95 protein-coding genes, 2 tRNA genes and 4 pseudogenes are annotated in these 115,343 nt (G+C 59.7%); 55 read left to right on the forward strand and 46 right to left on the reverse strand.

Annotated features, from left to right (window positions below; genetic code table 11):
* Nucleotides 1–75 precede the first annotated feature (75 nt).
* Entirely contained in the window at nt 76–1,107 is a 1,032-nt protein-coding gene (locus CRD60_RS02045) for a bile acid:sodium symporter family protein (protein WP_113859670.1), read from the reverse strand.
* Between the two features lie 199 nt (nt 1,108–1,306).
* Here CRD60_RS02045 and CRD60_RS02050 point away from each other — a divergent pair, with 199 nt between their 5' ends.
* The 5 genes from CRD60_RS02050 (at nt 1,307) to CRD60_RS02070 (ending at nt 5,857) form a co-directional block, all read left to right on the forward strand.
* Nucleotides 1,307–1,762, forward strand: a complete 456-nt coding sequence (locus CRD60_RS02050) for a tripartite tricarboxylate transporter TctB family protein (RefSeq protein WP_113859671.1) — start codon at nt 1,307–1,309, stop codon at nt 1,760–1,762.
* Between the two features lie 186 nt (nt 1,763–1,948).
* Nucleotides 1,949–3,184, forward strand: coding sequence for a glycogen synthase (gene glgA / locus CRD60_RS02055; protein ID WP_113859672.1), 1,236 nt, complete (start codon nt 1,949–1,951; stop codon nt 3,182–3,184).
* Nucleotides 3,185–3,239: 55 nt separating this feature from the next.
* Nucleotides 3,240–4,160, forward strand: a complete 921-nt coding sequence (locus tag CRD60_RS02060; protein ID WP_113859673.1) for an ABC transporter ATP-binding protein — start codon at nt 3,240–3,242, stop codon at nt 4,158–4,160.
* Complete coding sequence (locus CRD60_RS02065) at nt 4,160–5,215, forward strand: tRNA (adenine-N1)-methyltransferase (protein ID WP_113859674.1); 1,056 nt, start codon at nt 4,160–4,162, stop codon at nt 5,213–5,215. The genes CRD60_RS02060 and CRD60_RS02065 overlap by 1 nt, the downstream gene beginning before the upstream one ends.
* A gap of 84 nt (nt 5,216–5,299) precedes the next feature.
* Nucleotides 5,300–5,857, forward strand: coding sequence for a SixA phosphatase family protein (locus tag CRD60_RS02070; protein ID WP_113859675.1), 558 nt, complete (start codon nt 5,300–5,302; stop codon nt 5,855–5,857).
* 155 nt (nt 5,858–6,012) lie between these two features.
* Here CRD60_RS02070 and CRD60_RS02075 read toward each other — a convergent pair whose 3' ends face one another.
* Together CRD60_RS02075 and CRD60_RS08765 are read right to left on the reverse strand one after the other, a co-directional pair.
* Nucleotides 6,013–7,422: a MucBP domain-containing protein gene (locus CRD60_RS02075; RefSeq protein ID WP_161522169.1), complete on the reverse strand. Its 1,410-nt coding sequence runs from the start codon at nt 7,420–7,422 to the stop codon at nt 6,013–6,015.
* Nucleotides 7,377–8,243, reverse strand: coding sequence for a hypothetical protein (locus CRD60_RS08765; RefSeq protein WP_161522170.1), 867 nt, complete (start codon nt 8,241–8,243; stop codon nt 7,377–7,379). The genes CRD60_RS02075 and CRD60_RS08765 overlap by 46 nt, the downstream gene beginning before the upstream one ends.
* A gap of 506 nt (nt 8,244–8,749) precedes the next feature.
* Here CRD60_RS08765 and metE point away from each other — a divergent pair.
* On the forward strand, nt 8,750–11,044 hold the full coding sequence (metE, locus tag CRD60_RS02085; protein ID WP_113859678.1) for a 5-methyltetrahydropteroyltriglutamate--homocysteine S-methyltransferase: 2,295 nt from the start codon (nt 8,750–8,752) through the stop codon (nt 11,042–11,044).
* A gap of 3 nt (nt 11,045–11,047) precedes the next feature.
* Nucleotides 11,048–11,935 (forward strand): methylenetetrahydrofolate reductase [NAD(P)H], encoded by an 888-nt coding sequence (metF, locus tag CRD60_RS02090; RefSeq protein WP_113859679.1) that lies wholly within the window; start codon nt 11,048–11,050, stop codon nt 11,933–11,935.
* A gap of 111 nt (nt 11,936–12,046) precedes the next feature.
* Here metF and CRD60_RS02095 read toward each other — a convergent pair whose 3' ends face one another.
* Both CRD60_RS02095 and CRD60_RS02100 read right to left on the reverse strand, forming a co-directional pair.
* Entirely contained in the window at nt 12,047–12,472 is a 426-nt protein-coding gene (locus CRD60_RS02095; protein WP_113859680.1) for a hypothetical protein, read from the reverse strand.
* Nucleotides 12,473–12,630: 158 nt separating this feature from the next.
* The gene (locus CRD60_RS02100) at nt 12,631–12,951 is read right to left on the reverse strand and encodes a hypothetical protein (RefSeq protein ID WP_113859681.1); all 321 of its coding nucleotides are present in this window, start codon (nt 12,949–12,951) and stop codon (nt 12,631–12,633) included.
* A gap of 190 nt (nt 12,952–13,141) precedes the next feature.
* On the opposite strand from CRD60_RS02100, the gene CRD60_RS02105 reads away from it, so the two are divergent.
* From CRD60_RS02105 to CRD60_RS02140, 8 genes are all read left to right on the forward strand, one after another.
* Nucleotides 13,142–16,276 carry a bifunctional [glutamine synthetase] adenylyltransferase/[glutamine synthetase]-adenylyl-L-tyrosine phosphorylase gene (locus tag CRD60_RS02105; protein WP_113859682.1) on the forward strand — a complete coding sequence of 1,045 codons (3,135 nt, stop codon included), beginning with the start codon at nt 13,142–13,144 and terminating at the stop codon, nt 16,274–16,276.
* Nucleotides 16,277–16,588: 312 nt separating this feature from the next.
* Nucleotides 16,589–17,569 (forward strand): aspartate carbamoyltransferase, encoded by a 981-nt coding sequence (pyrB, locus tag CRD60_RS02110; protein ID WP_113859947.1) that lies wholly within the window; start codon nt 16,589–16,591, stop codon nt 17,567–17,569.
* On the forward strand, nt 17,569–17,988 hold the full coding sequence (locus CRD60_RS02115; RefSeq protein ID WP_113859683.1) for an aspartate carbamoyltransferase regulatory subunit: 420 nt from the start codon (nt 17,569–17,571) through the stop codon (nt 17,986–17,988). The genes pyrB and CRD60_RS02115 overlap by 1 nt, the downstream gene beginning before the upstream one ends.
* Before the next feature lie 88 nt (nt 17,989–18,076).
* On the forward strand, nt 18,077–19,618 hold the full coding sequence (locus tag CRD60_RS02120) for a dihydroorotase (RefSeq protein ID WP_113859684.1): 1,542 nt from the start codon (nt 18,077–18,079) through the stop codon (nt 19,616–19,618).
* 33 nt (nt 19,619–19,651) lie between these two features.
* On the forward strand, nt 19,652–20,638 hold the full coding sequence (gene pyrF / locus CRD60_RS02125; RefSeq protein ID WP_113859685.1) for an orotidine-5'-phosphate decarboxylase: 987 nt from the start codon (nt 19,652–19,654) through the stop codon (nt 20,636–20,638).
* Nucleotides 20,639–20,716: 78 nt separating this feature from the next.
* The gene (pyrE, locus tag CRD60_RS02130; RefSeq protein WP_113859686.1) at nt 20,717–21,448 is read left to right on the forward strand and encodes an orotate phosphoribosyltransferase; all 732 of its coding nucleotides are present in this window, start codon (nt 20,717–20,719) and stop codon (nt 21,446–21,448) included.
* Nucleotides 21,449–21,592: 144 nt separating this feature from the next.
* Nucleotides 21,593–22,618, forward strand: a complete 1,026-nt coding sequence (locus CRD60_RS02135; protein ID WP_113859687.1) for a DsbA family protein — start codon at nt 21,593–21,595, stop codon at nt 22,616–22,618.
* Between the two features lie 163 nt (nt 22,619–22,781).
* The gene (locus CRD60_RS02140; RefSeq protein WP_236630783.1) at nt 22,782–24,239 is read left to right on the forward strand and encodes an LCP family protein; all 1,458 of its coding nucleotides are present in this window, start codon (nt 22,782–22,784) and stop codon (nt 24,237–24,239) included.
* On the opposite strand, the gene CRD60_RS02145 is transcribed toward CRD60_RS02140, so the two are convergent.
* From CRD60_RS02145 to CRD60_RS02165, 5 genes are all read right to left on the reverse strand, one after another.
* On the reverse strand, nt 24,229–25,152 hold the full coding sequence (locus tag CRD60_RS02145) for a LysR family transcriptional regulator (protein ID WP_113859688.1): 924 nt from the start codon (nt 25,150–25,152) through the stop codon (nt 24,229–24,231). The two genes, CRD60_RS02140 and CRD60_RS02145, sit on opposite strands and share 11 nt — an antisense overlap.
* Before the next feature lie 141 nt (nt 25,153–25,293).
* On the reverse strand, nt 25,294–25,920 hold the full coding sequence (locus CRD60_RS02150; protein WP_113859948.1) for an HAD family hydrolase: 627 nt from the start codon (nt 25,918–25,920) through the stop codon (nt 25,294–25,296).
* A gap of 150 nt (nt 25,921–26,070) precedes the next feature.
* The gene (locus tag CRD60_RS02155) at nt 26,071–28,029 is read right to left on the reverse strand and encodes a bifunctional ADP-dependent NAD(P)H-hydrate dehydratase/NAD(P)H-hydrate epimerase (RefSeq protein ID WP_113859689.1); all 1,959 of its coding nucleotides are present in this window, start codon (nt 28,027–28,029) and stop codon (nt 26,071–26,073) included.
* Nucleotides 28,030–28,168: 139 nt separating this feature from the next.
* Nucleotides 28,169–29,770 carry an ABC-F family ATP-binding cassette domain-containing protein gene (locus CRD60_RS02160; protein ID WP_113859690.1) on the reverse strand — a complete coding sequence of 534 codons (1,602 nt, stop codon included), beginning with the start codon at nt 29,768–29,770 and terminating at the stop codon, nt 28,169–28,171.
* 221 nt (nt 29,771–29,991) lie between these two features.
* Nucleotides 29,992–30,789, reverse strand: coding sequence for a hypothetical protein (locus CRD60_RS02165; RefSeq protein ID WP_127975616.1), 798 nt, complete (start codon nt 30,787–30,789; stop codon nt 29,992–29,994).
* Between the two features lie 405 nt (nt 30,790–31,194).
* Between CRD60_RS02165 and uvrA the strand changes: the two genes are divergently transcribed.
* The 9 genes from uvrA (at nt 31,195) to CRD60_RS02210 (ending at nt 43,483) form a co-directional block, all read left to right on the forward strand.
* Nucleotides 31,195–34,074 carry an excinuclease ABC subunit UvrA gene (gene uvrA / locus CRD60_RS02170; RefSeq protein ID WP_236630808.1) on the forward strand — a complete coding sequence of 960 codons (2,880 nt, stop codon included), beginning with the start codon at nt 31,195–31,197 and terminating at the stop codon, nt 34,072–34,074.
* A gap of 116 nt (nt 34,075–34,190) precedes the next feature.
* Nucleotides 34,191–36,581 (forward strand): excinuclease ABC subunit UvrC, encoded by a 2,391-nt coding sequence (uvrC, locus tag CRD60_RS02175; RefSeq protein ID WP_236630809.1) that lies wholly within the window; start codon nt 34,191–34,193, stop codon nt 36,579–36,581.
* Nucleotides 36,578–37,696: a shikimate dehydrogenase family protein gene (locus CRD60_RS02180; protein WP_113859949.1), complete on the forward strand. Its 1,119-nt coding sequence runs from the start codon at nt 36,578–36,580 to the stop codon at nt 37,694–37,696. Before uvrC ends, CRD60_RS02180 begins: the two co-directional genes overlap by 4 nt.
* Before the next feature lie 14 nt (nt 37,697–37,710).
* Complete coding sequence (rapZ, locus tag CRD60_RS02185) at nt 37,711–38,625, forward strand: RNase adapter RapZ (protein WP_236630810.1); 915 nt, start codon at nt 37,711–37,713, stop codon at nt 38,623–38,625.
* A gap of 155 nt (nt 38,626–38,780) precedes the next feature.
* Nucleotides 38,781–39,722, forward strand: coding sequence for a DNA-binding protein WhiA (whiA, locus tag CRD60_RS02190; RefSeq protein ID WP_113859694.1), 942 nt, complete (start codon nt 38,781–38,783; stop codon nt 39,720–39,722).
* A gap of 332 nt (nt 39,723–40,054) precedes the next feature.
* The gene (locus CRD60_RS02195; RefSeq protein WP_113859695.1) at nt 40,055–41,260 is read left to right on the forward strand and encodes a phosphoglycerate kinase; all 1,206 of its coding nucleotides are present in this window, start codon (nt 40,055–40,057) and stop codon (nt 41,258–41,260) included.
* Between the two features lie 122 nt (nt 41,261–41,382).
* Nucleotides 41,383–42,183, forward strand: a complete 801-nt coding sequence (gene tpiA, locus CRD60_RS02200) for a triose-phosphate isomerase (RefSeq protein ID WP_113859696.1) — start codon at nt 41,383–41,385, stop codon at nt 42,181–42,183.
* Nucleotides 42,184–42,263: 80 nt separating this feature from the next.
* Nucleotides 42,264–42,512, forward strand: a complete 249-nt coding sequence (secG, locus tag CRD60_RS02205) for a preprotein translocase subunit SecG (RefSeq protein WP_113859697.1) — start codon at nt 42,264–42,266, stop codon at nt 42,510–42,512.
* 368 nt (nt 42,513–42,880) lie between these two features.
* Entirely contained in the window at nt 42,881–43,483 is a 603-nt protein-coding gene (locus tag CRD60_RS02210) for a M23 family metallopeptidase (RefSeq protein ID WP_113859698.1), read from the forward strand.
* A 106-nt stretch (nt 43,484–43,589) separates the two neighbouring features.
* Here the strand turns inward: CRD60_RS02210 and CRD60_RS02215 are convergent, their stop codons facing one another.
* A complete protein-coding gene (locus CRD60_RS02215; RefSeq protein ID WP_113859699.1) occupies nt 43,590–45,308 on the reverse strand; it encodes a substrate-binding domain-containing protein in 1,719 nt (572 codons plus the stop codon).
* Between the two features lie 90 nt (nt 45,309–45,398).
* Here CRD60_RS02215 and CRD60_RS02220 point away from each other — a divergent pair, with 90 nt between their 5' ends.
* From CRD60_RS02220 to CRD60_RS02340, 25 genes and pseudogenes are all read left to right on the forward strand, one after another.
* A complete protein-coding gene (locus tag CRD60_RS02220) occupies nt 45,399–46,523 on the forward strand; it encodes a GuaB3 family IMP dehydrogenase-related protein (protein ID WP_113859700.1) in 1,125 nt (374 codons plus the stop codon).
* Between the two features lie 293 nt (nt 46,524–46,816).
* Complete coding sequence (locus tag CRD60_RS02225; protein WP_127975617.1) at nt 46,817–47,530, forward strand: Rv3235 family protein; 714 nt, start codon at nt 46,817–46,819, stop codon at nt 47,528–47,530.
* A 155-nt stretch (nt 47,531–47,685) separates the two neighbouring features.
* On the forward strand, nt 47,686–49,662 hold the full coding sequence (locus CRD60_RS02230) for an AMP-dependent synthetase/ligase (RefSeq protein WP_113859702.1): 1,977 nt from the start codon (nt 47,686–47,688) through the stop codon (nt 49,660–49,662).
* A gap of 84 nt (nt 49,663–49,746) precedes the next feature.
* Entirely contained in the window at nt 49,747–50,226 is a 480-nt protein-coding gene (gene def / locus CRD60_RS02235; RefSeq protein WP_113859703.1) for a peptide deformylase, read from the forward strand.
* A 269-nt stretch (nt 50,227–50,495) separates the two neighbouring features.
* Complete coding sequence (gene rpsB, locus CRD60_RS02240) at nt 50,496–51,368, forward strand: 30S ribosomal protein S2 (RefSeq protein ID WP_113859704.1); 873 nt, start codon at nt 50,496–50,498, stop codon at nt 51,366–51,368.
* Nucleotides 51,369–51,440: 72 nt separating this feature from the next.
* The gene (gene tsf, locus CRD60_RS02245) at nt 51,441–52,292 is read left to right on the forward strand and encodes a translation elongation factor Ts (protein WP_113859705.1); all 852 of its coding nucleotides are present in this window, start codon (nt 51,441–51,443) and stop codon (nt 52,290–52,292) included.
* A gap of 220 nt (nt 52,293–52,512) precedes the next feature.
* Nucleotides 52,513–53,259, forward strand: a complete 747-nt coding sequence (gene pyrH / locus CRD60_RS02250) for a UMP kinase (protein WP_113859706.1) — start codon at nt 52,513–52,515, stop codon at nt 53,257–53,259.
* 80 nt (nt 53,260–53,339) lie between these two features.
* Complete coding sequence (gene frr, locus CRD60_RS02255) at nt 53,340–53,894, forward strand: ribosome recycling factor (protein ID WP_113859707.1); 555 nt, start codon at nt 53,340–53,342, stop codon at nt 53,892–53,894.
* 46 nt (nt 53,895–53,940) lie between these two features.
* The gene (locus tag CRD60_RS02260) at nt 53,941–54,921 is read left to right on the forward strand and encodes a phosphatidate cytidylyltransferase (protein ID WP_113859708.1); all 981 of its coding nucleotides are present in this window, start codon (nt 53,941–53,943) and stop codon (nt 54,919–54,921) included.
* Nucleotides 54,922–54,996: 75 nt separating this feature from the next.
* A complete protein-coding gene (gene rlmN / locus CRD60_RS02265; RefSeq protein WP_113859709.1) occupies nt 54,997–56,166 on the forward strand; it encodes a 23S rRNA (adenine(2503)-C(2))-methyltransferase RlmN in 1,170 nt (389 codons plus the stop codon).
* 167 nt (nt 56,167–56,333) lie between these two features.
* Nucleotides 56,334–57,104, forward strand: a pseudogene (gene hisF, locus CRD60_RS02270) (imidazole glycerol phosphate synthase subunit HisF).
* A 13-nt stretch (nt 57,105–57,117) separates the two neighbouring features.
* Nucleotides 57,118–57,500: pseudogene (gene hisI / locus CRD60_RS02275) on the forward strand (phosphoribosyl-AMP cyclohydrolase).
* Nucleotides 57,501–57,585: 85 nt separating this feature from the next.
* The gene (locus CRD60_RS02280; RefSeq protein ID WP_113859710.1) at nt 57,586–59,679 is read left to right on the forward strand and encodes a bifunctional indole-3-glycerol phosphate synthase/tryptophan synthase subunit beta; all 2,094 of its coding nucleotides are present in this window, start codon (nt 57,586–57,588) and stop codon (nt 59,677–59,679) included.
* A 5-nt stretch (nt 59,680–59,684) separates the two neighbouring features.
* Nucleotides 59,685–60,584: a tryptophan synthase subunit alpha gene (trpA, locus tag CRD60_RS02285; protein ID WP_113859711.1), complete on the forward strand. Its 900-nt coding sequence runs from the start codon at nt 59,685–59,687 to the stop codon at nt 60,582–60,584.
* A 23-nt stretch (nt 60,585–60,607) separates the two neighbouring features.
* Nucleotides 60,608–61,597 carry a prolipoprotein diacylglyceryl transferase gene (gene lgt / locus CRD60_RS02290; protein ID WP_113859712.1) on the forward strand — a complete coding sequence of 330 codons (990 nt, stop codon included), beginning with the start codon at nt 60,608–60,610 and terminating at the stop codon, nt 61,595–61,597.
* 97 nt (nt 61,598–61,694) lie between these two features.
* Entirely contained in the window at nt 61,695–62,360 is a 666-nt protein-coding gene (gene rpe / locus CRD60_RS02295) for a ribulose-phosphate 3-epimerase (RefSeq protein ID WP_113859713.1), read from the forward strand.
* Between the two features lie 130 nt (nt 62,361–62,490).
* Entirely contained in the window at nt 62,491–62,754 is a 264-nt protein-coding gene (locus CRD60_RS02300) for a phosphoribosyl-ATP diphosphatase (protein ID WP_113859714.1), read from the forward strand.
* A gap of 33 nt (nt 62,755–62,787) precedes the next feature.
* Nucleotides 62,788–63,639, forward strand: a complete 852-nt coding sequence (gene hisG, locus CRD60_RS02305; RefSeq protein WP_113859715.1) for an ATP phosphoribosyltransferase — start codon at nt 62,788–62,790, stop codon at nt 63,637–63,639.
* Between the two features lie 14 nt (nt 63,640–63,653).
* Complete coding sequence (locus tag CRD60_RS02310) at nt 63,654–64,268, forward strand: CDP-alcohol phosphatidyltransferase family protein (protein WP_113859716.1); 615 nt, start codon at nt 63,654–63,656, stop codon at nt 64,266–64,268.
* A gap of 1 nt (nt 64,269) precedes the next feature.
* The gene (locus tag CRD60_RS02315; protein ID WP_113859717.1) at nt 64,270–65,253 is read left to right on the forward strand and encodes a DUF881 domain-containing protein; all 984 of its coding nucleotides are present in this window, start codon (nt 64,270–64,272) and stop codon (nt 65,251–65,253) included.
* On the forward strand, nt 65,254–65,586 hold the full coding sequence (locus tag CRD60_RS02320) for a small basic family protein (RefSeq protein WP_113859718.1): 333 nt from the start codon (nt 65,254–65,256) through the stop codon (nt 65,584–65,586).
* A 3-nt stretch (nt 65,587–65,589) separates the two neighbouring features.
* Nucleotides 65,590–66,411, forward strand: coding sequence for a DUF881 domain-containing protein (locus CRD60_RS02325; protein WP_113859719.1), 822 nt, complete (start codon nt 65,590–65,592; stop codon nt 66,409–66,411).
* An 8-nt stretch (nt 66,412–66,419) separates the two neighbouring features.
* The gene (locus CRD60_RS02330) at nt 66,420–66,857 is read left to right on the forward strand and encodes an FHA domain-containing protein (protein WP_113859720.1); all 438 of its coding nucleotides are present in this window, start codon (nt 66,420–66,422) and stop codon (nt 66,855–66,857) included.
* 85 nt (nt 66,858–66,942) lie between these two features.
* The gene (locus CRD60_RS02335; protein WP_113859721.1) at nt 66,943–67,587 is read left to right on the forward strand and encodes a MerR family transcriptional regulator; all 645 of its coding nucleotides are present in this window, start codon (nt 66,943–66,945) and stop codon (nt 67,585–67,587) included.
* Nucleotides 67,588–67,706: 119 nt separating this feature from the next.
* Entirely contained in the window at nt 67,707–68,177 is a 471-nt protein-coding gene (locus tag CRD60_RS02340) for a hypothetical protein (RefSeq protein WP_113859722.1), read from the forward strand.
* A gap of 313 nt (nt 68,178–68,490) precedes the next feature.
* Here CRD60_RS02340 and CRD60_RS02345 read toward each other — a convergent pair whose 3' ends face one another.
* The 5 genes and pseudogenes from CRD60_RS02345 to CRD60_RS02365 all read right to left on the reverse strand — a co-directional run bounded on the left by CRD60_RS02345 (nt 68,491) and on the right by CRD60_RS02365 (nt 75,627).
* The gene (locus CRD60_RS02345; RefSeq protein ID WP_113859723.1) at nt 68,491–68,838 is read right to left on the reverse strand and encodes an RNA polymerase-binding protein RbpA; all 348 of its coding nucleotides are present in this window, start codon (nt 68,836–68,838) and stop codon (nt 68,491–68,493) included.
* A 97-nt stretch (nt 68,839–68,935) separates the two neighbouring features.
* A complete protein-coding gene (locus tag CRD60_RS02350) occupies nt 68,936–71,545 on the reverse strand; it encodes a DEAD/DEAH box helicase (RefSeq protein ID WP_113859951.1) in 2,610 nt (869 codons plus the stop codon).
* A 180-nt stretch (nt 71,546–71,725) separates the two neighbouring features.
* On the reverse strand, nt 71,726–72,040 hold the full coding sequence (locus CRD60_RS02355; protein ID WP_127975618.1) for a hypothetical protein: 315 nt from the start codon (nt 72,038–72,040) through the stop codon (nt 71,726–71,728).
* A 150-nt stretch (nt 72,041–72,190) separates the two neighbouring features.
* Nucleotides 72,191–74,089, reverse strand: a pseudogene (locus CRD60_RS02360) (helix-turn-helix transcriptional regulator); the annotation flags it as partial.
* Nucleotides 74,090–74,232: 143 nt separating this feature from the next.
* A complete protein-coding gene (locus CRD60_RS02365; protein WP_407923162.1) occupies nt 74,233–75,627 on the reverse strand; it encodes a UTP--glucose-1-phosphate uridylyltransferase in 1,395 nt (464 codons plus the stop codon).
* Between the two features lie 286 nt (nt 75,628–75,913).
* Between CRD60_RS02365 and CRD60_RS02370 the strand changes: the two genes are divergently transcribed.
* Nucleotides 75,914–75,987: transfer RNA gene (locus CRD60_RS02370), tRNA-Pro, on the forward strand.
* 258 nt (nt 75,988–76,245) lie between these two features.
* Here CRD60_RS02370 and CRD60_RS02375 read toward each other — a convergent pair.
* Nucleotides 76,246–77,436, reverse strand: a pseudogene (locus tag CRD60_RS02375) (IS1249 family transposase).
* Between the two features lie 193 nt (nt 77,437–77,629).
* Between CRD60_RS02375 and CRD60_RS02380 the strand changes: the two are divergent.
* Nucleotides 77,630–78,856, forward strand: a complete 1,227-nt coding sequence (locus tag CRD60_RS02380) for a hypothetical protein (protein WP_127975619.1) — start codon at nt 77,630–77,632, stop codon at nt 78,854–78,856.
* A 634-nt stretch (nt 78,857–79,490) separates the two neighbouring features.
* Here the strand turns inward: CRD60_RS02380 and CRD60_RS02385 are convergent.
* The 4 genes from CRD60_RS02385 to CRD60_RS02400 all read right to left on the reverse strand — a co-directional run bounded on the left by CRD60_RS02385 (nt 79,491) and on the right by CRD60_RS02400 (nt 85,335).
* Entirely contained in the window at nt 79,491–81,683 is a 2,193-nt protein-coding gene (locus CRD60_RS02385) for an AAA family ATPase (RefSeq protein ID WP_113859728.1), read from the reverse strand.
* A gap of 805 nt (nt 81,684–82,488) precedes the next feature.
* A complete protein-coding gene (locus tag CRD60_RS02390) occupies nt 82,489–82,860 on the reverse strand; it encodes a hypothetical protein (RefSeq protein WP_127975621.1) in 372 nt (123 codons plus the stop codon).
* Nucleotides 82,861–83,757: 897 nt separating this feature from the next.
* Nucleotides 83,758–84,333 carry a serine aminopeptidase domain-containing protein gene (locus CRD60_RS09015; protein ID WP_236630784.1) on the reverse strand — a complete coding sequence of 192 codons (576 nt, stop codon included), beginning with the start codon at nt 84,331–84,333 and terminating at the stop codon, nt 83,758–83,760.
* A gap of 108 nt (nt 84,334–84,441) precedes the next feature.
* Nucleotides 84,442–85,335, reverse strand: a complete 894-nt coding sequence (locus CRD60_RS02400; protein ID WP_113859730.1) for a LysR family transcriptional regulator — start codon at nt 85,333–85,335, stop codon at nt 84,442–84,444.
* A 261-nt stretch (nt 85,336–85,596) separates the two neighbouring features.
* Between CRD60_RS02400 and CRD60_RS02405 the strand changes: the two genes are divergently transcribed.
* The gene (locus CRD60_RS02405; protein ID WP_113859731.1) at nt 85,597–86,307 is read left to right on the forward strand and encodes a dihydrofolate reductase family protein; all 711 of its coding nucleotides are present in this window, start codon (nt 85,597–85,599) and stop codon (nt 86,305–86,307) included.
* 239 nt (nt 86,308–86,546) lie between these two features.
* On the opposite strand, the gene CRD60_RS02410 is transcribed toward CRD60_RS02405, so the two are convergent.
* Nucleotides 86,547–87,116 (reverse strand): PadR family transcriptional regulator, encoded by a 570-nt coding sequence (locus tag CRD60_RS02410; protein WP_113859732.1) that lies wholly within the window; start codon nt 87,114–87,116, stop codon nt 86,547–86,549.
* Nucleotides 87,117–87,528: 412 nt separating this feature from the next.
* Between CRD60_RS02410 and CRD60_RS09390 the strand changes: the two genes are divergently transcribed.
* Complete coding sequence (locus tag CRD60_RS09390) at nt 87,529–88,032, forward strand: DUF4097 family beta strand repeat-containing protein (RefSeq protein ID WP_407923163.1); 504 nt, start codon at nt 87,529–87,531, stop codon at nt 88,030–88,032.
* Nucleotides 88,033–88,623: 591 nt separating this feature from the next.
* Here the strand turns inward: CRD60_RS09390 and CRD60_RS02425 are convergent.
* The 9 genes from CRD60_RS02425 to CRD60_RS02465 form a co-directional block, all read right to left on the reverse strand.
* Nucleotides 88,624–89,310, reverse strand: a complete 687-nt coding sequence (locus tag CRD60_RS02425; RefSeq protein WP_201737193.1) for a response regulator transcription factor — start codon at nt 89,308–89,310, stop codon at nt 88,624–88,626.
* Nucleotides 89,307–90,623, reverse strand: a complete 1,317-nt coding sequence (locus tag CRD60_RS02430; protein ID WP_161522171.1) for a sensor histidine kinase — start codon at nt 90,621–90,623, stop codon at nt 89,307–89,309. The genes CRD60_RS02425 and CRD60_RS02430 overlap by 4 nt, the downstream gene beginning before the upstream one ends.
* Nucleotides 90,624–90,664: 41 nt before the next feature.
* Complete coding sequence (locus tag CRD60_RS02435; protein WP_236630785.1) at nt 90,665–91,471, reverse strand: ABC transporter permease; 807 nt, start codon at nt 91,469–91,471, stop codon at nt 90,665–90,667.
* The gene (locus tag CRD60_RS02440; protein ID WP_113859737.1) at nt 91,468–92,322 is read right to left on the reverse strand and encodes an ABC transporter permease; all 855 of its coding nucleotides are present in this window, start codon (nt 92,320–92,322) and stop codon (nt 91,468–91,470) included. The genes CRD60_RS02435 and CRD60_RS02440 overlap by 4 nt, the downstream gene beginning before the upstream one ends.
* Nucleotides 92,319–93,245, reverse strand: a complete 927-nt coding sequence (locus CRD60_RS02445; protein WP_236630786.1) for an ABC transporter ATP-binding protein — start codon at nt 93,243–93,245, stop codon at nt 92,319–92,321. Before CRD60_RS02445 ends, CRD60_RS02440 begins: the two co-directional genes overlap by 4 nt.
* 1,007 nt (nt 93,246–94,252) lie before the next feature.
* On the reverse strand, nt 94,253–94,456 hold the full coding sequence (locus CRD60_RS08620) for a hypothetical protein (RefSeq protein WP_127975622.1): 204 nt from the start codon (nt 94,454–94,456) through the stop codon (nt 94,253–94,255).
* A 161-nt stretch (nt 94,457–94,617) separates the two neighbouring features.
* Nucleotides 94,618–95,091, reverse strand: a complete 474-nt coding sequence (locus CRD60_RS02455; RefSeq protein ID WP_127975623.1) for a hypothetical protein — start codon at nt 95,089–95,091, stop codon at nt 94,618–94,620.
* A gap of 261 nt (nt 95,092–95,352) precedes the next feature.
* On the reverse strand, nt 95,353–97,485 hold the full coding sequence (gene der / locus CRD60_RS02460; RefSeq protein ID WP_113859741.1) for a bifunctional cytidylate kinase/GTPase Der: 2,133 nt from the start codon (nt 97,483–97,485) through the stop codon (nt 95,353–95,355).
* On the reverse strand, nt 97,482–98,258 hold the full coding sequence (locus CRD60_RS02465) for a pseudouridine synthase (protein ID WP_113859742.1): 777 nt from the start codon (nt 98,256–98,258) through the stop codon (nt 97,482–97,484). Before CRD60_RS02465 ends, der begins: the two co-directional genes overlap by 4 nt.
* A 249-nt stretch (nt 98,259–98,507) precedes the next feature.
* On the opposite strand from CRD60_RS02465, the gene CRD60_RS02470 reads away from it, so the two are divergent.
* Nucleotides 98,508–99,515, forward strand: coding sequence for an MIP/aquaporin family protein (locus tag CRD60_RS02470; protein WP_113859743.1), 1,008 nt, complete (start codon nt 98,508–98,510; stop codon nt 99,513–99,515).
* A 20-nt stretch (nt 99,516–99,535) separates the two neighbouring features.
* On the opposite strand, the gene CRD60_RS02475 is transcribed toward CRD60_RS02470, so the two are convergent.
* The 12 genes from CRD60_RS02475 to CRD60_RS02535 all read right to left on the reverse strand — a co-directional run bounded on the left by CRD60_RS02475 (nt 99,536) and on the right by CRD60_RS02535 (nt 110,774).
* A complete protein-coding gene (locus CRD60_RS02475) occupies nt 99,536–99,838 on the reverse strand; it encodes a DUF3017 domain-containing protein (RefSeq protein WP_236630787.1) in 303 nt (100 codons plus the stop codon).
* A 120-nt stretch (nt 99,839–99,958) separates the two neighbouring features.
* The gene (gene purH, locus CRD60_RS02480; RefSeq protein WP_113859744.1) at nt 99,959–101,614 is read right to left on the reverse strand and encodes a bifunctional phosphoribosylaminoimidazolecarboxamide formyltransferase/IMP cyclohydrolase; all 1,656 of its coding nucleotides are present in this window, start codon (nt 101,612–101,614) and stop codon (nt 99,959–99,961) included.
* Between the two features lie 9 nt (nt 101,615–101,623).
* The gene (locus CRD60_RS02485; RefSeq protein WP_127975625.1) at nt 101,624–103,036 is read right to left on the reverse strand and encodes a cell division protein PerM; all 1,413 of its coding nucleotides are present in this window, start codon (nt 103,034–103,036) and stop codon (nt 101,624–101,626) included.
* A gap of 113 nt (nt 103,037–103,149) precedes the next feature.
* Nucleotides 103,150–103,731: an adenine phosphoribosyltransferase gene (locus CRD60_RS02495; protein ID WP_113859747.1), complete on the reverse strand. Its 582-nt coding sequence runs from the start codon at nt 103,729–103,731 to the stop codon at nt 103,150–103,152.
* Between the two features lie 111 nt (nt 103,732–103,842).
* A complete protein-coding gene (gene yajC / locus CRD60_RS02500; RefSeq protein ID WP_113859748.1) occupies nt 103,843–104,373 on the reverse strand; it encodes a preprotein translocase subunit YajC in 531 nt (176 codons plus the stop codon).
* A gap of 61 nt (nt 104,374–104,434) precedes the next feature.
* Nucleotides 104,435–105,439 carry a Holliday junction branch migration DNA helicase RuvB gene (gene ruvB / locus CRD60_RS02505; protein ID WP_113859954.1) on the reverse strand — a complete coding sequence of 335 codons (1,005 nt, stop codon included), beginning with the start codon at nt 105,437–105,439 and terminating at the stop codon, nt 104,435–104,437.
* Between the two features lie 110 nt (nt 105,440–105,549).
* On the reverse strand, nt 105,550–106,167 hold the full coding sequence (ruvA, locus tag CRD60_RS02510) for a Holliday junction branch migration protein RuvA (RefSeq protein ID WP_113859749.1): 618 nt from the start codon (nt 106,165–106,167) through the stop codon (nt 105,550–105,552).
* A gap of 144 nt (nt 106,168–106,311) precedes the next feature.
* On the reverse strand, nt 106,312–106,893 hold the full coding sequence (ruvC, locus tag CRD60_RS02515) for a crossover junction endodeoxyribonuclease RuvC (RefSeq protein ID WP_113859750.1): 582 nt from the start codon (nt 106,891–106,893) through the stop codon (nt 106,312–106,314).
* Between the two features lie 7 nt (nt 106,894–106,900).
* On the reverse strand, nt 106,901–107,656 hold the full coding sequence (locus CRD60_RS02520; protein ID WP_113859751.1) for a YebC/PmpR family DNA-binding transcriptional regulator: 756 nt from the start codon (nt 107,654–107,656) through the stop codon (nt 106,901–106,903).
* Between the two features lie 69 nt (nt 107,657–107,725).
* The gene (gene pgsA / locus CRD60_RS02525) at nt 107,726–108,385 is read right to left on the reverse strand and encodes a phosphatidylinositol phosphate synthase (RefSeq protein ID WP_113859752.1); all 660 of its coding nucleotides are present in this window, start codon (nt 108,383–108,385) and stop codon (nt 107,726–107,728) included.
* Between the two features lie 90 nt (nt 108,386–108,475).
* Nucleotides 108,476–110,521 carry a threonine--tRNA ligase gene (gene thrS, locus CRD60_RS02530; protein ID WP_113859753.1) on the reverse strand — a complete coding sequence of 682 codons (2,046 nt, stop codon included), beginning with the start codon at nt 110,519–110,521 and terminating at the stop codon, nt 108,476–108,478.
* 177 nt (nt 110,522–110,698) lie between these two features.
* Nucleotides 110,699–110,774 (reverse strand) — tRNA-Gly (locus CRD60_RS02535).
* 303 nt (nt 110,775–111,077) lie between these two features.
* Between CRD60_RS02535 and yaaA the strand changes: the two genes are divergently transcribed.
* Complete coding sequence (gene yaaA / locus CRD60_RS02540; RefSeq protein ID WP_113859754.1) at nt 111,078–111,848, forward strand: peroxide stress protein YaaA; 771 nt, start codon at nt 111,078–111,080, stop codon at nt 111,846–111,848.
* Nucleotides 111,849–112,089: 241 nt separating this feature from the next.
* Here the strand turns inward: yaaA and hemH are convergent, their stop codons facing one another.
* Genes hemH through hemQ form a run of 3 tightly spaced genes read right to left on the reverse strand, consistent with a single transcriptional unit; the run spans nt 112,090 to nt 115,180 of the window.
* On the reverse strand, nt 112,090–113,034 hold the full coding sequence (hemH, locus tag CRD60_RS02550) for a ferrochelatase (protein ID WP_113859756.1): 945 nt from the start codon (nt 113,032–113,034) through the stop codon (nt 112,090–112,092).
* Nucleotides 113,031–114,425, reverse strand: coding sequence for an MFS transporter (locus CRD60_RS02555; protein WP_236630788.1), 1,395 nt, complete (start codon nt 114,423–114,425; stop codon nt 113,031–113,033). Before CRD60_RS02555 ends, hemH begins: the two co-directional genes overlap by 4 nt.
* On the reverse strand, nt 114,422–115,180 hold the full coding sequence (hemQ, locus tag CRD60_RS02560; protein ID WP_113859758.1) for a hydrogen peroxide-dependent heme synthase: 759 nt from the start codon (nt 115,178–115,180) through the stop codon (nt 114,422–114,424). Before hemQ ends, CRD60_RS02555 begins: the two co-directional genes overlap by 4 nt.
* Nucleotides 115,181–115,343 lie beyond the last annotated feature (163 nt).

A 115,343-nucleotide genomic window follows, 5' to 3' on the forward strand; every position in this document is an offset into this window, starting at 1 on the left:
TGGTTGGGGGGTGGGCGGGGGGGGGGCGGGCGGGGAGGGGGGTGGGGAGGGGGTGTGTGTTGGTGGGGGGGGAGGTCAGGCGGTTGCGGGGGTGGGGATGGGTTGCTTGGCTGAACCCTTTTCGCCGTTGTCGCTGTGGGCGGCGATGCCGTGCTTGTCATCGTGCTGGCGCCACCAGTCGGCCAGGAGGGAGCCGGAGATGTTGTGCCAGACCGAGAAGAAGGTGGAGGGGATGGCAACAACCGGGTTGGCGGCGAAGGCCTGGAGGGCCAGGGTGGCACCCAGTCCGGAGTCCTGCATGCCGACCTCGAAGGTAATGGCCTTCTGCTGGGCGTAGCGGAAGCCCTTGGGGTAGATCCGGTACATGAGCTTGCTGAATCCGAAGCCCAGACTGAAGCCGCAGAGGTTGTGGAGCATGACCACCGGCAGGACCAGGGCGGTCTCGGCGGAGAAGAGCTTGGCGTGGTTGACCGCTACGACCACACCGATGATGACCAGGATGCAGATCTGCGAGACTGCCGGCAGGGCCACGGTGACCTTCTTGACCTTGTCCTTGAAGATGGCGTGGACGGCCAGGCCCAGGCAGACGGGGATCAGTACGACCTCCAGGGCGGTCAGGAAGAGCTTCTGCGTAGGGATGGTGACGTACTGGCTGGCCAGGGTGGACATGAGGAAGGGGATCATGATGGGGGCCAGGAGGGTGGAGACCAGACCGATGGAGACATCAAGGGCCACATCGCCGCGTGCCAGGTAGGACATGACGTTGGAGGAAGTGCCCGAAGGGCAGCAGCCCACCAGGATCACACCCACGGCCACCACCCCGTCCAGGCGGAAGACCCAGCACAGGAGCACGGCCAGCAGGGGCATGATGATGTAGTGGGCCACGGTGCCGACAATCACCATCAGGGGCATCTTGACGATCCGCTTGAAGTCCTCGATATCCAGGGTCAGCCCCATGCCGAAGAGAATGATGCTGAGGAAGTAGTTTGTGTAGCTTTTGGCCCAGATACTGATGGAGGGAAGGAAGAAATTGGCCATGGCCCATACCACTACGACCAGGATGAACCATTTCGTCAGCCAGTTGCCGAATTTCTCCACGGTTTTCATTGCATTCCCTCTTTCGCGCACTCAGTTGGGGTATTGACACAAGATAGAAGATGGAGAAGGCCTGTCCAGCTCCCTGACCGAATGGTGGACATAGCTCATGGGGAACTTGCGAAACTCGGCACGAATGCCGGCCCTTGGACGGTCCCACCATTACACTGGACACAGCATTATTCGCATTGGTTCCGAGAAAGGGAGCGTTATGGTAAACCGTGCTGAACGCAGGGCGCAGGCAAAGCGCGGGAGCAAGGGTGTTCCGTCACAATATGATCAGACCCAGGGGAGGGCCCGGTCCGGCATGGTGGACGAGTACAGCCTCCAGGAACGCTCCCGACGGCTCGAAGAACACGCCAAGGGCGAGTGGAAGCCGTCCTCCAGCACCATTGATGCCAAACTGACCCTGGATGACATCAACAGCTATAACCCCGAGCGTGTCCATAAGCACCGCAGCCTGCGGCAGTGGCTCAGGCTCTTCAGCTGGATTCTCATCAGCCTCTCGGCCATTGCCTTCATTGTCGTCATGTGGCTTCCCAAGCACCCCATCTGGCTGGTCATCACGGTCTCGGCAGTGTTCGCGGTGGGAGTCCTCGGTATCCTCCTGTTCGCAGGTGGGGCCAAGGACAATCCCAATCTTGACGAGTATGGGACGGCCATCTAGGCAACCAGCCCGCTTCGGCTTGTCGACCCCCATCAGCAGCAGCTTACGAGCGACTTCTGGTGGGGGTTTTATATCTGTGCCAGCTTCGACGGGCGACCTGCGACCTCAGCTGTTTTCATTTGCGGCCCTTTGGCCCTATCATGTGGATATAGGCATGGTTGACAGCCAGAAACAAGGATGTGTCAAATGAAGGTAGATGTGCTTACCCGGGAATACCCGCCCCATGTATATGGTGGCGCTGGTGTCCATGTCAAGGAGCTCTCCCAGGTGCTGGCAGAGAGGCTTGACGTGACCGTCAGGGCCTTCGACGGGTTGCGCGCCCCCCATGACATTCCACCCATACCCGGAGGCATGCCCCGGGGCAGTCTCAGTGTTGTTGGCTATGACCCAACGCCCGACCTGTCCACGGCCAATCCTGCCATGAAGACCTTTGGCGTCGACCTGCAGATGGCCTCTGATGTCTCCGGTGACCTGGTCCATGCCCACACCTGGTACGCCTGCCTGGCCGGCTGCCTGGCCCAGGAGCTCCATGAGATACCCCTGGTCGTCACAGCCCATAGCCTTGAGCCCTTTCGGCCATGGAAGCGCGAACAGTTGGGTGGGGGCTACAATCTCAGCTCCTGGGCCGAACGCGAGGCCTTTGAGCATGCGGACCGGATCATCGCCGTCTCCAACGGCATGCGCAAGGACATTCTGGCCGCCTACCCGCAGGTGGACCCGCGCAAGGTCGTGGTGATTCATAACGGCATCAGCCTGGGGGATTTCCGGACCCCGGCCTCGGACGACCTTGGCTGGCAGGTCTTCGACCGCTACCATATCGACCGGTCCCTGCCCACCCTGCTCTTTGTGGGCCGCATCACAAGACAGAAGGGATTGCCATACTTACTCAAGGCCCTCCACCAGGTGGAGCCCGGCATACAGGTGGTCCTGTGCGCCGGAGCCCCGGACACCCCTGAGATTCTGGCCGAGGTCAAGGCCGAGGTCGAGGAGCTCAACCAGGAACGCGGCCATGTGATCTGGATTGACGAGATGCTGCCCAAGGCCGAGCTCAATGCTTTGGAGCACGGTTGTGACGCCTTCGTCTGTCCCAGCATCTACGAGCCCCTGGGCATCGTCAATCTGGAGGCAATGGCCTGTGGGTTGCCGGTGGTGGCCAGTGCGACCGGTGGCATACCCGAGGTGGTCCTTGACGGCCAGACCGGCTATCTGGTATCCATTGACCAGGTCCATGACGGCACCGGCACACCCACCAAGCCTGAGGAGTTCGTGCAAGGCCTGGCCCAGGCCATCAACCGGGTCATGTCCGACCCCGACAAGGCCAGGGCTATGGGCCTGGCTGGCTATGAGCGGGCCCGGGACCACTTCAGCTGGGAGACCATAGCCGATCAGACCGTGGACCTCTACGGGAGCCTGCTGGGCTGAGTGTTCTGAAAGGCCACTGTCTGTGCTGATGCCTGCCTGGTGTCATAATGAGGGTATGAGAGCACAAGTCACCCCATCCGATTCGCCTGTCCACGAGGGCAGAGGGCCAGCGGCAGCCCTGGAACTCAAGCAGGTGGAATTCCGGCGGTCGGGTCGGGTCATCCTTCAGGATGTGAACCTACGGGTCATGCCGGGCGAGCGCTGGGTCCTCTTCGGCCCCAACGGCATCGGCAAATCCACCCTGGTGCAGATGATGAGCAGCCGTGGCTTCCCCTCCAGCGGCAGTGTCGATATATTGGGCAACCGTCTGGGCAAGGTGGACGTCTTCTCATATCGACATCGGATTGGTTTGAGCTCGGCCGAACTTTCCCGGTCCTTCCCCTACGATGAGGACCCCCTGGACGCCATCGTCACGGCTCTGACCGCCACCACAGGGCGTTGGCGGGACTCGTACACGGCCGAAGACTATGGCAAGGCCAGGTCCCTCATGCGGCAGTTCGGCATCCAATACCTGGAAGGCAGGGAGTTTTTCCGCCTGTCGGAAGGCGAAAGGACCCGGGTGCTGATCTGCAGGGCCCTGATGGCTGATCCGGACCTTCTGATTCTTGACGAACCCACCACAGGTTTGGACCTTGGCGGTCGGGAGCTGGCCCTCCAGGCTTTGAGCTCCATCGCCGGGCAGCGGGACCAGCGGGCTGTGGTCCTGGTGACCCACCGCTTGGAGGAGATTCCCCGGGGCTTCAACAAGGTCGCCATCATGGGTCGGATTCAGGGCGATGAAGCCAGCGCTCGCAGAGACGACCTGAGCGGACGTGACCCGCAGCCTGGAACCATCACCTACCAGGGAGGGCTGCGCGGCGGCTTTACTGGGAAGCGGCTCACGCAGATCTTCGGCCTGCCCATGCTGGTGACTGAGGACCGTGGCCGTTGGAGCGCCATCGCCGACTATCAAGATACCAGCAGGGAAGGGCAGTGATGAGCCTGAGACGAGGACCGCTGCAGGCGGGAGAGAAGGTGCAGTTCACCGACCGCAAGGGCAAGCGAATCAGCGACCAGCTACAGGTGGCTGGTTCTACCCAGACCGAGCACGGTCTGATCCTCCATGATGATGTGATCGGGCGACCCCAGGGAAGTCTGGTTACGACGGTTCGGGCCAAGCGGGAAGATCAGCTGGACCCAGACCACCCTGAGCGCAACGCCGGCAAGCCCTGGAAGGCCACCAGGGCCATTGGGGGCTGGCAGTACGCCGTCATGCGCCCGCGTATGGCCGACTATGTCCTTTCCATGCCCAGGGGTGCCCAGATCATGTACCCCAAGGACATCGCCAGGGTCATCCAGCTCGGCGACATCCGCAAGGGCATGCGGGTGCTGGAGTCCGGTGCCGGATCTGGGGCCATGAGCCTGAACCTCCTTGATGCGGTTGGCGACCAGGGGGAGCTGACCACCATTGAGATGCGGCCTGAGTTCGCCAAGGTGGCCGAGGCCAACGCCACCCTGTATTACGGGGGTTTCCCGGACTGGTGGAAGGTCCTTACCGGTGACTTCGACTCGGTCGCCGCCGGTCTGGAGGAGGCCTACTATGACCGGATCGTCTTGGACATGCTGGACCCCTGGAACCGACTGGACCAGGCCTATCGGGTCCTGTCGCCGGGCGGGGTCCTGACCGCTTATGTGACCACCAGCACCCAGCTCAGCCGTCTGGCCGAGGCCCTGCGACATGCCGAGGTCTGGACTGAGCCAGACATCAGCGAATGCCTGGAGAGAGATTGGAAGGCCCAAGGCCTGGCCGTCCGCCCCGACCACCAGATGATCGGGCACACTGGCTTCCTGCTGACCACCCGATCCATGGCCCCAGGCTTCCAGGCCCTACGCAAGCGGGACCGGGCCAGCAAGGACACGGCCACGGACATAGACTCCCTGACCCCGCAGGAGCGGGCAGAGCAACTGGAAAGCTTGGAGCTGCGGGACATTTCGGACAGAAAACTCCGCAAGGTGCTCAGGGACCTGGACGCCCAGGTGCAAGCCCTCTAAGGCCAAGCCGGCAGTCGGTAGCGAGACAAGGCTGGCGGCAGGCAGAGCGGCTGCTTGCAGGTAGACTGATAGAAGGAGGCTTCCATGGGTGTCAATATCAAGAAGGTTGCCAAGAAGGCGGGCGGGTACCAGTACCTGCTCATGGTCATGCGCCATGCCAAAACCAAACAGTCCAGTCCGGACGGAGACTTTGCCCGGCCACTGACCGACAAGGGCGATAAGCAGGCCAAGAAGATGGCCAAGGGATTGGTCAAGGTCGACTTGGTGCCTGACAGGATCGCGGCCTCGAGCGCCCAGCGGGCCCAGGAGACCCTGGAGATCATGCTCAAATACCTGGGTGACCAGCCCAAGGTCGACTCCCACAAGAGCCTCTACGAAGACGGCGTGCAAGCAATCTGGGACCAGCTGGCCCAGTCCAAGGACAAGACCCACAGGCTCATGGTGCTCGGGCATGAGCCGACCCTGTCTGTGACCTGCCAGTGGCTGGCTTCTCCGGCATCCGACCCCGGTCTCCTTGACCTGCTGAATGTGGGTCTTTCTCCGGCGTCCATCGCCATATTCGGCGCCAACAAGCCATTGAAGGACTGGTGTACACACGAGGCCGATCTCCTGGCCTTCATCAGGCCCAAGGACCTGGACTGAGTGGTATCCATCACTTGGCCTGATTGACCAAGGCTGAGGAACTCGGAGCCGACAAGCCCGCTGAATACGACCATCCCCATGACCGATTTGAGATGAGTCCGGTCACGGGGATGGTTCTGCTGTTCTGTCTTGTGGGCTAGGACTTGCTTGGAGTCTTACCCCTTACTGGCTTTGCGTCTGACCCGGAGCAGTCCTAGGGCCAAGCAGGCGCAAGCCAGGCCAGCCACCAGGCAGTCCAGCACCGGAGCACCTGTGTGGGCGAGATGAGCCGGAGTCATCTGCCCTTGAGCGTCCTGGTCAGTCATGACATCAAGAGGTCGTTGTGGATCGGGGTCGCTGGGTGCTTCCCCGTCGGCTGAAGGCCTGGAAGCAGGGTTGTTGCTCTGGTCGCCGTTGTTGGGATTACAGCTTGCGCTGTTGCTGTTGGATCCGTTGGACCCGTTGGAACCATTGCTGTCAGTGGACTCCTTGGACTTGTCTTTGGAGTTGGAGGTGGGGCTGGAGTCATTCGAATTGGCACCGTTCGAGTTGTCCGGCGTCGATGGTTGCTGATCGGCAGGAGTGATCTTCTTCTGGTAGACATACATGACCGTTTGCGCCTGGTCGGTGAAGCTGCCCTTGGTTTGCCCCTTGCTGTCGATCAGGACCCAGCCCTGAATGCTGCGCGGCTTGGTCTCATAGGCGGTGCCGATAGGGCCCGTCAGTATGCTGTCAACCTCCGGTGCCTTGCCTTGCTCGTCCTGGTAGTGGATGGTGATGGCGCCTCCCATGGCCCGTTGATAGATGAAGGAGACCGCGTGGCTGCTGCCGTCCAGGTGACCTTTGCTATCGCCTTCGGTCCTTACCCACTCCCAACCCTTGATGGCGATGGGTTCGAGGTCATAGCCGTCACCGTAGTTACCGCTGATGATCGAATCGTCGGCCAGCTTCTGGTTCTTGTCTCCCAGATAATGGACGGTGACGTTCTGGCCTGCCGCCTTGCGGTAGATCATGGTGACCTCCTGAGCGCTTCCGGTCAGGCTTCCCGACTCATCACCCACTGCGTGGTCGAAGGTCCATCCCTGTATTGAGAGGTGTGTGGCTTGGAAGTGGTCTCCCCATCTTCCGCCCTGACCCAGGGTCAGGGCATCCGTTAGCTTGTGCCCCTGCTGGTCCTGGTAGTGGACCGTGACCGGGGCTCCCACCGCCCTCTGGTAGACCGGATTCAGGTCCTGCTTCCGGTCGGTCACAGTCCCCGAGCTTGGGCCGCTGACGAATTCCCAGCCTGCCACGGGAGCCGTGGTGTCAATGGCTTTGACATCACCCAGGTTGCCGTTGACGCTGGTGTCTGTGACCGCATGGCCACTCTCGTCCGTGATGTTCGCACCGTGCTGGTCAACATAGTGGATGGTAACGGCTTGGCCGGCTGTTCGTGTGTAGGTGTAGATGATGGTCTGCGGCTTGTCGGAGTAAGAACCGTGGACCGGGGCGCTGCTGGGGTTTCTTCCCTTCGCCGGCGCGGAGAGGCTGAAGGGAATGATCAGGTAGTGGGTGCACTGGGAGGGAACGGCCTTCCATTGCCCCACGCGGGTGGGGCCGGGGATTGCTGGGGGTGGGTGACGTTCTTGAGGGTGAAGGTGCCCTTGGCTTTGTCGCGGGTGTAATCGGTGCCCGCGTTGAAGTAGGACCAGAGACTGATGACGCTGTCGGGAGACAGGAGGTTCTTGGTCTTGTCCAGCAACTCCTTGATGGCCAACCATGTGGTCTGTTGCTCGTATGGGTAGACGGTGTCCAGGTCCTCGCCATGGGCAAGCTTCATCAGTGACTTGTAATCGACTGTCACCGTGGGATTGGCAGGGTCGACATAGACTGGATCGGTTTCGATGAATCGAAAACCGAAATTGCCATTGATGCCGGTCAGCTTGGGATTGGTGATGCCTGACAGGTCGGCGATGCAGTTGTAGACCAGGTTGGCTGATTGAATGTTCGGGCCATTGAGGATTTCCAGCAGTGGCGTGATGTCCTTGATCCGCCCACCGTGTATGGTGAGTTTTTCCAGCTTGGTGAGTCCCTGGATTGGGGTCACGTCGACGATGTCCGAATGTATGTAGAGGTCATGACCGTCCACCTTGAAGGGGGGATTGAGGTTGAGCTCCATGCTGAGGTCCAGCTTGGTTACATTGCTGGCGTATTGGATTTTCTCCAAGGAATATTGGGCAACGCCGGTGTTGGTCTGTGCGAGCAGGGGGTGCGATTCCCCTTCGGGGTGGTCGGGGGTATACACCACGTTACTGATGTAAGTCAGAGTCTTGAGATTGTCCTTGGTGACATCGGCCAGGTAATGGTTGGGGGTGGTGGATGCCTGTGGATATTGGTCCAGATAGTTGGCCTTCAGGTTGGCCAGCATCAGTTTCGGAAGCGTTTGTTGGGCATCCAGGAATCCAGGTCATCGGAGCCGCTTCTCTGGAGCTCGGCTGTAGGATTTGCTTGCCCGAACTCCTGAGCTTGGGCCATTGCTGATTCGGGTAAGGCCATGCAGGTAAGCATGGCTAGGGTCACGGTGATTCCCAATATGGCGTGGTGCCATGGTATATGCTTATACGGCATGATGCTCATCCCCCATCAATAATTCATGATCACCGCCCGCTGAGGTCAGAACACTGATGGGTGAGTCCCCAACTGCGGCGACTGTCATCCTGCCCTCGGAACATGCCTTGCGCATGACAATCCGAAAACAGTCGGTACCTGTATAGCAAAAGCCTGGAATTCCAACGACTATACGTTTCTATTCCTACTGTCAACAGCAGGTATATAAGTCTGATTTATGACGACACCTTAAATTGGCTAATGCATCTATGAGGACCCGAAGTTGGTAGGCTGAACCCACTACTTCACATCGACATCGGAGGACGCATGGCTGCTCTTACTTCTGTTTCCGGATTCCCTCGCATGGGCCAGAACCGTGAGCTGAAAAAGGCCATCGAGGCCTATTGGAAGGGCAAGGCAAGCCTGGATGACTTGCGCCGGCAGGGAAAGAAGCTTCGTGCCCGCCACTGGAGGCTTCAGCAGGAGGCCGGCATAGACCTGATCCCCTCCAATGACTTCAGCTACTATGACCAGGTGCTGGACACCGCCATCCTCCTCAATGTCATTCCCCAGCGTTACCAGCGGCTCTCCCTGGCCAATCCGGAGGACACCCTCTTCGCCATGGCCCGTGGCTACCAGGGGGAGAAGGGCGACACCACTGCCCTGCCCATGAAGAAGTGGTTCACCACCAACTACCACTACCTGGTGCCCGAGATCGACCCGGCCACGCGGATCAGACTCAACTCCAGCAAGCCCTTCGATGAATTCCAGGAGGCCAAGGAGTTGGGGATCATCACCAAGCCGGTGCTGGTAGGTCCCTACACCTTCCTTAAACTGGCCAGAGACTCCCAAGCCAGGGAGATCAAACTGGATGCCGGACTCGTTGATGCCGTGGCGGCCGTATACGCCCAGGTCATCGAACGCTTCGCCGACCTGGAGGCCCTGTGGATCCAGCTTGACGAGCCCTATCTGGTCCTGGATAAGGAGACCGGCGATGCCGAGCTCTTCAAGGCCCTCTATTCACGGATCCTGCCGGCCCGCAGGGGGAGGATCAAGGTCCTGCTCAACAGTTACTTCGGGCACATGGGCGACATCTACGAGACAGTCAATCTCCTGGGCTTCGACGGTCTGGGGTTGGACCTGGTCGAGGGGCGCGATGAGAACCTGGCAGCCGTCAACAGCTATGGTGTGGCCGAAGGCACCACCATCTTCGCCGGCCTGGTCAATGGGCGCAACATCTGGCGCAACGACTATGCGGTCACCCTTGGCCTGGTCGATGCCCTCAGGCAGAAGACCGACCGCCTGGCCATCTCCACCGCCTCCTCCCTCCTGCATGTGCCCTTCTCCACCCAAGGCGAGGATGGGCTGGCCGAAGAGGTCCGACGGCATTTCGCCTTCGCCGTGGAGAAGCTAGGCGAGCTTCATGACATCGCCCAACTGGCAGCAGGGCAGGGGCTTGATGCCCTGAAGACCAACCAGACCCTCTTCAACGGCAGCAGGGTGGTCCCTGACCAGTCCGTGGCGGACCGTATCGCCTCCCTGTCGGATGCCGACCTGGTCCGGCAACCCGCACGGGCCCAGCGTCAGGCCCTCCAAAGGAAGGCCTTGGGCCTGCCCCTACTGCCGACCACCACCATCGGTTCCTTCCCCCAAACCAAGGAGGTGCGTGCCGAACGTGCCCGCCTACGCAGGGGGGAGATTGACCAGGTGTCCTATGACAAGTTCATACGGGGACAGATCGACCAGGTCATCGCCAAGCAGGAGGAACTTGGCCTGGACGTTCTGGTCCACGGAGAATTCGAGCGCAACGACATGGTCGAGTACTTCGGCCAGAGGCTCAGGGGCTTCCTCTTCACCAAGAACGCCTGGGTTCAGTCCTATGGAACCCGCTGCGTCAAGCCACCCATTGTCTGGGGTGACGTATCGCGGGCCCAACCCATCACGGTGGAATGGAGCTCCTACGCCCAGAGCCGCACCCAGCGGATCATGAAGGGGATGCTGACCGGGCCGGTTACCATTCTCAACTGGTCCTGGCCCCGGGAGGACGTCAGCAACCAGATCCAAACCACACAGTTGGCCCTGGCCATCCGCGACGAGGTGCTGGACCTGGAACGGGCTGGTATCAAGGTCATCCAGATCGACGAGGCGGCCCTGCGCGAGAAGCTTCCCCTACGCAAGTCCGACTGGCACAAGGACTATCTGGACTGGGCCATTCCCGCCTTCCGTCTGGTCCACTCGGCTGTCCAACCCACCACGCAGATCCACACCCATATGTGCTATTCGGAGTTTAATGACATCATTCGGGACATTGATGCCATGGATGCCGATGTGATCTCCTTCGAGGCCTCCCGTGGAGACCTGGTGGTGCTGGATGCCATCCACGACGCCCACTTCGAGACCGAGGCTGGGCCTGGGGTCTACGACATCCATTCCCCCCGCATCCCCAGCCAGGCTGAGATTGAGGAGCGCATCGGGCAGATTCTGGACAAGATGGATGTCTCCAAGGTCTGGATCAACCCAGACTGTGGCCTGAAGACCCGTGGCAACGAGGAGACCTGGCCCTCCCTGGCCAACATGGTCCAAGCCACACTGGCGGTCCGGGCCCGCCTGGAAGCGAGGTAGACCATGCATAACCCCATCTTCTCCCTTGAGGTCTTTCCCCCAAAGCGCGACGCTCCCGTTGGTACCATCTACGACACACTGGATGGGCTCAGCGGCCTCATGCCGGACTTCATCTCCGTGACTTATGGCACCGGCAAGAGCGCGGACAGGACGGCGACCGCCCGGATATCCAACACCATTCGTAAGGACTATGGTCTGCCCGCCGTAGCCCACCTGACTGCCCAGTACATAGACAAGGCCCAGGCCGATGAGGCCCTGAACATGTTCGAGCAGGCCGGAGTCAGCGCGGTGCTACCCCTGCGCGGTGACCCGGTTCCGGGCCGTGAGCCGGCCGGCGTCTTCGACTATGCCAGCGACCTGATCTCCTACATCAAGCAGACCAGGCCCCAGATGACCATCTTCGCGGCCTGCTACCCGGAGTGCCACCCCCAGGCCGAGAATCTGGACCAGGACATCCTCTTCCTCAAGAAGAAGGTGGACAGTGGGGCCAGCCATCTGATTTCCCAGCTCTTCTACGACAATGAGGATTTCTACCGCTTCCTGGATAAGGCCAGGGCGGCCGGTATAGACGTTCCCATTGAGGCGGGCATCATGCCCGTCACCAATGAGGGCCAGGTCCGGCGCATGGTCAAAAGCTGCGCCTCACGGGTTCCCGAGCGGTTGGAGACCATGCTGGAACGCTGGGGGAGTGACTCGGCCGTACTCAAGGAGGCGGGAATCGTCTACGCCTCTGACCAGGTGGCCGACCTGGTGGCCCATGGGGTCGATGGGATTCATCTCTACAGCATGAACAAGGCGGCCGTCACCAGGCGCATCTGGGAGAACGTCGGTGACCTCTTCGAGGACGAGGACAGCACGGTTAGTGACAAGGACCTAGCAAACCAAGCCTGAAGTGCCCTGGCATCCGTTAAAATCGCTTAGGGGTGGCCCACTAGCATTCGTGGCGGGCCACCCCTAAGCATGCAGCGGCTTGTGGACTGCGGCCGGAAACCACTGCGCTTCCTAGTGAACTCTGGGATTACTCTTTCTGTGAGTCGGATTTCGTTTCCACCTGCTTGCGGTGGGCCTGCTCGGCGGGCCGGTCGTGGGCCTTTCTGGCGGCAGGTCCCCCTGGGCTTGTCTGGCCCTTCCTTGACCAGCCTCGCTGTCGGGTCTGAGGAAGGCAATCCTATTGAGCAGTAAACGGTGGACCGGCGGAATCTTGGCCAGACCCAGCCCGAGAACCAGGCAGATGATGATGACCCAGGATCCTAGATCCTTGCCGCTGAGTATCAGCACAATCATGAGCCCTGCGGCCAGAATTCCCAAGAGCTGCTGGGCCTTGTTCTGTTGTTCGGTCATCATGGAGGTCTTCAGTGGCAGTCCCCCGAATACAGCCCCTATGACGAGGCCGACCAGACCCGTCGCGACCACAATGATGATGTCCATTAACGACACTGTTTCCTCTTTTCCGTCGGGACTCATGCTCGGGATGGTGCCTCTTGCCGACTGCTTTCACAAGGCCCCGCATGGGTCGTCCCTGCAGGCGGTATCCCAGCTACCAAGATACCTGAACTGGCCAGACAGAACCCGTCCCCTGAAATAGGTCAGCCCTGGACCCCTTGGGTCTGCTGCATGTACATAGTCCTGTCGATGAGTCTCCTCTGCTTGGTCAGGTTACCGTACTGCTGGGGGTCGATCGTGGACCTGGCATCTTCCTGACCATTCAAGACACCTGCGATCTCGGCGATGATCTGTTCGTAGCTGGTTTGGTCGCTGCGGTGTATGCCCGTCACAGGGCCTTGCCGGAGCACCACGATCCTGTCGCATAGGGCGAAGACATTCGGGAGGTCATGGCAGATCACCAGCACCGACCGTCCCTCCGAACGCACCCACTTGATGTGGGTGAGGACATCCGCCGTCTGCATGACCGACAGTGATGCGGGGGTTCGTCGAGCAGTATGGATATGCAAACACCTGACCAAAGTATGCCGGAGTCATCATTGCTGTATTGGCAGATCTGATGGCTCGTTTCTTATAGGTTTCCATAGAAAGATGGCATTGTCGTTGTTGATCGAATATGGGCGACGGTCCCTGTACAGCATGTAGATTGGTGCTATGAACACTCTCCAAGAGCTCGGTCTGCGGACCATTGACCTGATTCATGCGGGTCTGACCGAACTGGATGCGGCCGCGGGCCTGTTGGGCGGCCTGGTGGATATGGGCATGGACAAGGGCTGCGTGGCCCAGCTCCTGCAGCTCCTGAACCATGCCTGCGACGCGGATGCGGCCCTGAGGAACCTGTCGGGCATGGTGACCAGCCAGGAGGACTGCTCACCCCTGCTGACCAGGCTTTGGAGTGATGAGGCTGCCCAACGGCGACTGATTGCGGTGCTGGGCGCCTCCGACGCCCTGGGCAAGACCATGCGCTACCGTCCCGACCTGGTGGAGGCGGCCGCTTTTGATGACTGTGGCAGTGCCGACTTCGATAAGCGCCAACGCCTGGACCACATGGCCAAGGCCTTGGGGCTGAACAGTGGGCACTTGGGGGAGGGGGAGCCAAGCCTTGCGCCCCTGGCCCTGGAGGACCCGGCCCAAGCGGTGACCCGCATGCGCCAGGCCTACCGGCGGCAACTGGCGGCCATCATGGCCAAGGACCTGTGCGCGGCCAATCCCATGGAGATCCAGCCCGTCATCAGCAGTTCCCTGTCCGACCTGGCCGATGCCAGCCTCGAGGCGGCCCTGGCCATTGCCCGGGCCCAAGTCGAGGGGAGTGAGCGCTGCCGTTTCACCATCATAGGCATGGGCAAGCTGGGTGCCCACGAGCTCAATTATGTCTCCGATGTGGACCTGATCTATGTGGTCGAACCTGCCGATGACCACACCTCCATGGCTCAGCTGACGGCGGTTGGGTCCAGGCTGGCCGGCAGTCTGCAGAAAATCTGCCAGTCGGCCATGCCGGGGGTGGCCGAAGCCCCCCTCTGGCAGATCGACACGGGTCTGCGGCCCGAAGGCAAGGATGGCCCCCTGGTCCGCCGGCTTGAGGCCCATGAACTCTATTACCAGCAGTGGGCCCAAAGCTGGGAGTTCCAGGCGCTGCTGAAGGCGCGGCCTGTGGCCGGCGACGCGGCCTTGGGCCAGGCCTATCTACAGATGACCCAGCCCCTGGTCTGGCAGGCCTCCCAAAGGGAGAACTTCGTCAATGACTGCCAGGCCATGCGTAAGCGGGTCGAGGACCTGATCCCCACCGCCAACAAGGAGCGGGAGATCAAGCTGGGCCGCGGTGGCCTGCGTGACGTGGAGTTCACGGTCCAGATGCTCCAGCTGGTCCATGGCAGGTCCGATGAGACCCTGCGGGCCCGCTCCACCCTCCAGGCCTTGGACGCCCTGGCGGAAGGTGGGTACATATCGCGCAACCAGGCTACGCTCCTCTCCAAGGATTACCGCTTTGAGCGGGTCCTGGAACACCGGCAGCAGATCTGGCAGATGAGACGGACCCACCTCTTCCCCGACATCCATGGGGTCAATAGCGGTCAGGTCGACGCCAAACCCTTTGACCAGAGCCTGGTCAAGGAGGCCCTGGACCAGAACCGGGACCTGCGGCGCCTGGCCAAGGCCTTCAGGCTCAGGCCTGTGGACCTCTATGAGCTCTATGACAAGACCCGCAAGGAGGTTCGCCGCCTCCATATGGACATCTACTACCGGCCCATGCTGCCCATCAACGCCCAACCCGGCAACGACCGCATCGTCCTGAGCGCCCAGGCCACCCGTGATCGCTTCGCCTCCATTGGCTTCGCCGATGTGGATGCGGCCATGCGGCATGTGGGCGCCTTGACCGAGGGGGTCTCGCGGGCCAGCAAGATCAACCGTTTCCTCCTGCCGGCCGTCCTCCAATGGTTGGGCGAGGGGCAGAACCCAGACATGGGCCTGCTCTACTGGCGCAAACTGGAGGAGCACTTCGGCAAGGGCAGCCCCTACCTGGGTTTCCTCCGGGATTCACCCATGGCCGCCAAACGTCTGTGTCATGTCCTGTCCAACTCCAGGGTCCTGGGGGACGCCCTGAACAAGTCCGTCGAATCCATCACCTGGCTGGGCAGCGATAAGCTGCTGACCGCCCGCAGTAGGTCCAGCCTGGACACCCAATGCCAGGCCACCATGGAACGCTACGCTGGCAACACCAAGGAGTTCGCCGATTCCCTCCGGGCCATGAGGCGGCAGGAGATAGAACGCATCGGCTTGTCCTGGCTCAATTCCACCCTGGATGGCAAGGGCTGCCTGACCGGTATGACCGACGTCTACGATGCCATCATCGAAGCGACCCTGGAATTCGCCATACAACACCAATGCCAGGTCATGGACCTGCAAAGCCCCCCTGCGGCCATCTGCCTGATCGCCATGGGCCGCTATGGCGGGCACGAGATCAACTTCTCCTCGGACGCGGACCTCATGGCCTTCTACCGGCCGGAGGGAACCTTCGGGATGCAGGGGCAGGCCGGGCCCTTCGCCCTGGCCGTCATCGACGAACTACGGGCCATCCTGCAGGGACCAATCAGCCTGGAGGCCAAGATCGAACTGGACTTCGACCTGCGCCCCGAAGGCAAGAACGGGCCCCTGGTCAGATCCTACGAGTCAGCCAGGGAATACTACGGGTCCTGGTCGCAGACCTGGGAGCATCAGGCCCTCCTGCGGGCCCGCTATGCGGCGGGGGACCGGCAGCTGGCCGAGGATTTTCTGACCCATATAGCCGACCCCCTGCGCTACCCAGCCCAGCCTCCCAGTGAGGAGGAGATGAACGAGACCCGCAAGCTCAAAGCCCGGATGGAGGCCGAGCGGCTGCCCAGGGGCGTCCACCGTGAGCGTCACCTGAAACTGGGCAAGGGTGGACTGTCCGATGTGGAATGGACCGTGCAGCTCCTGCAATTGCAGGAGGCCGGCCAGCACCCGGAACTCAGGGTCCATTCGACCCTCCAGGCCCTGGACCGGCTCAAGGCCCTGGGTGTCCTATCTGCGCAGGACGCCAAGGTGCTCAGGGAGACCTGGATCATCTGCACGGATGCCCGCAACGGCAACTACCTCTGGAACGGCAGGGTGGCCCAGGCCGACATCATCCCCGACGACCTGGACGCCCTGGGCGGCATGGCCGTATGCCAGGGCTACCCGGCCAACCGGGGGCAGTACTACGAAAATGACCTGCTTGCCCTCATGAGGCAGTGCCGGGAGGTTATGGAGCGGATCTTCTACCAGCTGGATTGAGGCCCAGCCTGGCAAGGCGGCGAGCGCTGGCGACTGCCAGGGGAAGCTAGGCGGACTATTGGACGTCAGTGGCCACGTGCCGGGTTGGTCTGTGTCGGCAGGCGCTCGCAGGCTTGCCCTTGTCGGCCAATGGTCGTATTGTTGGCGAGGTCACGAGATGACCACCTTGACGCTCCGCCTCCATTCGGCGGACCAGAGTAGAAAGGTGGACCGGTGTCGGCACAGACATTCCTGGTCAATCAAGCAATTCCCCAATCCCCGCATTCCCCATCCGGGACTCTGGCTGATTCATCCAGGCAACCTCCCCTGTCCATGATCGGCAGGAGCCTGGTCACCCTGGACGACCTGTCCACTGGTCAGATTCAGGAATTGTTGGATAAGGCGCACTATATTGATGGACATCGTGGTGAGGTGGCCGACAGCTGCAAGGGCAGACTGTTGGCCACTTTGTTTTATGAGCCCTCCACCCGGACCCGGCTCAGCTTCGAGACGGCCATGCTCCGCCTGGGCGGACAGGTGATCGGCTTCGCCGGTGCCCAGCAGTCCTCGGTCTCCAAGGGCGAATCCATCAGCGACACGGTCAAGACCGTCTCCAACTATGCCGACATCATCGCCATCCGCCACCCCAAGGAGGGTGCGGCCCTGGTGGCCTCCCGTGCGGCAGGGGTCCCCGTCATCAATGCCGGGGACGGTGGCCACATGCACCCCACCCAGACCCTGGCCGACCTGGCCACCATCACATCAAGATTCGGTCGGCTGACTGGCTTGACCGTCGGCCTGTGCGGCGACCTGACCTTCGGCCGTACGGTCCACTCACTGATCGAGACCCTCTGCCGGTTCGGTGGCGTCAACTTCGTGCTCATCAGCCCCGAGGAGCTGAAGACCCCCCAGTACGTGATTGATTGCATCAAGGAATCGCCCAGCTGCTCCTATACGGAGGTCAAGGATCTGACCCAGGTGATCGGCGACCTGGACGTGCTCTACATGACCCGGGTCCAGAAGGAACGCTTCTTCAACGAGGACGACTACCTGCGTCTGCGCGACAGCTATATCCTTGATGCCGGCAAGCTGGCCCTGGCCAAGAGGACCATGGCGGTCCTCCACCCCCTACCCAGGGTCAACGAGATAGCCGTGGAGGTCGATGCCGACCCCAGGGCGGCCTACTTTGAGCAGGTGAGGAACGGCATGCTGGTGCGGATGGCCCTGGAGAGCTCCCTGCTTGGGGTGGAGCTGCCAGGCTATGAGTCCGTGGGTGCGGCAGGTATGAAGCAGGAGCAGGAGGTCAAGGACTGATGGAAGTAACCAGCGTCACCAACGGGATCATCATCGACCATGTGCCGGCAGGAACGGCTCTGAAGGTCCTCTCCTATCTGCGCATTGATCCCACGGCCAACCGCCTGGCCCTGATCATGAACACCAGCAGCCAACGCTACGGGAGCAAGGACATCATCAAGATCGAGGGCGACCGGAACATCGACCTGGCGGCCCTGGGCTTCCTGGCCAGGCAGGCCAGCGTCTGCATCGTGCGGGGCGGGCGCATCGTCGAGAAGGTCAAGCCGCCCCTGCCCGAGCACCTGGTCAATGTGATCGCCTGCAAGAAACCCCGCTGTGTGACCGGTAGCGAGCCCGGCATAGACCAGGCCTTCCACCTGGCCCACAGCGACCGGCAGGAGTACCGTTGCGACTATTGCGACGAGGAAGCCGAACTCTGACAGCGGGCGGAACCGCTCAAGCCGACCACACAAGAATCCATAGGGAGCCATGGGGTTTCCCGCAGCTGGCGCGAAGACAAGGTGAAGCATGGTGAGACTGGAGAACATAAGCCTCTGGACCGGGGGTGAGACCATTGACCTGGTCATTCCCGATGGACCTAAGCCCTTGGGTGATGGTGGGCCAGAGGCCCAAGGCCGGGTCGATGCCCGTGGCCTGACCCTGGCGCCCGGTCTGGCCGACCCCCATGTTCACTTCCGTGACCCCGGCCAGTGCGACAAGGAGACCATGGTCAGCGGCTGTGCGGCTGCGGCCTCAGGCGGGTATACGGACCTGCTGATCATGCCCAACACCAGACCGGCCGTGGATGGCAGACCCCTGAAGGAACTGGCCGCTTCGGGTGGGGACCTTGCCGCCATTGCCGGCCAACTCATGGAACAGGGGGCCGATTCGGTCATCGACTACCTGCGGGGCTACGAGGACCTCCATGGGGTCCGTCTGCCCTCTCGCTACAAGCTCAGTGTCTGCGCCTCCATGGGCCGTGAGGGCCTTGAGGCCGTAGATCCAGACCTGTGGCGGCGCTTCATGCCGGGAGCCGGCAAGGACAGTCTGTCGGGCCACCCTGTGGTAGCCATCTCCGACGACGGGTCCGCCGTGCCCTCGGCCATTCTTGACCGGGTCCTTGAGGTGGCCCAGGAGACCGGGCTGCCCCTGGTCGAACACTGCGAGCACCACGATTCTGGCGTGGTCAATGCGGGGCCGGTCAGCCGGGAGCTGGGCCTGCCGGGTATTGCGGAGGACACCGAGCTGGCCATTGTGGCCAGGGACATCGAGGCGGCCCAAGGAACCGGTGTGCACATCCACTTCCAGCATGTGAGCACGGCAGGCTCCTTCGCCCATATCCGCAAGGCCAAAGCCCAAGGGCTGCCCATCAGCTGCGAGACCGCCCCCCACTACCTGGCCCTGTGCGACGAGGACCTGCTACGCTACGGCAGTCTGGCCAAGATGAACCCGCCCCTGCGATCCGAGGCGGACCGGCAGGCCACCCTTGAGGCCGTGGCCGATGGCACGGTCGACATGCTGGCCACGGACCACGCCCCCCATAGCAGTGGTGAGAAGTCGGTCGGACTGGCTCAAGCCCCCAACGGCATCATCGGTTTGGAAAGCGCCTACGGGGTCTGCCACCAGGCCCTGGTGGACTCCGGCCTGATCGGCGAGCGCCGGCTGATCGAACTCATGTCCCTGGCCCCCATGCGGCTCATGAGTGGCCAGGCGACCGACATAGCCGGCCTCGTGGACACCTACGGCAGCTATGAGGGCTCTACCCGGCCAGGCCCGGCAGGAGCGGACATGGCCAAGGGCATCCCCGATACCCCTCAGGGGGACTCTTCCGGTGGCGTGGGGGAATTCGGGGCACGACGGGTTCTGGACCTGGGCCAAGTGCCTGATTCGCAGGGGGTGGCCCTGACGATTCTGGACAATAAGCAGAGCTGGACCATCGACCCGCAGGCCTTCCATTCCAAGGCGAGAAACACACCATTCGGAGGCTGGCAGGTGACCGGCAGACCCCTGGCCACCATCATCGGCAGCCGGTTGACCTTCAATCGCCTACCCCAGTCCCGGTGCAGGTAGACAACGACCATACCCAAGAGGAAAGGAACACCCATGGACCGACTCATTGAGGCCATCGCGGCCAAGGAGAACCCAAGCGTCATCGGGCTCGACCCCCGGCCGGAGCTCATCCCTGAGCAGCTGCTCATGGATGAGGGGCAGAGCCAACCATCTCCAGTCCTCTACGCCGCCCAGCTGGCCAGTGCTTATTATTCCTTCAACAAGGCCATCATCGACGCTGTGGTCGACCTGGTGCCGGCGGTCAAACCGCAGATCGCCATGTATGAGGCCCTGGGGCCGCTGGGCATGGACGTCTACGTGCTGACCTGCCGCTACGCCCAGGAGCAGGGTCTGCAGGTCATCGGTGACATCAAGCGGGGCGATATCGGCTCCACGGCTGCCGCCTATGCCAAGCATCTGACCGGCAGCAATGTCGTCAGGGGCCAGGAGCCGCTCAGTGGCGATGAGCTTGATAATTGCGCTTGGGGGCCGGGTCTCTGGTATGAGGATGCGATCACGGTCAACCCCTACCTGGGCAGTGATGGCATCAGACCATTTGCCCAGGCCGCAGAAGAGGGCGACAAGGACATCTTCGTGCTGGTGCGCACCTCCAATGCCGGTGAGCTGCAGGAGCTTGAGCTGGCCCAGGGAGGCCGGGCCTTTGAGGCGGTGGGAGACATGGTTGAGGATTGGGGCAGTGAGAGCATAGGGGAGCATGGCTACTCCAGGGTGGGGGCCGTGGTGGGAGCCACCCACCCCAGCGAGGGGGCGGCGCTCAGAGCACGGATGCCTCATAGCTTCTTCCTGGTGCCCGGCTACGGGGCCCAGGGAGGCAAGGCCGCCGATGTCGCCGGCATGTTCGACGCCCAAGGCTCTGGTGCCATCGTCAACTCCTCCCGGGGTGTGATTGGCGCCTGGCGGCAAGACCCCAACTACCAGGAGGACATGGGCCATGAGGAGACCCTGGACCTGGTGGGACGCAACGCCAGGCGGGCCGCCATGGCCATGCGCGACGACCTGAGGGCTGCCCTGCGGGCATGACAGCGCAGGCATGACAGCCATGACTGTTCCGTAAGGCCGCCAAACAAGCAAGGAAACGATACAAGGAAGGAAGAGACCATGGAGCAAGACTCCACACAGCAGATCAAGGACCGGAGAACCAGGGGGCTCGACCAGCGCTTCACTGAATTCCTCCTGCAATCAGGAGCCCTGAAATTCGGCGATTTCACCCTCAAGTCAGGCAGGCGCTCGCCCTACTACATCAATTCAGGAGCCTTCGACGACGGCAGGAAGATTGCCACTCTGGGTGCCTTCTATGCCGAGAAGATCGTCCAATCCATGGACCAGGGGGCCCTGCCCGAGGCGATCGACAGCATCTTCGGGCCCAGCTACAAGGGCGTCCCCCTGGCCGTCGCCTCCTCCATAGCCCTGGCATCCATGCATGGCATGAATGTTGGCTACACCTTCGACCGCAAGCAGCCCAAGGACCACGGCGATGGCGGCATGATCATCGGCCGTCAGCTGGAGGACGGCATGAAGGTCCTCCTGGTCGACGATGTCATGACCGCAGGCACCGCCGTTCACGAGGTCATGCCCAAGATCAGGGCCGCGGCCGATGTCGAGGTCGTGGGCATGGTCATCTCCGTGGACCGGATGGAGAAACCCGATGGCTTCGACAAGCCAGCCATCGAGTCAATCCAGGAGGAGTTCGGATTCCCTGTCCTGGCCATCGCCAACGTGCGTGAGATCTTCGCCGCAGCCGAAATCATCAAGGATGCCGCCGGCAACTCCCTCCTCACCGAAGACCTCAAGGTCCGGGCAACTGCCTACCTGGAGGCCTACGGGGCCTGATGTCCAACTGCCGTGTTGACAGCCGCGGCCGATTCCAGAGCCTATGGGTAGACTGGTGGTCACGGATGGGGTTTGGCCACTGACCACGATGGATGGTGAGTCTGGAATAACAGGCGGACCGGCAGGCCGCCAGGAGGAGGACCCATGGCTTTGGCGGATGAATCTGGCAATAGGCAATCACCGGCTGACATCAGGCCGCAGGACCCGGCTCAGCAGGGGCGGGGACAGGCGCCGCTGCCGGACGCGCCTGAGTGCAGAGCATCCTTCAGGGTGCAGCCCCGGGCCCTGATGCTGATCCTGTCCGTGGTCATTGTTCTGGCCCTGGTTCTTGGCGCCCTCTTCTATGCCTTCGGCTCCTCCAGGAACAATGCCGCAAGGCCGACCTCAGGGCCGTCCGCGACAGCGAAACCCGGTCCCGCCCCAGCTGCTCCCAAGCCGCTGGACAACGAGGCCTACCGGGCCCTCCAGGCGGTGCAGGTCCGACCCGACAAGGCCGATGCCCAGGGAGGCTTCATCGTTGGCAGGCAGGGCGTGGGCAAGCCTACGGCCAAGGTCCCCACCATCGACATCTACATGGACTTTCTCTGCCCGCCCTGTGGCCAGCTTCATCAAATCCTGGACCCGACCCTGATGGCTCTGGTGGATGCGGGACAAGCCAATGTCGGCATCCACTTCATGTCCTTTCTGGACAGTCACAGGCCTGACCAGTACTCCAGCAGGACCGCCAGCATGGCCGCGACCGTAGCCCAGGAGGCGCCGGACTGTTTCCTGCCCCTGGTCGAAGCCCTCTATGCCAAGGACTTCCAGCCCTCAGAGGAGAGCCAGGACCCCATATCCAACGAGACCCTGGCCCAGGTGGCTCTCAAGGTCGGCGTGCCCCAGGAGGTGGCTGACCATGCCGTCCAGGGCCAGTACCTGGACTGGGTCCAGAAGCTGACCGACTACACCAAGACCCGTCCCGACCTGGAACATCCCAGCGGCCAATTCAAGGGGCAGATGACCACCCCGACCCTCATCATCAACAACAGCTACTTTCCGGTAGGTGAGCTTGGGAGCAACAGTGATGGCAAGAGCGCCCTGTGCAAGGCCATAGGTCTTCAACCAGCCAAACTGGGGGACCCGTCAGCACAACCAAGCATTGGAGCCGACAGAACATTCTTCCCCCTCTGACCGGACGGTAGGAAGGCGCCTGTGCGGGCCCTGCCAGCTTTGCCTGGCAATGGCCCCCTGACTGGTAGGTGTGCAGGGTCCCCGCCGAAGGTCTACCGGCCAGTCATTGACCGGAAGCGCGATGGCAGCAGGTAGGAAGGCTACCCAGCAGCAAGGAGAGCACATGGAGAGAGACCGAAGGGTGGACTCTGGCGCCAACCAGAACCCCAGTGAGACCGCAGCCCGTAAGCACCAGCCACGGCATGGTGCCCTCAATCCCCAGGGTGGCCACATGGCCAAGGCCCTGGTCCTGGCCCTGGTCGCGGCGCTCACCTTCCTGGCAACGGTGGGTGCCGCCGGCTGGATAGACCTGGAACTATCCATAGGCCGTAGGGGCGTGCCGCCCATCGGCCCCCATGACCCGCCGCTGATCGACATGAGGGCCGGGCGTGAGATCAATCTGCTGGTCCTAGGGCAGGACACGCGGGCTGGAGAGGGCAACGCAGCCCTGGGTGGCTACCAGGAGGGAGAGGATATGGCTGGCCACATGTCTGACACCGCCATGGTGGTGCAAATCAGCGCCGACCGCTCCTACATCAATCTGGTCTCCATACAGAGGGACTCCCTGGTGGATGCACCCGCTTGCCCCACCAGCCGGGGCCTCGTTCCAGCCCAGCGGCAGGTCATGTTCAATACCATTTTCTCCAGTGGCTGGCAGAAAGGCGGTGACCTGGCCTCGGCGGCCTCGTGTAGCCTCACTGCCGTCGGGTCCCTGACCGGTCTGGACCTGCATGACTTCATCGTGGTGGACTTCCAAGGACTCAAGGGCATGATAGACGCTGTGGGAGGTGTGGACCTGTGCATAGCGGCCGACACCAAGGACGACTACATCGGCCTGGACCTGGCCCGTGGCCTGCGCCACCTGAACGGCACCCAGGCCACCCAGTACGCCCGAATGCGCCATGGCTCAGGCACCGATGGCACGGACATCATGCGGACCACCCGCCAGCAGTACCTGGTCAAACAGCTCATGAACCAAACCCTCGCCAAGAGGGACTTCAGCCACAGCAGCCAGCTCTACGAACTGTCCTTCGCGCTCCTCAATGCCCTCAACTTCAGCCCCGGCCTTGGTTCAGCCCGCCCCCTGGTCGGTTTGGCCGCCAGCCTCAAAGACTTCAAGACCAGCCACCTCTACAGCCAGACCCTCCCCGTCATCCCCGCCCCCTCAGACAAGAACCGACGGATCTGGGCCCCGGCGGCCGAGGGCGTATGGCAGACCCTGCGTGACCACAAGCCCCTGGTGGTCCAAGAGACCAAGCAGATTCCAGAAGCGGGGGAGGACACCAGCGGCGAGGGCTCCGGCGTTGCCGGCAGCCAACCCCAGGACCATGACCAGGCCCCTTCGCCAGCAGTCGACCCGACCACCGGACTCTACCGCGACGAGCAAGGCACCCCTGATCGACCCCGCCACCGGTGGCCAGGTGGACCCGGAGGCCGCCTACATCCGCGACCCCCAGACCCAGGAGTACATCGGCACAGCCGACCGCTACCTCAATCACACTATCTGCTCCATGCCAGCCAAGAAGTAGTCAGACCTGTCCTGCCTCTGGTGAATTGGTATCCCTTCAGAGCTACTCGATGAGCTGGTAGCCGTGGGAACGGGCCACCTGGCCCAGCTTCTCCAGGTAGGTCTCGGCCGCCTGGCTGAGCTTGGTGCGTTCGTTGCCGATCCAGCCCAGGAGCATGGTCTGGTCGGTCTCCAGGGGGACGGTGACGATTTTCTCGTTGTTGAGGTCCCCGTTGTCGATGCCGGTGCAGACCGTGTAGGCGTTGAGGCCGATGATGAAGTTGAGCATAGTGGCCCGGTCGGTCACGTTGATCTGCTTGGGGGAGAAGTCCGGCCAGACCGCCTCCTCAGCGAAGTAGAAGGAACCCTCCTTGCCCTGCTCGTACTGGAGGAAGGGGTAGGGTTTGAGATCCTCCATGGACACCCGCTCCCTGGAGGCCAAGGGGTTGTTCCTGGCCAGGAAGACGTGCAGGTCGGCCCGGAAGAGGGGGTGGAAGACCAGGTGCTTCTCGCGCAGGAGCTTGCCGATCACATGCTTGTTGAAATCAGACAGGTAGATGATGCCGATCTCGGAGAGCATGTTGGCCACCTGGTCGATGATGTCCCTGGTTCTGGTCTCACGGATGGTGAACTCATACTCGTCCGCCCGGCTGTCGTGGATCATCTCCACGAAGGCCTCCACGGCGAACATGTAATGCTGGGTGGAGACCGAGCAGAGCTGCTTGCGGGGCTTGGCGTTGCGGTAGCGCTCCTCCATGAGGGCCGCCTGGTCCAGGACCTGCCGGGCGTAGGTCAGGAACTCGGCCCCATCCACCGTCAGGGTGATTCCCTGGGAGGACCGAGTGAATATCTCGATGCCCATCTCATGCTCCAGTTCCTTGACCGAGGAGCTCAGGGCCGGCTGGGAGACATAGAGTTCGTGGGAGGCCTCGTTCATGGAGCCGCATTCGACAATCTTGACGATGTACTTGAGCTGGAGCAGTGTCATAAGAACAGCATATACCAATGGGCATATTCAGGCCGTGTACTTATATCTCTATATGGACGGTGGGCAGGCTTTCGTCAAGGCATATGCTGTGGGCCGATCAGGCACATGGCTTGATCGGCCCACAGGATATATGCGATGCCGCTAGAGTCTCACGCCCAGGGATTCCAAGTCCCTGCGGGCCTGGGCGGCATCAGAGAAGAGGAAGGCCTGCATGCCCACGGCCTCGGCTCCGGACACGTTCTTGGGGGTGTCGTCGAAGAAGGCGGTCGTCGCGGGGTCCAGATCGTAGCGGCTCATGGCCAGCTGGTAGATGTGGGCATCAGGCTTATGCATTTTCTCCGCGCCCGATACGATGGTGCCACCCAGAAGATCCTCAAGCTGGGGGAACTTCTCGAAGGCGAAGTGGAAGGTCTCGTGGGCCCAGTTGGTCAGGCCCCAGCATCCGATGCCGGCCGCCAGCAGGTCCTCCAGGAGCTCCTCCATGCCAGGCACGATTCGTGTCAGGGAATCGTCGTAGTGCTTGATGTAGTAGGCGAAGACTTGGGCCATATCATCCCCATAGCGCTGCCTGTAGTCATCAATGACATCTGCCAGGTCCTCACCGGCATCCATCCGGTCCTCATAGTGGAAGAAGCCATAGGGGTCGTTGGGGGCGGCAATCTCGTCGATCAGTTGTTGGGGGTAGTGGCCCAGAAGGCAGGAGCGCAGCTGCCAATCAATCAGCACTCCGCAGAAGTCGAAGACCACGTCGGAGACCTCCGTGGCCATATCGTCTTGGATTACAGATGCTTCCGACAATGAAGATTCCATACCGGATTCACTGCTCATTCGCTTGGCCTGCTTTCATTTGTGCGTTTCACTGCTGACACGGAAAAGTCGAGGCCAGTACGGCCAGCCCCGACGACCACATGAAGCTTCTCAGATCTGGCCGACAAATCGCCCGGAGCCAGCGGCCCAGGGATCGGCCTCCTCGCTGTTGCCGGTAGTGGCCCGCCAAATGCAGGTTTGAATCTCCTCGACCAGGTCCCGGGCGACGATGGGGTAGCCAAACCTATCCCGTAAGGGTGTGAGGGGCTGACCGTAGAGGTCTGGAGCCTGCCAGCCCTGCTGGTCGCTGCCGGAGGCGAGGCTTCCAGCATAGCCATGGATCCAGGCGGCGGCCGCTGCCAGTTCCACGGCCATAGAGCTGTCGGATTCCAGCAGTTCCTCGTTCTGGGCCAGCATGGCGCCCAAGATGCCGGAGAGGACATCGCCGGAACCGGCCGTGGCCATCCAGGCCGGGCCGCGTCCCGAGACCATGGTCCTGACCCCGCCCTCGCCGTCGGGGCCGACCAGGATGGTGATGCCACCCTTAAGAAGCACGGTGGCGCCGGTCAACTCATGGGCCCTGAGCGCCCAATGCCAGGGGTCGGCCTGGACCTCGCAGGCCTCCAGGTCCTCGCCCAGCCGGCTCAGGAGTCGGGCCAGCTCGCCAGCGTGGGGGGTGATGACCACCTGGGGAGGCACGCGGGAGGGCAGGAGGTCCAGGGCGCCGGCATCCACGCAGATGGGGGGCATCTGCCTGGGGTCGATCTGCTGAGCGGCCGGATCATCCGGATCTTCCGGATCTTCCATGCCCCTTTCTGCGAGTCCAAGATCCTCGGCTTTCTCGCAGACCAATGGATCAAGCTCGTAATGGGCCAGGAGGGCGCTGATGGTCTCCTCTTGCAGGTCCCTCCCGTGACTGTTGTTCTCGTGGACGGGAACACCCGAACCAACCACCCAGGCCTGCACCCGTCCCTTGCCCATGACGGCCTCGGGCAGTTGCCCCAGGATGAGGTCCTGGGCCCTTCTGGGGCCCAGGTAGCGGACCATGCCCACATTGGTCCTGGCTGCGGCGCACGTGGAGAGCACGGCCGCACCGGGGTAGGCCTCGGAGCCGGTGACCAGGCCGACCACGCCGCGCTGGTACTTGCCGTCGCTGGGTTTGGGCAGGCGGATGAAGCTGGAGGCCAGGTCCTCGTCCATGGCCTCCACGACCGGGGCGAACTGGTCAATGTCAAAGCCCAGGTCCACCAGGACCAGCCTGCCGCAGGCGTAGGCTGCCGGTGGCAGTAGGGCGCAGGGTTTGAGGGCTCCCAGCATGACGGTCAGATTGGCAGGCAGGTGGTCGCCAGGCAGACTTCCGTCGTCCACGCCCAGTCCCGAAGGGGTGTCGACGGCCAGGACGATGGGCCCCTGAGCGCCGTCGTCAAGACCTGGCGGGATCTCCTCGTCGCTGGTCCCATCCCCATCTATGAGATCGCGGGGCAGTCCGGAAGGGTCACTGGGCCAGTTGTCTTGCCGGTCGGCAAGTTGCTCGCAGAGGGCATGGGAGATGGTGGCGGGTATGCCCGTCAGGGGCCCTTGGGCGCCGATGCCGGTCATGGCGTCGATGATAAGGTCCGCCGATAGGGCGTAGTCCACGGCGGTTTCCAGCCGTTCGCCCGCTTCACCGGCGCTGAAGCCTGCCTGGCAGCCGGGGATGGTCGCCTGGGGGTCGAGCACCAGGATCTTGCCGCCCTGCCTGGCGAAGGCCTCAAAGGCGGCCTGATGTACGCTGCGGCCCACGGCGATGGCCGTCACGTCCGATCCCTGCCGGGCCAGCTTCGCGGCCGCGTACATGCCATCACCGCCATTGTTGCCCCCGCCGACCAGGAGGACCAGCTTGGCCTCGTCAACCTCGATGCCGGCAGCTCCCAGGGCGTCCAAGGCCACCTGGGCCACAGCGGAGGCCGCCATGTTCATGAGGGGTATGCCTTGAGCCAGGAGGGGGGCCTCCATGGATCTGACGTCCGCCACATCGTAGGCCTTGTGGGTCAGTGCCCTACGTCCCTGCGCATCCCGAAGCTCTGCCATGTCAGTCTCCTTGCCTGGTGATGGTCACCATACCGGCAATTCTACTTGCCTGGGTATGGAAAGGCCCCCTTTGCACCAGGCTTGGCTGGAAGCGAAGCGGTGCGTGGGGGGCCTTGCCGGTCATGCTGGTTTTTGGTCGCTACTCCTCGGCGACCAGCTCCAGGTAGCTGTCGTTCCAGAGGTCCTCGTCGCCATCGGGCATGAGCAGGACCCGCTCCGGGTTGAGGGCCTGCACCGCACCCTCGTCGTGGGTGACCAGGATGATGGCGCCCTCGTATTTGGCGATGGCCTTGAGGATCTCATCGCGGGAGACCGGGTCCAGGTTGTTGGTGGGCTCGTCAAGCAGGAGGACATTGGCCCTGGAGGTAACCAGGGTGGCCAGGGCCAGACGGGTCTTCTCACCGCCGGAGAGGACCTTGGCAGGTTTCATGGCGTCATCCCCCGAGAAGAGGAAGGAACCCAGGATGGACCGCGCTTGGGTGTCGTCCAGTTCGGGGGCCACGTGGCGTAGGTTCTCCAGGACGGTGAAATCCATGTCCAGGGTGTCGTGCTCCTGGGCGAAATAGCCGATCTTGCAGCCATGCCCGTAGATGACCTCGCCGGTGTCGGGCTCCTCCTGACCGGCCAGGATTCGCAGGGTAGTGGTCTTGCCGGCGCCGTTGTAGCCCAGGATCACCACACGGGAGCCCTTATCCACGGCCAGGTTGATGCCGGCGAAGACGATGTTGGACCCGAAGGCCTTGGAGATGTCCTTGGCCGTGATGGGGGTGCGGCCCACCGGAGCTGGTTCGGGGAAGCGGATGTCGGCCACCTTCTCCTTGGCCTGGGCCTCGGATGTCTCGGAGAGGAGCCGTTCGGCCCTGCGCATCATGTTCTGGGCGGCCACTGCCTTGGTGGCCTTGGCATGCAGGCGGATCCCCTGCTTCATGAGCCGGTCCGCCTTCTTCTCGGCCACCTCGCGCTCGCGGCGGCGGCGTTCCTCATCCACCACCCGCTGGTGGAGGTAGGCCTTCCAACCCAAGGAGTACATGTCGATCTGACCAAGTTGGGCATCCAAGTGCCAGACCTTGTTGACCACGTCGTCCAGAAGCTCGGTGGAATGGGAGATGACGATGAAGCCACCCTCGAATCGTTTGAGATAGCCCCTGAGCCATTCGATGGAATCCGCGTCCAAGTGGTTGGTGGGCTCGTCCAGAATCAGGGTGTCGGCATCGGAGAAGAGGATGCGGGCCAGCTCGATACGGCGGCGCTGGCCACCGGAAAGGGTGCCCAGCTCCTGCTGCATGACCTCCTGCTTGAGTCCCAGGCTGTCGGCCATGGAGATGGCTTCGGACTGGGCCGCGTACCCCCCGGCCTTGTCGAAGGCCTGCATGGCCTTGTCGTAGCGGTCCATGGCCTTGGTCATCACATCCGGGTCAGGGTCGGTCATCTCCTTTTCCGCCTTGCGGAGGCGTTTGATGATGGAAGCGATGTCCCGGGCGCTCATCATCCGGTCCAGGGCCGTCTGGCTGGGGTCGGCGGCATGGGTGTCCTGGGGCAGGTAGCCGAGTTTGCCGCTGATTCTGACCTTGCCGCCGGCTGGGAGCATATCCCCGGTGATGACCCGGGTCAGGGTGGTCTTGCCGGCGCCATTGCGGCCTACCAGACCGATCTTGTCACCCTTGGATACGTGGAAGTCGGTGGGGTGCAGCAGTGTTCTCGCGCCGATCTGAATCTCCAGTCCCTGCCCCTCGATTGACATAGCTTGCTACCGTCTTCCCTGTGTGTCCTTGTGCCATTGCGCTGGTCTAGACCTGCGGTTGCGAAAGTTGCTCAGGTAGCTTACCCAGCCTGTTCTCACTTGACCGCCCCAAAGACCAAAGAACATCATAGCCATAGGTGCCTAAGAGCAAGGAACGGGGGCCAGCTGTGCCTGAGACAGGCTGGCGCCCCCCCCTGAGAAGGCCAAGAGGCACGTCAGTATCATGCTTTGGTGAGGATTCGCTTCCAGGGAGCATAGATAACAATCGCGCCCAGGGTGGTCAGAATGATGATGGCCACGGCCATGGGCGCCGATTGGCCCATGAGCTTAACACCAATGGCAATCCCCGACCAAAGAACTACCAGCCCGACCATCCAATCGCCCAGCAGCCGGCGCATCAGATAGGACACCAGGATCAGGGCCAGCAGCAGGGCCAGTGTCACCAGCGATTGCACAGGCACACTGCCCTCCCAGGACTGATGGGCCCTCAGCAGCACGTACCAGCAGTTGGTTAGAGTGGCCACCAGCAGCCAGCTGCCGTATAAGGATAGAGGAGCCCAATCGGTCACTTGACGGGTGAATATCCGGTCACGGGCGTAGAGGGACCATACGGTTATACTCAAAGAGACAATGAGTACGATGCTGCTGACAAACAGCTCCATGTGCCAGACCGTCAACCATGCGACATTGAGCAGGCAGCTGAGGACGAACACAAGGCCGGAGGCGCTCATGGGCATATGCCACACGGGCTTACGGCCTACCGGAGACTTGCAGAAGAAAAAGAGCCAGACTGCCAGGCCTAGATAAATCAGTCCCCATATGCTGAAAGCGTAGCCGGCGGGGGTGAACCAGGAATGGACCTGACCGGATATCTCCGCATTGTTCATTCCACCGAGCTTGCCCATCTCGGAATACGCGTTGAAGGCCAGGGTCAGGGCCCACGCCAGCCAGAGGATCAGGTCCTCCACCCTCATCCATGGTTTTCTGGCCCAAAGAATCTCCTCGCTTAGTGAATTCACAACAGGAGTCACACCTTCCCCAGCCGCTGACTTGTCCATAATTCCCTCCTTGGATGAATGGATACGTCTTACGTTTCAGTGTAGGTCGGTCTTCGGGCCGGCTGCTTGCACCTTGCCTGCGCATGCAGCATCAGGCAAAAATCGAACAGCTGTTCGAAAAATGGGAGCGATTGCTGTATTATTGCCTGGGAATAGGAACTGACAAGACCGGTTGAGCCATTGCAATAATCGGTGTGGTGTGGTGTGACGCGGAGGTAGCAGTTGGTCGCCAAGACAGCAAGAGACAAAGGCAAATCAGGGGTTCAGACACAGGGAAGTGCCCCCGATGCCAAGACAGCCCAGAAGGTGCTGGACAGCGAGACCTTCCTGTCCAAGGAACTGGCCAAGGCTCCACTCAGATCCGCCATGGGTTCGCTCGTGGCGGACATCAGCCACATCCCTTCGGACCTGAAGATCAGCATCCAGGGCGCTCGCGAGCACAATCTCAAGAATGTGGACCTGTCCATACCCCGCAACCGCATGGTGGTCTTCACCGGCTTGTCTGGTTCCGGCAAGTCCTCCCTGGCCTTCGACACCCTGTTCGCGGAGGGGCAACGGCGCTATGTCGAATCCCTGAGCTCCTATGCCCGACAGTTCCTTGGCCAGATGGACAAGCCTGACGTGGACTTCATCGAGGGCCTGAGCCCTGCGGTCTCCATCGACCAGAAGACCACCAACCGCAACCCCCGGTCCACGGTGGGCACCATCACGGAAATCTACGACTACCTCCGCTTGCTCTTCGCCCGAACCGGCATTCCCCATTGCCCCGTGTGCGGGGCCGTGGTCAGCGCCCAGACACCCCAGCAGATGGTCGATAGTCTGATGGCCAACCCTGAGGGAACCCGCTTCCAGATTCTGGCCCCCGTCGTGCGCGGCCGTAAGGGAGAGTTCGAAGACCTCCTTGAGCTCCTACGCGGCGACGGGTACTCCCGTGCCCTGATCGACGGGGAGATGAGGCAACTCTCCGACGATATCAAGCTCACCAAGCAAAAGAAGCACACCATCGAGGTAGTGGTCGACCGCCTGGTCATCAAGGAGTCCGTGACCCAGAGGCTCACTGATTCCATTGAGACCGCACTCAACCTGGCCAAGGGCATCATCTTGGTGGACTTCGTGGACCTGTCCGACAAGGATCCCAAGCGTCGTCAGCCCTTCTCGGAGAAACGGGCCTGCCCCAACGGCCACCAGCTCGAGCTGGACGAGATCGAGCCCAGGACCTTCTCCTTCAACGCCCCTTATGGAGCCTGCCCGGAATGCACCGGCATCGGTTTCAAGCTGGAGATCGACCCTGAACTGGTCATACCCGACCCTGACAAGTCCCTCAAGGAAGGGGCCATCGAACCCTGGTCCATGAACAAGAGCACGGGGGAGTACTACGGTCATGTCCTCGACGGCTTGGCCGATGAGATGGGCTTCTCCATGGACACGCCATGGAAGAAGCTCCCTGAGGAGGTCCGCAAGGCGGTACTCTTCGGGCGCGACTTCAAGGTCAAGGTCTCCTACCGCAACAGGTGGGGCCGACTGCGAGAGTATTCCACCGGTTTCGAGGGGGTGGTGCGTACCTTGATGCGCCGGCACGACGAGACGGATTCCGACCAGATGAAGCTCTACTACGAGTCCTACATGCGTGAGGTGCCCTGCCAGGCCTGCCACGGCAGGCGCCTGCGCCCGGAGGTCCTCTCCGTCACCATCAAGGATGAATCCATTGCCGATGTCTGCGACATGTCCGCACAGGACAGCCTCCAGTGGGTGGAGGGGCTCAGGCTTGACGGTCAGGCCGCCCAGATCGCCGGTGAGGTCCTCAAGGAGATCAAGGCCCGCCTGCGCTTTCTCAATGATGTGGGCCTCAACTATCTGACCCTATCCCGGGCCGCCAAGACCCTGTCCGGCGGGGAGGCCCAGCGCATCCGCCTGGCCACCCAGATCGGCTCCGGCCTAGTCGGGGTCATGTATGTGCTTGACGAGCCCTCCATCGGTCTCCACCAGCGTGACAACGAACGCCTTATCAAGACCCTCCACCACCTGCGCGACCTGGGTAACACCCTCATCGTGGTCGAACACGACCAGGAGACCATCGAGAAATCGGATTGGCTTGTCGACATCGGCCCTGGCGCCGGAGAATTGGGCGGCGAGGTGGTCTATTCAGGCCCCGCCTCCCATCTGACCGAAGCCAGCCGGTCCATCACCGGTGACTACATCGCCGGCCGTCGGCGGATCGAACTGCCGTCCAAGCGCCGGAAGACCAAGAAGAGCAAGCAACTGAAGGTGGTCGGGGCACGGGAGAACAACCTCAAGGACCTCAAGGTCTCCTTCCCCCTGGGTGTTATGACCTGTGTGACCGGTGTCTCGGGGTCAGGCAAGTCCACACTCGTCAACTCCATCCTCTACCCGGTCCTGGCCGACAAGCTGAACGGGGCCCGTATCGTTCCCGGCAAGCACACCAGGGTGGAGGGGGTTGACCAGTGCGACAAGGTCATCCATGTGGACCAGAACCCGATCGGGCGCACACCCAGGTCCAACCCCGCCACCTACACCGGTGTCTGGGATAAGATCCGCGCCCTGTTCGCCAAGACCCCCGAGGCCCAGGTCCGTGGCTATGGCCCAGGCCGCTTCTCCTTCAATGTCAAGGGAGGCCGCTGCGAGGCCTGCCATGGCGATGGCACCCTGAAGATCGAGATGAACTTCCTGCCGGACGTGTATGTAGAATGTGAGCAGTGCCACGGCAAGCGCTACAACCGGGAGACCCTGGAGGTCAAGTACAAGGGCAAGACCGTGGCCGACGTGCTTGACATGCCCATCACGGAGGCTGCCGAGTTCTTCAAGGCCTACAGCTCCATTTCCCGCTACCTGGACACCCTGGTGGATGTCGGCCTGGGCTACATCCGCCTGGGCCAGCCGGCAACCACCCTGTCCGGCGGTGAGTCCCAGCGGGTCAAGCTGGCCACCGAACTCCAGCGTAGGTCGACGGGCAAGACCGTCTACATCCTGGACGAGCCGACCACCGGCCTGCATTTCGAGGATGTCCGCAAGCTCCTCCTTGTCCTCCAAGGATTGGTGGACAAGGGGAACACCGTCATTGTCATCGAACACAACCTGGATGTGGTCAAGTCGGCCGACTGGATCATCGATCTGGGCCCCGAGGGCGGCAACGGTGGGGGAACCATCGTGGCCCAAGGCACCCCCGAACAGGTGTCCGAATGTGAGGAAAGCTGGACCGGGCGCTACCTCAAGCCCATGCTCCGGTAGAGTGCTGGTATCCGGTGTTCTGCATCGGGCAGATAGACAGTCAGGCAGACAGCCAGGGCAGTGCAGGTGCTGCCCCAGGGCAGCGGGAATGAAAGGCAGGTATGGCACAGTCAGGGATGGTCGAGAAGCACAGCAGTGACCACTGGCGGAAGACAGCGCGCAACACCGCCAAGGCCCTGGGGGACTCCCGCGACCTCTTCCGGCCCAAGACCTCGGACATACCAGCCGAACCAGGTGTCTACAAGTGGCGCGATGGCGAGGGTAGGGTCATCTATGTGGGCAAGGCCAAGAACCTCCGCAACCGGCTGACCAACTACTTCCAACCCCTCGACCAACTCCATCCCCGGACCCAGACCATGGTCCTGACTGCGCGTAGCCTGGAATGGACGGTGGTGGGGACGGAGCTTGAGGCGCTGACCCTGGAATACACATGGATCAAGGAGTTCGACCCCCGCTTCAATGTGGTCTTCCGTGACGACAAGACCTACCCCTACCTGGCAGTATCCGTCGGTGAGCAGGTGCCCCGGGTCTGGATCACCCGCATGCGCAAGCGTAAGGACAGCCGCTATTTCGGCCCCTATGCCAAGGTTTGGGACCTACGTCACAGCCTGGACCGCCTCCTCAAGGCCTTCCCGGTCCGCACCTGCTCCAAGACCACCTTCCATCGGGCCCAGATGACCGGCAGGCCCTGTCTTCTGGCCTCCATCGGCAAGTGCTCGGCACCCTGTGTGGGCCGTATCAGCCCCAAGGAGCACCGGCAGCTGGTCGAACGGCTGGTGGGTGTCATGACCGGCAGGTTCGGCAAGTCCTACCTCGCCGATCTGACCAGGGAGATGAAGGAAGCCAGCGCGGAGCTGGAATTCGAGAAGGCGGGTCGTCTGCGCGATGAGATTCAGATGCTGCAGACGGTCGGCGAGCAGAATGCCGTGGTCTTCGACTCCGATGTGGATGCGGATGTCTTCGGCCTGGAGTCAGATGAGCTCGAGGCTTCCGTCCATGCCTTCTTTGTGCGGGCCGGCTCGATCAGGGGAGAGCGCAATTGGACCGTGGAACGGGTGGAGGACATCTCCGATGCCGATCTCATGGCCGACCTCTTTGTCCAGGTCTATTCTGACGTGGTCGGTGAGGACCGTGAGGAGCGGGACAAACTTGCTGTCGCGGTTGCCAAGAGGAACTCGACCGGCTGCGAGGAGTGCGATCAGGAGGGGTTTGCATCCTCCGAGGCCTTGCACATCAAGGAACGCCGGGACGCCCTGGGGTCCACCCAGACCGTCACCGCGACCGACACTCAGGCCAGGGCCCAGGCGACCAGGACCCGTCGGGAGCGGCAGGAGCAGACCGGCAGACAGGACCTCCTGGCCCCCATCTCACCAGTGCCCCGTGAGGTCCTGGTCCCCATCGAACCTGCACGAAGGAAGGAACTTGAGGATTGGCTCTCCGGCCTGCGTGGAGCGGCCGTATCCATCAAGGTCCCGGTCAGGGGTGAGAAGAAGGCGCTGATGGACCGTGCAGGTGACAACGCCAAGCAGGCCCTCCAACGCAGCAAGCTCAGCCGTATCAGTGACATGGGAGCCAGGACGACCGCCATGAACGATGTGGCCAAGGCTCTGGGTCTTGACCAGGCCCCCCTGCGGATCGAATGCTACGACATCTCGAATACGGTCGGTGGGGCCTTCCAGGTGGCCTCCATGGTGGTCTTCGAGGATGCCATGGCCAAGAAGTCCGAATACCGTCGATTCGCCATCAGAGGCAAGGATGGCAAGGGGGCCCTTGATGACCTCTCGGCCCTCTACGAGACCCTGACCCGCCGTTTCCGGCATGGGAACATCGCCGGCGACAGTGGTGAGAGCATCGACAATGAGCGGCGCTTGGTCCAGGCCCAGGAGTCGGGTGGGTCTGATGAACCCGCACTGGCTGGATCCGGGGCAGGCAGGGAGCAATCCCCAGCCCAATCAGTGGAGGCTGGCCAGGAGACTGTCATGCAGAACACGGATCGTCGGCATTTCGCCTACAAGCCCAATCTGCTGGTGGTGGATGGCGGCAAGCCACAGGTCATGGCCGCGGCCAAGGCCTTGGCCGATTGCGGTGTCAAGGATGTGGCGGTCTGCGGACTGGCCAAGCGCCTGGAGGAGGTCTGGGTGCCGGACGACGACTATCCGATCATCCTCAAACGTCAATCCGAAGGCATGTATCTGCTCCAGCGGGTACGTGATGAATCTCACCGGTTCGCCATAACCTATCACCGGCAGAGCCGCCGCAAGGGGGCCCTCAGGTCGGCCTTGGACAGCATACCTGGCATCGGCCCCTCCTACCAGAAACGTCTGTTGAGGGAGTTCGGGTCGGTCCGGTCAATCCGTAGCGCCTCGCTGGAGGAGCTTGAGGGGGTCAAAGGAATCGGCAAGGCCAAGGCCCAGGCCATCTACCTGGCCCTTCACCCCGAGGAGCCACAGCAGGATCAGGACTCCGAATGGGTCGGTCAGACATGGGAAAGCGAGCCTCAGCCATGATCTCCATCACGCACCACTGTGCCGTTCTGGGTTCTCCCATCTCCCACTCGCTCTCGCCGCTTCTCCATGAGGCCGCCTACAAAGCCTTGGGACTGGATGATTGGGCCTATAACCGCCAGGAGGTCACTCAGGCTGATTTGCCGGCCTTCGTGCAATCTCTGGACCCCTCCTGGGTGGGACTGAGCCTGACCATGCCCCTCAAACAAGCCATTGTGCCCTATGGGCAGGCTCAGGACCCCTGGGCCAAGCGCCTGCGGGTGGCCAACACGGCCGTCTTTGACTGGGGGTCCGCCAGCCAGGAGACCCAGGGGCAGGCGGCCATCAGACTCTATAACACCGATGTGGCCGGCATCGCCCTGGCCTTCCGTCACGCCTGGCAGGTGCAGCAGGCCTCTGGTCTGGGACTTGCTTCCAGGCCCTTGCGGGCCGGAGGCACAGCGGTCATACTCGGGAATGGCAATACCGCCCAGTCGGCCTTGGCGGCTCTGGCCAGCCTTCAAGCAGGAGCTTCTGAGACCCTGCCGGGCAGTCCCAAGCAGGGTGACCCCACCGATTCATCCTCCGGGGCGCAGGGGGCAGATGTCAGGCCATGGCGATTGGTGCTGGCTGCCCGTCACCCAGACTCCCACCCCGACATCCTCGATCTTGCCGGTGATTACCGCCATGTCATGGACCTCAACACTGTGGCCTTGCATGATGAGGCCCTGACAGGGCTTCTGGCCGATGCTGACGTGGTAATCTCCACACTGCCCGCCCATGCTGCTGATTCGGTGGCCGAGTCACTGGCTGCCTCCGGTCATCATCTGTCCGGCAGCCTGCTGGATGTGGCCTACGATCCCCGCCCCAGCCTCTTGAACAGGGTCTGGGATGAGGGCGGTGGCTTGTCGATTGGAGGAGAGGAAATGCTCCTCTACCAGGCCCTGATCCAGCTACTGGTCATGCTTGGCCCACGCTTGCCGGAAGTCGACCGGAACATTGACCAAGCCACTGGAGCGGCGGCTGTGGCGGCCATAGGGCCGGATTTGAAGACAGCATTCCAAATGCCCTACCTATCGGATAGGCTGGTGGCTGCGGTGGAGCAGTCAATGAGAGCTGCCATACAGGAGGCATTGTGAGTAAAGACACAGTCGTGCAGCGGCCCGGGGATGGAACCGAAGTCGGCGAGGCGGAGCCGGCGGATCAGTTCCAGGTCATGCTGATCACCGGCATGAGTGGTGCCGGACGGTCCCAAGCGGCCAACAGCATCGAGGACATGGGCTGGTATGTGATCGACAATCTGCCTCCCAAGATGCTCATTCCCCTGGTGGATATGATGACGACCTCAGCCTCCAAGGTACACAAGCTCGCTGCCGTCATTGATGTTCGCTCCCGCACCTATTTCGATGACCTCTCCGCGGTGCTTAGCCACCTGGATGATCTTGGCGTCAGGACCCGTATCATCTTTCTGGATGCATCCAATGAGGTGCTCATCAAACGCTACGAATCAGTCAGGCGCCCCCATCCGCTCCAGCGAGGCAACCGTCTGATTGACGGGATCGAGGAGGAGCGTGCCCTGCTAGCAAGTCTCAAGGAGCGGGCGGACACCGTCATCGACACCTCCGGCCTGAGCATTCACCAGCTGTCAACGCACTTGTATGAGGCCTTGCTGGGAGCCGGTCCCAGTACGGTCACAGTGCATATATTCAGTTTTGGCTTCAAGTATGGTATGCCCCTGGATGCGGATTTCGTGGCGGATGTACGCTTCCTGCCCAACCCATATTGGGTGCCCAGTCTTAGGGAGTTGACAGGCCAGGATGAGGCGGTCTCCGACTATGTGCTGTCAAGCGAGGGGGCCGAGGATTTTCTGGAGGCCTACGAACGGGCGATCATGATCGCTGTCAAGGGCTACGCTCAGGAGGACAAGCATTTCATGACCATCGGCTTCGGCTGCACTGGAGGTCAGCACCGGTCCGTGGCCATGAGCCTGGCCTTGGCCGATCGTCTCAAGACCCAGGGCCTTGAGGTAACGGTTTCCGCCCGGGAGCTTAGGAGGCAACGGTCCTAGTATCAGCATATGAGACATTAGTGGTCGAATAACGGATACTGGCTTCCGGCTTGTCCAATACCTTCGGTATCACAGAAAGCCGTGGCTTTTCGCTGACACCAGTCGAACCAATCTGAGCATTGCATACATAATCAAGGAACTTAGGAGGTTGTCACTTGGCACTCTTGGATGATGTCAAACATGAGCTAGCAGCGATCGAAACTGACCTGCCTGCCGCCAAGATGGCCCAAGCCTCAACCATGATGCGCTTCGCAGGAGGTCTGCGGCCGGTCAACAACCAAGCCATCATCCGTGCCCAGTTCGACTCGTCGGAGGCGGCCCAGTGGCTGCAGTCCACCATCGGCAGCTATTTCCAGCGTGAGTCCTCCATCAAGCAGATCACCCGTCAGGCACCCAATGGCAAACTCATCCACTATGACCTGGAAGTGACCCGAGGCGCCACCGCTCTGGCCCTACAGGCTGGCCTCCTGGACCGCAGGATGAAGCTGGTCAAGGGACTCCCCGCCGACATCGTATCCGGCAACATCGCCCAGATCAAAGCGGCCTGGAGGGGTGCCTTCCTGGCCCGTGGAGCTGTCTCGGACCCAGGCAAGGCCTCCTATCTTGAGATCGTCTGCCCCTCCCACGAGGCAGCCCTGGCCCTGCAGGGAATGGCCAGGAGGTTGGGTGTCACGGCCAAGGCCCGCCAATTACGGAGCTCGGAGCGGGTGACCCTCAAGGATCCCGATTCCATCGAACGGATGCTCATACTCATGGGGGCGCCACGGTCGGCCCGGGAATGGACCGGCAAGAGGTCCGATGGCGAGGCTAGGGGCAAGGCCAACCGGCTTGCCAACTTCGACGACGCCAATATGCGCAGGAGTGCCAAGGCGGCTGCTGAAGCAGGGGAGAAGGTCCGTCAGGCCTTTAAGATCCTGGGTGATGACATCCCCGACAATCTCAGGGCCGCTGGCAAGCTCAGGCTCGACCATCCCGATGCCAGCCTTGAGGAACTCGGCCGCTTGGCTGACCCGCCCATCACCAAGGATGCCATCGCAGGGCGCATCCGTCGTCTCCTGCAGCTGGCTGATAAGACGGAGAAGCTCCATCGCTCCTGAGTGGTGGCCAGTATCGGCGCCTGCGCCCGGTGGATGTGAGACAGCTCTCCCTGACCCCTTGTGTCATGCGGTCAGGGAGAGGTCCTTATCAGTCCCCGAAGGATTATGGCCAGCAGGGACTGTGAGCGCTAACAATCTTCTGGGCCCCTGCAAGGCCTGCAATCAAGCGCATGGTGAAAGCCCCCTTGTTGCCAAGGCTTTCCAGCTTTTGCCTGATCCTTTCCGGCGGGTATCATCACAAGAGGAGCACTACCGCAGAGGCACTTCAAAGCAAGCCTCTGTGGGCCTGAGGGTGGCCACTCTCCCTCAGGTAACGCTAGGAAAGGATATTCATGAAGACACTCAAGGATCTGGGAGATCTCAAGGGCAAGCGAGTTCTGGTTCGCGCCGATTTCAACGTTCCACTCAAGGGAACCACCATCACCGATGACGGTCGTATCCGCGCGGCACTGCCAACAATCAAGAATCTGCGCGACCAGGGGGCCAAGGTCATCGTCATGGCCCATCTCGGCCGCCCCAAAGGCAAGGTCGTTCCCGAACTGTCGCTGGCACCTGTGGCCCAGCGTCTGGGTGAGCTCCTGGGCACCAAGGTTCCCTTGGCCAAGGACACCTATGGTGATGATGCGCAGGCCAAGGTCGCGGCCATGGCTGACGGCGATGTGATTCTGCTCGAGAACGTTCGCTTCAATCCTGAGGAGACCAGCAAGGACGATGCCGAGCGCTCCGCCTATGCCAAGAAGATCGCCGCCCTAGGTGAGGCCTTCGTCTCCGACGGCTTCGGTGTGGTACACCGGGCCCAAGGCTCCGACTATGACGTTGCGGCTGACCTGCCCGCCGCCGCTGGCCTCCTGGTACAGAAGGAAGTCGACGCGCTCTCCAGGGGTACCGAGAACCCCAGCCGCCCCTACACGGTCATCCTGGGTGGTTCCAAGGTCTCCGACAAGCTGGGTGTCATCGAGAACCTGCTCGACAAGGCCGACCGCCTGGTCATCGGCGGCGGCATGGTCTTCACCTTCCTCAAGGCCCAGGGCTACGAGGTTGGATCCTCCCTCCTGGAGGAGGACCAGGTCGACAAGGTCAAGGGCTACATCGAGACCGCCAGGAAGAACGGCGTGGAATTGGTCTTCCCCACTGATGTTGTGGTGAACAAGGGCTTCCCGTCCGGTGATACCCCGATCGATCCCAAGGTAGTTCCCGCGGACGCCATTCCATCGGACATGATGGGCCTGGACATCGGTCCTGATTCCTGCAAGCTCTTCCACGACAAGATCGTCGATTCCAAGACCGTCGTATGGAACGGCCCCATGGGTGTCTTCGAGGTTCCTCAGTTCGCCGAGGGCACCAAGGCCGTGGCCCAGGGTCTGGTCGATGCCACGGCAGCTGGGGCCTTCACCATCGTGGGTGGCGGCGACTCCGCCTCCGCCGTGCGCAACCTCCACTTCCCTGAGGACGGCTTCTCCCACATCTCCACGGGCGGCGGCGCCTCCCTGGAGTTCCTTGAGGGCAAGGAGTTGCCAGGACTCAAGGTCCTGGAGTAGAGCTCTGAAGGGCGGGTCATGGTAGCCTTGACCTACACAGTGAGGGTGCATCCCATTCGGGGTGTGCCCTCTTCTCTTGGGACTGCTAGTATGACGTAAGTTCGTTTGTGAAAGGAAACTAGATGGCATCTGCACGTGTTCCTTTGGTGGCCGGCAACTGGAAAATGAATTTCGACCATCTCGAGGCGACCTATTTTGTGCAGAAACTCGCCTGGCTCCTGCGTGACGCCCACTTTGACTACCGCCACTGCGAGGTGGCGCTTATGCCTACCTTCACCTCCATTCGCAGCGTCCAGGTCCTCGTCGAGGCCGATAACCTCAAGATTCGCTATGGGGCCCAGGCGGTATCGGTGACCACCCAGGGGGCCTTCACCGGAGATGTCTCGGCTGACATGCTCTCCCAACTGGGTTGCTCCTACGTCATCGTCGGCCATTCGGAACGTCGCAAGTACCACCCCGAGGACGATGCCAACATTGTCGACCAGGTCCGGGCCACCCTGACTGCGGGTATGCAGCCCATACTGTGTGTGGGGGAGAGCAGCGAGGAGCACCGTCAGGGCATTGAGCTGGACTTCGCAGTGGGCCAGGTCCACGATGTGACCCGGGACCTCAACGAGGAGGAGGCGGCCAGGCTCATCATCGCCTATGAGCCCGTCTGGGCCATCGGCACCGGTCAAGTAGCCACCCCCCAATCGGCCCAGGAGGCGTCCAAGGCCATGCGTGACGACCTGCGGGAGACCTTCGGACCCCATGTGGCGCAGACCGTACGTGTCCTCTATGGGGGGTCCGTCACCTCCAAGAATGCCATGCAGATGATTAGTCAGCCGGATGTTGATGGTTTTCTGGTCGGCGGTGCATCCCTTGACGCTGAGGAGTTCGCTAGAATCAGCCGCCTGACGGAGAAGACGACCCGCCGGGGATGATTCCTCATCCCCGGGAATTCGCCCCTATGCGCTATGCTTGCTACCAATACTGATTAAATGGAGGTATACCCGTGTCGACTATGGCCATTGTCAAGCTTGTTCTGCAGATTGTATTGGTGGTTCTCTGCTTCCTGTTGACCCTCTTGATCCTCATGCACCGGGGCAAGGGCGGCGGCCTGTCTGACATGTTTGGCGGAGGTCTGACCCAGAACGCCGGCACCTCCGGCGTGGCTGAGAAGAACCTGAACAGGTGGACCATCATCATCGCCTTGCTGTGGGTGGCCATCATCATCGCCCTCAGCCTCATCAGCAAGTTCCATTTGGTCTGATTACGCACTGCTTAACCTGAACAGCGCCCTCGGTTCCCAACAGACCGGGGGCGTTTCCATAGCTTCTTACCTTCCGGGGATATACGCCAAAATGTGTGCGGGTTGGTTTGTGCTGTTGGGGTATAACCCTTAGGGGTCGCCATAGCTGTCCGTGTGGCCCCTCATTGAGCCATGGGCCCCGACACGCCCGGATATGACGAAAGCCTGACCGTTCGACCACAAGACCAGTTCGGCGACTGTTTCTTTCCGTGATTCTGCCATGCTGGCTATCACAAGTCTCGCGTGTCCCGCAGGGGGACTGGCGGAAACTCTTGGTCACTGGTTGGCACAAGCCATATCCATGGTGGTCGGAGGGGAATGGAGTGTTCATGTCCAATGATGATCTGAGCAAGAGGCAACGGACCTACCGCCTCCGGCAGATGAGGGTCAACCGTTACCGTGCAGGCCTCCATTTCAGGAGTACGCTGGCAGGATTGCTGTCACTGATCTGCTGCCTGGTGATCTCCAGCATCCAAACTCGGCCCATAGCGGCCCATGAACCGGCGGTTACTGCACCATGCCATGCTGAATACCAATGGCCTGTGGACCATCCGACCATCCTGAAGGCTTTCAGCAACCCTCCACAGCCATGGCTCTCGGGGCATAGGGGAGTGGACCTGGACGCTGAGCCGGGCCTGCCCATCCGTGCCCCAGCGAAGGGAAGCATAGCCTTTGCGGGCCAGGTTGCTGGCAAATCTGTGGTTAGCCTCAAGCATGAGAAGGCGACCTCGACCTTTGAACCAGCCAGCACGGAACTGAAGGCAGGTAGCAAGGTACGCAAAGGGGAGGTTTTTGCCAAACATGAAGGTGGGTCTGACCATTGCGGTGACCACTGCCTGCACTGGGGGTTGAGGTCCGGGCCCAAGAGCTACCTGGACCCGGCCAGCAGGGTCACAGCCAAGCTGATTGGACTCAAGCCACCGCTAGACTGAGGATTCGCAGGCTCACCCCTGCATGCATGAGGACACTGTGTAGGGCTATGAGCGATGAGGAAGGGGAGACACGCTAAAAGGATAGCAAGTCCCAATCTGGTATGTGTCATAGGCCGGCGTCGGCGAGGGAGATGTACCCAGGATCAATAAGGATGTCCTTGAGGTTGCTGGCGCTGACTGCCAGTAGGGGCTTGTGGAGCATGGGGACCTGACCGCCATTCATACTGGTGCTTTCCATGCCAGCGAGCTGGTGGACATCCTTCCCTTGGTTGAGGGCCTTGCTTGCAACGGCGATGCCGGCGGACATGGCCTGGCGATCTTCGAGGGCGGTCATCCATTCCTTGCCATTGACTATCTGCGCAATGGTATCCAGGTATGCTCCGTAGCCTACCAGCACCGGCCATTTGGCGGCCTGGTCACCGGATTGATTGGCGGCATGCCGGTCGCTATTGCCGCCTGCGGACTGATCTTCAGTCCCTTGGTCATCTGGGCTTTGAGGGTCAGGAACGGCGTGCCTGGTCAGGTCGTGCTTGCCGGTGATGCTCCCCACTAGGTCGGGAAGGGTGATGGTCGGATTGACATCAGCCGAGGACCCCACATACCCCAGAGCGTCCAATTCCTCAATGACCCCGGAGACCACATAATCATTCATGCAGATGATGCCGTCTATGCGGGTATGGGCATCGGCCTTGGAGGTCATGGCCAGGCGCTTGTCCAACTGCTCGCGGATCTTCGAGCTCTTGTCCGCGTCCAGGGCACAGTTGGTCCAATCCTCTGTCTTGCTTTCAGCGGTCAGGCAGTTCGAGGGGCTGTAGGCCTTTCCCGCCTTGAAGTATGGCTGGAGGACTTGCCAGACCCCCGCAAAGGCCCGTGAGGCGAAGGCATCCTCTAGCTCGGCTGGCTCCTGGCCCTGTGCATCTGCCTGTGATCCTTCCCCGCTGTCAGATGACCCCTTGCCATCGGTGCCCCTCCCGACTTGACCATCGGACTGTGAGAGCGTGTAGGGGAGCAGGAGTTCTATAGACTTGGGATTCTTGCTGCTGGCCTTGTCCAAAGCCAGTTTGTTGACCATCTCCTTGGCTTGGACCGCCCCGATTTCCTCAGGAGTCGACATGTTCACAAAGAGGTCCGGGTTGAAGCCATCCAGGGGATTGGATAGGAGGATGACATGGGCTCCCGCCTCCTTGGCCAGATTCAAGGAGGATACCAGGCGCCTGAGGGCGGCATCCTGGCTGTCTTGACTGTCCTTGCCCCCTTTGTCTGCCGGGTCGCCGCCATTGGTGCCGGCCCCATCCCGCCGCTGACCATCCGCTTGGTCCTTGTCTCCATGGTCGTTGTCTGTCTTGGAGATGGGGTAGTCGGATCTGGTGTAGTCGCCATACTGGCGGGTGGCATCGCTGGCCTCGATGACCGGGGCGATGACAAGTGTGGTCTCCTTGGCCTTGGCCGCAGAGTCCTTCTTGCCCTTGGCCCCTGCCTGGGTCAGGCCATCGACCACATAATCCTGAACCTCCCTGCTTTGCGTGTCCAGGCTGTCTGAGGTCTTGGTCGTGATCGAGCCCTTGCCGAACCCCTCATCGCGAAGGGCATTGGTCACTTCCGGCAGGAGTTTGGCCCACTTGTTCAGGGGGGTGTGTTGGGAAATGGTGATGCCATCGGACGGGGCGAACAGGGCCACGTTGCCTGATGGTCTGGTGGCGGGTGGTTGAGCCTTGGTGGGTTCCTGCCCTTGGGGAGCCCCACAGGCGGCCGTAGCCCAGATGAGGCCCATGCTCAGAGCGAGTGCCACTGTCCGCAGAACCTGGCCTTTGCCAATCCTTGTCATGTTCCATCCTTCAGGCTTCCGATATAGTACCTGGCACGATACTAGTAGAGACTGGCTAAAAGTTCCTGACGCAGGATTAGGCTGGAAGCCATGTCTCAGGAAATAGCTATCGGTTTGAGCAAGAACGCCCGCCTGGCCTATGGGCTGGATGATGTGGCCATCGTCCCCTCCCGCAGGACCCGCGATCCCCAGGACGTATCGACCTCCTGGCAGGTTGACGCCTACGGGTTCGATATACCCGTGCTCTCGGCCCCTATGGACTCGGTCACCAGCCCGGCCACAGCCATAGCCATGGGCAAGCTGGGGGGCTTGGGTGTCCTTGACCTGGAGGGGTTGTGGACCCGCTACGAGGATCCCGCCCCTGAACTTGAGCGGATAGCGTCGGCACAGCCTGACGATGCCGTGTCTCTCATACAGAAAATTTACACGGAACCCATCAAAGAGGACCTGATAGTCCAGCGCCTTCATGAGATCCGAGAGGCTGGTGTCACCGTGGCCGGTGCCCTGTCGCCCCAACGGACCCAGGAGTTCTATTCCACAGTGCTGGAGGCTGGTGTCGACCTCTTCGTCATCCGTGGAACCGCCGTGTCTGCCGAGCATGTCTCCAAAGACCATGAACCCTTGAATCTGAAGAAGTTCATCTATGACCTGGATGTTCCAGTCATCGTGGGAGGGGCAGCGGACTATACGGCTGCCCTTCATCTGATGCGGACGGGAGCAGCCGGTGTCCTCGTCGGCTTCGGGGGTGGGGCCGTGTCCGCCACCCGGTCCACCATCGGCCTGCATGCCCCCCTTGCCACAGCCATCTCCGATGTGGCTGAGGCCCGCAGGGACTACCTGGATGAGTCCGGTGGCCGCTACGTCCAGGTCATAGCCGATGGCGAGATGGGTACATCCGGGGCTGTGGTCAAGGCCTTGGCCCTGGGCGCGGACGCCGTTATGCTCGGCGCCCCCCTGGCCAGGTCCACGCAGGCACCGGGGCAGGGGATGCACTGGGGGGCCGAGGCCCGGCATGAGACCCTGCCCAGGGGCTTCCGGTCCCAGGTGGGAACCGTGGCCTCCCTCCATGAGATTCTCTTTGGTCCCAGCCACCAGCCCGATGGCAAGACCAATTTCATTGGAGCCCTGCGTAGGGCCATGGCTTCAACCGGCTATGTGGACCTCAAGAGCTTCCAGAAATGTCGGATGGCCGTCAGTCCATCACATCTGCTCTGACGTATTCCCCCCCCCCCCCAGCCCTGTCCGCCTCAGTGGCGGCCATCACCTGAAAAACCGAAGGCACCACTCAACCCTGAGGCGCAGGCCATGCTTCCATGATCCCCATCCGGGCCCCGGATGGGGATCAGCACAGGGACCAATCTGAGGTAATCCACTTATCCACATTTTCGGCCATCCGCGTTGACAGGCCACAGTCTTCATGGTGTTCTGGAGGCATAGGGTGACAAGGGAGACTCGACGGTGAGGCACCCTTGCACATGGTTGGAAACACATGGTGTGGGGAGCGGGCTATGACTAAGGGCACAGCAACATACAAGGCACAAAACCGGCAATCGACGACCTACCAGACTGGGGAAGCTGGCAGGGTCAGGCAGGCGGTAGGCAAGACACTTCCCCATACCCCGGCGAAGACCGGCCCGCAGGCGAGCACTCGGCAATCCCCGGTATCAACTGCTTCTGGGGACATGGACGCACGCTGGAATACGACAGAGAGGTTCAAGGGGACCCAGCATGCGGGGTCCTGGGAACCACCCGGTGGCTTCAAAGCCGTCAACCGCCGTCCGGTCTGTGACGGTTTCCTGAACATGGAATTGTCGGACCAACCCATCCACTACCACTTCACCAGTTGCATATCAGGCCTTCTCAGGGATCCGGATTGCTCCAACTTCGCCATGAACGCCTGTCGGATAGCCTGCATGGCCGCCGATGTGCTCAGGGGCAGACGACCCGCCCGGCTGTTGGGCAAAATCATGAGTCCCTCCTGTCTGGGCAAGTTACGGACCGTGGCCATGCTGGTGGAGAACCATTTGAACAGCCATGCCGATGTCCGGGAGAACCTGTGCACACGTCCAGTCGTGCCGACCACCATCGACGGGATGTTCACCAGTGACCACTGCCTGGAGCTCTGCATCCTCCTGTCCATCGGCTCGGCAGACTACTGCATGTCCATGCGATTGGATTTTGTGGGCAGCAGATGGATCTGCGTGCTCGCCGATATGGGTTAGGCCTGTCAGGCCGCGATTACTGTGGTCTTACTCAATGTTTACAGCATAGAGGTTGGAAGGGGGTCTCAGCGCAGGGGTAGGCGCGAGACACCCCGGATTGGCGAATTACCGACATGTGGACCTGTCGGGGTGGACCAGTGTTTATAGTGGTAATCATGTTGCGCGAATTTTCCGTGGATGTCATTCATCCCACCACGAGCAAGGACACCATCTATTCCCTCCTGGCCAATCGTGTCATCCGGGATCCGGAGGGCTTGATAGCCCAATGGCAGGATGAACGGACCAAGACCTGGCAGGACGTGCTGGCAAAGGAGATGTTGGAGCGGGTCCGCAAGGTGGCCAAGGGGCTTATGGGCCTTGGTGTCAAGAGCGGGAGCATGTTGATCATCTATGCGGCCACCTCATACGAGTGGGCATTGGTCGATTTCGCCTGTGCCGCCATTGGTGCCGTGAGCATTCCCATCTACGAGACGGATTCGCCCAAGCAGGCCGCAGACATCGTCGATGATGTCCATCCCAGCATCGCCTTCGCCGGAGACTGGGACCATACCCAGACCCTGGAACAGATCAGACTTGACCATACCGATCTCAAGTACGTGTTCAACTTCGAGGACGAGGGCATAGAAGCCGTTATCGGCTTCGGCAGCGCCATCACCGACGATGCCTTGGACAAGGCCATCGACCAGGTCAGCGCCGACGACCTGGCCACCATCGTCTACACCTCCGGTTCTACGGGCAAGCCCAAGGGCGCCATGCTCTCCCACCGCAACTTCGTCCACATCGTCTTCGCCGGCTACGATGTGCTCGACGATATGCTCTACCAGCCCTCACGGCTCATGCTCTTTCTGCCCCTGGCCCACTGCTTCGCACGGTACATCCAATATGTCGCCATCGGCGCCAACGGCGTGGTCGGCTACGTGCCCAGCGCCAAGCACCTGCTCTCCGACCTGCGCACCTTCAAACCGACCTACCTGCTTGGTGTGCCACGGGTCTTCGAGAAGGTCTACAACGCAGCCTCCCAGAAGGCGGGCTCCGGCCTGCAGGGCAAGGTTTTCGCCCAGGCCTTCCGACACTTCGTCCGCTGGTCCAAGGAGGAATCAGAAGGCATGAGGCACTCGGCCCTGGAGAAGATTCGCCATGCCTTCTATATGAAGACGGTGGGAACCTCCATCCGCTCCGCCCTCGGCCCCAATCTCAAATACCTTGCCTGCGGTGGAGCTCCCATGAACAGCGACCTGGCCCACTTCTTCAACGGTTTCGACGGCATCACCTTCATTCAGGGCTACGGCATGACGGAAACGGCCGCACCCTGCGTGGTCAACTTCGAGGAGGCCAACCGGGTCGGTTCCGTAGGCAAGCCCGGCCCCGGCATCGCCGTCAAGCTGGCTGATGACGACGAGGTCCTCATCAAGGGCGCCAATGTCTTCCAGGGCTATTACAAGCAGCCTGAGCTCACCGCCGAGGTCATGACCGATGACGATTGGCTTCACAGCGGCGACCTGGGCAAGATCGACGATGACGGCTTCCTCTACATCACAGGCAGGAAGAAGGACATCATCATCACCGCCGGCGGCAAGAACATCAGCCCCGCCCCCTTGGAGGATGTCATCGACACCTGCCCCGTGGTCTCCCATTCACTGGTGTTGGGAGATGGCAAACCCTTCGTCTCCGCCCTCGTCACACTCGAGGAGGAGATGGTCCGCTCCTGGCTGGCCAGCCAAGGGCTCGACGGCAAGGCTCCCATGTCCCAGATCGCCAAGAGCGAGGCAGTGCGAGCCTTTGTCCAGCAGTATGTGGACCAGGCCAACAGCACGGTGTCCAGGGCTGAGTCCGTACGCAAGTTCCTCATCCTCGACAAGGACTACAACCAGGAGGACGGGACGCTCACACCCAGCATGAAGGTCGTCCGCCCAAAGGTCCTTGCCAGCTACCAGGAGCTCGTGGAGGATGAGATCTATGCTCCCAAGCCCCTTGTCAAGGCCCAGGCGGCTGGTGTGGTGACCCCCAAGGTCAAGCAGGCCCTGGGCAGCGTCAGCGGGTACATCAAAGGCTCCCAGGACGAAGCCGAGCGGAACCAGCAGGAGTCCGGCACGGCCCAGGATCCATCCTCCACACCTGCATCCAATAAGTGAACTTCCTAGACTCGGACCGGCTGTTGACCTGCTCAGTGGCCCGGCGCCAAGTCATGAAGATGGTCTTTCCTGTAAGGAGTGAGTGTGTCCATTAGAAGCATTCGTGTCATTCCCGATCCCATCCTGCGCACTGCCTGTGATCCCATTGAGCAGATCACCCCGGCCGTGGAGCGGCTGGTGCAGGACCTGGTGGAAACCGTAGATGACCCTGGTAGGGCCGGTCTGTCAGCCAACCAGATTGGAGTGAGCCTGCGGGCCTTCTCATACAACATCGAGGGGAAGGTGGGCTACGTCCTCAATCCCGTCATCGAGGAGACATCGGGTGAACAGTATGGGGACGAGGGCTGCCTTTCGGTCCCGAATCTCTGGTACAAGACCCGCCGGGCCGACTATGCCAGGGTAAGAGGCATTGATCTGGCAGGCAAGACGGTGATCCTTGAGGGCCGTGGAATAATGGGCCGCATGCTCCAGCATGAATGCGATCATCTTGACGGCCACATCTATCTGGACCGCTTGGAAATGGAGGAGCGCCGGGAAGCCATGAGGCTCCTGCGCAGTCGCTGACCGGCATGCTCGCTAGCGCTGCCGTTCCCGGATGAAGGGGCATTAGGCAGTATGCCCCACCGGTTTGTACCAGCAAGAGGATATACTGCATTCTTGTATGCCACTGTTGCTGTTCCTAGTCGTTGGAGGGACAGCGGCACCGAGTCTAACCACAACCGGCATACCAACATCGCGTCATGTCCTCGACGGTCTGTGTCGGTCGGTTCCCACGGGAGCTGCACGCAGATGCGCATGACCAGGCAATAACCGACATGAAAGGTAGTACCACCATGGCTCAGATCACTATGAGCGAAATGCTGAAATCCGGCCTGCACTTTGGACATCAGACCCGCCGCTGGAATCCCAAGATGAAGCAGTACGTTCTCACCCAGCGCAACGGCATCCACATCATCAACCTCTTCAAGTCGCTCGACATGATCGACACGGCCTACGACTTTATCAAGACCACGGTGGCCCACAATGGCACCATTCTCTTCGTCGGTACCAAGAAGCAGGCCCAGGAGGCCATCAAGGAGCAGGCCACCCGTGTGAACATGCCCTACGTCTCCGAGCGTTGGCTGGGCGGCATGCTCACCAACTTCCAGACCGTGTCCAAGCGAGTCTCCCGCATGAAGGAGCTCGAGGAGATGGACTTCTCCGATGTCCGCGGTTCCGGCCTGACCAAGAAGGAGCTCCTGCTCCTGGAGCGCGAGAAAGACAAGCTGACCAAGCAGCTGGGCGGTATCCGCAACATGAGCCGCACCCCCTCCGCCCTCTTCGTGGTTGACATCAACAAGGAGGCCCTGGCTGTTGAGGAGGCCCACAAGCTGGGCATTCCGGTCATCGCCATCGTCGATACCAACACGGATCCCGACAAGGTCTCCTACCCGATTCCAGCCAACGATGACGCCATTCGCGGCATCCAGCTGCTGACCAGCCTCATGGCCGATGCCGTGGCTGACGGTCTGCTGGCCCGTTCCAACAAGGCCAGCAAGGATGAGTCCAAGGACCAGCAGCCCATGGCCGCTTGGGAGAAGGACCTGCTGACCCAGGAGGGCAGCAAGTCCGAGGAAGCAACCGCCGACAAGGTCGAGGCCCGGAAGGCCCAGACCGTGGCTGAGGCCCCGACCGAGCAAGCCCAGAGCGAAGAGCAGCAAGCCTAGGTGATACTCTCCCTTGCGGGATGCGCACATCCTCCCGCAAGAGGGGATACCAAATAAGAGGAGACAGTACAAATGGCAGCAATTACTGCAGCATTGATCAAGCAAGTGCGTGAAGAGACCGGCGCCGGCATGATGGACGTCAAGAAGGCGCTCACCGAGGCCGAGGGCGATGTCACCCGCGCCAAGGAGATCATTCGCGCCAAGGGCATCGAGGCGGCAGGCAAGCGTGAGGGTCGCAGCGCCCAGGAAGGCACCATTGCCTCCACCGTCGTTGACTCCGCCGCCGGCCAGACCGGTTACGCGGTGGAACTCAACTCCGAGACCGATTTCGTGGCCAAAACCCCCAAGTTCGTGGACTTTGCCAAGAATGTCCTCGACCAGGCCGTCAAGGTCCAGGCATCGGATGCCGAGCAGATTCTGGCGGCACCCTCCGACGACGGCACCGTCAAGGAGACCGTTGAGGAGGCGGCCTCCCTCTTCGGCGAGCATGTCAAGATCGGTCAGGTCGCCAAGATCGAGGGTCCCCATGTCGAGATCTACGCCCACAAGAAGTCTGCTGAGATGCCTCCCTCCATCGTGGCCATGATCGCCACTGATGAGGCTGGTGCCTCCGTGGCCCATGAGGCTGCCCTGCAGATTTCCGCCATGGGTGCCAAGTGGCTCACCCGTGAGGATGTTCCCGCTGATGTTGTCGAGGCTGAGCGCCGTGTGGCCACTGAGAAGTCCCAGGCCGAAGGCAAGCCCGAGCAGATCATCCCCAAGATTGTGGAGGGCCGTCTCAACGCCTTCTACAAGGAGAACGTCCTCTTGGAGCAGGAGTACGTCAAGGACACCTCCAAGTCCATCGGCGACCTCTTCAAGCAGGTCGGAGGCCAGGCTCTGGCCTTCGCCCGCATTGAGGTCGGCAAGGGTGAGGAGGAGTGATACATCTTCATATGGGAGCCTGGGCCTAGTGAACTAGGTTTTTCGACTTCCGAGTGAGGGGGCATCGGTTTGCCGGTGCCCCCTTTGTCATGCGCCGCCAGCCTATGCGTCAAGCGCGTCCACGTGGCCCGCTGCGGCGCCACTGTCTGAGCAAGCGGTTAGGCTGAGGAGCGGACTTTCTGGGCTGGCGGGCCCAGATACAGCTAATGAAAGGCTCAGCATGTCAGGTGAGGGTATGGGCGACAGGCCCCGACGAGTACTCATGAAACTATCCGGCGAGGCCTTCGGTGGGGGCAAGGTGGGTATCGACACCCATGTCGTCCGACGCATCAGCCAGGAGATCAAGGTCGCCGTCGACCAGGGTGTCCAGGTCGCCATCGTGGTCGGTGGTGGCAACTTCTTCCGGGGAGCCGAACTCCAGCAGGCAGGCATCGAACGCAGCCGTGGTGACTACATGGGCATGCTTGGTACCGTCATGAACTGCCTGGCCCTCCAGGACTTCCTGGAGCAGGAGGGGCAGGCCACCCGGGTCCAGACGGCCATCACCATGGGCCAGGTCGCCGAGCCCTACATTCCCCTCAAGGCCATTCGTCACCTGGAAAAGGGGAGAGTGGTCATCTTCGGCGCAGGGGCCGGCATGCCTTACTTTTCCACCGACACCGTATCCATCCAGCGGTCCCTGGAGATTCATTGCGATGAGGTTCTGATGGGCAAGAACGGGGTGGATGGAGTCTATACGGCCGACCCCATGAAGGACCCCCAAGCCAAGCGCTTCGTGACCCTGAGCTACAACCGGGCTCTGGTCGACAATCTGGCAGTCATGGATGCTGCGGCCCTTTCAATGGCCCGTGACAACGCCGAGAACATTCGTGTCTTCGGACTTGAGGAAGCGGGCAATGTTACCCGAGCCTTGGCCGGAGAAGCCATAGGCACCCTGGTCTCTTCCGCGGAGTCGACCGTGGCCTGACCGGGGCAGGGAGGCACAGGCCGACCTGATAGGCTAGTGAGGAGCTGATGGACATCAGCAGGAATGAAGGAGCAGACACGATGGCAAATCCCATTGCACAGGCCAGGGAACAGATGAACAAGTCAGTGGAGGCCACCAAGGAGAACTTCTCCGGTATCCGAACCGGACGGGCCAACCCAGCCCTCCTCAATGGACTGGTCGTGGACTACTATGGGGCACCAACCCCCATCAAGGCGGTGGCCTCCATCGGTGTTCCCGAACCCCGTACCCTTTCCGTTACCCCCTTCGACGCCTCCCAGGCCAATGCGGTTGAGAAGGCCATCCGTGACTCCGATCTGGGTGTCAGCCCCCGCCGTGACGGCAATGTCATCCATATCACCATGCCGGAACTGACCGAGGACCGTCGTAAGGAATACGTCAAGTTGGCCAAGACCAAGGCCGAGGACGGCAAGGTCGCGGTACGCAACATTCGCCGTAAGACCAAGGAAGCCATCGACAAGTCCGTCAAGGATGGCGATATGGGAGAAGATGAGGGAGACCGCTACCTCAAGGAATTGGACAAGCTGACCAAGGAGATCAGCGACAAGCTGGATGAGCTCCTGGCCGGTAAGCAGAAGGACATCATGGAGGTCTGATGCTCCGCTGTCGCAGGATCTGACTTGGCAATGTGGGGAACGATAGATGAGTGCAGAACATGAGTTTGAGGACCAGACTGAGGCGGCCCTCCAGGACATCAACAAGAAGACCGGGCGCAACATGCCCCAGGCCGTACTCACGGCGGTCGTGCTCATAGCCATCATCGTGGCTTGTCTGCTCATACGTACTGACCTGTTCGTCTACCTCATCATCTTCTTCATGGTTCTTGGCCTCTGGGAACTGCGCGTGGACTTCGCCACCGTGGGACTCCAGATCCCGGTGCTGGCCCTATGGCTTTGCTCCGTAGTGACATTGCTGGCGACCTACTATGCCCCTCGGCACCTGCTGGCCACGGTACTCTGCACCATGGGATCCCTACTGATTGTGGTCCTCGCGGCATCAACCAAGCTGACCATGGGCAACCGCCTGACCGTTGCGGTTGCCAGCAAACTCGACACCTCTTCCCTTGGTTCAGCCAGGCAGCCGGTTCAGCCTGATGGGCACGGCCTGGGCCACGCCAGCCTATCGCATGTGGCTGTATCGGTCTTCACGCTGGTATATATCGCTCTGCTGGCCTCCTTCCTGATCCTGCCGGAGACCTTTGGCGGCCACCCTGTGGCCCATGCGATTCTGCTTATCTTCATTCCGGCCCTCAGCGACACCGGCGGCCTCTTCGCCGGGGCCTGGTTGGGCAAGCACAAGCTCTCGCCCAGGATCTCACCCAAGAAGTCGGTCGAGGGACTGATCGGGTCCATGTTGTTCGCCATGGCGGGAGCCTTCGCCGTATTCGCCTTTACATACGGGGATTCATGGGCCAGCCATTGGTGGGTACCTATAGTCATGGGGGTCATGGTGGGCCTGGTCGGCACCTTCGGTGACCTGTGCGCGTCCATGCTCAAGCGGGACATGGGCATCAAAGACATGGGCCATTTGCTCAAAGGCCACGGCGGTGTGCTGGACCGGGTGGATTCCATCCTGCTCTGTGCCCCCTTCATGTCCGGACTCCTATGGGCCCTGGGGATGTAGGAAGCCAGCGACAAGAGCGACAGGTCGGCAAGCTGGTCTTGCGCAAACAGTGATGACGTTGAGGAGTACAGTCCAGTGACACAAACGGCAACTCAGGAACAAAAGCCAGCCTTCAGAGAGGTCCTATCCAAGGAACACACCCGTAGGGGCAAGCCACCCCTGCATTTTGCGGATATGACCCAGGAGGAGCGTGTCTCCAAGGCCCAGGAGCTGGGTCTGGCCAGGTTCCGGGCCAAGCAGCTGGCCAATCATTACTTCGCCCACCATGACGTTGCGGCGGCCGATTTCTCCGACTTCCCCGCAGCGGATAGGGAGCTGGTCTCCCAGGCCTTCTTCCCTGAACTCATCAAGGAGGAGACCCGCCAGATCGCGGACCAAGGCACAACGGTCAAGACCCTCTGGGAACTCTTCGATGGTGCCCGCATCGAGTCGGTGCTCATGCGCTATCCCAAGCGTGCCACCCTCTGCATCTCCAGCCAGGTGGGCTGCGGCATGGACTGCCCCTTCTGCGCCACAGGCCGCATGGGCCTGACACGCAATATGTCGACCGGGGAGATTCTGGAACAGGTCAGGGTCGCGGCCTGGTCCATGGAGGCGGGCGAGATCGCCGGTGGCCCCGGCAGGCTCAGCAATGTGGTCTTCATGGGCATGGGTGAACCCATGGCCAATTACAAGTCCGTCCTTGGCGCCGTCCGGCAGATCTGCGCCGCTCCGCCGGAGGGATTCGGCATATCGGCCCGGAACATCACTATATCCACGGTCGGTGTTGTTCCAGGGATACGCAAACTCACGGCGGAGGGCTTGCCGGTCCGACTGGCAGTCTCCCTGCATGCCCCATCCGACCAGCTGCGTGATGAGCTCGTGCCCATGAACCGTCGCTTCAACACCAGCCAGGTCCTGGATGCGGCCCATGACTACTATCTGACCTCCAAACGCCGGGTCAGCATTGAATACGCCCTCATGCGGGGCATCAATGACCAGGCCGAACATGCCCGGCTCCTGGCCAAGCGCCTGAATCATTACGGGGATGACTGGGCCCATGTCAATCCCATTCCCCTCAACCCCATAGAGGGGTCACGTTGGACGGCCTCCAAACCTGAGGATGAGCAGACTTTCCTGGATATCCTCCACCGGGCCGGTATAGCCGCCACCTTGCGTGACACCCGCGGCGAGGACATTGATGGAGCCTGTGGCCAGCTGGCGGCCAAGCAAGGTGGCAGCCGGTCCGAGGAAGCCAAAGCCTGAGCCAGGCCGCACATGGGTGCTTTCTCAAGCTCGCGACATTCCCTCTCAACAGGTGGGAAATTCCAGGTGCCCTGGCTGAAGCCCCTATAGGCTGGCAAGTCCTCGAAGGTCAGTACAGCATATTCCACTGCTTGGGTGGCTGCACGGATGAGTAGGAGGAGGGGCCGATGTCTGTGACGGTAAGGGTCATTCCATGTCTTGATGTGGATCAGGGCAGGGTGGTCAAGGGTGTCCATTTTGCGCACCTCCGTGATGCGGGTGACCCAGTGGAGCTGGCAAGCCGCTACTATGCGGAAGGCGCCGATGAACTGACCTTCCTTGATGTGACCGCATCTTCATCGGGCAGGGCCACCACCTATGACGTGGTCACCCGGACCGCTGGGCAGCTCTTCATACCCCTGACCGTGGGCGGGGGAGTCCGGTCGGTTGATGACGTGGATTCCCCTCCTGCGATGCGGTGCGGACAAGGTCAGTGTCAACACCGCAGCCATCAATGAACCCCAGCTCATAGCTGACATTGCCCAACGGTTCGGCAGCCAGGTCCTGGTCCTTTCCGTGGATGTCAGGCGGGAGCGCGGCCAGGGCCATACCAAATCCGGCTTCGAGGTCAACACCATGGGCGACCGTAGATCCACGGGCATCGACGCCATCTGGTGGGCCCGCCGTGCCCAGGAATTGGGGGTGGGAGAGATCCTGCTCAATTCCATGGATGCGGACGGGACCGGCGATGGTTTTGACCTGGAGCTGATCCGTGCTGTCCGCAGGGCTGTCAAGCTTCCCCTCATCGCCAGTGGAGGGGCCGGCAAGCTTGCCGACTTCCCCCAGCCATCAAGGCGGGAGCCGATGCGGTCCTGGCCGCCTCTGTCTTCCATTATGGCAGGCTCACCATTGGAGCGGTCAAGGATGGCTTGAGAGCTGCTGGTTATGAGGTCAGATGAGGAAGGATGGACCATGTACGAGGAGCAGCAACAGCTTGATCAGGCCATAGCCTGTCGGCTCAAGCACGACAGCCAGGGACTGATCACGGCGGTGGTACAACAGTATGACAGCCGCCAGGTCCTCATGGTCGCCTATATGGATGACGAGGCCCTGCGTCGAACCATTACCTCCGGGAGGGTCACCTACTGGTCCCGTTCCCGCCAGGAATACTGGCGGAAGGGAGACAGCTCCGGCCATGTGCAATATGTCAGGGCCATCTCCATGGATTGCGATGGCGATGCCCTGCTGGTGGAGATCGACCAGCTGGGGCGGCCTGCCACACTGGAAGCAGGTCCTGCTTCCAGGCAGGTGGCCGGATTCCCGCACGCCTCGGCTCCCGTAAGGACCAGAGCTAAGCCTTCGGTTCATATGGCAAGACAGGGCGGCCCCTACAGGTATCAGGCGGATAGACTTGGTGCATCTGACCTGTAAGGAGGCACGATGACTGTCCTTGACCAGTTAGTGGCTGGAGCCCGGGAAGATCAGGAGCTGCGAGAGCAGACCCTTCCCCTGGAGGCGCTGCAGGAGCTTGCCAAGGCAGCTCCTGCGGCCATGGACGCCCACCGATGGTTGAAGCAGTCGAAAGCCGTGCCTGTCATAGCGGAAATCAAGCGTGCCTCACCTTCCAAGGGCCATCTGGGAGACATTCCCGACCCCGCAGCCTTGGGGCGCGACTATGAGCGGGGCGGGGCGTCTGCCATCTCCGTCCTTACCGAAGGCCGGCGTTTTCTGGGGTCCTTGCAGGATTTCGACCAGGTCCGCGCGGCGGTCCACATTCCGGTCATGCGCAAGGACTTCATCGTATCGGACTACCAGATCTGGGAGGCCAGGGCCCACGGGGCCGACATGGTCCTACTGATCGTCGCGGCCCTGGAGGACCAGGACCTCAAGTCCCTCCTGGACCTCACCCATCAGTTGGGAATGACGGCCCTGGTGGAAACCCACAGCCGCGAGGAGATCGACAGGGCCATGGCCGTAGGTGCCCGGGTGATTGGCATCAATGCTAGAAATCTCAAAGACCTGCGGGTTGATGTGCACAGATACCAGGAACTTGCCGCCGACCTGCCCGTAGATGTCATCCGTGTGGCAGAATCCGGGGTGTTTGGGCCCATCGAGTTGGAGGATTACGCCAGAGCTGGGGCCGATGCGGTACTGGTGGGGGAGGGTGTGGCCACAGCCGAGGACCCACAGCTGGCTGTAAGCCGTCTGGTGAGCGCCGGAGCCAGGGTCAAGGCCTCCGAATCCCGCCCCCTGGGCCAGCATGAAGGTCCCTACTTCGGCCAGTACGGGGGTCGTTATGTACCCGAGGCGCTGGTCGGAGCCCTTGATGAATTGGAGTCCGTATACGAGGAAGCCAAGGCCGATCCCTCCTTCCTTGAGGAGTTTGCCAGACTCAACCGGCGCTATGTGGGTCGGCCATCGCCACTGACCGAGGCCCCGAGGTTCGCCGGACGCATCAACGATCAGGTCGGGCTCAAGGCCCGTGTCTTCCTCAAGCGGGAGGACTTGAACCACACCGGTGCCCATAAGATCAACAATGCCCTGGGACAGGGCCTCCTGGTCAAGAGGATGGGCAAGACCAGGGTCATCGCCGAAACCGGAGCTGGTCAGCATGGTGTAGCCACAGCCACGGTCTGCGCCATCTTCGGTTTGCGATGCCGAATTTACATGGGCCAGATCGACGCCCGCCGTCAGGCCTTGAACGTGGCACGCATGCGCCTGCTGGGCGCTGAAGTGGTGGAGGTCACCCAGGGAACCAGAATCCTCAAGGACGCCATCAACGAGGCCCTGCGCGACTGGGTGACCAATGTCAAGGACACCCACTACCTCCTGGGTACGGTGGCTGGCCCCCACCCCTTCCCCTCCATGGTACGGGACTTCCAGAAGGTCATCGGTGAGGAGGCCAGCGAACAACTGCGGGAGGAATACGGCATAGCCAGTCCAGATGCCATATGCGCCTGCGTGGGCGGCGGCTCCAATGCCATTGGCATCATGAATGCCTTCCTTGACGACCCCAGCGTCAACCTCTACGGTTATGAAGCTGGAGGTCATGGGCCCCAATCCGGCGAGCACGCCATCAGGTTCGCACCTGGAACCGGTGAGCTTGGTCTCTTCCAGGGAGCCAAGTCCTACCTCCTGGAGACCGATGAGGGCCAGACCCTCGACACATATTCCATCTCGGCGGGTCTGGATTACGCCTCGGTGGGTCCTGAACACGCCTGGTTGCGGGACATGGGCCGGGTCAATTACTCCTGGGCCACGGATGAGGAGGCCATGAGCGCCTTCAAGGATCTGTGCGAGACCGAGGGCATCATTCCCGCCATTGAATCCTCCCACGCCCTGGCCGGTGCCTACAAGGCGGCGGCGGACCTCAAGGCCAAGGGCTATGAACACCCGACCATCATCGTCAATGTCTCAGGACGTGGCGACAAGGATGTGGCCACAGCCGGCAAGTGGTTCGGCTACCTTACGGACGAACAGAGCCAGGCCCTCGAGGCCAATGAGGCCCAAGGCTCCAGCAGGGAAGGAGAGTGAGCGTGATGTCACAGTCAGTCATCGGCGGCAACGCCGTAGCAGGGGGAGTGGGCAAGGACCAACCCCTGGGATTCAATCACCGCCCCAGCCCTTCACGGGTTCGGCTTGATGCCTGCGAGGCCAAGGATCAGCCGGCTTTCATAGGTTATCTCCCCTACGGTTTCCCCAATGCTGAAGGGTCCTTGCAGGCCATTGAGACCATCTGCCGACATGGAGTGGACCTGGTCGAGATAGGCCTGCCATATTCAGACCCCGTCATGGACGGGCAGGTCATCCAGTCGGCGGCCAGAATAGCCCTGGACCAGGGCGAGCGCATAGCCGGGGTCTTCGAGGCGGTGGAACTGGTGGCGGCCTGTGGTGCGGTGCCCCTCATCATGAGCTACTGGAACCTGATCTTCCACTATGGGGTTGAGAACTTTGCCAGGGATTTCGCCAATGCTGGTGGAGCGGGCCTGATCACCCCTGACCTCATTCCTGATGAGGCCGGCGAATGGATAGAGGTCTCCGACCAGCATGGTCTGGACCGTATCTTCATGGTGTCGCCTGATTCCTCGCAGGACAGGCTCAAGACGGTGGCTGGCAACAGCAGGGGTTTTGTCTATGCGGCCTCGCGGATGGGTGTCACCGGTGAACAGGAGAGCATATCCGCCTCCCCGCAGACTTTGGTTGAGACCACCAGACAGGCCGGTGCCGACAAGGTTTGCGTTGGTCTCGGCGTCTCCACTGGTGACCAAGGGGCCCAGGTCGGCGCCTATGCCGACGGTGTCATCGTGGGATCCGCCTTGGTCCATTGCCTCTTGGATGATTCAGGTCGTAGGTCCAGGGACCTGCAGGAGGGCTTGAACCTTCTGGCCGCCAAGTCCGACGAGCTCTCCCTTGGCATCCACACTGCACGTCTGTCGTAAAAGACGACTACCATCAGATAACTATGACACTGGCTTACCTTCCTTCACCCGGCATCTCCCAGTTCTCACTGGGGCCGGTGACCATTCACCTCTATGCCCTGTGCATTCTCTTGGGCATTGTTCTGGCGGTCTGGATCACCACTGTCCGCTGGAAGCGCCTGGGTGGCAACTTCGACCAGATTCTTGACATCACTCTGTGCGCCATCCCGGCGGGCATCATCGGTGCCAGGCTCTACCACGTCATCACCACTCCAGAACGTTTCTTCGGTCCCCATGGTGACTGGGTCGAGATCTTCCGTATCTGGAATGGCGGCCTGGGCATCTGGGGCGGTGTGCTGCTGGGGGCTTTGGCGGCCTGGGCCTGGTGCCGGCACAAGCATTACCCCCTAGCCCTCCTGGCTGATGCCGTGGCTCCGGCCCTGCTGGTGGCTCAGGCGGTGGGCCGTTTAGGCAACTGGTTCAACCAGGAACTATATGGTGCTCCGACCACCATGCCATGGGGTCTGAAGATTGATATGGCTTCCCATGCCATAGGCTCCAGCGAACAGTGCTATGACGGTGGCAGCTGCCCCGTCGGCACCCTCTTCCACCCCACCTTCCTCTATGAGATGATCTGGAACCTGATTGGTGCGGCCCTGCTGGTCTGGATCGGTTCCAAGACCGTCAAGCTGCTCAAGGCCGGCTCCCTCTTCGCTCTGTATGTCATCTGGTACACCACCGGCCGCACGTGGATTGAGGCCCTGCGTATCGACTTCGCCCATGAATTCCTGGGTGTCAGGCTCAATGTCTGGGTCTCCATGGCCGTCTTCATCCTGGCCGTAATGGCCTTCGTCCTGATTCAACGTTATGGCAAGTCCAGCGCGCTGCTGGCCGAAAAGCTCAGGACCGTGACAGAACTTGAGACCAGGGCCATGCACGGTGATAAGGACAGCACAAGCAAAGCAAACCCGAACAAGGCCATTGAGGATGAAGCTACCAGTCTTTATGGGGTCGGCAGCGCACAGCTGGACTAGAGGTATCCAGATCTGAGCTGTACTGTGTGCCAATGTTCTCAAGCATTGGCGGACCCGCCTGACCTTCAAGTCTCTTGCCTCCCCTAGAATGGATGGTATGGATATACGCATCGCACCAAGCATTCTTTCCGCCGATTTCTGCAACCTGGAGAGGGACCTCAAGGCCATATCCGCGGCCGATTTGGTCCATGTCGACCTGATGGACCACCATTTCGTGCCCAACCTGACCATTGGCGAGCCCGTGGTCGAGCGGATCTGCCAGGTGACTGACTTGCCGGTCGACGTACACATGATGCTGGAGGACGCCGACCGTTGGGCGCCTGAATACGCCAAGCTCGGCGCCTCATCCGTCTCCTTCCATATGGGAGCCACCCAAGCACCGGTCCGTCTGGCCCGTCAGCTGCGCGATATGGGTTGCCAGGCCTGCTTCGCCGTACGACCCGCAGAACCGGTGGAACCCATCTTCGACATCCTTGATGAATTCGATATGATTCTGATCATGACCGTTGAGCCCGGTTTCGGTGGACAGAAGTTCCTGGACAACCAGATGGCCAAGGTACGCCGTCTGCGCGATGAGATCAGCCGCAGGGGCGCCAAGACCCGCATTCAGGTCGATGGGGGAGTCAGCAGTTCGACCGCGGCCATTGTGGCCTCCTCCGGAGCCGATACCCTGGTCGCCGGATCGGCGGTCTATGGGACCTTAGACCGCACCCAGGCCATTGTGGACATTCGAGACAAGGCCCAAGCGGCTTACCGCGACTAGCGCTCACCAACCCAACCATGGTCCGCGGGGGAAGACTGGCCGTATAGCGGACGCAGCTAACGCCGATGGGTCCAATCGGTGGATACTGTAAAGCCTGACCCGGAATTGACCCAGCGAGGAGAGCAGACCCATGAAGACCTTTGAATCCCTGTTTGCGGAACTATCCTCCAAGGCGGAACAGCGCCCCCAGGGGTCCCTGACCCTTGACGAACTGAACAAGGGCACCCACTTCATCGGCAAGAAGATCGTCGAGGAGGCCGGTGAGACTTGGGTCGCGGCAGAATATGAGGGAGCCGACCGAACAGCCGAGGAAATGAGCCAGCTCATCTACCACTTGCAGGTTATGATGATTGACCGGGGCATCAGTCTGGACGATATATACCGATACTTGTGATTCCACCAGTCCGGCAAGGGTGAGGAGAGCGACATGTTGAGAATAGCAGTGCCCAATAAGGGTATGCTGTCGGAACCGGCCTGGACCATGCTTGGTGAGGCCGGTTACCGCCTGCGGACCAATCCACGCCAGTTGGTGGTGGATGATGGTGACAACGATATCGAGCTCTTCTACTTGCGCCCCTTGGATATAGCCGTCTACGTGGGCAGTGGAACCATTGATGTGGGCATCACGGGTAGGGACCTACTGCTCAACTCCAACACAGAAGCCCATGAACATATGCCCTTGGGCTTCGCCGGCTCCACCTTTCGCTGCGCAGCACCAAACGATTCCCCCATCACCGGCCTTGCCGACATCCAGGGCAAACGGGTGGCCACCTCCTACGACAAGTTGGTCGGCGACTACCTGGCCAGTCATGGCATCCAGGCACAGATCATCCATCTTGAAGGCGCCGTGGAATCCTCGGTCCACCTTGGCGTGGCTGACCTCATAGCCGATGTGGTGTCCACCGGCACCACCCTGCGCAACGCCGGACTTCATACCTTCGGTGACCCCATCCTCGAATCGGAGGCGGTCCTGATCAGGTCCCCGCGCCTACAGGAGGACGACTCCAGACTCACCATATTCAGCCGTAGGCTACAGGGTGTCCTGACAGCCCATCAGTATGTACTTATGGACTATGACATTCCGGTTTCCAAAGTTTCCGAGGCGGTGGCCGTCGCACCGGGATTCGAGAGTCCCACCGTCTCACCCCTGCACGATAAGGAGTGGTCCGCCGTTAGGGTTATGGTTCCCAAAGACAAGGTCAACCAGCTCATGGACAGGTTGCATGACGTCGGTGCCCGGGGCATCATCGTCACTGCCCTGCAGGCTTCCAGAATCTAGGCGTCACCAACGGTATGAGCGAGCAAATCAAGCAAGAGTCTGAGAACGGATATGGCCCGGAAGCACGGGATATCCTCTTTACCATACCCAATCTGATCAGCGTATTGAGGATTATCTCAATACCATTCATCGCGGTCCTGACCTCAAGGCATCAAATGGTGCCGGCCCTGGTGGTCCTGGCCATATCAGCGGCTTCGGACGGACTGGATGGCATCATCGCCAGGTCCTTCAACCAGGTCAGCAAGATCGGCCAGATACTCGACCCCATTGCCGACAGGTTGCTCATATTCTGCTCGATTCTGGCCCTGGCAGTGGCGGGCATCATCCCCTGGTGGATGCTGATAGTGGTGGGTATTCGTGACCTCCTCCTCGCCTTCCTGATCCTGGTACTGGCTCAGCGTGACTACGGCCCCCTTCCGGTTCACTTCGTAGGCAAGACCGGTACGGCCCTGCTGATGATTACCATTGTTGCCCTTATCTTCGCTGACATCTGGTCCAACACCTTCACCTGGATTCTCCACCTGGCCGGCCTGGCCGCCGGCATCTGGGGTGTGGCCCTCTACTGGCTTGCCGGCCTGTTGTATGTCAAGCAGGGGCTGAGTCTGATCGCTGAGGACGGGAGCCACTAGAATGCCTCTGGATTCAGCCGAACTCCCTGATTCCTACCCTGTCTCCGACGATGGAGCCCCAGCCAGGCGTAGGGCCGTCTTCTCCAGCGCGGTCAAGGGGCTCGGCTCCCAGCATGCCGATGATTGGGAGAACCTGTCACTGGCCTCCCGACGCTACCGTCGCAAGGTCTCTGACAATGCCCTGCGGCTCATAGATGATCTGACCAACCGTTCGGTCGATCCCATGTTCTCCGACTCGCAGCTTGCCCGGAAACCGCAATCTCCTGTGGCCCTGTGGTCAACCAGGATCATCGTCTTCATTTTCTGTGTGGTGGTTGGTTTTGCGGGCTCGCTCTTTGTCCAGCAGCTTCACACAGACCCCCGCAAGGCCGTACGCTCCAGCCTGGTGACCGAGCTGACCGGGCAGAAGCGGGAGCTGGCCAGCCTCACCAAGCAGGTCGACGACCTCCGCAAATCCGTTGACGACCAGTCGGGCAAGCTCGCACAGAATGAGGACAACCCCACGCTGGTCCAGGAGCAGATGATCAACGGCCAGATACCCGTAACCGGGCAGGGGATCACGGTGACCCTGGCCAATCCGCTCTCGGCCAACAAGGATGGGGTCACAGGCAATGCCCCCAGGGAATCCGCAGGCAACCGCATCCGTGTGGTCACCGACACGGACTTGCAGGCCATCACCTCACTGCTCTGGCAGTCTGGGGCTGAGGCCATATCGGTCAACGGCTATCGGATAGGTGTCCAGACAGCTATCCGTCTGGCTGGCCAGACCATTCTGGTCGGTGCCGACCCTATACAAAGTCCCTATACAATAGAAGCCATAGGGAATGCAAGAGACCTGGAGGCAGCCGTCAGATCCAGTGACCGGCTCTCACTGGTCGATGCCTTCCAAGAGGCCGGCATATCCATGCAGGTGGGGCGATCGGGGAAGCTCAATCTCAAAGCGGCCGCAATAGGTGATATAACCCATATCGAGGGGAGCAGGTAGATGGCAGCGGTGTTGGGCCTCATAGTGGGAGTGATCATAGGCATATTCGTACGCCCGGACATCCCCATCTTTCTGCAACCCTACCTGCCCATCATGGTGGTGGCCGCCCTTGATGCGCTCCTGGGCGCCGGCAGGGCCTATTTTGAACGGAGCTTCTCCGACCGGGTCTTCGTCATCTCCTTCATCTCCAACGTCCTGACCGCCACCCTCCTGGTGCTGCTGGGCAATCAGCTCGGTGTGGGAGCCCAATTGCAGACGGCCGTTATCGTGGTCCTGGGCATCCGTATCTTCTCCAATGTCTCAACCATCCGTCGCTTCATATTCAAAGGTTGATGCATGGCGGGAAAACACAAGGACAAGGACCTGCTCAGCCGCATGCACGTCCAGCATGCCCAGGACAAGGAGAACGACCGGATGGACACCGGCTCCTTCGAGGCAGTTCGTTCAAGGCCCAAGCGCCGCGGCTGGAGCAACCCACTGAAGACCAGATTGATGACCAGCATCCTCATAGCCCTCCTGTGTGGTCTCCTTGGGTTCGGTTTTGCCCTGCAGGTCAGCAACTCCACATCCATGTATGAGACTATGAGCGAGGAGGAGCTGACCCGGCTGATCACCGAATCATCCACCCAGGTGCAGAATCTGGAGCAGCGCAAGAGCGAGTTGACCAGCCAGCTGGACTCCCTCAAGAAGGCCGCCGACAAGCAGGAGGAGGCCGAGCGCATCGCCAAGGTAAACGAGGAGACCTCAGGTCTCCTGGCAGGTAGGCTTCCGGCACGGGGCAAGGGAATCGTCATCCGCATCTCCCAAGGGTCCAAGGACAAGGTGGACGCCGCCACCATGTTCCAACTCTTGGAGGAGTTGAGGATTGCCGGCGTTGAGGTCATGGCCCTGAATGACGTCCGTGTCATCACCTCGACCTATGTCAGTGATGGTAAGGAAGGCCTGGAATGTGACGGCCATAGTCTAGAGGCCCCATACACCCTCAAGGCCATCGGAGACCCCCAGAACCTGCAGAATGCGGTGAACATCGCCGGGGGAGTGGGGTCCAGACTCAAGGTGAAATTCGGCTCATCGGTCTCGGTGACCCCCTCAAATGACGTAGTTATCGAGGAGATACGCACCGATAAGGCCTATGAGTACGCAAGGAAGGTAGAATAGGGCACACTATGACTGATTCAATTCCGAGTGCAGGCGAAACCACCATCATCGGCATGCCCGCCATCACGATACCGGTAACCTCCACGGGTGACCGTCCGCTGACCCAGGAGGACCTGGACACCATATCGCGGCTGGCCCCGGGAACAGCCTTGCTCATTTCGACCAGGGGAGCGGTATCGGGTTCGCGCTATCTCCTGGATGAGGATGAGGTCAATGTGGGCCGTGACCCCCATGCCGACATACTCCTGGATGATTCCACCGTTTCCCGTTCCCACGCCATCTTCCGCAGGCAGGGCGAGGGCTTCGAAGTCCTTGACGCTGGTAGCCTCAATGGCACCTATGTCAACCGGCAGAGGGTGGACAGAGCCACACTGAACAACGGCGATGAGATCATGATCGGTAAGTTTCGCCTGGTCTTCTTCACGAAATCAGCCCTAATCTCCTAGTCATCTTCCTTCAGTCGGGTCTAGACTGTAAGCAGTATCACGGTGCAGTTCCATTCCTGATGAGGCCAGAAGCGGGAGGTTGACTATGGAAGCGAAGTCCACAGCTGTGGATTTGCATCTCAGCCAGCAGATGAGGGGGAGTGAGAGTCTCCGAGTACAGGATGCCGTCCAGGGTGAGCTCTTCGTATCCGACGATACCCTGCCCCAGCGTGGCTATCGGGGGACCGTAGCCTCCAAGGTTGCGGGCATCACCTACCGGCAGTTGGATTATTGGGCACGAAAGCAGATTCTCGAACCCTCCATCACGCCCTCCAACGGGTCAGGTTCTCGGCGCCTATACTCCTTCAAGGACGTGGTCATCCTCGCGGTATCAAAGAAGCTTCTGGACGCAGGTGTCAACCTGCAGAATATGACCAGTGCCATCGCCTTCCTATCCCAGCGGTCCGCTGAGGACCTGGAGCATGTGACCATCATATGCGACGGTCAGCAGGTCATCGAATGCACCAGCAGCGAGCAGCTTCTCGACCTCATGCACAGTGGACAGGCCATTTTCGGTGTTTCGATTGACTCCCTCTGGCACCATATAGAAGCAGCCCTGGAGAACGAGGAATTCGTCGATCTCACCGAGTCGCCAGCCAGCAAGACCAGTGGGCGGCCCATAGATGAACTGACGGCCCTGCGTATGCGCAAACGGCTGGAGGCCCAGCGTCTGGCCAGGGAAAGCGCTTGAAGCACCCCTGGCAATGGTTCAGACTCCTTCTTGAGGATGGGTCTGCTGCTAGTATGATGTCCAGGGAGGTTGATGACTTCTGGTAAATCGACTGACGCTACGGACAAGAGGATAGGTGAGTGGCCATGCAGGATCTGGTGCCAATGGGCTTATGGGTTATCGCCGTGGCTGTATGCCTGGGCATATGCATTATCTGCGTGCTCAGGGGAGCCCTCAGCAAACCCACCCTGTCGAGGCCCATCAAGCCCGTTTCCTGGGTGGTGGTAGGCATGCAGCTGGTTTCCGTTGTCCTGTCGATGGCACCCTTCCTTGCCTTCAAGCTTTCGGCCGACGGTATGGGCGCTGCCATGCTTGGTTTCTATCGGGGGGCGGGACTGGCGGCCGCCGGTATCCTTATTCTCTTAGTCGTCGCGGAATTGGCGCTCATGTATCTGCAGGCCAGCAAGTCCACGCAGTTCACTGAACTGCTCAGGGCAAGCCATCAGTCGGGAATTCAGAATGACCTGACTATGCAACAGGACGACGTTCACGATGAACAACAGCTGGAGCGTGATCTGGAAGCCTCCTTCGATGATCCCAACGAGGATTAGGGTACGGATTTGCTGATGCCTTATCTGATGGAGGATAGGGCTGAAGTAATGAGGACAGCAAAAGCTCGACGTGATTTTAAGTCACATATATAATCTGACATAACGTACATTATCGGATATATATACGTAACCCTCCGTGGCGACCTGTCACGAACACTGGTTCATAGTCAGACCAGGCTTTTACCTGTTCCAAAGGAATCCTCATACAAGCAGGCACCGTTGGGAACATTCAATAACGGTGCTTTTGTCATACCACTCCATAGTGTCGCCATCATAGAAAATGATTCAATTCCCGATGCCTGACTTCGTCGACTTACTCGTAATCCGGGAACCAACCCTCACGGTGCATCTTCAACCGCTTGTCCAGAAGCTCCTTGAGCTCGTCCTCGTCACGGCGCTCTACGAGCATGTCCCAATGGCTGCGCACGTTGGCTACGGTATGCTCCTCATCATTGGGATTCTTGCCCTCGATGTGGGCCATCTCACCGCAACGGCACTCCCACTCATCTGGAATCTCCGCGCCCTCAGCCAGCGGAAGAATGGTCCGATGGCCCTTGGGGCAGACATAGGCGACCTCCGTGCGTGCCGCCAGTTCGACATGCTCGTCAGACTCCAAGGACTTTGCCCCGATGCTCATACCACGTAGACTACGCTCGGCCATCCAAATCTCCCTCTTAATCGTTTACTTGCTTCCAAGCTACAGAACAGCTCGGACCGGTCTTATATTCCCCATACACAAATCCAGCGGTAACCGCCGGTCAGTCAACACCGCAATAGGAGACGATGTCACGGTTAATAAGGTCCACAGCCTCCCTGCCCCTCTTGGAGAGCTCGGAATGCGACTCCCCCAGGTAGGTCACGGCCACCGAAAGCTGCTGGAGCAGGTCCACCAGGCGCTTGGCGGTACGAACAAAATCACCACCGGTCAGTTCGCTGTCCTCAAGAACGGCGGATAGACAATCTCCCTGGGCCCAGTTGAAAATGACATCGGCAACACCAAAATCGGGTGGATCCAAGCTCGGCAGACCCATGCGATCACGCATCTGATCAATTTTCTGAGCCAGGGCCTTGAGGCTTCCTGACGCCTTGGCGATTCTCCCCTTGATTCCACCTGGGTAGTGGCGTGGTTCGCCATCGCCTCCCCTACGGGCCTGATATACGAATCCTGACAGGACCGCGGCCAGTTGGCCGGCATCCAGGCCGTCCAGGAACCCATTGCAGATGGCCTGGGCCAGTGTCAGGTCACGTTCGGTGTAGAGCCTGCGCAGGAGCTGCCCTCGTTCAGTGAGCAGATAGTCGGTACCCTCCTGGTCGGCAGGGACATGGAGATAGTCCAATGATTGAAGTATCTGGCAGATCACGTCAAACTGCCGGGCCACGGAACTCGTCCGGGTATGATAGCGGTCTTCAGCGCTATGGAGCTCACGCAGTTCCCGAACCCAGCGCTGACCCCATTTCAGGTGCTGGTTGAAATCAGGGCACTGGTGGCAGGGGTGAACCCTCTCCTGGGCCCTCAGGTCGCTGATCTCCAAGTCCAACCGATGGAAGGCCTCCTTGCGTAGTTCCTCGCTGCGGAAGACGGTGTTCTTGAGTCTTTTCCGCTCACCCTTCTGAGCATCCGCCAGGCGCATACGCAGGGACATCAGCGAGGCGAAATCGCCGAATTCGCAGGCGAATGACTGCTCGTAGCCCGCCAGGGCCTGCCTCAAGCTGTCGATACGGTCCTTCAGGTGTTCCACTGAGCTATTGGCCTCCCACTGGGCGAAGGAATGATCCAGAATGATCCTGGCTGAATCATAATCATGGGAGTTCAACATGTTGACTGCCATGTTGAAGGTCGTCTTGAAGGATGAATGCAGGGGGTAGACGCGCTTGCTGGATAGGGCTGCCAGGGCCGGGGGCTGGAAGCCCCGGTGGTCCACGACGATGGCATGGCCTATGGTGTCGATACCCCGGCGGCCCGCCCTTCCGGTCAGCTGGGTGTACTCCCCCGCCGTCAGCGGGACATGGCCGCTACCGTCGAACTTCTCCAGCTTTTCGACGATTACGCTGCGGGCCGGCATGTTGATGCCCAGGGCAAGGGTTTCGGTGGCAAATACCATCTTGACCAGCCCCTCCTCAAACAGTCGTTCGACTATCTGGCGGTAGAGGGCGACCATGCCAGCATGGTGGGGGGCGAACCCCTGCTCCAGGGCGAACCGGAAGTCAGCGAACCGCAAGGTGCGCAGGTCGTCATGGGAGAGCTGTCCCAGGCTCATCTCATCGACGATATGTCGGATTCTGGCCTGCTCTTCGCCATTTGTCAGACACAGACCCGCCCTGATGCACTGCTCCACAGCCTGGTCACAGCCCATACGGGAGAAGATGAAGTAGATGCCCGGCAGCATATCTAGAAAGTACAGTTCATCGACCACGGCCCAACGTTGGGGAATATAGCGCTGGATTGCCCCCGCTTGGGAGGGCCTGCCCTGCCTGTCCCCTCCCCTGCGTCTGTCAGTCTTGCCGCTCCGTCCCTGAAGTCGCCGTTGAGCCCGACGGTCAAGTTGCTCCAGGCGCTGGACCAGTGCTGGATTGAGCCGCTTCTTGGGCCTGGCCTTGGACTCACGCTGGTAGAGGTCCACCAGTTCCGGTTCTGCTTCCACGTCAGCTTGCAGAAGCACATGTTGTACGAGGGTGACAGGTCGTTGCTCGGAGACGATTAGGCTGGTCTTGCCTCTGACCGACTCGATCCAATCGGAGAAATCCTCCACGTTGGAGACGGTCGCCGACAGGCCCACTATCTTGACCGTACGGGGCAGGCCAATGATGACTTCCTCCCAGACCGGTCCGCGGAAACGGTCGGCCAGGTAGTGGACCTCGTCAAGGATGACGAAACGCAGGGAATCCAAGGTGCTGGAATGCTCATAGAGCATGTTCCTCAAGACCTCAGTCGTCATGACGACAATGTTGGCCTCGGAATTGATCGAGGTGTCGCCGGTCAGAAGCCCAACCTGGTCGGCGCCATAGGTAGCCACCAGATCATGGTATTTCTGATTGCTCAAGGCCTTGATAGGTGTGGTGTAGAAGGCCTTGACATTCTGCTGCTGGGCCAGGTAGATGGCGAAGTCTGCAACGACCGTCTTCCCTGCTCCGGTGGGAGCCGCCACCAAGAGATTGTTGCCTGATTCCAGGGCCTTGTTGGCTTCGATCTGAAAGGGGTCCAAATCAAAGGAAAGTGACCTGGCAAAGGCTGCTGCGGCTGTGCTCTGCTCGTACTGTCGTTCCTTGAAGGCTGAGTAACGCTGAGCCGGCGATGACTGCTCCCCTGCCTCCTTGTCTGGGGTCGAAGGACTGTTCCTCGCGCTTGAATGCTGACGGTGTCGAGTCATAATGGCTGCCTGCCTGCTCATTCCTATCTTACTGCTAGTGAAGATGTCTGTCAGAGGGATTGTCCGTTCCATTCTTCCTTGACCTATATATATCTGTCTTGGCCTATGCACGATGTTCGGATGCGCTGGCTGGGAAGCAACACAAGCCGGACGGCCGGGAATGGCTGACCCTCTGAAAAGCTATTCGTTGAAGGATCTCCAACGTCCCCAAATCTGTGCATGCCGGGTCCTGCGTGAGGCTTTGCGCTCCTCGATGCCGACATGGGCCTTGCTGTAGCGGCCGCTGGCGTAGGAAAGGGGTTCGGTGAAGACAACAGGCTCCTGCTCTTCGCCATTGGCCTCCATGCTATCAAGCTGCCTATGGCTGGAGATGACCTGCATGAGGCCGGCAAGCTTGTGGAGGGCCTTGGTCCCATGGATTCCGGCATATATGATGCCTGCCAGCAGCATGACGACCATGAAGATCGCCAGCAATAACCATATCCACCAGGGCATTGGTTCCTCCCTCTATAGGTTGGTCTGTTCCGGATGGGAGTCCTCAGCGACACATGGGCTTGTGCTGTCTGCACTAGCAGGCTCATCCCCCGGGAAGGCTATCGATCCCTCAAACTCACGGGGTTCACGGTCCTTCCTGTTGACAGCCTCCACGCTCAGTTCGCGTTCGGCCCTGGCTATCATCATCAGTCGTAAGGTGTCGGGCGCCACGGCGGTGATGTGGCGGGCGTGTGCGATGCAGAAGCCCACGAACCAGGAATCAGAGGACACTACCAGGTGGACCTTCTCTCCCTGTCCACAGAGTTCCACCCTGGCACCGGTAAGGGTCTTGATGAAGGCAAGGCCCGGTTGATCGGTGATGAAGACCGCCTGGGTGCCATTGTCGAAGCTCCACTTCCGCAGCTCCCCGACTGGTACATCGGGAATATCGATCTTCCTGGTCGCTTGGACAATCTGTGCGTCCTCAATGCGCGAGAGCCGCAGAACCTGCCAGATTCTAGGCTTACCGGTCACCTTGTCTATGGTTGTGTCTGTGACGACCAGCTTCGCCTTGTCTTTCGGGGCGCCCTTGGCGACATCCGTCCATACGGCCGCGTAATAGACACCTTCATCGACAAAAATCTTGGCCGGGGCCACCAGCCTGCGGCGGGTGCGGCCGGCACCGTCAGTGTACTCCATATCAAGCAGGGCATTGGTGGAGATGGCCTGGCTCACCACGGAGAAGGACCGGGGCTCAGCCTCGTAGCCTGTCAGGCTCAACCAGGGGGTCTCCCCCGGCTCGACGTGCTGGCGAAGACGGGTGTAGAGCGACTGGGCTTGTGACCGCTGTTCATCGGGCAACAGGGAGGAGTGGGCCAAGTAGGAGACGGAGGCCGTCAACATGCTGAGGTACTGCTGGGATATGCCGGCGAGCCTCTCCAGACCAAGGGAATTGGTCGCAGAGACGATATTCTCCGAATCCAGGAGGGACCAGTCGATGTCGAAGAACTGGCTGCCTGCCATCTCCCCATCATCCGAGACGGTGGTCAACGTATTGATGTCCTTGCGAATGGCGTTGACGTACTTCCTCATCTCATCGTCGGAGCGGGGCTCACCAATGAAGCGTTCGGCCAGCTCCTCGAGGGAATACTCCTCCCCCAAGTGGGCGGAAAGGAAGAGCAGCATCCTCAGTCGGCGGTCCACCTCACTGCCGGTCTGGAAAGCCGAGGAGCTTTTCTTGGGGCGGCCCTTGTGGGAGCCATCGGCTCCTTCGCCGGACACCTGCCGTTTGCTGATGGGCTCGGTGACGACCGTCGCCTCCGCTGCCTGGTGGGACTCGTCGGCCAGAGCGAATTTGCTGGCGGCCACCAGCCTGCGATGAAGGGCATCGGCTGCCTCACGGGGGCTGATGACGGAGGCACCGGGGTGCTCGAGCACGTATAAGGCCAAATCGTCAGCGTCCGTGTATGCCACGTTCAGATGTTCGCCATCCACGTCGACCGTGGCAGCGAAGCGACGGGAATCAATGACCTTGACCAGCTCGTCGGGAATCGGCTGGTTGACCAGACCGGGGGCGATGGAGTCCAGGCCCAGCCCGGGGGCGGGTGTCTGGGGAACCCTGGGAATGGTGCGGGGCAGGTGGCGCTTTTGGGGCTCGCTGTCCCTGGAGGATATGGTCATGGACCTGGCCAGATAGTTGGCCGCAGCTAGGACCGGCAGATCATCGGCTTCAAACCGCAGGCGAACCCTGGGTTCATCTCCCAGCTGCAGGCGGTAGGAGGCGAAGTCCTGGCCCTCGGATTTGGAGGAATACTCGGGCTGACGCGATTCAATGGCGATGCCCATGGCGGCGAGCTTGGCACGGTCACGCTGAAACTGCTTGGCGAAAGCGGCCTTGGCTGCCTGGTCCGACAATTCACCGTAGGAGTCGGCGTAGGCCTTGACCCGTTGGGCTATCTGCCGGGAGGTCAGCCATTGCGGGAAAGCGGATGACAAGACGGCTAATACATCAAGCTCATGCTTGCCCCACTTGTCGGAAAAACGACGTCTCCCGTTACTTCCCTCTGCCATTAGTCCTCACGTATCGTTATCGTTTTTATAAGTGTGCGGGTTATCCGTCACCATCACTCTATATTAGATGGTTTCGTCATGCGTGTTGTCAAATTTGACAAAATCAGCGTTTTTCCTTGACCAGCTGAATCGCCGTCCCTCACCTAGAGCCAGTCGTCCGGTTCAATGCCCTGTGGACCCACGAATTCGCCACGGGGCACATAGGCCGAACTCCCCTGGTCCTCCAATCGGGCGTCCGAGTACATGCTCACATCCTGCCCAAAGGTCCAATCCCCCTTGACGACCACGGAATTTGCCGCAGCCAAAGACGGCACCGAGTAGGGGAAGCGTTCATCGAAGTCCTGGATGAAGCGATAGTAGCGGGGATCGAGGTCCACCTGGGGGAAGATATAGTTGCCGTCCACCATCTCGTAGGAGTCGGTCAGGTGGAAGCGGTCGGAGCGCATGATGAAGAGGTCGTTGGTGGTCTTGACCGGCAGGAAGCGCATACGATCGACCTGGACGCAAGTGGCATCATCGAAGAGACTGATGGCCGCCCCCATGGCGGTCTCCAGCTGGACGACCTCCGGGCTGTCGGGATCGGTGGGGTCAATGGTCTTGTAGTTGCAGATGACCGGCAGGGGCAGAACCCCCTGATACTGCTCGAGCTTGGCCTTGAGGGCATCAATGCGAACCCAGATGCTGTTGGTGTTGAAGTAGGGGTGCTTGTCGATGTTTTCGGCGCTGGCCATATCCTCCTGGGCGACCTGGGTCATCTCCCTGAGTCTGAGGCGGCCTGTCTTCCTGTCGCGCACCAGGTGGCCACCCTTGCGGTCGGCGGCTGTGCGCACGGCGACCTCCGCCATGAAGGAGGAACCGGTGTTCTCGAAGTGCTGGGCCAGGGTTCGCGAGGGCCTGGCGCCAAGATTGTCAGAGTTGGAGATGAACAGGTAGCTGAAGCCATGCTCCTGGAGGACGTCAAGCAGGCCCGACTCCCAGATGGTCGAATAGAGGTCGCCATGGCCAGGTGGACACCATTCCAGCTCAGCTTCGGCCGGCCATGAGACAGGCCTGCCGGTCTTGGGGTCAATCTTGGGTTCCTGATGTTGGATGATCTCCCGGGGAATCTCTGTTTGTCTGAACTTTCGCTTGGAACGCAGAACCTTCATGGTCTCCTCGGAGGTACGGAAGGAGTTCATGAACACCAGGGGCAGAGGGACCCCCAGCCTGGCCCTGGCTGTGATGACCTGGCCGAGGATGATGTCGATGAACCGCATCTGCCTGGCCTTGTGGCGGCGGATGGGAAGCAGGGACTTGGGGCCGGCAAGCCCCATGGAGGTTCCCAACCCCCCATTGAGTTTGAGGAAGGCGGTCTTGGCGAAGGCATCCACGGCCTTGTCATGGTCGATGGTCTCGTATACCTCATGAAAACTGGGAACGCCAGTCAAGGGCTCCACGTCATCTTCCCTGATCACTCCCCCATCGGTCGACTCGCTCCACACCCGGTAGAGTCGCTCAAATTGCGCTATGGCCATGTCACTCATTCCGGCTTCCCGCATCTTCGCGGCTGCACATTCAAAGCTGTCGGTCACGTCCAACCCTTCCCTACGGTAGCAGTGCACGTCATCCAGTCTGTCAATGGGTGACGTGGTCATTGTACCGTCTTCCACCAGCCGCCGGGTTAGGAGGTGACATTATCCAGATTATCGACACCTTGAAAGGACCCTCCTGCCGGCGACTGCTTTGGCTGCTACGTTCGCACAATGCCTGAAACAGGCCATGACGCGCCGAGTGGCCTGATTCGCGGCTTTGTGGTAACTTATCTTCTTGGTGCTAGTCACTGTTCGGGTCGTAGCGCAGCTTGGTAGCGCACTTGACTGGGGGTCAAGGGGTCGCGGGTTCAAATCCCGCCGACCCGACGAGATAGCAACAAATCCAAGGGGTTCGCCCCTTGGATTTGTTGTATGCCCCGAATCGGGCACAATTCGGCTCATCCGGTCGCACTGTATGCGGCGGATTAAGGCCGCTACATCCTCAGGACGGTATCTTACCAGTCTCCCTATATGCACTACGGAAACTCGATTTCTGCGCCCTCCAGGCGTTCAGGATGCTCACCTGTACCACCAGGATCTCGGGGTTATAGGATCTTTTGTGTGGATTTAGACTGTGGGTCTGGTTTATTGGGCGTGGCCTTTTCTGGTTGAGATTCCTGGTTCCCATGTCTGGTCCTGTTCGGGCAGTTCGGTGTTGTCGGGGATGGCGGTGCCGTAGCTTTCGGGCTCGCCCGTCTCCTGTCCGCTCTTCTTATTCCGGCGCCGGTGGTGGCTGGTGGTGTTCGTCCCTGTTCAGGCTGGTGGGGTCGGGGGTCGCGCTCTTCATGTAGCACCGCCATTCGCACGCGCGTCTCATGTGTTCCTCGGGCAGTCCGTGGTGCTGCAGGAGCGTGCGTTTGATGGGTGAGTTGACCCCTCCCTCCAGCCGGTTGGTGGTGCGCTCCACCGGCCCGCCTTGGGTGAGTTCTGGTTCCAGGAAGGCGAAGAGCCGGCCGGTTCGGAAGAGGTGTTCGAGCCGCCGGTAGCAGCGGCGCGGCTCCTGGTGGGTCCACCACCAGGAGCCGCTTGCGGCCTTGGGGTCATGGGGGTCGTCCTTGGCCAGGGTGCGTTCGTTGATGAAGTCCCTCCACCGCTCGTGCCAGGCGTTGAGGGCCTCGCCCCAACGGATCGCCCCCTCAGGGTCGTGGACCCGGGTGAGCCGGTCCGAGAGCTTCTTGAGTTCCCTGCCGGCCTCCAGTCGCGGCCTGAGCGTCAGGTCGGTCCTGGTGTTGCGTTGCACGTGCACCAGGCAACGTTGGATGCGCGTGGACGGCCAGACGGCGGCGCAGGCCTTCTCCACGCCCCGCAGCCCATCGGTGATGAGCACGTCGGGTTGGGCGATGCGGCTGAACAGGGCCGTGTAGGCCGCGCTGTTCTCGTGATGGCACCACTGCCAGTCGATGACCTGGCCCGTCTCCCCGTCGATGGCGATGACCAGGCACCAGCCGTGGGCCATGTAGGTGCCGTCGGCCATGAGGTGTGGTGGACGACCCCGTCGGGTTCGATGGCCGGTCTGATGTTCCAGCACCAGCCGACCCGTTTGCGAAATGCCCGTGCCCCCATGGACCCCATGTCCCACTGCGCCTTGCCGGAGAGCAGCCAGTCCAGGAACTCCTTCAACTGGGCGGCGCGCATCGCCTGCACGTTGCGGCTGGTGGTGTCCAGGCGGCATCGGTCGCACTGCCACCGTTGCCGGCCCGCACTGGTGTGCCCGTTCTTGCGCATGGGCAGCCCACACACCGGACACCGCCTGGCCCCTCCCGATCTGCTTCTCATCCCCCAATCGAACAGGAACAGGCACCCCTACAGGACCCCTATTACCAATCCGGCTGTTAATAACCCCTAGACACGCCTACTGCCACAAGGCCAAACCAGCATCATAATCCACACATTTAGTTACTATAGGCCCCATAATCTTATGGAAGCTACGACTCAGTCGGTCCTAGCGCTGGCGATGTCGCCCAAGCGCATGGAACCCTACGAGCAGGAGGCCCTGGCGTGGCCGAAGGTCAGTGCTGCGGACTTATACCGGTGGAACTCCCTCTTTTCTGGAGTGGCAGTCACGCAGAATTCCTTCGTCGAGATGAGTGTGCGCAATGCAATAGACAAGGCGCTTTTAGATTGGGCTCATGCCAGGGGATATGCTGACTGGCTTGGGGAAACACCACGGGACGACTGGTTCAACGGTGATACGGGTGTTCCTCTGCAGGGAGTTCCACCTCTTATTATGATATTACTGGGCACAAATCAAATAAAGAAGATATGGAGTTCCTGCCGGAAGGTATACCGGGTATGGCAAAACGATTCCACCCACCCCAAACATGGTCAATACCCGAATAGGGACGATGCCTTTTCGCAATTAATGTTCGGCAGCTGGCAACAGTTACTGGGTCCAACTGAGTTCAAGAGCAAAGACCATGACTACATCCGCAGGGCAGTGGCTGCACGGCAACTCTGGAAAGAGGCCCTGCGGTACGCTTTCCCAGAGCTTACCCAAGGTAAGGTCAATGACCAGCACCGGGTGAAGATCCTGCTTGATGTCGATAGGATTCGCCGTCTACACAACAGGGTCTCCCACGGAGAGAATGTCCTTGGCATTCAAACGGACCAGTACCTGGATAAGATGCTCACAGTCTTGTCGGCCATCAACCACAGGATTAGCGACTGGGTCATGGACCAAACCGGCTCCACCTACCGGACAGTGGCCAAGCTGAAGTATCACCCGGTGCTGCTACAGGCATACCAGCAAAACGACCCACTCTCCTCTGACCGGGAAATCGTGGCTTACAAGCTGACCTCCGACGGTTCCTACAGCGGGAAAGAGGTCATTGAAGCCCACCTGAAGAATGCGGAGAGCCATGAAGGCCGTACCCTTATCACTCTAGGAAAACCGCCACTAGCTAAGAACAAGTCCCTCATCAGGAGCATCCTTCTCGTTGATGTTGAGGGCAAGAAGGCAGCAGTGGGTGAAATCGACGACTACGGGCATGCGGATACCAAGCAGCCGCCAGCAGGATATGCCAGGCCAGCATATGAGAAGCCCCACCAAGAGAGAACGGCCTGGTTCGCGGTGAAGAACCTATATGAAGCCGACTGCCGAGATGGAAAGGTCATCGGATACAAAACCACCGATGGCCTGGCCGTACCCAGTTGCTTCACTGGACAAGTGACAATGAGATATGTCCGCCACACATAAGCTTTCGAACCTTTCCATTAAAACGCCAGACTGACTCTATAACCTCATGTATCTCCAGTCCCACTTGGACCAACAGATCTGAGAAGTCATTAACAGTTTCAGCCCATTTCTGAATACTGTTTCAAAAAACTCAAGTTTGGTGAGCTCTTGAAGAATCTAATCGGGCACATAGCTACTCATAAGTACCTGAATTAGTTCGTATCAGTTAATACTCGGAACATGCCAGGAATGGCTTTATGCCTTGGATAGTTAGCAGCAGTTAAAGGCAGCTCACATGAACCAGAACAGCGGCCTAACTTACAAGGGTTCGCAGGTTCAAATCACGCCGGTCCGACGAGATAGAAACAGCTCCAAGGTGTGAACCTCTTAGAGCTGTTTGTTTGTCACAATCGGGTATATCGAATCCTCCACCCAGGCTAAACATCGACTTTGCTTGTATGAATCCAACCCAATTGAGTGTGTGCGTTCTTCGCTATCAACCTGCTACTGTTTGCTGCAGAGATGTACAGGATATCATGACATGCTAAATATAGTTCTTTCAGCCTAATTCTATCGGGCATAAAGTTCTTGGATTCAAACTTTCCGATATATATGAACTTGTCAAGAGGTGAGATCTCAAGTAAAGAGCCTCTAGTCACTGACTAACACGCTGCCAAAAAGAGTCAAGATGCTGTTCATGGTCAACTTCCTTGAAATACCAGCGTGCGAACTCTAATATCTGTTCACAAGTATGACTATTTGGATCGATATCTATGTCGTATAGCTCATGTGAGTTGGTGTCCATGCCTTTTTTGATTTCTCCTGCAATTGTGCATTCGGCATCCGCAGCACTGGAATCGTCTAGAATCTCCCTCAATGATGGGACACCGTTAAAGCTGGAGAAAGTGTCGATAATCCTGCGGAGGGGGTTCCACATGAAACCAGGTTTCTCATTATCGTACGCGAATCGCAGTTCTTGCCATAATGCACTGTAGCCGGTTTGGATGTCGTGTTCTTTATCGGGAATTTTGTTGATTCTTGTGAGATCAGCAGCCTTATTCAGAGTGAAGGATATTTTTTTCTTATTTGCTGGATCATAATTGTATGGACGAGCGTTGATGAAGAAATTAGCATTGTGTGTCAAGAGAACAAATATGTCGTTTTCTCTCTTCTGAGGGGTTTTGCCTTTTCCTCCATAGAATCTGCTTATGGCACTGTACATTAAGTATTGTGACGAATCGTCGTTACTGTTCATAGGGTCGTCCATGATGACTAACATTGGATCGTCATCGTCGTTCCTGCTTCGCAGCTTCTGCATGAAATACAGGAAACCGACTAAATTAAGCTCACCGGTACTGAGCGTAGACAGGTCTCGTTTATGACCATTGCTGACAATCTCGTATTGGCCTTTTGCGCCAGAGTTATCAGGAAACAACTCCAGTCTGAAAGCAGTTGTTCCTAAAGAGCGAAGACTGTCATTTATCATTTTAGCTGCCTCAGTCTCATTGGTGGTTTTGTTTACCTCTCTTTGCCGTTGTGTATGTAAGGTTTTAATCTCTTTCTGCACTTTGGACACCTCCTGCTTGGCGGTTTCTAGATCCTGTTCCAAACCATCGAGTCTTGCCAGCTTGTTTTTGTGATCGAATTCGTTTAGCATGACGGCGATGTGGTGGTACCGCAAACGGTCCTGCGCTGCCTTTCGTTTCTGTTCGATAGCCTCTCCATAGTTATGGTTATCGTTAATCAAAGTGTCGTGAATTTGTTTCAGTGACCCGTTGCAAGCAGCGGTGTCTATATCTACAGGAGTCGGAGAGGAGAACAAGTTATCTTTGCGCTTATTCAGAGCGTTGTATATTTTCTCCAGCTGACGTAATGTGTTTTGCTTTGATTCGCTGAGCTCGTTGTTGAACTCATGAACCTTGGTTTTCAATTTTGGATAGAATCTGGACTCTTCAAGTTTGTTAACAAGGTTAAGATCATTAATATGTGAGTTTACTTCCCTGATTAATGAATCGATCTCATGCTCAAATTCTTGCGGAACGCCGTTAAAAAGCTTGTCGAGTTCTCCCCACCGGTCTGGAGTCAGGTTCCCTCCGCAGAAAGCACATATTGTGTCACTTTTTCTATCGTGAACATGCATTCCTTGTGCCGCGAATGAACGCTTTTTCTCATCATCTCCGATCCCTCTCGGCGCTATTGATGCGGATAGGCTGGTCGTGAGTATAGAGTTTGCCCTTTCCTCCAAATCCACTAGGTCCACAGAAGGGCAATGAATTGGATTTGGATCGCTAGGCAATTTTGTTGTTCTACATTCATTCTCGGCATCAGCAACTTCTATGTCGCTGAGTAGGTGTTGATTGTCGATTTCCTTTATGAAATTGGAAATGTTGTAGGTAGGAATCGATATCTGCGGGTCCGTCATCGACTTTATTTTGGATGCTGTTTTTTTGTAGAAAGTTGTAATTTCCTTGTCGAGTCCGGTGTAACTGTCTTGGATTTTTCTTCTTTTGCTTTCCAAATTGTCGGTACCGGAGTCCTCGGAAATTGTCAAATTTAAGTCGGCTATGGTTTTGTCGATTGTCTCTATCTTGTCTTTGGCCTCTGCATTGGCCTGGCCAAGGGTTATGGAGCTTAAATCGTAATCTGCGGCCCCCTGACCCGCAAACCCGTCAAAACAGCGTATGTCATATTGTTCTTTGTACTGGTCACAAAGCAACTTCTTTATCGAAGTTTTCCCAGTACCGTTCTTGCCATAGATAAAATTGATTTCCGAGAGGTGGATTGTTTTCGGTTCAAATTGCGGACAGTCGCTTTTGCTGCAATCAAGGGTTATTTGTGGATTGCCCATGCTCACACACTCCTTTTGCCTTTGCCGGTGTTAATTCCCATATTATTCCGGAGAGTGCTTTGTTCAAACTGAGCTACGCAAGAACCTTCGCGGTAAAGAGAGACAGTTACAAAATCCCCTTGATGCTCTCCGCAATGTGATCGTCATAGTTCGTTTTATACTTATGCCGAGTATTGAGAATTAGTTGCTGCGGGTTTTCGACCGGCGAATCAAGTTTGTAGTTGATTAGAAAACCCATATCACGCATTACAGCGGAAGATGTTTCTAATACGAGAATGATTAAAGCACCTCCTACGTGTTGTTAGAAGAGGATTAATGGTGAGTAGAAAAAACGAACAGTTCTAAAATTTGTGACCCACAGGATAGTTCTTTCAGGCCGCTCAAGTGTCCCCATCAGAATTGCTGCCGGGGACACTTGAGCAGGCAATTGACTGTAATTTCATACGAAAAGTTTCGAAAGCTGACTAAAGCTTAGCTCGATACTCTCTTCATGACTTCGTGCCCATTTAATCTTATTCTGTTTCCTGCCCAGCATATGATCTTGGCCTTCATGGCCTGGATTAGCCCTGCATATCCCCCTCAATTGAGTTGTCACTGTATATGCGACCAAGGCACTGGTTGGTTAATTGCCGAATACTGTTGATTGTTTTCGCAGCCCAGCTCGTTAGAGTTGGCTAACTTGATCGCGGGAAACTGGTTACTCGTCATTGGCGTTTTGAACAATGGATATGCCCGATTGCCTTAAGTTGGGATGCGGCGTTATTAATATCGCGAATGATTCAATGGCACTAATGAGAAACCGAATTCAAGGAAGACCTGTCGAGGAAAGAGTAAAGAAACTTTTGGATTGAGGCAGGTATGCCACAGTCGAAACGGCACCAATCATGAAGGTCGCACCGGCAAAGAGAAGAATACCTGCCGCAATCAGAATGAAGCCATCCAAGGCAGAGAACAGAAGTAGTAGATTCGGACTCGTGCCAGCGAAAGAGATTGGGGCCAAACCTATCTTGCGTTCCTTAGCGGAGATGGTGAAACTGTTGATTGCACCATTGAATAAGATAAGCAAGGCTGCTCTAATGCTGGGAAGTATCTTCAACGGACCACCAGACGGGATGTTCTTCAATCCGAGAACTGGTCGCATGGACATTGAGACCATTTTCTTTCTAAACTCAGGCATATTTAGGGCACTTTGTCTATGCAAGCCCCCTCTAGTCGTTCAGGAAGCTCACAGGATTTACCGGAATACCGACAGCTTCCGCTGGGCTCATTAGTCAGTCCGCCATCATGGCCTTAGTTTCTCAGTTGTTTCTTGTATATGGCTTTACCTGTTTCCATGCGTCTGCGTGAACTGCCATGAATTGGTGCTGGCTATCACTGATGCTTTGCTCCCACGTATATGAACCTTGTCGTGAAAGGTATGTGATCATCAGCACGTAATCACGGTTCAAGAGTTAATTAATGCAGAAATCGCTGCTGCCGGAGGTGGGATCGTGTTCCCCACCTGTTTGCTGGCCTCCCTCCAGCCATTCCTATCTCCCTTGCTTGCACACCATCATCATTCAGCGACTGACTCCCGTCATCGCGGCCGTGCTGTCATTGAGGTAATCAATGATGGTCTGTAGGTATGGTTTCAGGACTGAATCAGGCATGGAACAAATCTCATGCGCGGCCCCCGCCACCAGCTGTCTATCCACCTGCACTGAATCGGCAACCATCTTGACAAAGTCTTCCGTGGCAGTGTTATGTACCATGGTGTCGGCTCCAGCTTCAAAGACCAGAAGAGGGGTCCGCATCCGTCGGCACGCCTCAGGCGAGGCAATGCTTCGACACATGGACAATGCCTGATTGACTCATCCCAAGCTGGCGGTAACGGTTTGATAACGGGGATTGGCTATCCGTAATTCATACTTCCAGCCTACCCGAGCGAGTGAGGCGCCCTCGTAGTCTTTCAATTCCGGCTCCTGAGAGAACAGGGGTTGGCCCGGCACCCGCCGGTTGCCTAGCCCCAGACCGCAGACCAGGCTCAACCCAGCTGAGGCAAGCCATGTAGGTAGACCAGCGGTCTTGGGCGAGATCATGGGAGCTGATAGGACAGCCTTGGTGAAAAACGATGGATGATGTTCAAGCACTGCAGCCCCGATGGTGCCCCCCCCCCCATGTAATGGGCATAGAGATATAACCCTTGTCCATGAGCCTCCTGACAGCCAACAGTCGAGGCGAGTTTGGCCAAATCGGCCACATACCGTCTCCAGTCATCAATCCAGACCAAAGCCGGATCCTGGTCTCGGGGAGAATCCCCGTGCCCCCGATATTCGAGAAAGCAGACCGAATATCCGGCCATCAGGAAGTACCAGATCATTTCGGAGTATTTTCCCGCAAATTCAGAAAACCCTCGTGAGATAACCAAGGCTCCACGGAAGGCATTCGCACTACCGGGGATATGCAAAGCCGCGAAGGCCTTGGCATCATAGGTGACATAGTGGAGCCTGTCCACCTGGTCACCTGCCCCAACACCCGCAGGCATGTTCACCAGGCCACGGACCTTGGCGGATTCCATCCACCCCTCTGACCGGCATTGTTCAAGGGCTGGAAGGACCTTCTCGTCCATATCAGTTTGATAGGTAGTCTCGTCAATCAGCCGTATATCCATTGACGAAGCGTACCATTCTGACCACTTGATTGGTGGATTTCAATTGCCCATTTGTACATGGCATTGGCATGGCGCAAGATTAAGCGCGTCAAAACCCACCAGTCGCTACTAGCTTTCTTCTTGTTGTCGTCTCATAATCCTCGTAAATTCTTCGGCCAATTGAGGGAGCTGCTCGTTCTTTCTCCATGCCAATACATGCCTCACAGTATGGCGGGGGAAAAGCGGAACGAAGGTGAGCCGAGGATCCGGTCGCAAGCTGAAGGCGCCCCGTATGGTTAGTTCGTAGTATTGTCCGGTAAGAACCAAGGGGATTGAATTACTGATGAGGTCGGAGGAACCTTTCACCACAATCTGCTCCGGCCGGATACCAAGACCGTCGAATAAATCGTTCAGGGGAATCTCCCTGCCGGGCAGAAGCATGGGCAGGCCTTTGATGTCGGCAGCACCAAGCTCAGCACGTTGGCAAAGGGGATCATCGGAGCGCATGAGTATTCCCCAGGTATCGGAAATCGGCAAGGCTACGCAGTTATACCGTGCTGTTTCCACCGGCTCAAGGAGAATGACTAGATCGAGTAGGCCATGATCAAGCATGTCCCGTAACCTATCGCCATTGCCTGTGGACAGGGTAAACGTCGCATCCGGGTACAGACTTTGGAAACTCATGAGCCAAGCCGGTAAATCGGCGGAGACACTGCTCTCTACACACCCAATACGAATGGTTCCTGACAGGACTGTTCCCGCTGCTTGCAAGTCCTGCTGTGTCTGCTTCCAAAAGCCCAGAAGAGACTTGGCTCGTTTCTGCAACAACCGTCCTGCGGGAGTCAGTGAAAAGCGTCTTCGGGAGGACCTGTCGAACAGGTCTCTACCAGTTTCAGCTTCCAAATGTTGAATCTGGCGAGATAGGGCCGGCTGACTGATTCCGATCTCCCTTGCCGCTTCGGTCAGGTTTCCTCTTTCTGCGACCACAAGAAAATATGCTAAAGACTTTTCATTCATGGCCATGTCTCACATCTTAACAGTTATGCATTTCTTGCATGGTACACTCCCAAAATTTTCTTATTGTACAGGTCACCAGCAGCTATTTACCATTATGCAGTAGCATGCCTGATTGTTGAGAATGAAGGCTCAGCCACACATCTTTGGTGCAGCACAATCTCCAAGGAGGAAACATGGCTGAGACTACTGCTACTGACAAGCTGGCCGTGAACATTACAGGGCGCATAGCTGCTCATTTCATAGACAATGCATCGAGGAAAGAAGAACATGGATAGGCCATACATATTCTGCCAGATGGAAATGTCGCTTGACGGCAAAATCTCGGGACCATATATGTCAATAGATGACGGATCGGACGGTTGGTTCTACCGTGAAGCCTTCACCGAGGAAGGGCACTACCCCAATCAGGGTTGGCTATCGGGAAGAAAAACGACGGAGGAGAATTTCACCAACTATCTCAAACCCGACCTGCACCATGGCGTAAAGGTTCCAGATGGCGACTTTCTGACGAATAATCAGGCCGACAAATACTACATTTCCATTGATACACATGGCCTACTCGGTTGGCAGCACAATTACGTGGACTATGGTGACACCCATGCCCTGGTCATCGAGCTGCTGACCGAGGAGACGAGCACTGAATACAAGGATTTTCTAAGGCGAATGGACATTCCATATATCATTGCCGGCAGCACGCATCTGGATGCACCTCTGGCCATGAAGAAACTCAAAGAACTGTTCGGCCTGAACCGTGTGATGCTTGGCGGTGGAGGTATTCTGAACTGGTCTTTCATCAAGCAAGGTCTATGCGATGAACTGAGTCTTTTCATCTCTCCTGCGGCCGATGGCTCTCCCGATAGCCCTTCCCTGTTCCAGGCTGTACCTGGCCTGTCCGATACCAAGCCGGTCTCTTTCACGCTGGAGAGCATGAACCGCCGCAACAGCACCATTTGGCTCCGGTACAAAGTCAATCATTGATAATTCGCGGGGAAAGACACACATGAGGGTGAGCCCTTCTCCGGCTGAACGATGTCACGAGCCTCAATAGACAGACCTGATTACCGGATCATCTGTAATCCGAATCAGTATCAACCTGAGAGTTGGTGCATAGTTCTGCCGCGGAGGGGAATGGCGCTCCTCCCCTATAGAGACACTCATAACTTCGTAAACTCGGACACCAGGGCAAGAATATCAAGCGGGCCGACGGTGGGTTACGGCTAGGCAGATCGCTTGGGTGGGTAGTATGAGGGCAACCGTTCAAGGAAATCGGTCAACCATTGGCGTTCCGCGGTAAAAGCGGCCTGTTCATAGTAGAAGATCTCTTGGATATAGTCGGCTTTGCCGGCCTCTGTGGGGAACCACCTGTTCATCTCCTCATCAAATGAGGCAAGGAAGAGGTCGATCAGCCCCAGCCGCCGGCGGCAAGAGTCCTCCCATTCATCCTGCGGTATGGAAGGGGTGAAGCAGAGGGCGGCCATGAGGTCGCCTGGTTGCGGCGAAGCCTTGTTCAGCTCCTGCCGCAGGAGGGCCGAGAACTGCTCCCTGCCGCTCTTGGTTGTACGGTAACGGTACTGGGTGGGGCGTTTGCCTTCGTTGCCGGTCGACTCAAATTCCAGCAGCCCCGCCTTGGTCAGTGCCTTCAGCTGATGGTAGATGGACGCTCTGGCGATGCCTGCCCAGCGGTCCGCGTTCCATCTTTTGAGCTCCTTCTCAATCTCATAACCGTAAGTTGGCTCTCGAAGCTTCACCACACCGAGCACCAGCAATCTCGTATCCTGAACACTCATAACCGCTCCCCTGTTAACCCCAGCTATACGAATAGAAGTTTGCCTCTATTGACAGTTCTGTCACTAGTATATATAGTCAAATTTAACTAGTGTATATTTCGGCCTACACAGCAGTAGTACCACGAGATAGAGCAGTCCTCATAACAGTAAACCAGCAGCAACAGCACTGGACGTAACCCAAGAAAGATCACCATGAACATTGGAGGGTTTCGTGTGCTGGCTGCGAGAAGGATAGGACAGTATGCAGATGTTGGACTTAACCCAACTCAATAAGGTCATGGAATTGGAAGACATCAACTCCATTTCTACAGTAACCGGCGACATACAGCTGCTGGTAACAGCCTCCGCCCAACCAGGAGTGTACCTACGTTCCTGCACTCTGGGGGATCTCATCATCCCTGGCAGCGTATCAATGGAGCAAAGGGCGCCAGTTTGGCAGAAGAAAGCACGAAAGGACAGACCTTCCCTGTCTTGGCTATGGACAAACCCTTCACTGGTGTTGGCCCTGCCACTCCGGCGAACACTTGACCTGCTCAGTGTGCGAGTGCAGTCGGGTTCGGCAAAGCTCAGCGACATCAAGCTGAAGGAGCTCGACGGTGAGGTGACTGACGGATCCCTGCGCATGCAGGATGTGAGCTGCCAAGACGCACGCTTGTCTGCCACCAGCAGCAGCATTGAATCCAAGTCCTTGGTCGTGAGTGGCAGCTGCGAGCTGTCAGCCAGCTCCGCCAGGATTTCCCTACAGGAAAGTCTTACAGCAACAAGCGGGTACAGGGTTCATGCTCGTTCTGGTTCTCTGTCCATAGGGACCCATCAGTTGATGGGAAGCGGAACATTGGAGCAGGAAGGAAGCCCCTTCTTCTCAATCGGCAGCGAGAGTTCACGCATAGCAATCGCATACACTTCGCGCGGATAGCCAGAACCAAGCCAGCATATGCATTCACATGATTGCCAGTGCTAGGATGAGTCCAATAGGCTCTTTGCATGCAGTACGGCGGAGGGGTTTGAAGAGCATCATTAAGGAGACGCGGAGCACATGGTCAAGAAGCAGAAATTGCTTGTGCCAATAGGTCGCTTGAACATGCGAGGTCTTTCCAATGTCTGTCTTGGGCAGCTTCTTGTCGGAATCGCGGCACAAGTTCTCTATCTGTAGGTTGACCAGCATGATCCGGCCCTCTACTTCCTGACAGGCTTTCTGATGGGCTTCGGCGCCTTCGGTGCCATCCTCGGCATACTCTCCAATGGGCGCAAGGAAATACCCCTTGCTACGTTCATTGTGCCGACGTTTGCTTTGATACTGGGCTTTACCATATCGGGCGCCCTATATTACCTTGTCTAGAGTTTCAAACAGTCAGAACAGGGTTGAAAACCAATGCCTGGCAAGCGACGGCAGCAGGCCGCCATACTGAAACAGCCATCACCGCCATCATGAACGGCATAGACATCACTGAAGCAACATGTCCGTTTCCACTGATCTCAGGTCTGAGCCTGCTGCCAGTCGGACTGATCAGGGCATAAGGCGTGCATCCTGTCCAGCCTGATACCACAGCACCGCTATATTGACCCGTTCCCTGACCTCCAGTTTGGCTAGCACCCGACTGACCGTCTTCTTCACCGAGTCGGTCTGCAGTTGAAGGCGATCGCCTATCTCAGCATTGGTAAGGCCCTGGCTGACCAGGGATGCCACCTCAAGCTCGCGCCTACCCAACCGGTCAAAAGCCCGCCGGATCCGATCCCTGCCTTGGTCGTCTGGGCTTGTGCGCACTCCCCTGCGAATCACCTCGGCGGTAATCCGTGGGGTGAGGATGGCATCTCCCCCATTGACGGCATGAATGGCACGGCCCAGGTCGGAGGTCTTGACATCCTTGAGCAGGAAGCCCGAGGCGCCGGCGTTCAGTGCCCCGAAGGCGTAGTCGTCCTCATCGTAGGTGGTGAGGATCAGCACATGAATGCCGGGATAGGACCTCTTGACTGCGGCAGTGGCATCCAGGCCGTCCATCACGGGCATACGCACATCCATCAGTATCACATCGGGCAGGGGTGTTCCCTCAGCCTGCATGACGGCCAGGCCGTCGAGAGCCTCCTGCCCATCGCCTGCCTGGGCGACCACCTCCAGCTGTGGGTCCTTGGCAACCATGAGGGCCAGGCCCAGTCTGGTCGGTCGCTGGTCGTCGACAATCATGACGCGAATCAAGCCAGTGTCACTTTCTCATCCTGCCCTGGTAGCGCCGGAAGCTGCGCGCTCAGGGTCCAACCGGTATCACTGAAGCCTGCCGACAGCGTGCCTCCCGCCGCTTCCACCCGTGCCGAGAGGCGGTTCAGGCCCGTACCTCCACCGGCTTGCACCAGGTCAGCCCTGCCATTGTCACGAATGCTGATGGCTACCCCTCCCTGGGCGTCATGGTCCCAGGAGATCACAATCCGGTCCACTCCCCTACCGTGGCGCATGGCATTGGTCACCGCCTCCCTGGTCAGGCTGAAGCATAGGTCCGAGAGAGGGCCCGTCGCACTGCGATGCCCCGTTTCCGTCAAGGCCACTGCCAGGCCGGCCTGCCGGGCATGGTCGAGTACAGGGCCTATGTCCTCCCAGCCATGAGGTCCAACATCCCTGCCGGGAGTGGACTCTCTGGTCTGCAAGTCGCTGGAATCCAAGGCCTTGACAGCCGTTCGGGTGTCGGTCAGACCCTGACGAGCAAGGTCGTTGATCAAGGTAATCGCCTCATCGACCTGGGGCTGGCCGGTCGCCTGGTCCAATCCCTCCGACAGGGAGATGATGGCGGTCAGATCATGCCCCACGCTGTCGTGGAGCTCTGCCGCGATCCTGGACTGTGTGAGCGCCTGGTCACGCTGCTGGGCCAAAGCCAGGTTCCGTTCCTGCTCCTCCTGCAATGAGCGTTCGGAACGCCTCCGCTCATGAAGCATTCTGGAGATAAGGCCAAGGCCCATGACAAGCAGAGAGAAGAAACCCATGGGGTACAGCAGGGAGGGCAAGTCCCATTCCTTATGCCAGAGGGATGCGAGCGCCAGCGCAAGGACAACCAGCACCAGACTGGGCAGGAGACTTGCGGCCAGACTCCTGAGCGTTGCCGCCTCGACCATGTCGGTGTAGAGGGCGACCAGCCAGGGTATCAGCGGATAGACCATGGCGGAGCCGTAGCAGAGGGCAGTCAGGAAGACCAGGCCGCTGATGCCCAGCAGGGTCCAGCCCGGCCTGGACCTACGCAGGCATAGGAGCGCTAGGGTCAGCACCAGCAGGGCCAGGAACAGCGGCAGACCCCAATGGGTCCCGGATATCCGCGATGCAAGCGTTGGATTGGCCAGCCGCGGCAAGAGGAGAAGCCTGGTGACCATCATGGTCTCATAGAGGGCACACAGAAAGACGGGAATGTAGACCATGGATGGCCGCTTCCATAGGTCCCCGAGCTGGCCAAGCAGTCCGTTTGGAGTGTTCATTGGCTCTCCCTGCTCCTCTCCCGCAGTGGCTGGCGCCGGTTCCGTTGCTTTCATGACCACCTTATTATCCCCTTTCCACACCATGGCCGCCTCCTTCACTTGGCCGACTTGGACCAACGCCGGAACAGCAGGGCGCCGATGAGCACCCATAGGAGGGAGACCACTATTGACAGGATCATGGATTGTGGGGAGGCCAGGGCATCCAGATTCCTGACCGACGAAGCGCTGGTGATCAGGGCCAGGGGGTAGGGCAGGGCAAGAGCGGGGACCAAGAGGGAGAGGGCGCATCCAGCCAGGGTGAGCATGAGCATGATGCTCATGGTCCCCGCGAAGGATTCGCATTTGCTGGCCACTGCCTGGGTGATGGTCATGATGGCCCATACGGCCAGCGTCATGGGGATGCCACGCAGGAGATATGGGCTCAGCTCACCAGGGTCAAAACCAAGCAGGAACTTACCGGCGAGCACAAATTCTAGCTCGAAGATCACGATGGTCAGGAAGGAGGCGACCAGGCCGTGAAGCATCTTGGCCGCCCTGGCGGCCCCGGAGGTTCCGGAGGCATTGAGCCGCTGCCAGTTGCGGCCCTGGTGCTCCTTGACCTCGGTCTGGGCGGCAAAGGCTGCAACCAGTACCGGTATGAAGACCATACTGGGCAGGAGCATGGCTTGGCCCCAGACGGCTGCCCAGGTCACACCCTGCTGCTGGAAGTCCTGCCGATAGCTGACATACTGGCTCCAACCGTTGAAGATACCGAGTGCGTCAAAAAGGAGGGAGGCCAACCAGTACCAGAGGTTGCCGGCCTTGCCTATCTCCCAGCGAAAAGCCGCCAGAACCGAAGGCCTCCTTCTCTCGGGGCCGATCAAGCTGGCATGCTTGAGATTCATCAGTGCTTGCTTGTTCATCGTTGTGCCTCCTTGACCTTGATGAGCATGCTTGATACGAGGACCCAGAACAGGCAGGCCAGCAGGCTAGCGCCCAGCAACCCCCAGCCATGACTGCGCAAGCTGACCTGGGCATAGCCGTCTGCGGTGGCCTGGACCTGGAAGGGGTTGGCCGCCGAAGAAATGCCGGCAGGGAACAACCAACCCAGCCATGGAAGACCCATTGGCCCCAGGCCCGAGCCGACCAATCCGGCGATCACGCCGACCCCCAGCCCCACCGCCTGCCTATCCACCAACAATGAGATGACCAACTGCAGGGCCGACACCGCCAAGCATGAGAGGAAGGCGATGCAAGCCGGAAGCACCAGTAAGCTGGCAAGACTGCCAGACCGGCCAAAACCCATGGCCTGGGCAGCCAGAGGGATCCAGCATAAGGGCAGAAGGAAGCACAGACCAAGGGCAGTTCCAGACACCAGCAACTTGCACCAGAAACGGGACAGGTCGGATTGGCCCAGGGACAGCCAGGTGAGATTCATGCGCTCGCTGGTCTCCAAGACAGCCAGACGACTGGTCAGGAGGGCCGCGAAGATGGGAGCCAGCAGGCCGACCATCTGGAAGGTCTCCGACTGGGACAGTTCCATGGTGCGCTGGGCAGGAGCCCCACCGGCCCGCTTCAGGAGCGCTGCAGCCGACCAGGCGGACAAGAGCAGCATCATGCCCCCAGCCATCCACCAGAAGGAGGATCCCTTCAACTTGCGAAACTCCAAGGCGATGGGAACCCGGGGGCTGCTTGTCCCCCTGCCAGATCGCGGAGGTCTGCCGTGACTCTGCTGAGCCATAGAGGATGCTGGTGTGTATGCGACCTGACTCATCGTGCTCCTCCCCTGCCACTGGGCTCTTCCTGGGCCGACGGGCTCTCCACCAATTCCAGGAAGGCCTCCTCCAGGCTCTTGCGTTCGGAGGCCACCCGGTAGACCTGCAACCCCTGGGAGACCATCTGTGAGACCAGGCCGGCAACCGTCTGGTCCGGCAGCTCAGGTATTTGAAGCAGGCCAGCTTGAGCTGTCAGCCGATAGCCCACACCGGAATGTTCAAGAAGAGCCGCAGCCGCTCGTGGGTCTGAGACCCGCAGGTCTATGTACCCAGCTTCGCGCAGATTTTCCAAGGAACCCTGGTAGAGCAGCCTGCCCCCAGCGATGATGCCGACCGCCGGCGCCATCCTCTCAATCTCCGAGAGAATGTGGCTGCTGATGATGACGGTCACCCCCTCCCTGCGGGCCAGGTCCACAATCATCTGCCGAACCTCGACCACCGCCTCGGCATCCAGACCATTGGTCGGCTCGTCAAGCAGGAGGAGTTCGGGCCGGGAGATGAGAGCCATGGCAATCCCCAACCGCTGCTTCATGCCCAGAGAATAGTCTGACGCCTTCTTGCCCTCATGGCCGGACAGCCCGACCTTGGCCAGCACCCTAGGAGCCGCCGAGCTCTGCAGCCCTAAGTAGTCAGCCACCATGCGGCAATTATCCAGGCCCGAGAGCCCAGGGTAGAAACTGGGGCCTTCAATCATGGAACCCACACGCCCCGGTGCAAGCCGCTGCTTACGTCCCAGCTCCTGCCCAAGCATCCACATGCGCCCGGACGTAGCCGATGTCAGGCCCAGAAGCAGCTTCATGGTCGTGGACTTGCCAGCCCCATTGGGGCCCAGCAGTCCGTATACACCCCCCTGTGGCACCTGAAGGTCCAGTCCATCGACGGCTGTGAAGTCACCATAGCGTTTCACCAACCCCTGGGTCATCACCGCCAGTGGAGCTTGTGTCTTCCCATTCCCAATCATCATTCCTGCCTTTCCGCAACAAAGTTGCTACGTCTTGCTTCCCATACAAGACTTTGGGAAAGGACGGAACAAGGTAGAAACAGAAAGTGTCCTCTCAGGAGGACATGGGAGAGCCAGCACAGGTCTGAGAGGGAAAGTGGAAAAGAGATCTGGCCTTAAACGGCACAAGCCGGTTAGGGGGGGGGGGTGGAGGCTATTGGTCCCGTACATCATCGTTGCCGGGCGAATAGCGTTTTGGATGCCAATTCATGGTGCTGCCCCCATGGGCTCATCTGGCTCACCAGTCTCCAGACGAGCCCCTTCTCATAGGGATAATCAGCTCTCTGCTTCGGCTTTGCGGGGCAGAGCCATCACAGCAATCATCAGCAACCACAGGGCCGGATAGGCCATAAGCGCCATGAGCGGGGACCCACTCGCTATCCTGACCACACGGGCCATAACCAGGGCCACAGCCAAGAAGCTCCAGGCCACGGTGGCCAACTTCCCATGAATCCTGTCACCATGCGCCATGACAGACAGGACAACACTCATCAAGGCCCAGGTCAGGGGGTACAAATAGGCCCCTACAAGTAGCGATCCGCTGACGTAATGAGCCAGATGGGCCACTATCAGGGCGCACCCAAAGGAGCCTCCCACAATGGCTAGGGCACTCTTATTCGTATCAGGTTGTGGTTCTGCTTGAGGAATCGTGTTCCTAGCGGCGTCCATTTCAGCCTTCATGTCCTATCCTCTCCTAAATTCCCCTACAGTAAGACCTACGCCGACAAGCAGTGCGACGACCCATGTCTTGACGCTCTTGGACCGGGTCCTTGTAGTCCATGGGGAAACTCACGGTATCTCCTTGGGGTGTAGCTAGATGACTGGCGAGGAAGTATCCTTCTGTATCTTTGCCTTGGACAGTTCCTCCATGGCTTTGGTCAGGGACAGTTCTGGGTCGGTCTCCCGGTAGGCTCTAATCTCACTGAGATTCAATCGGCATCAATGGCCTTCATATCCACAGGCCCCTCCCTGTGGCGTTCATAAAGGGTGCTCAACACAGCCGTCAGACTGCCCAGGAGCAGAAGGATGATGGTCCAGGCGGAATGATGTGAATGTATGTAGGTCAAAGCCGAGGCGATGAGCAGGCACCAGGTCATCACTGACTCAAGGACGATTCTCCTATTACCGTTCATGGCTTTAACCACTCTCTTTTATCTTGACGGCAATGCTGCACTCTATCGTCATCCCAACGGTTCATCTCTATGGAAGAAACAAGACATTCGCGGTGACAATATCTTCCATTGTGTCAGGTTATTCCACAGTTGTCTATGGATGTCCGCAAATGGCCAGGGCATCACTGGGGGGCATCAGTGTCCTGCCCATCCGCATGTTCATCATGACCTTCCATGATCATATTGGTGAGCAGTCCCAGTACGACAGCAAGGCCAGTGCCAATCAGGGCGGAGAGTAGGGCTCCTTTGACATCAACAAAAACCAGGAGCAGGAGCGCGGCCAGAAAGAGGTAACCAATAATCTCACCCATCATCTCGTTGAGCAGAGGATGCTCCTGTTTGGCTATGAGCACATCTACCAGCCCATCCGTCAGCATGGAGCCAAAGAACCAGACCAGGAATATGCCCACCATGCCCAGGACGGCCATGAGGCCGTGCACCCAACCATGCGTCCTTCCCCAGGGCGACCAATGGGCCACCAGACTGACAGCCAGCATTAACGGCAAGGCAAATCCCACAATAAGAGAGCCAAAAAAGCGGATTCCCGTAACCACATCAGACATGCGCCAGGAGTCGCTGTCTTGAGACCTGCTCATGGCCCCTCCATTCCGTATGGCATCAACCCCCAGAGAGCTTGCCTACCAAGCATTGGCAAGCGCCAAGGTCAGAAGTGACGGTAGTGGCCCTTGTGTCACCTCTTGCTGGGTAAACACAAGTGGCAAGGTTTCCCGGCCCCAAGCGCAGTGCCCGCAGGCGTGCAATCCGCGCGGGAAGGTGAGGACGGGGAACAGCAAGGGGGGTGGGTCACGAAGCCGAATCGGCCGCGACCCACCCCCTGCTATGGGATGCCCTTGGGGCTAACGCTTCTTCTTCTCTCGGATATGCACCGAGATCTGTATGGGTGTGCCCTCGAAGCCGAACTCCTCACGCAGGGAGCGTTCCAGGAAACGACGGTAGCCGTGCTCCAGGAAGCCGGAGGTGAAGAGGATGAAGCGGGGAGGCCTGGTCGAGGCCTGGGTGGCGAAGAGGATGCGGGGCTGCTTGCCACCGGTCACCGGGTGGGGATGGGCGGCCTGGATCTTGCCCAGGAAGGAGTTGAGTTTGCCGGTGGGGACCCGCTGGTCCCAGGACTCCAGGGCGGTCCTCATGGCCGAGACCAGACGGTTGGTGTGCCAGCCGGTCTTGGCGGAGAGGTTGACCCTTTGGGCCCAGGTGACCCTGTCGAATTCGGTGTTCCACAAACGTTCCAGCCGCTGCCGGTCGAACTCGTCCATCAGGTCCCATTTGTTGAAGACCAGCACGATGGCCCTGCCCGCGTCCACAGCCTGGCTCATGACCTTGAGGTCCTGGTCAGAGATGGGCTCCGAGGCATCGAAGAGCACCAGGGCCAGTTCGGATCGTTCGATGGCGGCCTGGGTGCGCAGTGAGGAGTAGTATTCAGCCCCTGAGAGTTTGTGGAGCCGTCGCTTGATGCCGGCGGTGTCGATGAAAAGCCAGTCCTCACCGTCGATGCTGATGACCTCATCAATCGGATCCCTGGTGGTGCCGGCCAGGTCGTTGACCACGGCCCGCTCCTCGTGGGCCAGCTGGTTGAGCATGGAGGACTTGCCCACGTTGGGGCGGCCCACCAAGGCGACCCTACGCAGGTGGCCGGGGGTCAGGAACCCCGATGTCCGGTCGGCCTTCCTGAGGGTGTCCACTGCCTTGTCCAGCAGGTCACCCACTCCCCTACCATGCATGGCGGAGATCGGGAAGGGTTCGCCCATGCCCATCTTCCAGAATTCGGCGGTCAGGTATTCGGCGGTGTTGTCGTCTATCTTGTTGACGGCCAGAATGATCGGCTTGCCGGATTCGCGCAGGACCTTGATCATCCGTTCATCGGTGGCGGTGATGCCCACCTGCCCATCGACCAGGAAGATGACCGCATCGGAGAGCTGCACGGCGATCTGGGCCTGGGAGGCGATGGCCGACTCGATGCCTTCCACATCGGCCTCCCAACCGCCGGTGTCAACAAGTTTGAAGTCGGTACCGGCCCATTCCGCATCATAGGAGACACGGTCTCGGGTCACTCCGGGGGTGTCTTCGACAACGGCGACCCTACGGCCCAGAATACGGTTGACCAGGGTGGACTTGCCCACGTTGGGGCGGCCCACCACGGCCAGAACGCCAACCTCCTTGCGCTGGGGCTGGTCATCGAAAGCGCCCAGGCCGTCGCCTTCAAGGAGCCGCTGGTCCTCCTCATCCAGGTCGTAACCTTGCAGGTTGGCCGCGTACCGCTCGGTCTCCTCTTCCTCAATGGCCTCGTCCACCAATTGGATCAGGACATCAAGGGTCTGCTCGAAGGTCAGGTCGGAGTTGTCGACCGTATGGACACCATCTGCCGCCGTCAAAAATGAGGTGACTAGGGAATCGGCCTTGTCCCTGGCCGCCACATCGTCCCTACCCACACCCGCAGCGAGGCTGGCCTGGCCACTCCTGCGGGCCTGCCGGACCTCCTCGCGGGCGGTCAGGAGGATGCGTACCTCGGCGTCGGGGGCCACCACGGTGGTGATGTCACGGCCCTCGGCGACGATTCCAGCCCCCTTGGAGAAGGACTCCTCGTCCGCTTCCCCGGCCATATAGGCCCGCTGGGCCGCAATGAGGACATGGCGGACGGGTATGATGCCGGAAACGCGGGAGACATGGCTGGAGACCTCGGAGGAGCGGATGGCCTCGCTGATGTCCTGGCCGTCGCACAGGACCTTGGGGTTCTGCGGATCCAGGCTGACATCGAAGTGGCCCTCGGTGAAGAACTCGCCGACGGCTTCGGTGATGGCTTCCTCGTTCAGGGTCGGCGCATCAAGGTCGAAGCCCTGCTGTAGACACCACCAGGCGCAGGACCGGTACATGGCACCCGTATCAAGGTAGGCGAAGGCGAAGTGTTGGGCCAGGGCCTTGGAGGTCGAGGACTTGCCGACTCCTGCCGGCCCATCAATGGCTACCCGTATCACAGGCCCACCTCCTTGGATAGGGACCGGACCTCGGTCTGTGAGAGCACCCGGTAGGAGCCGGGCTTGAGGTCACCCAGCTTGATGGGGCCGATCTGGGTGCGCACCAGCCGTTTGACCGGGAAGCCGATGGCGCCGAAGATGCGGCGGACCACGCGGTTCTTACCCGAATGGATGACCACCTTGACCATGGTGCTGTCATGCTTGCTGTCGATGATGGCGCAGTGGTCCAGGCGGATGGGCCCGTCGTCCAGGTTGACTCCCTGGGTGACCAGGCGCCTGCAGACATTGCCGGTGATCTTGCCCTCCAGGGTGGCGATGTAGGTCTTCTCGACCTCATACTTGGGGTGCATGACGTGCTGGCTGAGCTCGCCGTCGTTGGTCATGAGGATCAGACCCTCGGAATCGTAGTCCAAACGTCCCATGTGGAAGATCCGCTCGTACTTGTCTCCCACGATGTCCCGAAGGGTGAAGCGGCCCTTGGGGTCGTCCATGGTGGATAGGACCTTCTTGGGTTTGTTCAGGGCCAGGGTGACATGGTTGGGGTTGACCCGCACCCGCGAGCCATCGACCCGGATCTGCTGGCGCTGGGGGTCCACCCGTGTCCCCAGTTCGGTCACCAGTTCGCCGTCCACCTCAACCCGACCTTCGGTGATCATGAGTTCGCACTTGCGCCTGGAACCGAAGCCGGCTTGGGCCAGGAGCTTCTGCAGGCGAATTCTGCCCTCATCTGATGATGTATGTGCCTGAGCGGCACGGGAATAAGCGTGTGGCATCGTTCTCCCAACGTGGCCTTGGACGGCTTTCTTGCACCGTCGTCTACAAAAGCTGCCTGTGGCCCGGTGAATCTCACCGTCCATGCCGCTTAAGTGCGTTCCACACCATATGAGCATGCCAGGCAACCAATTCATAATACCCCAAGGCAGATACCTCAAACGTCAGGGTGTAGCTGGTAGGATTGGCATTTGTTTGGCGGGTTCAGCCGCCATGATACCCGAGACAAAGGAAGTAGTGAATTGACTGATATGGAAGTCCAGGCCGAGCCTGAAGACCTGCAGAACCCCGATGAGGGCGTGGCCATCGCAGAGGAGACAGCCGTGTACACCACACAGACCCCCACTGGCGGCAAGGTCAAGGATATGGTGCTGCGCATCGGTTCGGAGCTGATCGGCAGTTTCCTGATCTTCTTCGCCATCTACTGCGTAGGCATCATGGCCACCCCCCTGAGCAACATCAACATGGCCTTCATCGCCCTCTCCACGGGTCTGGCCTATGGTGTGGTGACCTACATGTTCGGCAGGATCTCGGGAGGCCACTTCAACCCAGCCATCACCGTGGCCTCCATGCTGGGCATGAAGACCAAGTGGCTTGACGGCATCCTCTACATCATCGCCCAGCTTTTGGGCGCCCTGGCCGCCGGTGGCCTCATGCGCCTGATCATCCCCACGGGCCAGTCCCTGACCGCCAAGATGCTGCTCCCCTATGTGGTCAACGGCTTCAACGAGATCTCTGTCTCAGCGGGCATCCTCAAGGGTGCCGGTGCCAGCTTTGATGTCAAGACCGCTGTGATTGTTGAGGTCGTGGCCAGCATCCTCGTGATCATCGCCGCCATGATGACCATGAACAAGAAGGACAGCAGCAATGGCATCCAGGCCATGGTCATGGGTGGAGCCTATGCCCTGGGCACCAGCTTCACCTACATGATCACCGGTTCCGGTATGAACCCCGCCCGTTCCACGGGTATCGCCGTGGCTGCCATGGGACTGGGACTTGATGTCGAACCCGTCAAGCAGCTTTGGGTCTTCTGGGTCTGCCCCATCCTGGCAGCTGCCCTGGTCACCATCTTCATCGTCATCCGCGAGATGCTGTCCACCAGCAGCCCCGCCGATGCCATCGCTGATACCAACAGTGAGGCTGACCAGGCCGATGCTGCGATTGAGGAGATGAGCCTGGAGGGCTCGCAGTGCGCGACGCCCGCCGAGGACGAGACCGCTATGGAGAATGCCGCAGCCAGCGATCAACAGGGCATCTGAATGATTAGCTGATGAATTGATCAGCTGAGCTGGCCGATGCTGAGATAGGTCAGTATGAGACCCAGCCCCAGTCCAATGCAGATGAAGGCATCAAACCCTCGCGATCGGACTTTCCAGGGGCTGGTATCTCCAAGGACCAGCCTGAGCACACCCAGCACGAGGGCCGTCACCGCTATGAGCATGGTGGCGGCCTCTACGTATTTCAGGAGGGCCAATAGGGTGGCTATGACAACCAGTACGGCCACCATCCATTCGACTACAGGCTTGCCTTCCCGGTCCTCGGGCACCACAGGCCGCTCTTGCTTCTTGAGCTTCTTGGTCACTGATTCACATCCTTACGACTCTTCATACTCGTTCTCCGCTCGAGCAGCCACCGCACCCGTAGCTCCCTAGTGCAGGCCTTGGCCAGCGGCCTGACCGGCCGGGGTGACTGCTGCCGACTGTCAGTGGAAGAAGTGACGGGTGCCCGTAAGGTACATGCTGATGCCAGCCTGTTCAACGGCTTCTATAACCTCCTGGTCCCTAATGGAGCCACCGGGTTGGACGATGGCTTTGATTCCAGCGTCAATGAGGACCTGGGCCCCATCGGCGAAGGGGAAGAAGGCGTCCGAAGCCGCCACAGAGTCTATGGCCCTGCGCTCTCCATCAGCCAGGCTGTTGGCCCGGTCCACGGCCAGGCGGCAGGAGTCGACCCGGTTTACCTGACCCATGCCGATACCGACCGCGGCGTGGTCCTTGGCCAGTAGGATAGCATTTGACTTGACGGAGCGGATGGCGCGCCAGGCGAAGTGAAGGTCCATGAGGGTGGCCTCATCCACCTGCTGCCCCGCGGCAAGGGTCCAGTTTCTGGGATCGTCACCGGCGGCATCAATGCGGTCCATGCTTTGGGCCAAGAGCCCCCCATCAATGGTGTGAATCTGGACCGTGCCTTGTGGAGGGCGACGAACCTTGAGAATACGAAGGTTCGTCTTGGTGCTCTGCAAGAGGCTCAAGGCTTCGGGGTCATAGTCAGGAGCGACGATGACCTCAGTGAAGATCGGTCGTATGTTCTGGGCCATCTCCAGACTCACCGGCGAGTTCGACGCTATGACACCACCATACGCGCTCATGGGGTCGCAGGCGTGGGCCTTGAGATGTGCCTGGGCCACGGTCTCGCCCAAGGCCAGCCCACAGGGGTTGTTGTGCTTGACCACAGCCACGGCGATATGCGGAGCGAAATCCCATACGGACCTCCAGGCGGCATCGGCATCTACATAGTTGTTGTAGCTCATGGCCTTTCCGCCCAGCTGTTCGGCTTGGGCGAAGGAATCCTGGCTCAGTGGGTCAGTGTAGATGACAGCCGACTGCTGGGGGTTCTCCCCATACCGCAGCGCGTGAAGCATGTTCCAGCTACGTGTCAGAGTGGTCGCCAGGCCGGTGTCCTCAAGCTCTTGGCCTTGGGCGTCGTCGTCAGATTCTGGGGAACCAAGACCGGTGACATCAAGGCTTTCTGGCCTGGGCCAGTGGTTGCCAGCCCATTGGCTGATGGAGGCCTCATAGGCTGCCGTGTAGCTGAAGGCCTTGGAGGCGAACCAATGTCTCTCCGCAAGGCTGAATCCCTGGCCTGAACTGATCCTGTTGGCCAGCAGGGGGTAATCAGCGGGATCCGTCACCACCAGCACAGTGCCACTGTTCTTTGCGGCGGCCCTGACCATGCTGGGGCCACCGATGTCGATCTTCTCGATGATGGCTGCCTGGTCGTCAGGGTCCTGGCGGACGGTATCAGCGAAGGGGTAGAGATTGACCACGACAAGGTCGAAGGGTTCGATGTTCAGATCGCGCAACTGCCTGACGTGGTCAGCCTTGGAACGGTCAGCCAGGATGCCGGCATGAATGTGCGGGTCCAGGGTCTTGACCTTGCCATCGAAGCTTTCGGGAAAGCCGGTTAGGTCACTCACTTCCTGAACGCTCAGGCCCAGCCGCGACAGTTGGCGGGCAGTGGACCCAGTCGACACCACCGCGCATCCGGCTTGAGCGAGGGCCGGGGCGAGCACATCCAAACCTGCTTTGTCATAGACCGACACCAGGACCCTTCTGATGGGATGATTGCTCAGTGACATGGCTCTCCTTTAGTTGGTGACCGACTCTTCGGAAGTAAGAATGGGCGACGGCTGTGGCTCGCTGTCGTCCTCGTGAGCCAGGGGATCCTTGTCTTGGAAACTGGAGGCGCTGGCAGCCGATGGGGATTGTCCGCGCTTGGACCGGGCGGCCTTGGCTATGGACCAGCGTATGGCGAAGATGATCGACCACCCCAGCACAGCCAAAAGCCATGCCGCAAAAAGACCCATGGCGGTGGGTTTGCCCACAGCCTGTACCGATGCCATCAGGTCAACTCCCACCTTCCTGAGCCGTATTCGGCCCAGGGAACCGTTGGAAAGGGCGAAGCATAGGCTGCTGATCAGAGCTACGAGGGCACTGGTCAGGCAGAAGGAGCCGGCCGCATAGATCAGCTGCTCGACCAGATGCCTGACCTGCGCATCACTACCGGAGCCTGACTTGCCCTGTGTTTGCGCTTGTCTTTCCTTGGCTTTTGCTGTCGTTCTGGCCGGGAACCGTATGACTCTTCTGGTCGCCAGGGCCAAGAGCCCTAGGAAGAGGCTGAGGAAGAAGGGTAGACTGACCAGGACGGAAATCAGGGAGGGGTTGGTCAGAGCCTTGGGGAACAGGCCGAAAACGGGCAGGGGTGGCAGGGCATGGGACTGCCCCATCCACAGGGTGAAGGAAGCCAGGTCGCCGATGGCGAAACCGCCGCCGAAAAGCCATGACAGCGCCCACATCATAGAGTTGGGCAACCAGACCACAGCGGCAATGCTGGTGAGGATCCTCGACCCCATCTGCATGTTGTCCAGTTGAAAGAGGGTGGCCATGGCCTCATGGCCCCTTACAATCCACACCAAGACAGCAATGAGGCCAAAGAGCAGGTAGAGTGCCAGAAGGACCAGGGCCAGGGAGACACCAAGCCTGACCGCGGAGCGGAAACCGACTGAAGTATGCTGCTGAACCGAACGCATGGCCCGTGCAAGCCAGCGGGAATTGCGGCAGCTGCCCACGACCCAACCCAGGGTGAAGACCATGTCCGTCTTGCAGATGATCAGCCATGAGTCATCAATCAGGGCGACTGACACACCCTGGGTGAAGATCCAATTGATAATCGTCCAGGTCAGGAGGCCAGCCGCATAGGCATGGGCGGTGGCTACCGACCGCCGGGTAAGCGAAGCAATAAGCGCGATCAGCAACAGCGTCAGGAGCAGTGGCACGAGGGTGAGCCTGAAGGAATGTGTCTCAAACCCCGTCCCCTGGGTGAGGAGAATCACCGCCTGGGTCAGGGGTATGGCCGAATCCGACAGGGGCTTGCCCCCCTCCTCCATGGAGATGACCAGGAGAGTCAAGGCAAGGAAACCACCGATGGCTACGGCGAAGATCAGCATGGACACCAAGGCCACCAGGAAGCCCCTGATCCATTCCCTCAGATACCTGTTCATAGTCTCCTACCGAACCATCAACCTCGTCGGACCTTACTCCCGGTCACCTCTCCCTCCAGTCGGCTGCCGGGCCCAGGAAGCACTTTCGGGCCACCAGGGTCTGAAAGTGAACGTCATGCCGGCATGGTGACCAGGCTGCTGCACGGATAGTCGCCAAGTTGCTCGATACCACCGAGGCCTTCGAGTTCCATGACGAAGCTGTAGCCCGCCACAGTGCCTCCCGAACGGGCAATCAGCCTGGCGGCGGCCTGAGCCGTGCCTCCCGTGGCGATCAGGTCATCGAAAATAAGCACGCGTTGACCCGGGGATACGGCGGTGTCCTCGATTTCGATGCTGGCCTGTCCGTATTCCAGGGTGTAGCTTTCGGATATAGTTGCCGGCGGTAGCTTCCCCGCTTTCCTGACCGCCACAAAGCCCTTGTTGAGCCGCGCCGCGAGGATGGGTCCGCAGAGGAAGCCTCGTGCCTCCAAGCCGGCTATGGCGTCAAAGGAGTCTGCGGGAACCGGAAGGGCCGCCTCCAGGGCATTCATGAGGACCTGCAGGCCCTTGGCATCCGCCATGAGCGGCAGATAGTCACGGAAGAGCACACCCTTGCTGGGAAAGTCAGGAATGGAACGAATACGGGAGATCAGATACTCGGCATCACTGCTGTCGACCTTGCTCAATTGGTCGATCTTGATGTCACTTGCTGTCATATGACGCGCCTTGCCTTTGCAAACTATGCCTACCGAACAGATAAGGGACACATACCCATCCTTCGCACAAGCCATGCAAAGCCACACGGCGGTATGGGCAGCGCCTGTACGCTAATCCTTGGTGCTGTTGGGCTTGATATTGGTGTCGGTGTCTGTCAGGTCAGTCTCGGTCTGGGAGATGTCGCTCACGTCCGAGGACATGTGATTCGCGGTCTCATCCTGTAAGGGCTCCTGCTGTGATGATTCCTTGGCTTCGGCATGGTTCTGGTGGCTGCCGCCTGCCAGGGCCTTCTGGTCGGTTGATTCATCATCGGTGGATTCATCCGAAGACTGGTCCGATTGGAGGGGATTGCCGTTCTCGTCCACCTCATCATCGTCTACGAAGGCGGGACGGACATACTGCTTGTTGACGGACTTCAGGGAGAAGCGGAGCTTCGATCCCTCGGAATCAATGACGATCTCCTCATACTTGGTGTCTACGGAGACCACCTTGCCAATCACGCCGCCGATGGTGATGACCTCGGTGCCGGGCTCCAGGCTTTCACGGAAGTCCTGGACCTGTGCCTGCTGCTTCTTGGCGCTCCTGGACTGCCAGAACATCATGCCAGCCAGAACCACGATCATCACTATCATTAAAGCCATTTGCTTACTCCTCAATACAGAGCGTCCCAGGACAGCCGGTTGAATGCCCGAATACCCCATTTTAGAACAGCTTGTTGACATCATCCTTGGGGTTAAGGCCCAAATGCTCCCAAGCCTTAGCTGTGGCAACACGGCCCTTTGGCGTCCTGACCATGAATCCCTCACGTACCAGATAGGGTTCACAGACCGTCTCCACGGTCTCCGCCTCCTCGCCGACCATGGCCGACAGGTTGTTGAGACCCACAGGGCCACCATCGAAGCTGCCCACAATGGCCTGAAGCACAGCCAGATCAAGGCGGTCAAGGCCTTCCGAGTCGATCTGGTACAGTGCCAAGGCATCCTTGACGGCGGCGGTGTCGACCACCTCGAGATCATGGACGATGGCCCAGTCACGCACCCGCCTCAGGAGCCTATTGGCGATGCGGGGGGTGCCACGGGACCGCAGGGAAAGCTGATGGGCGGCCCCGGGACCGAGGGAGACACCGAGAACGGTGGCCGACCGCTCAATCAGTTTTTCCAATTCCTCATGGGGGTAGAAATCCAGGTGGGCGGTAAAACCGAAACGGGCACGCAGGGGCGAGGGCAGCATGCCTTCGCGGGTGGTGGCACCAATGACGGTGAATCTGGGCAGCGTCAGAGGAATGGAGGAGGCACCAGGCCCCTTGCCCACCATCACATCCACGCGGAAATCCTCCATGGCTATGTAGAGCAGCTCCTCGGCCGCCCGGGGCAGGCGGTGGATCTCATCAATGAAGAGCACCTCCCCAGTATCCAGGGAACTGAGGATGGAGGCCAGGTCACCGGCATGCTGAATGGCCGGACCGGAGGTCACCCTGATGGCCACCCCCAACTCATTGGCCACAATCATGGCCAGGGTCGTCTTTCCCAGGCCTGGAGGCCCTGCCATGAGGATATGATCGGGCGGAACGTCACGTTTGCGTGCAGCATCCAGGAAGAGCTGCAACTGTGCCTTGAGCCTGGGCTGGCCTATGAAGCCATCGAGAACCTTGGGCCGCAGCTCCTCGTCACTGACCGGCTCCCCGTCCATGGCTTGGGCCGAAACCATCCTCAGCGATTCCTCGCTGGCCCCGGCGTTGGCTTTCAGATAAGGGTCGACTGCCAGAGAATCTCCTCCCTTGGCGCCGGTCCCCCGATATGCTTCGCTGGTCATGGTGATCATAGCCCCCTATCTAGGGAGCTGAGGGCCAGCTTCAGGACCCTGGGCACGTCCTCTTGAGCCAAAGGCAGCTCAACCTGCTGGTCCTCGCAGACTTTCTGGACCGCCTGTTCCGCATCGGCCTGCCTCCAGCCAAGGGAGATGAGTCCCTCCACCACCTGCAGGCTGCCGGTATCCTCACGGCCGGAGCTGGCCGCCTTGGCACCCTCGATCTGATCGAGATCAATGGAGCCCTTCAACTCCAGAATGATCTTCTGGGCACCCTTCTTGCCCAGACCAGGCGCCTTGGCCAGAGCAGCCGCATCCCCATCGGCAACAGCCTTGGCCAGTCGCTCAGTGGACAGGGTGGATAGGAGGGACAAGGCCACCCGGGGACCGATACCCGACACCTTCTGCAATTGCAGGAACATACGCTTGGATGCGGTGCTCAGAAAACCATAGAGGGTGACCGCATCCTGGGACACATTGAGGTAGGTGTAGACCTTGACCTCCTGGCCGCTACGAACCGAGGACAAGTCGGCCGAGGGCATCCGGGTCTCATAGCCGACCCCTCCGGTGACAATCAGAGCGGTATCGGCATCCACCGATTCCACCAGGCCCATCAGCATTCCTATCACGTGCGTCTCCTATGTCTCTGTCACCTATGCATAACCTGGCAGCCACATCCTTCACATGACCCTACCAGGCCAGACCAATCAGGCAGGCAGCCCAACTCTGGCCCATATGAACCAGAAGCATTGAATCGAACATCTGTTCGAAGTCTACATGCCCCGGTCGACTCCATGTCTGTTCTTGGCCTGTTGGGAAGCCTGGGCCCATTGTCGCTGGGCTGCGGTCAGGTGTTCCTCCCGCTCGCCACCCTGGAGTGCGCCAGCTGGTCTCAGGGCGTGGCAGATGGCCAAGGCCAAGGCATCGGCGGCGTCGGCAGGGGTGGGGATGGTGTTGAGGTTCAGGAAGCGCATGACCATGCGCTCCACCTGGATCTTCTCCGCCTGACCGTTGCCGGTGATGGCCAGCTTGGCCTCGGTGGGGGTATGGAGGGCCACAGGAATGCCCCGCTGTGCCGCAGCCAACATGCCCATGCCGGCCGCCTGGGCGGTACCCAGCACCGTGTTGCGGTTGGATTGGGCGAAGACACGTTCGATTGATACGGCATCGGGCGAGAACCGGTCCATCTTAGCCGCCAGGCCCTCATAGATGGCCATGAGCCGCAGGTCCTGCGAGAGGGTGGGTTCGGAGCGGACCACGTCAACATGGATAAAGGAAAGCCGGCGGGCCGCGCCGGCTTCAATCACGCCGACTCCGCAGCGTGTCAATCCTGGGTCCACACCCAAGATGATCATTGGGGACCTACTCCTCGTCCAACTGTGCCATGACCTCGTCGGAGGCGGTCCAGTTGCTGTAGATCTCCTGAACATCGTCAAGGTCGTCCAGGTTGTCGATGAGCTTGGACACCTTCCTGGCATCGTCAAGGCTCAGGTCCACCTCGTTCTTGGGGACCATGACCAGGTCGGCCGAATCGTATTCGATGCCGGCGTCCTGCAGGGCGGTGCGGACAGTGACCATATCGGTGGGGGCGGTGATGATCGTGTAGACCTCACCCTCATCGTTGACATCCTCGGCACCGGCCTCGGCGGCCAGTTCGAAGAGCTTGTCGTAATCCATGCCCTCGGCCTGGACGACGATCTGGCCCTTGCGCTCGAAGTTGAAGCTGACGGCACCATTGGTGGCCAGGGAACCATTGCCCTTGGTCAGGGTGGCACGAACATCTGCCGCGGCACGGTTGCGGTTGTCGGTCAGGCACTCGATGATCAGGCCCACACCGGCGGGACCATAGCCCTCATAGACGATGGACTCGTAGCTGGCGGCGCCAGCCTCCTCGCCTGAGCCACGCTTGACGGCGCGCTTGATGTTGTCGGCGGGCATGGAGGACTTCTTGGCCTTGACAATCGCATCGTACAAGGTGGGGTTACCATCCGGGTCTCCCCCGCCCTGACGTGCCGCGATCTCGATGTTCTTGATCAGCTTGGCGAACAGCTTGCCGCGCTTGGCGTCGATGGCGGCCTTCTTGTGCTTGGTGGTCGCCCACTTGGAATGCCCTGACATAATGCTCCTAGCAGGTATTGGGATAGGTAAACGTCATAATTCTATGGCCATTGAACGACAAATGGCCAGTCAGTCCTGCCGCTCGGCTTTCATCTGCCTCCGGACCTCGAAGATTCGCTGGAATACGGTGATGGTGCCCAAGAGCGCCAGGAGGAGCATGAAGGCCGCCATCCAGCCGCCATCCGCACTCAGGCCGCTGATGGCCATGCCCAGCAGGATGATGACCAGACGGTCCGAACGGGTGGCTATGCCGTTCTTGGCCTCATAACCCACCGATTCCGCCCTGGCCCTGGCGTAGGAGGTCACAAAGGAGGTCATGATGGCATAGAGGGCCGCGCCGATCCCCAGCCAACCGACCAAATTGGGGCCGTAGGTCAGTGCCCCCTGGTCCAGTCTCATCCCCCCGTGAATGATGTAGTAGAGGATGACTGAGACCAGGACCGCCCAATCGGCTATCCGGTCCAGGGTCGAGTCCAGAAAGGCACCGAATTTCGTGCCGCCTCCGGACAAGGCGGCCACGGAACCATCCAGGGAGTCGAAGACGACCAGGATGGTCATGGCCAGGGCACCCCAGAAGAGCTGCCCGCTGACCCCTGTGGCCAGAGCAGCGACAATGGTGCCCACAGCCCCGAGCACCGTCACCGCATTGGCACTGACACCCATGGCGACCAACCAGCCTGCTATGGGCTGGATCAGTCTCTTGAATGGCTTGCGCAGTCGTTCGAGCATGGCGTGATTCACCTAGCCTTGATCTGTGCTGATGGGTTACTGCCAGGGACGGTCAGGCCTGACCTTGAGGCCTGACCGTCCGCCTGTGGGCTATTCGCCAGCCTGATCGCTGACCACCGCGAAATCATCGGCTGAATTGACCTGAATCCTACGCTTGATGGCGTCCAGGATCCATGCCTTGGCCTGGTCAACGGGGATACCGTTGAGCTGGCTACCGTCGCGGAAACGGAAGGATACGGCGTTCTTCTGCACGTCATCCTCACCGGCGATCAAGGTGAAGGGAACCTTGGACTTGGAGGCGTTGCGGATCTTCTTGCCGAAGCGGTCGTCGGAGGAATCCATCTCACAACGGACCAAATTGTCGGCCAGGCCGTCCAGGAAGGCCTGGAGGTGGGGGGCGAACTCGTCAGCGACGGGAATGCCCGTGACCTGGACCGGAGCAAGCCATGCCGGGAAGGCTCCCGCATAGTGCTCAAGGAGGATGGCGAAGAAGCGCTCGATGGAGCCGAAGAGGGCCCGGTGGATCATGACCGGACGCTGGTGGGACCCATCGGCCGCGATGTACTCCAGTTGGAAGCGCTCAGGAAGGTTGAAGTCCAGCTGAATCGTCGAGACCTGCCAGGTGCGCCCGATGGCGTCACGGGCCTGGACGGAGATCTTGGGACCGTAGAAGGCAGCTCCAGCGGGGTCGTCCACCAGCTCCAGGCCGGAGTCCTTGGCGACCTCGGCCAGGGTTGAGGTGGCCTCCTCCCAAATCTCGTCTGAGCCGACGAACTTGTCGGGGTCCTTGGTGGAGAGCTCCAGGTAGAAGTCGTTGAGACCGAAGTCCTTGAGGAGTCCCAGCACAAAGCTCAGGAGCTTGGTCAGCTCCTCCTTCATCTGTTCACGGGTGCAGTAGATGTGGGAATCGTCCTGGGTCAGGCCACGAACCCTGGTCAGGCCGTGGACCACGCCGGACTTCTCGTAGCGGTAGACGGTGCCGAACTCGAAGAGCCGCAGGGGCAGCTCCCGGTAGGAGCGCTGGCGGGATCTGAAGATCAGATTGTGCATGGGGCAGTTCATAGGCTTGAGGTAGTAGTCGAAGCCCTGCTTGACGATGTTGCCGTCGGCGTCCTTCTCCTCATCCAGGTGCATGGGAGGGTACATGCCGTCCTTGTACCACTGCAGGTGGCCCGATGTCTCGTAGAGGCCGCCCTTGGTGATGTGGGGGGTCTGGACGAAGGAGTAGCCATGCTTGCGGTGCATCTCGCGGGAGTAGTCCTCCATGGCATTGATGATGGCGGCGCCCTTGGGGTGGAAGACCGCCAGGCCGGGTCCGATCTCCTCAGGGAAGGAGAAGAGGTCCATCTCCTGTCCCAGCTTGCGGTGGTCGCGCTTGGCGGCCTCCTCCATGCGGGCCGTGTAGGCCTTGAGCTCGTCCTTGGAAGGCCAGGCGGTACCGTAGATGCGCTGGAGCATGGGGTTGTGCTGGTCACCCAGCCAGTAGGCGGCGGCTGTGCGCTCCAGCTTGAAGGCCTTGATGAACCTGGTGTTGGGCAGGTGGGGGCCACGGCAGAGGTCGGTCCAGACGGTCCGGCCCTCCCGGTCCACGTTGTCGTACATGGTCAGCTCGCCCTCATTGGAGACCTCGGTGGCCGCCTCGGCGGAAAGCTCGCGCTCCTTGCTGCCGATCAGTTCCAGCTTGTAGGGCTGCTCAGCCTCCTCGGCCCGGGCCTCCTCCTCGGAGACGACACGACGGCGGAAGGACTGGGACTCCTTGATGATGCGCTTCATGCGCTTCTCGATCTCCTTGAGATCGGCTGGGGTGAAGGGGTCCTTGACATCGAAGTCGTAGTAAAAGCCGTTGTCGATGGCGGGGCCGATGCCCAGCTTGGCGTCGGGGCGGATCTCCTGTACGGCCTGGGCCATGACGTGGGTGGCCGAGTGCCGCATGATGGCCACGCCATCGGGGCTGTCAAGGTCGATGGGCTCCACCTTGTCACCCTCATGCAGGGGTGTGTAGAGGTCCCTGGGGCTGCCGTTGAGTCTGATGGCTATGATGTCCTTGTTATCGGAGAAGAGCTCCACGCCGGTCTGGCTGGCTTCCACCTCCTTGCGTTCACCGTTGATGTCAATGGAGATGGTCTGTGCAGCCATGTTCTGTCCTTTGCTATCGGGGCCCGCGTTACAAGGTGCAGGCCTGGACTGGGTGTATATCGACAAATGCCAAGAATATGGACCAACCCAGACAAGTCGGCGAGGGAGAGGCAGTAAGTGATTCTGCGGAGGAAAATCAATATCCGCCAGCATGGGAGGGGCCTACATAAGGAGTGATGGAGCGGACAACGGGACTCGAACCCGCGGTCTCGACCTTGGCAAGGTCGCGCTTTACCAACTAAGCTATGTCCGCACTAGTACAGGCAAGAGCCTGAAACCAAGCTTTAAGATACCGGATGACCTGGCCATCCGCAACTCTCGCGAGTCCATAAGGCCTTCAATCCCCCCAGGTCGGCTGATCCGCTAACCTATGCCGGACATGCCTGGTTGGCACTCGAGGGAGTAGAGGCCATGAGAGGCAATGCACGTATCAAAGCTGAGAACTGCCTGGTCGCAATCCCTGTTCCGGTAGTCAGGTCGCGTCTGACCAAAAGCTGTCGGCAGCATCAGTACGCTGGGGCATGACCATTGGCATGGGGCAGGATAGGCTTGACTCATGATCACGCTTCTCTCTCCTGCCAAGACCATGGACTACGAGTCAGCCCCGCTCCCAGGCCCGCATACCCAGCCTGAGTTCACGGAAGCCGCCCAGGAGCTTGCCGTTGAGTGCAGGAAACTCAGCGTGGAGGAGCTGATGGGCCTCATGTCCATCAGTAGGAAACTGGCCGAACTCACCGGCGAGCGCTTCCGGAAGTGGGGCGCGGATGCGACCCTTGACACCCACAGACCAGCCATTCAGGCCTTCAAGGGAGAGGCTTATGAGGGCCTACACGTCGAGGACTTCAGCTATGGGGACCTGGAATTCGCCCAAGGCCATCTGCGCATCCTCTCCGGCCTCTACGGCATGCTGCGGCCCCTTGACCTGATTGAGCCCTACCGGCTTGATATGGGTATCCGCTTGCGGCATGGGGATGTCGGCAACCTCTATCTTTTCTGGCGTGACCGGCTGACCGGAAAGCTCAAGGAGGAACTCGCGGCATCGCAGCATCCCCTGGTCATCAATCTGGCCTCCAACGAGTACTTCAAGGTCCTGCAATTTCAGCTTCTGGAAGCCCGGGTCATTCAACCAATCTTCCTGGAGGGCAAGGATGATCAATTCAAGCAGGTCAGCTTCCATTCCAAGAGGGCCAGAGGGTTGATGAGCCGCTTCATCATCAAGAACAGACTGGAGTCAGGCCAGGACCTCAAGGCCTTCGACATGGCCGGATACCGTTTCGACGCCAGCCGTTCGACCGATTCGCAATGGTCCTTCATCCGATTTCTGTGATGGCAATGCCCGAATCACGCACACACGGAAGGGTAACCATCGCGCATTCGACCTGCCATATCCCTGTCTTTACGCTCTATTGATGACCATCATCCTTGCCGTCCTGATTTTCCCTTCCCTGGAGGGTTCACAGCTGCCGTGGTGGACCAGGCGGCCCAGTGGCACCAAGGCTGGCAATACCTTGGTGCCCAAAGCAACGGTGAGACCGCTTGCTTGACGGCCACCGAGCCTACAGCGCTGGCTAGGACCGGCCATCGGCCTCCAGCACGCTTTCCTTGAGGGTGGCCAGGAGCTGGGGGTCGGTATTGGGCATCCTGAGCCTGACCAGCGAACCCCCGGCCTGCCTGATGGCATTGGCGAGTTCAATGTCCACATCATAGGAAATCTCCAGATTATCGGAGATGAAGCCAATGGACGCCGAGATGATGGTCTTCTTGCCATGGCTGGCAATCAGATCCTTGGCCACGGTCACAAAGTCCGGCCCGATCCAGGGTTCCTCGGTCCGCCCTGCGCTCTGCCAGGCCAGGGTGTAGTGGTCTGCCGGCAAGTCGGCCTTGGCGGCGATGGCCTCCATGAAGTCGATGACCTCCTGCTGGTAGGGGTCACCGCCCTCAATGATGCGCATGGGCAGGCTATGTGCGCTGAAGATGACCATGGCATCATCACGGTCGGTCTCATGGCCCAAGGCGATGAGTTGGTCCGCCCAGAAATCAATCAGGTCCGAATGCTTCCACCAGCTGCCCACCGGCAGGTAGGAGATGCCCGGGTGGTCCTCAAGCGCCGCCTTGGCGCGCAGGTGATAATCCTCACTGGAGTAGCTGGAGTATTCAGGGGCCAGGGGCAAGCCGATGATTTCGTTGATGCCGTCGGCCGCTATCTGCCCGACAGCCTCGGCAATGAAGGGGCTGATGTACTTCAACCCTACATAGACCCGGTACTTGCCCGGCGACTGGGCATCCAGCAGGGTCTGGAGACCCTGGCCCTGGTCCTGGGTGATCTTGGCCAGCGGGGAAGGCAGCCCTATGGCCTGATACCGACCGAGCAGCTGATCATAGAGGGGTTGGGGAGGGCGCTGACCGTGCCGGATATTGGTGTAGTAACCTTCGATGTCCTCCTCCCGGTAGGGAGTGCCATAGGCCATAAGGAGTACGGCGGTTTGGGGTGAGGATGCGCTTGTTGAAGTCATGATTGCTCTTTCGATGCAAAGGGGATGGGAATGATGATAAGTAGGGATAGAACCGCTAGGCCACAGGAGATCAGGAACATGTTGCGGTAGGAACCCAAGGTAGCTGTACCTCCGACCTTGCCGGCCTCAATGGCTAGGGCAAATATCAGAGGAGCGATGGCAGTGCCGATTTTCTTGGTGGTGGACAGGCCTCCAATGGCCTGCATTCGCTGGTCCTGCCCAGCCAACCGGCCCACAATGACCTGCAGGGGCGCGGACATGAGCGACCCCATGGCAATCCCCAGCGCGAGGGAGAAGAGCACGAAGAGGGGAAGGCTCCAGAGGGTCAGGGTGATGGCCAGGGAGGCCAGACCGATCAGGGAACTGGAGAAGACCAGGGTGAACCGTTCACCCCAACGGTCAATCAGCAGTCCTCCCAGCCAGGAGCCGATTATGGAACCCAGGCCCACCGCCGTCATGACCGTTCCGGCGCTGCGGATGGGAAGGCCGAATATGGTATGCACATAGGTGGGGATGTAGGTGAAGAGGGAGAAGAACATGCCGCCGACCATGCCCAGCAGGATGGTGAGCGTATAAGCGGGCTTGCGCAGTAGGTTCATGGGCAGGAAAGGCATGACCGTACCCAAAAGCCTTCTCTCGTGCCATATGAAGACCGCCCCGGAGACCAGAGAGACCAGGAGGCAGCCCAGGATGAGCGGCAGATATGCCCGCTCCTGGCGCAGGAAGGTTATGCCAACCATCAGGCAGGTCAGGGCCAGGGTGAAGGAGGTCAGTCCAAGATAGTCGGTATCCCAATGCTTACCGACTTTCTCCTTGCCCATCAGCTTCCAGGTCAGCAGGAAGAGCACCAGCAGAAAGGGCAGCATGACCAGAAAGTAGGCCCGCCAGCTATGGGTGAACCCCATAAGCATGCCTGAGAACACGGGGGCCACCATAGCCGATAGGCCTGCGATGACACCCACCCGCGAGACCCTCCTGCCCTGGTTGTCATGCCGTGCTTGCTCCAGGAGCACACTCATGGAAAGGACCATAATGCCACTGTCACCCGCTGATTGGATGAAGCGTCCCAGGAGCATGACAGGAAAGACAGGTGCCAGGGCCGAGATAAGGCAGCCGCAGAACCAGAGGGCCAGTTCCCAAAGGAAGACCTTCCTTCGCCCATGACTGTCGGAAAGATTGGAGGTGATGGGAGTGGCCGCCACCAAGCCAAGGGTGTAGATACCCACCACCCAGGAGGAACCCATGGTCGATAGGTCAAAGCTGCGGGTGATGGCCGGCAGCATGGTTGGCAGGGCCCCACCATCCAACTGCGTGATGAAGACTATGACCATGAAGAACCATATCGGCGCCTTGACTTGCGCCCTCGGGGAATCAGCTTGTGTGTTACTCACGAGGCCAGACCTTCCAGAAGGAGGGCTCCCAAGGCATCGGTGTCTAGGTGCTGGCCGACAAGGAAGTAGGGGAAGTCGCCGTATATGGAACTGGCCTCTATGTAGCGCATCTCAGTGACGATCTTCTTGAACTCAAGCGGGTCCTGGGCGAAGAGCGAGACGCCCCACTCATGGTCGTCGAGGCCAATGGCCCCGGTCAGGATGATGGACACCCTACCGGCGTAGGAACGGCCAATGAGTCCATGGTCCTTCATATAGGCCTGTCGCTGCTCGTAGGGCAGGGTGTACCAGTTGGCATCCGGCAAGCGCAGTTTGGACATGGGGTAGAAGCATATGTAGGGCTCGGTGGGAACGGCGGGATGAAGCGCGGCGTCGACATGGGCCCAGGCACGTTCGGACTGGGGCTTGCCGCCGTAGAGTCCCACTTCCGTGACGGATAGGAAGGAAAGAACGTCATCGAAGTAATCAAAGAGGGGCAGCTTGCCTAGCTCATCGGTCAGGTCCGCGAGCTCCCCCAAGTCCTGCCTGAGCACCATGAGCCCCAGGTCGGCCTTCTGACCTATGACCTTGAAGAGGTAATGACAGCCCTGGCCTTGGCGGTCCAGCCCGGCGAATTCCTCCAGGCGTAGGCGGAAGTCTTGCAGGAGGCTTTCGCGTTCCGGATCCGTCAGTTTTCTCCATCGAGACCAGTCCATCTTCCAGAAGAGGTGAAGGCAGTACCAGCCCTCCAGGCTCTCTGCTGCTTGTTCGGCCATATCGGATCCTTTCCAAGCGCTTTGACGTTATGACAGTTCGCTGGATGAATCTCACCACTCCAGATGTTCCGACCACAACCATGTGGCAAGGAAAACTTACCCCGCACATATCAGCACTGATTCATCGACAATATTGACACTCTATACTCTAGTGTCTATTCCA

The sequence above is a fragment of the Bifidobacterium aemilianum genome, assembly GCF_003315635.1.
GTDB lineage: Bacteria > Actinomycetota > Actinomycetes > Actinomycetales > Bifidobacteriaceae > Bifidobacterium > Bifidobacterium aemilianum.

Bases quoted from the DNA above. Each gene is read 5' to 3' on its own strand.
- tsf (WP_113859705.1), top strand. From the start codon at position 51,441: ATGGCAGCAATTACTGCAGCATTGATCAAGCAAGTGCGTGAAGAGACC.
- CRD60_RS02330 (WP_113859720.1), top strand. From the start codon at position 66,420: ATGACTGATTCAATTCCGAGTGCAGGCGAAACCACCATCATCGGCATG.
- pgsA (WP_113859752.1), bottom strand. From the start codon at position 108,385: ATGCTCGAACGACTGCGCAAGCCATTCAAGAGACTGATCCAGCCCATA.
- CRD60_RS02160 (WP_113859690.1), bottom strand. From the start codon at position 29,770: ATGTCAATCGAGGGGCAGGGACTGGAGATTCAGATCGGCGCGAGAACA.
- CRD60_RS02100 (WP_113859681.1), bottom strand. From the start codon at position 12,951: ATGCAGACGGCGGATGTCCTCACCCACATCAAGTGGGTGCGTTCGGAG.
- CRD60_RS02455 (WP_127975623.1), bottom strand. From the start codon at position 95,091: ATGAGCAGGTCTCAAGACAGCGACTCCTGGCGCATGTCTGATGTGGTT.
- CRD60_RS02155 (WP_113859689.1), bottom strand. From the start codon at position 28,029: ATGGCAGAGCTTCGGGATGCGCAGGGACGTAGGGCACTGACCCACAAG.
- CRD60_RS02385 (WP_113859728.1), bottom strand. From the start codon at position 81,683: ATGGGCAATCCACAAATAACCCTTGATTGCAGCAAAAGCGACTGTCCG.
- CRD60_RS02065 (WP_113859674.1), top strand. From the start codon at position 4,160: ATGAGCCTGAGACGAGGACCGCTGCAGGCGGGAGAGAAGGTGCAGTTC.
- CRD60_RS02485 (WP_127975625.1), bottom strand. From the start codon at position 103,036: ATGAACAGGTATCTGAGGGAATGGATCAGGGGCTTCCTGGTGGCCTTG.
- CRD60_RS02435 (WP_236630785.1), bottom strand. From the start codon at position 91,471: ATGAACAAGCAAGCACTGATGAATCTCAAGCATGCCAGCTTGATCGGC.
- CRD60_RS02465 (WP_113859742.1), bottom strand. From the start codon at position 98,258: ATGCCACACGCTTATTCCCGTGCCGCTCAGGCACATACATCATCAGAT.
- CRD60_RS02400 (WP_113859730.1), bottom strand. From the start codon at position 85,335: ATGGCCATGAATGAAAAGTCTTTAGCATATTTTCTTGTGGTCGCAGAA.
- CRD60_RS02380 (WP_127975619.1), top strand. From the start codon at position 77,630: ATGGAACCCTACGAGCAGGAGGCCCTGGCGTGGCCGAAGGTCAGTGCT.
- CRD60_RS02050 (WP_113859671.1), top strand. From the start codon at position 1,307: ATGGTAAACCGTGCTGAACGCAGGGCGCAGGCAAAGCGCGGGAGCAAG.
- CRD60_RS02260 (WP_113859708.1), top strand. From the start codon at position 53,941: ATGAGTGCAGAACATGAGTTTGAGGACCAGACTGAGGCGGCCCTCCAG.
- CRD60_RS02135 (WP_113859687.1), top strand. From the start codon at position 21,593: ATGGCTTTGGCGGATGAATCTGGCAATAGGCAATCACCGGCTGACATC.
- CRD60_RS02310 (WP_113859716.1), top strand. From the start codon at position 63,654: ATGAGCGAGCAAATCAAGCAAGAGTCTGAGAACGGATATGGCCCGGAA.
- yaaA (WP_113859754.1), top strand. From the start codon at position 111,078: ATGATCACGCTTCTCTCTCCTGCCAAGACCATGGACTACGAGTCAGCC.
- CRD60_RS02045 (WP_113859670.1), bottom strand. From the start codon at position 1,107: ATGAAAACCGTGGAGAAATTCGGCAACTGGCTGACGAAATGGTTCATC.
- CRD60_RS02280 (WP_113859710.1), top strand. From the start codon at position 57,586: ATGACTGTCCTTGACCAGTTAGTGGCTGGAGCCCGGGAAGATCAGGAG.
- CRD60_RS02345 (WP_113859723.1), bottom strand. From the start codon at position 68,838: ATGGCCGAGCGTAGTCTACGTGGTATGAGCATCGGGGCAAAGTCCTTG.
- yajC (WP_113859748.1), bottom strand. From the start codon at position 104,373: ATGGCTTTAATGATAGTGATGATCGTGGTTCTGGCTGGCATGATGTTC.
- glgA (WP_113859672.1), top strand. From the start codon at position 1,949: ATGAAGGTAGATGTGCTTACCCGGGAATACCCGCCCCATGTATATGGT.
- CRD60_RS09015 (WP_236630784.1), bottom strand. From the start codon at position 84,333: ATGGATATACGGCTGATTGACGAGACTACCTATCAAACTGATATGGAC.
- metF (WP_113859679.1), top strand. From the start codon at position 11,048: ATGCATAACCCCATCTTCTCCCTTGAGGTCTTTCCCCCAAAGCGCGAC.
- CRD60_RS02410 (WP_113859732.1), bottom strand. From the start codon at position 87,116: ATGAGTGTTCAGGATACGAGATTGCTGGTGCTCGGTGTGGTGAAGCTT.
- CRD60_RS02445 (WP_236630786.1), bottom strand. From the start codon at position 93,245: ATGACCCAGGGGTTGGTGAAACGCTATGGTGACTTCACAGCCGTCGAT.
- thrS (WP_113859753.1), bottom strand. From the start codon at position 110,521: ATGGCTGCACAGACCATCTCCATTGACATCAACGGTGAACGCAAGGAG.
- metE (WP_113859678.1), top strand. From the start codon at position 8,750: ATGGCTGCTCTTACTTCTGTTTCCGGATTCCCTCGCATGGGCCAGAAC.
- hemQ (WP_113859758.1), bottom strand. From the start codon at position 115,180: ATGGCCGAACAAGCAGCAGAGAGCCTGGAGGGCTGGTACTGCCTTCAC.
- CRD60_RS02150 (WP_113859948.1), bottom strand. From the start codon at position 25,920: ATGGCCACGGAGGTCTCCGACGTGGTCTTCGACTTCTGCGGAGTGCTG.
- CRD60_RS02105 (WP_113859682.1), top strand. From the start codon at position 13,142: ATGAACACTCTCCAAGAGCTCGGTCTGCGGACCATTGACCTGATTCAT.
- CRD60_RS02195 (WP_113859695.1), top strand. From the start codon at position 40,055: ATGAAGACACTCAAGGATCTGGGAGATCTCAAGGGCAAGCGAGTTCTG.
- CRD60_RS02495 (WP_113859747.1), bottom strand. From the start codon at position 103,731: ATGACAGCAAGTGACATCAAGATCGACCAATTGAGCAAGGTCGACAGC.
- trpA (WP_113859711.1), top strand. From the start codon at position 59,685: ATGTCACAGTCAGTCATCGGCGGCAACGCCGTAGCAGGGGGAGTGGGC.
- CRD60_RS02095 (WP_113859680.1), bottom strand. From the start codon at position 12,472: ATGGACATCATCATTGTGGTCGCGACGGGTCTGGTCGGCCTCGTCATA.
- CRD60_RS02060 (WP_113859673.1), top strand. From the start codon at position 3,240: ATGAGAGCACAAGTCACCCCATCCGATTCGCCTGTCCACGAGGGCAGA.
- CRD60_RS02215 (WP_113859699.1), bottom strand. From the start codon at position 45,308: ATGACAAGGATTGGCAAAGGCCAGGTTCTGCGGACAGTGGCACTCGCT.
- CRD60_RS02145 (WP_113859688.1), bottom strand. From the start codon at position 25,152: ATGACACTGCTCCAGCTCAAGTACATCGTCAAGATTGTCGAATGCGGC.
- purH (WP_113859744.1), bottom strand. From the start codon at position 101,614: ATGTCACTGAGCAATCATCCCATCAGAAGGGTCCTGGTGTCGGTCTAT.
- frr (WP_113859707.1), top strand. From the start codon at position 53,340: ATGGCAAATCCCATTGCACAGGCCAGGGAACAGATGAACAAGTCAGTG.
- hemH (WP_113859756.1), bottom strand. From the start codon at position 113,034: ATGACTTCAACAAGCGCATCCTCACCCCAAACCGCCGTACTCCTTATG.
- CRD60_RS02335 (WP_113859721.1), top strand. From the start codon at position 66,943: ATGGAAGCGAAGTCCACAGCTGTGGATTTGCATCTCAGCCAGCAGATG.
- CRD60_RS02225 (WP_127975617.1), top strand. From the start codon at position 46,817: ATGACTAAGGGCACAGCAACATACAAGGCACAAAACCGGCAATCGACG.
- hisG (WP_113859715.1), top strand. From the start codon at position 62,788: ATGTTGAGAATAGCAGTGCCCAATAAGGGTATGCTGTCGGAACCGGCC.
- CRD60_RS02350 (WP_113859951.1), bottom strand. From the start codon at position 71,545: ATGACTCGACACCGTCAGCATTCAAGCGCGAGGAACAGTCCTTCGACC.
- CRD60_RS08765 (WP_161522170.1), bottom strand. From the start codon at position 8,243: ATGCTGGCCAACCTGAAGGCCAACTATCTGGACCAATATCCACAGGCA.
- ruvB (WP_113859954.1), bottom strand. From the start codon at position 105,439: ATGGTTTCGGCCCAAGCCATGGACGGGGAGCCGGTCAGTGACGAGGAG.
- pyrB (WP_113859947.1), top strand. From the start codon at position 16,589: ATGATCGGCAGGAGCCTGGTCACCCTGGACGACCTGTCCACTGGTCAG.
- CRD60_RS02220 (WP_113859700.1), top strand. From the start codon at position 45,399: ATGTCTCAGGAAATAGCTATCGGTTTGAGCAAGAACGCCCGCCTGGCC.
- secG (WP_113859697.1), top strand. From the start codon at position 42,264: ATGGCCATTGTCAAGCTTGTTCTGCAGATTGTATTGGTGGTTCTCTGC.
- CRD60_RS02140 (WP_236630783.1), top strand. From the start codon at position 22,782: ATGGAGAGAGACCGAAGGGTGGACTCTGGCGCCAACCAGAACCCCAGT.
- lgt (WP_113859712.1), top strand. From the start codon at position 60,608: ATGACACTGGCTTACCTTCCTTCACCCGGCATCTCCCAGTTCTCACTG.
- CRD60_RS02440 (WP_113859737.1), bottom strand. From the start codon at position 92,322: ATGAGTCAGGTCGCATACACACCAGCATCCTCTATGGCTCAGCAGAGT.
- rpsB (WP_113859704.1), top strand. From the start codon at position 50,496: ATGGCTCAGATCACTATGAGCGAAATGCTGAAATCCGGCCTGCACTTT.
- CRD60_RS02300 (WP_113859714.1), top strand. From the start codon at position 62,491: ATGAAGACCTTTGAATCCCTGTTTGCGGAACTATCCTCCAAGGCGGAA.
- rpe (WP_113859713.1), top strand. From the start codon at position 61,695: ATGGATATACGCATCGCACCAAGCATTCTTTCCGCCGATTTCTGCAAC.
- CRD60_RS02180 (WP_113859949.1), top strand. From the start codon at position 36,578: ATGATCTCCATCACGCACCACTGTGCCGTTCTGGGTTCTCCCATCTCC.
- CRD60_RS08620 (WP_127975622.1), bottom strand. From the start codon at position 94,456: ATGAACGGTAATAGGAGAATCGTCCTTGAGTCAGTGATGACCTGGTGC.
- ruvC (WP_113859750.1), bottom strand. From the start codon at position 106,893: ATGATCATCTTGGGTGTGGACCCAGGATTGACACGCTGCGGAGTCGGC.
- CRD60_RS02470 (WP_113859743.1), top strand. From the start codon at position 98,508: ATGGAAGTCCAGGCCGAGCCTGAAGACCTGCAGAACCCCGATGAGGGC.
- CRD60_RS02405 (WP_113859731.1), top strand. From the start codon at position 85,597: ATGGATAGGCCATACATATTCTGCCAGATGGAAATGTCGCTTGACGGC.
- CRD60_RS02325 (WP_113859719.1), top strand. From the start codon at position 65,590: ATGGCGGGAAAACACAAGGACAAGGACCTGCTCAGCCGCATGCACGTC.
- CRD60_RS02390 (WP_127975621.1), bottom strand. From the start codon at position 82,860: ATGCCTGAGTTTAGAAAGAAAATGGTCTCAATGTCCATGCGACCAGTT.
- pyrF (WP_113859685.1), top strand. From the start codon at position 19,652: ATGGACCGACTCATTGAGGCCATCGCGGCCAAGGAGAACCCAAGCGTC.
- CRD60_RS02320 (WP_113859718.1), top strand. From the start codon at position 65,254: ATGGCAGCGGTGTTGGGCCTCATAGTGGGAGTGATCATAGGCATATTC.
- CRD60_RS02355 (WP_127975618.1), bottom strand. From the start codon at position 72,040: ATGCCCTGGTGGATATGGTTATTGCTGGCGATCTTCATGGTCGTCATG.
- CRD60_RS02315 (WP_113859717.1), top strand. From the start codon at position 64,270: ATGCCTCTGGATTCAGCCGAACTCCCTGATTCCTACCCTGTCTCCGAC.
- CRD60_RS02115 (WP_113859683.1), top strand. From the start codon at position 17,569: ATGGAAGTAACCAGCGTCACCAACGGGATCATCATCGACCATGTGCCG.
- CRD60_RS02520 (WP_113859751.1), bottom strand. From the start codon at position 107,656: ATGTCAGGGCATTCCAAGTGGGCGACCACCAAGCACAAGAAGGCCGCC.
- CRD60_RS02230 (WP_113859702.1), top strand. From the start codon at position 47,686: ATGTTGCGCGAATTTTCCGTGGATGTCATTCATCCCACCACGAGCAAG.
- CRD60_RS02120 (WP_113859684.1), top strand. From the start codon at position 18,077: ATGGTGAGACTGGAGAACATAAGCCTCTGGACCGGGGGTGAGACCATT.
- tpiA (WP_113859696.1), top strand. From the start codon at position 41,383: ATGGCATCTGCACGTGTTCCTTTGGTGGCCGGCAACTGGAAAATGAAT.
- CRD60_RS02430 (WP_161522171.1), bottom strand. From the start codon at position 90,623: ATGAAAGCAACGGAACCGGCGCCAGCCACTGCGGGAGAGGAGCAGGGA.
- CRD60_RS02365 (WP_407923162.1), bottom strand. From the start codon at position 75,627: ATGCGGGAAGCCGGAATGAGTGACATGGCCATAGCGCAATTTGAGCGA.
- CRD60_RS09390 (WP_407923163.1), top strand. From the start codon at position 87,529: ATGGAGCAAAGGGCGCCAGTTTGGCAGAAGAAAGCACGAAAGGACAGA.
- uvrA (WP_236630808.1), top strand. From the start codon at position 31,195: ATGGGTTCGCTCGTGGCGGACATCAGCCACATCCCTTCGGACCTGAAG.
- pyrH (WP_113859706.1), top strand. From the start codon at position 52,513: ATGTCAGGTGAGGGTATGGGCGACAGGCCCCGACGAGTACTCATGAAA.
- CRD60_RS02210 (WP_113859698.1), top strand. From the start codon at position 42,881: ATGTCCAATGATGATCTGAGCAAGAGGCAACGGACCTACCGCCTCCGG.
- uvrC (WP_236630809.1), top strand. From the start codon at position 34,191: ATGGTCGAGAAGCACAGCAGTGACCACTGGCGGAAGACAGCGCGCAAC.
- CRD60_RS02070 (WP_113859675.1), top strand. From the start codon at position 5,300: ATGGGTGTCAATATCAAGAAGGTTGCCAAGAAGGCGGGCGGGTACCAG.
- pyrE (WP_113859686.1), top strand. From the start codon at position 20,717: ATGGAGCAAGACTCCACACAGCAGATCAAGGACCGGAGAACCAGGGGG.